92 protein-coding genes (1 of these 92 cut by a window edge) are annotated in these 114,346 nt (G+C 73.0%); 49 read left to right on the top strand and 43 right to left on the bottom strand.

Translation table 11 applies throughout. From position 1 onward, the window contains the following. From ACH4FH_RS26325 to ACH4FH_RS26300, 6 genes are all read right to left on the bottom strand, one after another. Positions 1 to 45: the 5' end (the start) of a hypothetical protein gene (locus tag ACH4FH_RS26325; protein ID WP_398558370.1), read on the bottom strand. The gene continues 132 nt to the left of window position 1, outside the view; the window shows 45 of its 177 coding nt (coding positions 1-45); its start codon is at positions 43 to 45; the stop codon falls past the left edge of the window. 127 nt (positions 46 to 172) lie between these two features. After that, on the bottom strand, positions 173 to 2,557 hold the full coding sequence (locus ACH4FH_RS26320; RefSeq protein WP_398558369.1) for a phosphoketolase: 2,385 nt from the start codon (positions 2,555 to 2,557) through the stop codon (positions 173 to 175). Positions 2,558 to 2,651: 94 nt separating this feature from the next. Beyond that, the gene (locus ACH4FH_RS26315) at positions 2,652 to 3,617 is read right to left on the bottom strand and encodes an LLM class F420-dependent oxidoreductase (protein ID WP_398558368.1); all 966 of its coding nucleotides are present in this window, start codon (positions 3,615 to 3,617) and stop codon (positions 2,652 to 2,654) included. A gap of 67 nt (positions 3,618 to 3,684) precedes the next feature. After that, positions 3,685 to 3,921, bottom strand: coding sequence for a DUF5133 domain-containing protein (locus ACH4FH_RS26310; RefSeq protein WP_398558367.1), 237 nt, complete (start codon positions 3,919 to 3,921; stop codon positions 3,685 to 3,687). Positions 3,922 to 4,228: 307 nt separating this feature from the next. Next, entirely contained in the window at positions 4,229 to 4,399 is a 171-nt protein-coding gene (locus ACH4FH_RS26305; protein ID WP_398558366.1) for a hypothetical protein, read from the bottom strand. Between the two features lie 369 nt (positions 4,400 to 4,768). Continuing rightward, the gene (locus ACH4FH_RS26300; protein WP_398558365.1) at positions 4,769 to 6,019 is read right to left on the bottom strand and encodes an NAD(P)/FAD-dependent oxidoreductase; all 1,251 of its coding nucleotides are present in this window, start codon (positions 6,017 to 6,019) and stop codon (positions 4,769 to 4,771) included. 387 nt (positions 6,020 to 6,406) lie between these two features. Between ACH4FH_RS26300 and ACH4FH_RS26295 the strand changes: the two genes are divergently transcribed. Continuing rightward, entirely contained in the window at positions 6,407 to 6,988 is a 582-nt protein-coding gene (locus ACH4FH_RS26295) for an HPP family protein (protein ID WP_398558364.1), read from the top strand. 8 nt (positions 6,989 to 6,996) lie between these two features. Here the strand turns inward: ACH4FH_RS26295 and ACH4FH_RS26290 are convergent, their stop codons facing one another. The 10 genes from ACH4FH_RS26290 to ACH4FH_RS26245 all read right to left on the bottom strand — a co-directional run bounded on the left by ACH4FH_RS26290 (position 6,997) and on the right by ACH4FH_RS26245 (position 19,089). After that, on the bottom strand, positions 6,997 to 7,767 hold the full coding sequence (locus tag ACH4FH_RS26290) for an HpcH/HpaI aldolase/citrate lyase family protein (RefSeq protein WP_398558363.1): 771 nt from the start codon (positions 7,765 to 7,767) through the stop codon (positions 6,997 to 6,999). A 1-nt stretch (position 7,768) separates the two neighbouring features. Next, a complete protein-coding gene (locus tag ACH4FH_RS26285; protein WP_398558362.1) occupies positions 7,769 to 8,989 on the bottom strand; it encodes a type III PLP-dependent enzyme in 1,221 nt (406 codons plus the stop codon). Beyond that, positions 8,986 to 10,767 (bottom strand): IucA/IucC family protein, encoded by a 1,782-nt coding sequence (locus tag ACH4FH_RS26280; protein ID WP_398558361.1) that lies wholly within the window; start codon positions 10,765 to 10,767, stop codon positions 8,986 to 8,988. The genes ACH4FH_RS26285 and ACH4FH_RS26280 overlap by 4 nt, the downstream gene beginning before the upstream one ends. Then, on the bottom strand, positions 10,755 to 12,071 hold the full coding sequence (locus tag ACH4FH_RS26275) for an MFS transporter (protein WP_398558360.1): 1,317 nt from the start codon (positions 12,069 to 12,071) through the stop codon (positions 10,755 to 10,757). Before ACH4FH_RS26275 ends, ACH4FH_RS26280 begins: the two co-directional genes overlap by 13 nt. Next, a complete protein-coding gene (locus tag ACH4FH_RS26270) occupies positions 12,068 to 13,876 on the bottom strand; it encodes an IucA/IucC family protein (RefSeq protein ID WP_398558359.1) in 1,809 nt (602 codons plus the stop codon). The genes ACH4FH_RS26275 and ACH4FH_RS26270 overlap by 4 nt, the downstream gene beginning before the upstream one ends. Further along, positions 13,873 to 15,063 (bottom strand): acetyl-CoA carboxylase biotin carboxylase subunit family protein, encoded by a 1,191-nt coding sequence (locus ACH4FH_RS26265; RefSeq protein ID WP_398558358.1) that lies wholly within the window; start codon positions 15,061 to 15,063, stop codon positions 13,873 to 13,875. Before ACH4FH_RS26265 ends, ACH4FH_RS26270 begins: the two co-directional genes overlap by 4 nt. A 94-nt stretch (positions 15,064 to 15,157) precedes the next feature. Beyond that, complete coding sequence (locus ACH4FH_RS26260; protein ID WP_398558357.1) at positions 15,158 to 16,171, bottom strand: ABC transporter substrate-binding protein; 1,014 nt, start codon at positions 16,169 to 16,171, stop codon at positions 15,158 to 15,160. Between the two features lie 82 nt (positions 16,172 to 16,253). Further along, positions 16,254 to 17,066 (bottom strand): ABC transporter ATP-binding protein, encoded by an 813-nt coding sequence (locus tag ACH4FH_RS26255; RefSeq protein WP_398558356.1) that lies wholly within the window; start codon positions 17,064 to 17,066, stop codon positions 16,254 to 16,256. Continuing rightward, complete coding sequence (locus tag ACH4FH_RS26250; protein WP_398558355.1) at positions 17,063 to 18,121, bottom strand: FecCD family ABC transporter permease; 1,059 nt, start codon at positions 18,119 to 18,121, stop codon at positions 17,063 to 17,065. Before ACH4FH_RS26250 ends, ACH4FH_RS26255 begins: the two co-directional genes overlap by 4 nt. Next, positions 18,118 to 19,089: a FecCD family ABC transporter permease gene (locus ACH4FH_RS26245; protein ID WP_398558469.1), complete on the bottom strand. Its 972-nt coding sequence runs from the start codon at positions 19,087 to 19,089 to the stop codon at positions 18,118 to 18,120. The genes ACH4FH_RS26250 and ACH4FH_RS26245 overlap by 4 nt, the downstream gene beginning before the upstream one ends. A 538-nt stretch (positions 19,090 to 19,627) precedes the next feature. Between ACH4FH_RS26245 and ACH4FH_RS26240 the strand changes: the two genes are divergently transcribed. From ACH4FH_RS26240 to ACH4FH_RS26215, 6 genes are all read left to right on the top strand, one after another. Continuing rightward, the gene (locus ACH4FH_RS26240; RefSeq protein ID WP_398558354.1) at positions 19,628 to 20,770 is read left to right on the top strand and encodes an FAD-dependent oxidoreductase; all 1,143 of its coding nucleotides are present in this window, start codon (positions 19,628 to 19,630) and stop codon (positions 20,768 to 20,770) included. 329 nt (positions 20,771 to 21,099) lie between these two features. After that, positions 21,100 to 21,864: a VOC family protein gene (locus tag ACH4FH_RS26235; protein WP_398558353.1), complete on the top strand. Its 765-nt coding sequence runs from the start codon at positions 21,100 to 21,102 to the stop codon at positions 21,862 to 21,864. 273 nt (positions 21,865 to 22,137) lie between these two features. Beyond that, positions 22,138 to 22,557, top strand: a complete 420-nt coding sequence (locus ACH4FH_RS26230) for an SH3 domain-containing protein (RefSeq protein ID WP_398558352.1) — start codon at positions 22,138 to 22,140, stop codon at positions 22,555 to 22,557. A gap of 264 nt (positions 22,558 to 22,821) precedes the next feature. After that, positions 22,822 to 23,616 (top strand): SDR family NAD(P)-dependent oxidoreductase, encoded by a 795-nt coding sequence (locus tag ACH4FH_RS26225; protein ID WP_398558351.1) that lies wholly within the window; start codon positions 22,822 to 22,824, stop codon positions 23,614 to 23,616. A gap of 189 nt (positions 23,617 to 23,805) precedes the next feature. Continuing rightward, a complete protein-coding gene (locus ACH4FH_RS26220) occupies positions 23,806 to 25,065 on the top strand; it encodes an acyl-CoA dehydrogenase family protein (RefSeq protein ID WP_398558350.1) in 1,260 nt (419 codons plus the stop codon). Positions 25,066 to 25,236: 171 nt separating this feature from the next. Continuing rightward, positions 25,237 to 27,090, top strand: coding sequence for a protein kinase (locus ACH4FH_RS26215; protein ID WP_398558349.1), 1,854 nt, complete (start codon positions 25,237 to 25,239; stop codon positions 27,088 to 27,090). 28 nt (positions 27,091 to 27,118) lie between these two features. Here ACH4FH_RS26215 and ACH4FH_RS26210 read toward each other — a convergent pair whose 3' ends face one another. After that, the gene (locus tag ACH4FH_RS26210) at positions 27,119 to 28,426 is read right to left on the bottom strand and encodes a glycoside hydrolase family 27 protein (protein WP_398558348.1); all 1,308 of its coding nucleotides are present in this window, start codon (positions 28,424 to 28,426) and stop codon (positions 27,119 to 27,121) included. 156 nt (positions 28,427 to 28,582) lie between these two features. On the opposite strand from ACH4FH_RS26210, the gene ACH4FH_RS26205 reads away from it, so the two are divergent. The 3 genes from ACH4FH_RS26205 (at position 28,583) to ACH4FH_RS26195 (ending at position 33,003) form a co-directional block, all read left to right on the top strand. After that, complete coding sequence (locus ACH4FH_RS26205) at positions 28,583 to 30,160, top strand: phytoene desaturase family protein (protein ID WP_398558347.1); 1,578 nt, start codon at positions 28,583 to 28,585, stop codon at positions 30,158 to 30,160. Between the two features lie 159 nt (positions 30,161 to 30,319). Continuing rightward, the gene (locus tag ACH4FH_RS26200; protein WP_398558346.1) at positions 30,320 to 31,423 is read left to right on the top strand and encodes an NAD(P)H-dependent flavin oxidoreductase; all 1,104 of its coding nucleotides are present in this window, start codon (positions 30,320 to 30,322) and stop codon (positions 31,421 to 31,423) included. A gap of 20 nt (positions 31,424 to 31,443) precedes the next feature. Next, complete coding sequence (locus ACH4FH_RS26195; RefSeq protein WP_398558345.1) at positions 31,444 to 33,003, top strand: acyl-CoA synthetase; 1,560 nt, start codon at positions 31,444 to 31,446, stop codon at positions 33,001 to 33,003. 58 nt (positions 33,004 to 33,061) lie between these two features. Here the strand turns inward: ACH4FH_RS26195 and ACH4FH_RS26190 are convergent, their stop codons facing one another. Beyond that, positions 33,062 to 35,485, bottom strand: a complete 2,424-nt coding sequence (locus ACH4FH_RS26190; RefSeq protein ID WP_398558344.1) for a penicillin acylase family protein — start codon at positions 35,483 to 35,485, stop codon at positions 33,062 to 33,064. A gap of 176 nt (positions 35,486 to 35,661) precedes the next feature. Here ACH4FH_RS26190 and ACH4FH_RS26185 point away from each other — a divergent pair, with 176 nt between their 5' ends. Both ACH4FH_RS26185 and ACH4FH_RS26180 read left to right on the top strand, forming a co-directional pair. Continuing rightward, on the top strand, positions 35,662 to 37,197 hold the full coding sequence (locus tag ACH4FH_RS26185; protein ID WP_398558343.1) for an acyl-CoA synthetase: 1,536 nt from the start codon (positions 35,662 to 35,664) through the stop codon (positions 37,195 to 37,197). A gap of 243 nt (positions 37,198 to 37,440) precedes the next feature. Further along, positions 37,441 to 38,241, top strand: a complete 801-nt coding sequence (locus ACH4FH_RS26180; protein ID WP_398558342.1) for a VOC family protein — start codon at positions 37,441 to 37,443, stop codon at positions 38,239 to 38,241. Positions 38,242 to 38,329: 88 nt separating this feature from the next. Here the strand turns inward: ACH4FH_RS26180 and paaK are convergent, their stop codons facing one another. Then, positions 38,330 to 39,658 (bottom strand): phenylacetate--CoA ligase PaaK, encoded by a 1,329-nt coding sequence (paaK, locus tag ACH4FH_RS26175; RefSeq protein ID WP_398558341.1) that lies wholly within the window; start codon positions 39,656 to 39,658, stop codon positions 38,330 to 38,332. A gap of 122 nt (positions 39,659 to 39,780) precedes the next feature. Between paaK and ACH4FH_RS26170 the strand changes: the two genes are divergently transcribed. After that, positions 39,781 to 40,479, top strand: coding sequence for an alpha/beta fold hydrolase (locus ACH4FH_RS26170; protein ID WP_398558340.1), 699 nt, complete (start codon positions 39,781 to 39,783; stop codon positions 40,477 to 40,479). 86 nt (positions 40,480 to 40,565) lie between these two features. Here ACH4FH_RS26170 and ACH4FH_RS26165 read toward each other — a convergent pair whose 3' ends face one another. Beyond that, positions 40,566 to 41,402, bottom strand: a complete 837-nt coding sequence (locus ACH4FH_RS26165; RefSeq protein ID WP_398558339.1) for a class I SAM-dependent methyltransferase — start codon at positions 41,400 to 41,402, stop codon at positions 40,566 to 40,568. 141 nt (positions 41,403 to 41,543) lie between these two features. Here ACH4FH_RS26165 and ACH4FH_RS26160 point away from each other — a divergent pair, with 141 nt between their 5' ends. Both ACH4FH_RS26160 and aroQ read left to right on the top strand, forming a co-directional pair. Continuing rightward, positions 41,544 to 42,068: a DinB family protein gene (locus tag ACH4FH_RS26160; protein ID WP_398558338.1), complete on the top strand. Its 525-nt coding sequence runs from the start codon at positions 41,544 to 41,546 to the stop codon at positions 42,066 to 42,068. Between the two features lie 191 nt (positions 42,069 to 42,259). Continuing rightward, the gene (gene aroQ, locus ACH4FH_RS26155; RefSeq protein WP_398558337.1) at positions 42,260 to 42,889 is read left to right on the top strand and encodes a gamma subclass chorismate mutase AroQ; all 630 of its coding nucleotides are present in this window, start codon (positions 42,260 to 42,262) and stop codon (positions 42,887 to 42,889) included. A 50-nt stretch (positions 42,890 to 42,939) separates the two neighbouring features. Here aroQ and ACH4FH_RS26150 read toward each other — a convergent pair whose 3' ends face one another. Further along, complete coding sequence (locus ACH4FH_RS26150; protein WP_398558336.1) at positions 42,940 to 44,577, bottom strand: acyl-CoA synthetase; 1,638 nt, start codon at positions 44,575 to 44,577, stop codon at positions 42,940 to 42,942. A gap of 106 nt (positions 44,578 to 44,683) precedes the next feature. Here ACH4FH_RS26150 and ACH4FH_RS26145 point away from each other — a divergent pair, with 106 nt between their 5' ends. The 5 genes from ACH4FH_RS26145 (at position 44,684) to ACH4FH_RS26125 (ending at position 49,239) form a co-directional block, all read left to right on the top strand. Further along, positions 44,684 to 45,658 carry a crotonase/enoyl-CoA hydratase family protein gene (locus ACH4FH_RS26145; RefSeq protein ID WP_398558335.1) on the top strand — a complete coding sequence of 325 codons (975 nt, stop codon included), beginning with the start codon at positions 44,684 to 44,686 and terminating at the stop codon, positions 45,656 to 45,658. A 15-nt stretch (positions 45,659 to 45,673) separates the two neighbouring features. After that, entirely contained in the window at positions 45,674 to 46,654 is a 981-nt protein-coding gene (locus tag ACH4FH_RS26140) for a Zn-ribbon domain-containing OB-fold protein (RefSeq protein WP_398558334.1), read from the top strand. Then, the gene (locus ACH4FH_RS26135) at positions 46,654 to 47,697 is read left to right on the top strand and encodes a thiolase domain-containing protein (protein WP_398558333.1); all 1,044 of its coding nucleotides are present in this window, start codon (positions 46,654 to 46,656) and stop codon (positions 47,695 to 47,697) included. The genes ACH4FH_RS26140 and ACH4FH_RS26135 overlap by 1 nt, the downstream gene beginning before the upstream one ends. Then, positions 47,694 to 48,860, top strand: a complete 1,167-nt coding sequence (locus tag ACH4FH_RS26130) for a thiolase domain-containing protein (RefSeq protein ID WP_398558332.1) — start codon at positions 47,694 to 47,696, stop codon at positions 48,858 to 48,860. The genes ACH4FH_RS26135 and ACH4FH_RS26130 overlap by 4 nt, the downstream gene beginning before the upstream one ends. Positions 48,861 to 49,011: 151 nt before the next feature. Continuing rightward, complete coding sequence (locus ACH4FH_RS26125; RefSeq protein ID WP_393896244.1) at positions 49,012 to 49,239, top strand: DUF397 domain-containing protein; 228 nt, start codon at positions 49,012 to 49,014, stop codon at positions 49,237 to 49,239. 38 nt (positions 49,240 to 49,277) lie between these two features. On the opposite strand, the gene ACH4FH_RS26120 is transcribed toward ACH4FH_RS26125, so the two are convergent. From ACH4FH_RS26120 to ACH4FH_RS26110, 3 genes are all read right to left on the bottom strand, one after another. After that, positions 49,278 to 50,018, bottom strand: a complete 741-nt coding sequence (locus ACH4FH_RS26120) for a leucine-rich repeat domain-containing protein (protein ID WP_398558331.1) — start codon at positions 50,016 to 50,018, stop codon at positions 49,278 to 49,280. Positions 50,019 to 50,086: 68 nt separating this feature from the next. After that, positions 50,087 to 50,797 (bottom strand): maleylpyruvate isomerase family mycothiol-dependent enzyme, encoded by a 711-nt coding sequence (locus ACH4FH_RS26115; RefSeq protein WP_398558468.1) that lies wholly within the window; start codon positions 50,795 to 50,797, stop codon positions 50,087 to 50,089. After that, a complete protein-coding gene (locus ACH4FH_RS26110) occupies positions 50,797 to 51,450 on the bottom strand; it encodes a pyridoxal 5'-phosphate synthase (RefSeq protein ID WP_398558330.1) in 654 nt (217 codons plus the stop codon). The genes ACH4FH_RS26115 and ACH4FH_RS26110 overlap by 1 nt, the downstream gene beginning before the upstream one ends. Positions 51,451 to 51,498: 48 nt before the next feature. On the opposite strand from ACH4FH_RS26110, the gene ACH4FH_RS26105 reads away from it, so the two are divergent. The 3 genes from ACH4FH_RS26105 to ACH4FH_RS26095 all read left to right on the top strand — a co-directional run bounded on the left by ACH4FH_RS26105 (position 51,499) and on the right by ACH4FH_RS26095 (position 53,125). Continuing rightward, entirely contained in the window at positions 51,499 to 52,107 is a 609-nt protein-coding gene (locus ACH4FH_RS26105) for a CGNR zinc finger domain-containing protein (protein WP_398558329.1), read from the top strand. A 10-nt stretch (positions 52,108 to 52,117) separates the two neighbouring features. Continuing rightward, on the top strand, positions 52,118 to 52,513 hold the full coding sequence (locus ACH4FH_RS26100; RefSeq protein WP_398558328.1) for an ACT domain-containing protein: 396 nt from the start codon (positions 52,118 to 52,120) through the stop codon (positions 52,511 to 52,513). A 111-nt stretch (positions 52,514 to 52,624) separates the two neighbouring features. Beyond that, on the top strand, positions 52,625 to 53,125 hold the full coding sequence (locus ACH4FH_RS26095; RefSeq protein WP_398558327.1) for a hypothetical protein: 501 nt from the start codon (positions 52,625 to 52,627) through the stop codon (positions 53,123 to 53,125). Positions 53,126 to 53,222: 97 nt separating this feature from the next. Here the strand turns inward: ACH4FH_RS26095 and ACH4FH_RS26090 are convergent, their stop codons facing one another. Beyond that, positions 53,223 to 55,241 (bottom strand): N-acetylmuramoyl-L-alanine amidase, encoded by a 2,019-nt coding sequence (locus ACH4FH_RS26090; protein WP_398558326.1) that lies wholly within the window; start codon positions 55,239 to 55,241, stop codon positions 53,223 to 53,225. Between the two features lie 318 nt (positions 55,242 to 55,559). Further along, positions 55,560 to 56,693 (bottom strand): aminoglycoside phosphotransferase family protein, encoded by a 1,134-nt coding sequence (locus ACH4FH_RS26085; protein WP_398558325.1) that lies wholly within the window; start codon positions 56,691 to 56,693, stop codon positions 55,560 to 55,562. Between the two features lie 285 nt (positions 56,694 to 56,978). On the opposite strand from ACH4FH_RS26085, the gene ACH4FH_RS26080 reads away from it, so the two are divergent. Beyond that, complete coding sequence (locus tag ACH4FH_RS26080) at positions 56,979 to 58,511, top strand: hypothetical protein (RefSeq protein ID WP_398558324.1); 1,533 nt, start codon at positions 56,979 to 56,981, stop codon at positions 58,509 to 58,511. 167 nt (positions 58,512 to 58,678) lie between these two features. On the opposite strand, the gene ACH4FH_RS26075 is transcribed toward ACH4FH_RS26080, so the two are convergent. After that, positions 58,679 to 60,163 (bottom strand): PP2C family protein-serine/threonine phosphatase, encoded by a 1,485-nt coding sequence (locus ACH4FH_RS26075; protein WP_398558323.1) that lies wholly within the window; start codon positions 60,161 to 60,163, stop codon positions 58,679 to 58,681. A 323-nt stretch (positions 60,164 to 60,486) separates the two neighbouring features. On the opposite strand from ACH4FH_RS26075, the gene ACH4FH_RS26070 reads away from it, so the two are divergent. The 4 genes from ACH4FH_RS26070 (at position 60,487) to ACH4FH_RS26055 (ending at position 68,356) form a co-directional block, all read left to right on the top strand. Continuing rightward, complete coding sequence (locus ACH4FH_RS26070) at positions 60,487 to 61,911, top strand: HEAT repeat domain-containing protein (protein WP_398558322.1); 1,425 nt, start codon at positions 60,487 to 60,489, stop codon at positions 61,909 to 61,911. Positions 61,912 to 62,205: 294 nt separating this feature from the next. Then, complete coding sequence (locus ACH4FH_RS26065; RefSeq protein WP_398558321.1) at positions 62,206 to 63,333, top strand: glycosyltransferase family 4 protein; 1,128 nt, start codon at positions 62,206 to 62,208, stop codon at positions 63,331 to 63,333. Beyond that, the gene (locus tag ACH4FH_RS26060) at positions 63,330 to 64,619 is read left to right on the top strand and encodes a glycosyltransferase (protein ID WP_398558320.1); all 1,290 of its coding nucleotides are present in this window, start codon (positions 63,330 to 63,332) and stop codon (positions 64,617 to 64,619) included. The genes ACH4FH_RS26065 and ACH4FH_RS26060 overlap by 4 nt, the downstream gene beginning before the upstream one ends. A gap of 110 nt (positions 64,620 to 64,729) precedes the next feature. Next, positions 64,730 to 68,356: a hydantoinase B/oxoprolinase family protein gene (locus tag ACH4FH_RS26055; protein WP_398558319.1), complete on the top strand. Its 3,627-nt coding sequence runs from the start codon at positions 64,730 to 64,732 to the stop codon at positions 68,354 to 68,356. On the opposite strand, the gene ACH4FH_RS26050 is transcribed toward ACH4FH_RS26055, so the two are convergent. From ACH4FH_RS26050 to ACH4FH_RS26040, 3 genes are read right to left on the bottom strand one after another with little or no spacing between them, the layout of a single operon-like run. Continuing rightward, positions 68,341 to 69,261 (bottom strand): biotin-dependent carboxyltransferase family protein, encoded by a 921-nt coding sequence (locus ACH4FH_RS26050; protein ID WP_398558318.1) that lies wholly within the window; start codon positions 69,259 to 69,261, stop codon positions 68,341 to 68,343. The genes ACH4FH_RS26055 and ACH4FH_RS26050 overlap by 16 nt on opposite strands. Then, complete coding sequence (gene pxpB, locus ACH4FH_RS26045; RefSeq protein WP_398558317.1) at positions 69,258 to 69,950, bottom strand: 5-oxoprolinase subunit PxpB; 693 nt, start codon at positions 69,948 to 69,950, stop codon at positions 69,258 to 69,260. The genes ACH4FH_RS26050 and pxpB overlap by 4 nt, the downstream gene beginning before the upstream one ends. Then, a complete protein-coding gene (locus ACH4FH_RS26040; protein ID WP_398558316.1) occupies positions 69,947 to 70,723 on the bottom strand; it encodes a LamB/YcsF family protein in 777 nt (258 codons plus the stop codon). Before ACH4FH_RS26040 ends, pxpB begins: the two co-directional genes overlap by 4 nt. A gap of 292 nt (positions 70,724 to 71,015) precedes the next feature. Between ACH4FH_RS26040 and ACH4FH_RS26035 the strand changes: the two genes are divergently transcribed. The 8 genes from ACH4FH_RS26035 to ACH4FH_RS26000 all read left to right on the top strand — a co-directional run bounded on the left by ACH4FH_RS26035 (position 71,016) and on the right by ACH4FH_RS26000 (position 82,789). Continuing rightward, a complete protein-coding gene (locus ACH4FH_RS26035; RefSeq protein ID WP_398558315.1) occupies positions 71,016 to 71,759 on the top strand; it encodes a GntR family transcriptional regulator in 744 nt (247 codons plus the stop codon). A gap of 103 nt (positions 71,760 to 71,862) precedes the next feature. Further along, positions 71,863 to 72,570 carry a DUF969 domain-containing protein gene (locus tag ACH4FH_RS26030; RefSeq protein ID WP_398558314.1) on the top strand — a complete coding sequence of 236 codons (708 nt, stop codon included), beginning with the start codon at positions 71,863 to 71,865 and terminating at the stop codon, positions 72,568 to 72,570. Then, entirely contained in the window at positions 72,567 to 73,535 is a 969-nt protein-coding gene (locus ACH4FH_RS26025) for a DUF979 domain-containing protein (RefSeq protein ID WP_398558313.1), read from the top strand. Before ACH4FH_RS26030 ends, ACH4FH_RS26025 begins: the two co-directional genes overlap by 4 nt. A 52-nt stretch (positions 73,536 to 73,587) precedes the next feature. Continuing rightward, entirely contained in the window at positions 73,588 to 74,232 is a 645-nt protein-coding gene (pcp, locus tag ACH4FH_RS26020) for a pyroglutamyl-peptidase I (protein WP_398558312.1), read from the top strand. Then, positions 74,229 to 75,335 (top strand): DUF2891 domain-containing protein, encoded by a 1,107-nt coding sequence (locus ACH4FH_RS26015; protein ID WP_398558311.1) that lies wholly within the window; start codon positions 74,229 to 74,231, stop codon positions 75,333 to 75,335. The genes pcp and ACH4FH_RS26015 overlap by 4 nt, the downstream gene beginning before the upstream one ends. Positions 75,336 to 75,419: 84 nt before the next feature. Beyond that, entirely contained in the window at positions 75,420 to 76,943 is a 1,524-nt protein-coding gene (locus ACH4FH_RS26010; RefSeq protein WP_398558310.1) for a hypothetical protein, read from the top strand. Positions 76,944 to 77,022: 79 nt separating this feature from the next. Then, a complete protein-coding gene (locus ACH4FH_RS26005; RefSeq protein ID WP_398558309.1) occupies positions 77,023 to 77,961 on the top strand; it encodes a hypothetical protein in 939 nt (312 codons plus the stop codon). 73 nt (positions 77,962 to 78,034) lie between these two features. Beyond that, entirely contained in the window at positions 78,035 to 82,789 is a 4,755-nt protein-coding gene (locus ACH4FH_RS26000; RefSeq protein WP_398558308.1) for a hypothetical protein, read from the top strand. A gap of 61 nt (positions 82,790 to 82,850) precedes the next feature. Here the strand turns inward: ACH4FH_RS26000 and ACH4FH_RS25995 are convergent, their stop codons facing one another. Both ACH4FH_RS25995 and ACH4FH_RS25990 read right to left on the bottom strand, forming a co-directional pair. Beyond that, positions 82,851 to 83,936, bottom strand: coding sequence for an S-(hydroxymethyl)mycothiol dehydrogenase (locus ACH4FH_RS25995; protein WP_398558307.1), 1,086 nt, complete (start codon positions 83,934 to 83,936; stop codon positions 82,851 to 82,853). Positions 83,937 to 84,169: 233 nt separating this feature from the next. Then, positions 84,170 to 84,976: an IclR family transcriptional regulator gene (locus ACH4FH_RS25990; RefSeq protein WP_398558306.1), complete on the bottom strand. Its 807-nt coding sequence runs from the start codon at positions 84,974 to 84,976 to the stop codon at positions 84,170 to 84,172. Positions 84,977 to 85,138: 162 nt separating this feature from the next. Between ACH4FH_RS25990 and ACH4FH_RS25985 the strand changes: the two genes are divergently transcribed. Further along, a complete protein-coding gene (locus ACH4FH_RS25985) occupies positions 85,139 to 85,468 on the top strand; it encodes a bifunctional 3-phenylpropionate/cinnamic acid dioxygenase ferredoxin subunit (RefSeq protein WP_398558305.1) in 330 nt (109 codons plus the stop codon). Between the two features lie 117 nt (positions 85,469 to 85,585). Here the strand turns inward: ACH4FH_RS25985 and ACH4FH_RS25980 are convergent, their stop codons facing one another. Beyond that, positions 85,586 to 85,969: a hypothetical protein gene (locus ACH4FH_RS25980; RefSeq protein WP_398558304.1), complete on the bottom strand. Its 384-nt coding sequence runs from the start codon at positions 85,967 to 85,969 to the stop codon at positions 85,586 to 85,588. Positions 85,970 to 86,339: 370 nt separating this feature from the next. Between ACH4FH_RS25980 and ACH4FH_RS25975 the strand changes: the two genes are divergently transcribed. The 3 genes from ACH4FH_RS25975 to ACH4FH_RS25965 are packed head-to-tail and all read left to right on the top strand — an operon-like array spanning position 86,340 to position 90,116. Next, positions 86,340 to 89,246, top strand: a complete 2,907-nt coding sequence (locus ACH4FH_RS25975; RefSeq protein ID WP_398558303.1) for a nitrate- and nitrite sensing domain-containing protein — start codon at positions 86,340 to 86,342, stop codon at positions 89,244 to 89,246. After that, positions 89,243 to 89,689, top strand: a complete 447-nt coding sequence (locus tag ACH4FH_RS25970; protein ID WP_398558302.1) for a roadblock/LC7 domain-containing protein — start codon at positions 89,243 to 89,245, stop codon at positions 89,687 to 89,689. Before ACH4FH_RS25975 ends, ACH4FH_RS25970 begins: the two co-directional genes overlap by 4 nt. Before the next feature lie 13 nt (positions 89,690 to 89,702). Further along, positions 89,703 to 90,116, top strand: a complete 414-nt coding sequence (locus tag ACH4FH_RS25965; protein ID WP_398558301.1) for a DUF742 domain-containing protein — start codon at positions 89,703 to 89,705, stop codon at positions 90,114 to 90,116. Positions 90,117 to 90,203: 87 nt separating this feature from the next. On the opposite strand, the gene ACH4FH_RS25960 is transcribed toward ACH4FH_RS25965, so the two are convergent. Continuing rightward, positions 90,204 to 91,247: a zinc-binding dehydrogenase gene (locus ACH4FH_RS25960; protein ID WP_398558300.1), complete on the bottom strand. Its 1,044-nt coding sequence runs from the start codon at positions 91,245 to 91,247 to the stop codon at positions 90,204 to 90,206. A gap of 167 nt (positions 91,248 to 91,414) precedes the next feature. Between ACH4FH_RS25960 and ACH4FH_RS25955 the strand changes: the two genes are divergently transcribed. The 3 genes from ACH4FH_RS25955 (at position 91,415) to ACH4FH_RS25945 (ending at position 93,827) form a co-directional block, all read left to right on the top strand. After that, positions 91,415 to 92,287 carry an alpha/beta fold hydrolase gene (locus ACH4FH_RS25955; protein WP_398558299.1) on the top strand — a complete coding sequence of 291 codons (873 nt, stop codon included), beginning with the start codon at positions 91,415 to 91,417 and terminating at the stop codon, positions 92,285 to 92,287. A gap of 112 nt (positions 92,288 to 92,399) precedes the next feature. After that, positions 92,400 to 93,011: a TetR/AcrR family transcriptional regulator gene (locus ACH4FH_RS25950; RefSeq protein ID WP_398558298.1), complete on the top strand. Its 612-nt coding sequence runs from the start codon at positions 92,400 to 92,402 to the stop codon at positions 93,009 to 93,011. Positions 93,012 to 93,218: 207 nt separating this feature from the next. Further along, a complete protein-coding gene (locus tag ACH4FH_RS25945; RefSeq protein ID WP_398558297.1) occupies positions 93,219 to 93,827 on the top strand; it encodes a GTP-binding protein in 609 nt (202 codons plus the stop codon). Between the two features lie 77 nt (positions 93,828 to 93,904). Here the strand turns inward: ACH4FH_RS25945 and glpK are convergent, their stop codons facing one another. From glpK to ACH4FH_RS25920, 5 genes are all read right to left on the bottom strand, one after another. After that, on the bottom strand, positions 93,905 to 95,434 hold the full coding sequence (gene glpK / locus ACH4FH_RS25940) for a glycerol kinase GlpK (RefSeq protein WP_398558296.1): 1,530 nt from the start codon (positions 95,432 to 95,434) through the stop codon (positions 93,905 to 93,907). 54 nt (positions 95,435 to 95,488) lie between these two features. After that, a complete protein-coding gene (locus ACH4FH_RS25935; RefSeq protein WP_398558295.1) occupies positions 95,489 to 96,256 on the bottom strand; it encodes an MIP/aquaporin family protein in 768 nt (255 codons plus the stop codon). Between the two features lie 332 nt (positions 96,257 to 96,588). Next, positions 96,589 to 98,316 (bottom strand): EAL domain-containing protein, encoded by a 1,728-nt coding sequence (locus ACH4FH_RS25930; RefSeq protein WP_398558294.1) that lies wholly within the window; start codon positions 98,314 to 98,316, stop codon positions 96,589 to 96,591. A 232-nt stretch (positions 98,317 to 98,548) separates the two neighbouring features. Continuing rightward, a complete protein-coding gene (locus tag ACH4FH_RS25925; protein ID WP_398558293.1) occupies positions 98,549 to 99,739 on the bottom strand; it encodes a lipid-transfer protein in 1,191 nt (396 codons plus the stop codon). Beyond that, a complete protein-coding gene (locus tag ACH4FH_RS25920) occupies positions 99,736 to 100,194 on the bottom strand; it encodes a Zn-ribbon domain-containing OB-fold protein (protein ID WP_398558292.1) in 459 nt (152 codons plus the stop codon). Before ACH4FH_RS25920 ends, ACH4FH_RS25925 begins: the two co-directional genes overlap by 4 nt. Before the next feature lie 329 nt (positions 100,195 to 100,523). On the opposite strand from ACH4FH_RS25920, the gene ACH4FH_RS25915 reads away from it, so the two are divergent. From ACH4FH_RS25915 to ACH4FH_RS25900, 4 genes are all read left to right on the top strand, one after another. After that, entirely contained in the window at positions 100,524 to 101,408 is an 885-nt protein-coding gene (locus ACH4FH_RS25915; RefSeq protein ID WP_398558467.1) for an NUDIX domain-containing protein, read from the top strand. Continuing rightward, the gene (locus ACH4FH_RS25910; RefSeq protein WP_398558291.1) at positions 101,405 to 102,463 is read left to right on the top strand and encodes a molecular chaperone DnaJ; all 1,059 of its coding nucleotides are present in this window, start codon (positions 101,405 to 101,407) and stop codon (positions 102,461 to 102,463) included. The genes ACH4FH_RS25915 and ACH4FH_RS25910 overlap by 4 nt, the downstream gene beginning before the upstream one ends. 80 nt (positions 102,464 to 102,543) lie before the next feature. After that, the gene (locus ACH4FH_RS25905; RefSeq protein ID WP_398558290.1) at positions 102,544 to 103,542 is read left to right on the top strand and encodes a hypothetical protein; all 999 of its coding nucleotides are present in this window, start codon (positions 102,544 to 102,546) and stop codon (positions 103,540 to 103,542) included. Positions 103,543 to 103,612: 70 nt separating this feature from the next. Next, a complete protein-coding gene (locus ACH4FH_RS25900) occupies positions 103,613 to 104,947 on the top strand; it encodes an adenylosuccinate synthetase (protein WP_398558289.1) in 1,335 nt (444 codons plus the stop codon). Here the strand turns inward: ACH4FH_RS25900 and ACH4FH_RS25895 are convergent. Together ACH4FH_RS25895 and ACH4FH_RS25890 are read right to left on the bottom strand one after the other, a co-directional pair. Then, positions 104,877 to 105,719, bottom strand: a complete 843-nt coding sequence (locus ACH4FH_RS25895) for a M15 family metallopeptidase (RefSeq protein ID WP_398558288.1) — start codon at positions 105,717 to 105,719, stop codon at positions 104,877 to 104,879. The two genes, ACH4FH_RS25900 and ACH4FH_RS25895, sit on opposite strands and share 71 nt — an antisense overlap. A gap of 105 nt (positions 105,720 to 105,824) precedes the next feature. Beyond that, entirely contained in the window at positions 105,825 to 108,224 is a 2,400-nt protein-coding gene (locus ACH4FH_RS25890) for a glycoside hydrolase family 31 protein (protein ID WP_398558287.1), read from the bottom strand. Positions 108,225 to 108,537: 313 nt separating this feature from the next. Here ACH4FH_RS25890 and ACH4FH_RS25885 point away from each other — a divergent pair, with 313 nt between their 5' ends. Then, complete coding sequence (locus tag ACH4FH_RS25885; RefSeq protein ID WP_398558286.1) at positions 108,538 to 110,556, top strand: acetoacetate--CoA ligase; 2,019 nt, start codon at positions 108,538 to 108,540, stop codon at positions 110,554 to 110,556. A gap of 123 nt (positions 110,557 to 110,679) precedes the next feature. Continuing rightward, positions 110,680 to 111,594, top strand: a complete 915-nt coding sequence (locus ACH4FH_RS25880; protein ID WP_398558285.1) for a hypothetical protein — start codon at positions 110,680 to 110,682, stop codon at positions 111,592 to 111,594. A 123-nt stretch (positions 111,595 to 111,717) separates the two neighbouring features. Here ACH4FH_RS25880 and ptsP read toward each other — a convergent pair whose 3' ends face one another. Continuing rightward, the gene (gene ptsP, locus ACH4FH_RS25875) at positions 111,718 to 113,388 is read right to left on the bottom strand and encodes a phosphoenolpyruvate--protein phosphotransferase (RefSeq protein WP_398558284.1); all 1,671 of its coding nucleotides are present in this window, start codon (positions 113,386 to 113,388) and stop codon (positions 111,718 to 111,720) included. A 76-nt stretch (positions 113,389 to 113,464) separates the two neighbouring features. Next, positions 113,465 to 113,914: a PTS glucose transporter subunit IIA gene (locus tag ACH4FH_RS25870; protein WP_398558283.1), complete on the bottom strand. Its 450-nt coding sequence runs from the start codon at positions 113,912 to 113,914 to the stop codon at positions 113,465 to 113,467. Between the last annotated feature and the right edge of the window lie 432 nt (positions 113,915 to 114,346).

Genomic DNA, 114,346 nt, shown 5'->3' with positions numbered 1-114,346 from the left:
CCACCAGCAGAGGAGTTCGGCACCCGTCGCGATCCGCTGGTTCATCCGCCCACCTCCTGCCGCCCGGGTACCCCGGCCTCAGGCTCACATGCGCGGCTCCCGGCGCCCGGTCACCGCGCCGCGCATCACTCCGACGGGGGCGCGGGCGGAGCCGGCCCCCGCCGGCGCGGCGTCAGCCGGTCCAGGACCAGTCCGCGACCTCCGGCAGGTCGGTGCCGTGCTCCCGGATCCACGCGTGGTGGCGGGTCCGCGCGTCCGCCATCTCCTGCCGCAGTGCGACGGCCCGGACGGCGAGGCCGGGCACCCGGTCGATGACGTCCATCACCAGGCGGTAGCGGTCGAGGTCGTTGCGGACGACCATGTCGAAGGGCGTGGTGGTGGTGCCCTCTTCCTTGTAGCCCCGGACGTGCAGTTGGTGGTGTCCGGTGCGGCGGTAGGTGAGCCGGTGGATCAGCCAGGGATAGCCGTGGTAGGCGAAGATGACCGGCCGGTCGTGGGTGAACAGCGCGTCGTACTCGGAGTCCGGCATGCCGTGCGGGTGGTCCCCGGAGGGCAGCAGCCGCGCCATGTCGACGACGTTGACCACCCGCACCGCCAGCTCCGGCAGCTGCCGGCGCAGCAGGTCCGCGGCGGCCAGCGTCTCCTGGGTGGGCACATCGCCCGCACAGGCCAGCACCACGTCCGGGTCACCGCTGCCGTCCTCGGTGCCCGCCCAGTCCCAGACGCCGACGCCGCGGGCGCAGTGGGCGCGGGCCTGCTCAAGGGTGAGCCAGTCGAAGCTCGGCTGCTTGCCGGCCACGATGACGTTGACGTAATCCCGGCTGCGCAGCGCGTGATCGGCCACCGAGAGCAGGGTGTTGGCGTCCGGTGGCAGGTAGACCCGGACGACTTCCGGGCTCTTGTTCAGGATGTGGTCGACGAACCCTGGGTCCTGGTGCGAGAAACCGTTGTGGTCCTGCCGCCACACATGCGAGGTCAGCAGGTAGTTCAGGGAGGCGATGGGCTGCCGCCAGGGCAGCTGCCGGGAGGTCTTGAGCCATTTGATGTGCTGGTTGACCATCGAGTCGACGATATGGGCGAACGCCTCGTAGCTGGAGAAGAGCCCGTGGCGCCCGGTGAGGAGATAGCCCTCCAGCCACCCCTGGCACAGGTGCTCCGAGAGCACCTCCATGACCCGCCCGTCGCGTGAAAGATGCTCATCGGTGCCGAGGATTTCGGCCTGCCACGCCTTCCCGGTGGCTTCGTAGACGTCCTGAAGACGGTTGGAGGCGGTTTCGTCGGGGCCCACGACGCGGAAGTCGCGGCGCTCCGCGGTGGCCTCCATGACCGCTTCGAGCAGACCGCCGAGCACCCGCGTCGGCTCGTGCACGGCGGAGCCCGGCTTGTCGACGAGAACCGCGTGCCGCTCCAGGGGCGGCACCGGCAGGTCGCGCAGCAGCAGACCGCCGTTGGCGTGCGGCGAGGCACCCAGCCGGCGCGTCCCCTCGGGCACACAGGCGAGCACGTCAGGCCGCGGCGCGCCCGTCGCGTCGAACAGCTCGGCCGGCCGGTAGGAGCGCAACCAGGTCTCCAGCTGCCGCAGATGGTCGGCGTTGTCGCGGACGCCGGACAGCGGCACCTGGTGCGCCCGCCAGGTGCCTTCGACCGGGAGCCCGTCCACGTCGCTCGGGCCCGTCCAGCCCTTGGGCGTACGCAGCACGATCATGGGCCAGCGCGGCCGCTCCGTCACGCCCTCGTCCCGGGCGCGGCGTTGAATGGCGGCGATACGGTCCAGCGAGGTGTCCAGGGCGGCGGCCAGATCCTGGTGCACCGCCATGGGGTCGTCGCCGCTGACGTACAGCGGTTCGTGGCCGTAGCCGCGCAGCAGCGCGTCCAGCTCGTCCTGCGGAATCCGGGCGAGCACCGTCGGGTTGGCGATCTTGTAGCCGTTGAGGTGCAGGATCGGCAGGACCGCGCCGTCGTGCACCGGGTCGAGGAACTTCGTGGTGTGCCAGGAGGCGGCCAGCGGCCCCGTCTCCGCCTCGCCGTCGCCGATCACACAGGGGACGAACAGATCCGGGTTGTCGAACGCCGCGCCGTAGGCATGGGCCAGGGAGTAGCCCAGCTCGCCGCCTTCATGGATGGACCCCGGGGTCTCCGGCGCGACATGGCTGGGGACGCCGCCGGGGAAGGAGAACTGCCGGAAGAACCGCTCCATCCCCGCCCGGTCGCGGCTCACGTCCGGATATGTCTGCGAGTACGTGCCGTCCAGCCAGGAGTTGGCGAGGACGGCGGGGCCGCCGTGGCCCGGGCCCCAGACGCACAGCGCGGCCAGATCGCGGGCCGCGATGACGCGGTTGAGGTGCGTGTGCACCAGGTTGAGCCCGGGAGACGTCCCCCAGTGGCCCAGCAGGCGCGGCTTGATGTGTTCGGGGCGCAGGGGCTCTTCCAGCAGCGGGTTGGCCATCAGGTAGATCTGCCCGACGGACAGGTAGTTGGCGGCGCGCCAGTGGGCGTCCAGCCTCGTGACCTCCGCGGGGTCGAGGGGGCTCGCCGCTGCTGTCTCTGCGTCGCGCATCTCATCTCCTCATCAACTGGCATGGACGGACACGGCGGGAGCGGGCACCGCGTGGCGCCCGCTGCGCTGTCCGGAACACTGCGAGCCGCGGCCCTCAGAGGTCGCGCAGTGCGGGCAGCAGCTTGGTCTCCGCCCACTTCAGGTACGGCTCCTGGTGGTCGCCGCCGACCTGGACCAGGGCGACCTCCGTGAAACCCGCGTCCACGTAGGGGCGTACGGCGTCCACGAACCGGCCGACGTCGTCGCCGCAGGGGATCGCGTCCGCGATGTCTTCCTGCCGCACGTATCGGGTCGCCCCGGAGAAACCGGCAGGGCCCGGCAGCTCGGCGTTGACCGGCCAGCTGCCGACCGCCCAGCGGAACTGGTCGTGGGCCCGCGCGAGCGCCGCCTCGCGGTCGGGGTCGTAGCAGACCGGAAGCTGGCCGATGCGGGGCTTCCCGGCGCCGCCGTGCCGGTCGAAGGAGGCCAGCAGCTCGCTCCTGGGCTCGGTGGCGATGACGAGATCACCGAGACGGCCGGCGATCTCGCAGGACCGCTCGCCCGACACGGCCACGCCGATCTGCACCGGCTCGTCGGGCAGGTCCCAGAGCTTGGCCTGTTCGACGTCGAAGTGGCTGCCGTGGAAGGTGACGTTGCCGCCCTCGAAGAGCGCGCGGATGATCTCGATCGCCTCCTCCAGCTTCTCCAGCCGGACGGGCGCCGCGGGCCAGCCCTGGCCCACCACATGCTCGTTGAGGTTCTCGCCCGACCCCACGCCCAGCCGGAAACGCCCGCCGGACAGCAGCTGCATGGTCGCGGCCTTCTGCGCGACCTCGGCAGGGTGATAGCGGGTCGTGGGACAGGTCACGAACGTCATCAGCGGGATGCGCGACGTCGCCTGCGCCGCGGCACCGAGCACGCTCCAGGCGTACGGGGAGTGGCCCTGGGAGGCCAGCCACGGGAAGTAGTGGTCGGAGGTGACCGAGAAGTCGAAGCCGGCCCGCTCGGCGCCGACCACATGGCTGACGAGGTCCCGCGGGCCCGCCTGTTCGGTCATCATCGTGTATCCGAATTGCACCATTGAATACCCCTAGCCGTTCCGCGGCTTCCGAAACGCACCGACCGCCGCACCGCACCCGGGCGCACCGTCAGCGGCGTTCGCCGGCCAAGCCGGCGGCCCGCGGTGTGCCCCGCGCGAGGTAGTTCTCCGCCGCGATGATCGCCTCGCGGGCCGTGCGGTGCCCCATCAGCACGCACAGGGTGTAGGCGACGTCCTCCAAGCGGCGGCGCCGGGTCGGATCGAGCGGCTCCGCGAGCGCCAGGCGCTCCCACACCCGGTATCGCCGCAGAAGCGACGTGAGGACGGTCCTGTCCGGCAGCAGCATCCTGTCTTCTCCCGACGTCGGCCCGGATGACCGGGAACAGCCCTGTCGGCGCGCGTGGGTGAGCGCGGCCGAACCGAGGGGGTGTACGACGGGCGTGCCGCGAGTGATGCCGGCCGGGCAACTGCCCGGCCGGCATCATTCGCAGCGGCCGTCATGACCTGTATCGCCGACCGGAGGTGGCGCCTGAGCGCGGCGGCGGCGGGCCCTACCCGCGCCCTGAGGCCGGGAGGCATACTCACCTTGCGCCGCGCACCGGGCTCCTGCAACCGGACGAGGACCGCCGCCGGATCCGTGTCATTCGGCTGGGTCAGTCGGGGGGTTCGGGCGCCGGATGGTGGTCCGGCGTGGCGCCGGGCGGCTCCACCGGATCAGGGCCCGGCTCGTCCGGTTCCGACTCGGGCGGACGCGGGTCGCGCGGCAGGGGGCTCGGTTCGCTCGGCACGGGCCCCGGCCCGTCGGGGTTCGGTTCGGTGGTCATCGCGACCGCCTTTCCTCGTTGGCCTTGTTGGTTCCGTTGGTTCCGTTGTTCCCGTCGGCCTCGTGGGCCTTCTTGCTCTCGTCGGCCTGGTCCATCGGTTTCTCCTGCGCTCCTGGAGCGGCGGTCTTCCGGACGCTTCCCGGGGTGCTTCCGGGCATTTCCGGCCTGGTGCCGGGGGAGGGGCGCTGCCCCTCCATGGTGCGTCGGATCCCGGATCGGCCGCCCCGGAGACCTGGTGGGCGCACCCGCCGGGGATTCCCCCGTACCGGCCTCCTGCCCGTGAGCCGTCCGGGTAAAAGACTCAAGATCGATTGATTCGTCGACCGAGGCGCGGCGCGCGGTTCGGGCGCGCCGGTCCCGGCCGTGGGCTCACGCGGCCGTGCCGGGGGCGTCCAGCAGATCGGCCAGCGGCACGCTCGCGTCGGCCAGACGGCCCGGGTCGATCCTGCGGCCGCTGGTCACCAGCGCGCGGATCGGGTCGGTGACGTCCCAGATGTTGACGTTCATGCCGGCCAGTACCCGGCCGTCCGAGAGCCAGAAGGCGATGAACTCGCGGGCCTCGGGGTTGCCGCGGAAGACGACCTGGTCGTAACCGTCGGGCTCGACGTGGCCGGTGTACTCCATGCCCAGGTCGTACTGGTCGGTGAAGAAGTAGGGCAGCCGGTCGTAGTTCACGTCCTGGCCGAGCATGGCTCTGGCGGCGGTCTGCGGCTGGTGCAGGGCGTTGGCCCAGTGCTCGACCCGGAGGTGCCGGCCCAGCAGCGGATGGAAGGCGTTGGCGACATCGCCTGCGGCGTGGATGTCCGGATGGGAGGAGCGCAGCTGCGCGTCGACCAGCACGCCGTTGTCCACGTCGAGACCGGCCGCTTCGGCAAGGCCGCTGCAGGGCGCGATGCCGACGCCGACGACGACCGCGTCCGCGGGGATGTGGGTGCCGTCGGCCAGTCGCACGCCGTCCGCCCGGCCGCCGGCGCCGGTGATCTCCGCGACCCGGACGCCGCAGCGCAGGGTGACGCCGTGGTCGGTGTGGAGTGCGGCGAAGACCTGAGCGACCTCGCGGCCCAGCACCCGCAGCAGGGGCAGCTCGGCCATCTCCAGCAGTGTCACCTCGACGCCGGCGGCGCGGGCGGCGGCCGTGGTCTCCAGTCCGATCCAGCCACCGCCGATCACCACGATCCGGCCGGCGGTGCGGAGGGTCTCCTTGAGGGCGTCACTGTCCGCCAGGCGGCGCAGGTAGTGGACCCCGCCGAAGTCCGCGCCGGGCACCGGCAGGGGGAGCGGGGCGGAGCCGGTGGTCAGCAGCAGCTTCGCGTAGCCGTGCCGGCTGCCGTCGTCGAGGGTCAGGGTGTGCCCGGCCGGGTCGATGCCGGTGACCGTGGTGCCCAGGCGCAGCTCGACGTCGTGTTCGGCGTACCAGTGGGGCGGGTGGGCGTAGACGCTTTCCCGCTCCGCGGTGCCCATGAGGTAGCCCTTGGACAGCGGAGGGCGTTCGTAGGGCCGCTCCTGCTCTTCGCCGAGCAGTACGACGGGCCCGTCGAAGCCCTCCGCGCGCAGTGTCTGCGCGGCCTTCGCGCCGGCCAGACCGGCTCCGGCGATCATGAATGCGGTGTTCCCGGCCATGTCCGGCTCAGCTCCTTCGTCGCCCTGCCCCGGGCGGGACGACGCTGTCGCGTGCGCCCGGGTTGTGCCACTCATCAAGCCCCGGCGACGGGCCCGTGAGGTACCGCTGATGGTGTGGCCGTGCCTGTGCCGGGCCCGTGCCCGTGGCCCGGGCTCACGGCTGTCCGGCACCGCCCCCTCCGGCACTCTCACCCCTCCCGCGGGGCTGTGAGCTGCGAAGGTTACAATTCGAACGGACTGCGCGGCCCGAAACCCGGGCGTATGCGTACGGTCGGATTCCCGTGGACCACGGGGGTGTGCGTGTGGATGTCGTCTGCAGCACCGGACCTCTCCACCTCCCGCCCGCCCCGTCGGCCCGCCCGCGCCGGCACAGCCCAGAAGTGTCGTATGAGCCTCGACCACGCCCCTGCACCGACCACCCCTGCCCCGATACCGGCTGCCCCCGTACCGACGGACGCTTCCGGTCGGCCCGCGGTCCGTCCGCTGGCCGGCCGGGCACCGGCGCCGCCCCCGCCCGCGACCGCGCTGTACATCGTCAGCGCCGCGGCCGTGGTGCTTCTGGGGCTGGTGGGCATCGGCGCACTGGTACACGAGGTGGTCCTCATCGCCCCGCTGGCCGCGAGCGCCGCTCTGGTGCACAGCGCGCCCGCCCTGCCCCTCTCGCAGCCGCGCAGCGTGATCGGCGGGCATCTCCTCTGCGCGGGGATCGGCTTCGGGGTCCTCGCCGCGTGCGGCAGCTCCCCGTGGGCGGCCGCCGTCGCGGGCAGCCTCGCCCTCGCGGCCACGATGATCGCCCGCACACCGCACAGCCCCGCGTGCGCCACCGCCGTCATCGTGGTGCTGCAGAGCCCCGAACCGCTGCGGTTCCTCGCTCTGTTGGTCGGCGCCTGTGTCCTGCTGGTGATGGCGGGGTACGCCGCCTCCCGCGCCCGGCGCGAGGCCCCTGCGTACCCCGCCTACTGGTGGTGACGCGGCGGTCAGCTGCCGCCGCGTGCCCGGTCGAGGTGGTCGCGCAGCGCTCGCGCGGCGAGATCCCGGTCCTCGCCCAGGACGAAGGCCCGCACCCCGTCGGCGTGCCACTCGGCGCGGCGCTCCGGGGTGGTGGACATCGCGCAGAACGGGACACCGTGGCGCGCGCAGCCGGCGCGGAGGGTCCGCACCGCCTCCTGCACGCGAGGGTGGCGGACCTGCCAGGGGACCCCGTAGGACTGTGAGAGGTCGCCGGGGCCCGGCAGCAGCAGATCGACGCCGCCGGGGGAGAGGATCTCGTCGATCGCCGTCACGCCCTCGGCGTCCTCGACCAGGGCGATGACCATGATCTCGGCGTTGGCCCGCTCGATGTACGTGGGCAGGTCGATCCGGCCGAAGCCGGGGCCGCGGCCGCCGTTGAGGGAGCGCATGCCCTCGGGTGCGTAGCGGGCGGCCCTGATGGCGGTGTCCACGTCGGCGCGCTCGCGTACGTGCGGCACGACGATGCCCATCGCCCCGGCGTCCAGGGCGCGCAGCACCGCGCCGGGGTCGGCCTCCGGGACGCGGACGAACGGGGTCAGCCCGGTCGTCTCGGCGGCCCTGATCAGGTGCTCAAGCTGCTGCGGGTCGACGAGGGTGTGCTCGCAGTCGAGGATGACGAAGTCGTAGCCCGCGCAGCCGATCATCTCGACCATGGCGGTCTCGGGGAGGGTGCTGAACAGGCCGTGCACCTCCTCGCCCGCGGCGAGCTTGCGCCGGACCTCGTTGGTACGCAGCATCTCAGGCGTCCTCCGCACTGCCGAGGAAGTGGAAGCCCGGACGGGGATGCATCAGGAAGTCGTGGTGCGAGATGTTCCAGGCGTACGCACCGGCCACCCCGAACACCACCCGGTCGCCGGCCCGGAGCCCCGGCGCCGGCACGTCACGCGCGAGGACGTCCTTGGGCGTACACAGCTGGCCGGTGACGGTGACGCGGTCGCCCTCGGCCGCAGACCGGGGCCAGGGGTGCGGCCAGGGCTCGTCGGAGGGCAGTACCGTGCAGGGCTGGTCGTGGCCCTTGGTGGCCGGAGTGCGCAGGTGGTGGGTGCCGCCCCGGACCACGGCGAAGTCCTCGCCGTGGCTGCGCTTCACATCCAGCACCTCGGTGGCGTACCAGCCGCAGTAGGCGGTGAGCGCGCGGCCCGGCTCGATGCGCAGCGTGAGATCGGGGTGGGCGGCGGCGAGCCGGTCCAGCCCCGCGCCGAACGCCGCCCAGTCGAAGCGGGCCTCGGGCTCGGCGTAATCGACGGCCATCCCGCCGCCGATGGTCACCTCCGACAGGGTGATGCGGTGGCGCTCGGCGAGCCGTACGGACCAGGTCACGATGGCCCCGGCGACGGCGAGCTGCTCGGGAGCCTCCAGGCCGCTCGCCAAGTGGGCGTGGATTCCGCGCAGTTCGAGGTGCGGGTAGGTGCCGTCGGTGAGGAGTGCGACCACGTCGTCCGCCTGCGCCGGGTCCAGGCCGAAGGGGGTGGGGCGGCCGCCCATGGCCAGGGAGCTGCCGTCCAGCGAGCCGTCGTCGACGGACAGGTTGAAGCGGGCCAGCACCGCGATGCGGCGCTCCGGGGCGAGGCGGGCGGCGAGGTCCGCGAGCATGTGCAGCTCGTAGACGCTCTCCACATGGAAGCGCTCCACGCCGAGCTCCAGCGCCTGGGCGACCTCCGCGGGCGTCTTGCCGGGGCCGCCGAAGGCCAGCGGCGCACCGGGTACGGCCTTGCCGACGTGCGCCAGTTCGCCGCCCGAGGAGACCTCGTAGCCGTCGACGTAAGGGCGCAGGGCGGACAGGATCTCCGGTTCCGGATTGGCCTTGGCCGCGTAGTACAGCTCCACCCGCTCGGGCAGCGCGGCCCGCACCCCGGCCACGTGCTCGCGCAGCGCCGTCAGGTCGTAGAGGTAGGCGGGCAGTTCCTCGGGCCGCAGCGCCGTCACGCGGGCGCGGACCGCGGGGGTGGGGAGGGTCATCGAGCGCTCCAGGGGGTGGTGTCGTCGGTCCGCACGGCGCCGGTCAGGACGGCTTCGGCGAGCGGCGAGGGCAGCGGGACGTAGCCGGCTTCCCGGTCGGCCTTGCGCTCCCAGCGGGTCATCAGATTGGCCTTGGCGGGCAGCGGCACCCCGGCCAGCAGGGCGGCCAGCCGCGGCGGGCAGCCGTGGCGGTCGGCGTGCGCCTGGAGGGTGCGGCGCACCTGGGCCCACAGCTCGGCCTCGATGCCCGGGTGCAGATCGGCGAGCGCGGCCAGCATCTCGGCCACGTGGTTGACCAGCAGGCAGTACACGACGCGGTCCCAGCCGCGCTGCGCGTCGTAACTCATGGGTGCCGCGATCGCCTCGGGCAGCGACGCGAGCAGGTCGGTGTGGTGTTCCGGGACGAGCTTGGTGCCCTCCAGGTCGCGGAAGAGCACCTGCGCGGGCATGCCGTCGCCGTCGACGCACACCAGCACGTTCTGCAGGTGCGGTTCCAGGACCACGCCGTGGTCGAAGTACGCGGCGAGCACCGGCGGGAGGAGCAGGTTGAGGTACGCCGCCCACCACTCCAGCGCGGCCTGCGGGCCGGCGCCGTCCAGGAGGCGGGAGACATGGGCCGCGCTGGTCGGGTACTCGTCGGCGACGGCGGCCGCCAGCAGCGGGGTGGTGCCGGGCAGCAGCCGCCGGGACAGCCCCTCGCGGACGATGACACCGAACCCTTCGAGCAGCTCGGTCTCCGGCAGGCCGTCCGGTCCCGGCAGCGCCAGGCTGCGGTACGCGGGCTCGCGGAGAACGGCGCTACCGGGGAAGCGGGTGGCCAGGTCGGTGAGGACCGGCTCCAGCAGACGGGTCAGCGCGACGGCGCCGGACAGCTCGTAACTGGCGTTCTTGCGCAGGCAGTTGGTGATGCGCACGTTCAGGCTGAACTTCAGGAAGGACGCGCCGTCGAAGAGCGTGCGGACGGACGCGGTCGCGGCGAACGGCGTCGTGCCGGTCCCCAGCACCCGGATGTCGCCCTGGTCCAGCGCCTCGCGCAGGCCCGGATGGTCGCGCAGCAGCTCGTACTGCCAGGGGTGGACGGGCAGCAGCCGGAAGCCGTCCGGCACGTCGGTGTGCAGCGCGTCCAGGGCCGCGGTGGCGTCGGCCTCGGCCGCCTCCTCGGCGATCAACTCGTCGCGGACGGCGAGCAGCAGCAGCGGGAAGGACGCCCCGGCCTCCGGCGCGTACGACTGCCAGGATGCGGGGTCACCCGTACGCGCCTTGGGAGTGGGGTGGAACCGGTGGCCGAAGAGCAGCGCCTGCTCGGAGGCCAGGTAGGCGGCGAGCCAGTCCCCGTCCGCCGCGCCCGACTCGGCCCGCCGCGGCACGTCGCGCGAGGCGAGCGCGGCCGCGACGGCCTGATGGCTGGAGGCGATCTGCGCGAGGAACTCCTCGTTGGCCACGCCGGTGCGCAGCGACAGCTCCGCGTGCACGTACTCGGCCAGCCGGCCCCAGCCGAGCTCGGCCCAGCCGTCCTCGGCCTGCTCGGTCACCGGGCCGGTGAAGCGGTGCGCGCCGATCAGGGACGTACGGCGCAGCGCCACCCGCAGCAGCACCCCGCGCCGGGGGAGCCTGATCAGCAGATGGCCGGTGTCGACGGCGGTCTGGTGCTCAGGCCCGCTGACCTCGCGGAGCAAGCAGTTCAGCAGGGTGTGCGCCACGACGTGGTCGGCGGTGGGCAGACCGGCGGGGGAGGCGGGGGCCGGGGCGGTGCCGGGCGAATTGGTCAGCGAGGGCATCGGGGGCTCCAGCGGGTGCGGGGGAGACGGGGCGAAAGAGCGGGGAGGGTGGTCGCGAGCACGGTGACCACGGCTATCGCGGTGCCGGTCAGGACGGGTGCGGACGGGCCGAACCAGTCGTTGCCTGCCGCGGCGGCCAGGCCGGCGGCGACCGCGCCGGCCTTGGAGAAGAACTCGATCGAGCCGAACAGCCCGCCGGGCGCACGGCCCTTGGCGCAGTCGGCGGCCAGCACCGACAGACAGACCAGCCCGAGGGTGAGGCCGGCGCCGAGCACCAGCCGTACGGCGATGAAGGCGGGGAGCGAGTCGGCGGCGCCGTGGCCGGCCAGACCCAGCGCGATACAGCCGAAGCCGAGCGCGATGCCGAGGCGGGGGCGGGTCCGGAAGACGGAGTGCACCGCCATCGCCGCGAGGAGGTAGCACATGTGCGGCAGGGCGAACAGCACGCCGGACACCATCGGGCCGGTCCCCGGGAGCCGTTCCTTGATCAGGGAGATCAGGTAGGGAAAGGAGATGACGGTGGAGAACACGAACGCGAACTCCAGCGCGTACAGGGTGCGCAGGGAGCCGAACCGGGCACGCGGTGCCGGCTCGGCCGCGGCGGCCTCCGCGGCCATCGCCACCTCTGCCGACTCGGTGGCCGTGGCCTCCGCGGCGGACCGGTCGGGTCCTTGCGCGCCGGCCGGGGACCGGGGCGGCTCCGGGAGCGCCGCCAGCATCAGGGCGGCGGCCAGCGGGAGCACGGCCAGCAGCGCGTACTGGCGGTGCGGGGACAGCCACGGCGTCAGCGAGCCGACGACGATCGGCGCGAAGACCAGTGCCGCGCGGGCGCTGCCCTGCATCAGCGTGAGCGCCCGGGACAGTGCGTTGCCCTCCAGCGCCGCACCCAGATAGCCGTTGGACGCGGCGAAGGTGCCGCCCAGGACGCCTTGCAGACACAGCGCCGCGGCGAAGGTGCCGATCGAGTCGGCCCAGCCGGCCAGCAGGAACGCCGCGGCGAGCCCCAACTGCGCCCGCAGCAGCAGCCGTTTGCGGCCGAAGCGGTCGGCGAGCCGCCCCCACAGGGGCGCGCCGAGGGCACCGAAGATGGTGGGGACGATGTAGAGCAGCCCGGCCCAGCGGGCCGCGCCGTCGCCCAGCTCGGGCAGGATCTCGGTGAGGTACGGCGGCAGGCCGAGGGCGGCGAAGGACGCCACGAAGTAGCAGCCCGCCACGGCGTGTACCTGGCGGCGGGCGAGCGCGGGACGGGTCTTGGTCTCGACGGCGTCCGGAGCGGCCTGGCGGCGTCGCGTAGCGGTGATCATCGGCACATCTCTGTGGGAAGCAGGTAGTTGGGGCCGGTCGTGTAGTGCTTGTTGATGTCGGCGGCGCCCGAGCGCTCCTTGGACAGCAGGGTCCCGGCGCTGACCATCGCCTTGACCGGGAGTTCCGGCGCGTCCAGGAGGTGGGCGCGCAGCGCGGCGCCGGGCTCACCCGGTGCGGTGCCCTGCCGCTCGACGGCCTCGGCGAGTCGCTCGCGGACCAGGCCGAGCAGCTGTCCGAGGGGCGCGCGGCCCTGCCGGGCGAGCCCGAAGGCATAGGAGCCCGCGCACAGATGGACGGTGATCGTGGCGAACATGTCCAGGATCGGCCGGTCGCTGTCGGTGAAGATCCGCGGGTCGGCGAAGGCGGCGGGGTCCGGGGCGTCGTCCCCGAGCGTGTCCCGCAGCCGGGCGGTGTGCAGACGTGGTGCGTCGTTGTCCTTGAACAGCAGCCGCAGCCGGGTGCGGCCCGCCGCCCGGTCCAGCACCAAAGAGATGTTCTGCTGGTGCGACTCCAGGGCGATGCCGTAGCCGAAGAGGGTGGTCTGCCAGTCGAAGAGCAGGGTCAGGCAGGCGTCCAGCAGGGCGAGCGGGTCACCGTCGTAGAAGCGCTCGGCGAGATGGTCGATGACCGGCCTGCCGCCCGGCGCCCGGCTCAGCAGGGCGGCCATCGGCACCACGACACTGTCGTCGAGACCGGCCGGGTAGCGGCGGCACAGCACGGCGAGCAGCTCGTGCTCGGCGTGCGCGTAGACGGTCTCGTCGGCTTGCAGGATCGATTCCATGAACCGCGGCTCGCGGGCGATCACGGTCTCCAGGAGCCGTTGGCCCGCCGCGCCGTCGATGAGCGTACGGGGCTTGATGGTCCGCCGGTTGCGCAGCCCGAGCGTGGCCGTGGCCAGCGGCAGCTTCAGGTGCAGCCGCGGGTCGGCGTCCGGCGCCACCGTGCGCATCGACAGGGTCGGCACCGCGGAGAGCAGCGCGCGCTCGGACAGGACCGCGTCCTGCTCCAGACCGGTCTCGCGCAGGGCGTCGCGCAGCGGGTCGCCGAGGCTCAACGGGTGTACGGGCAGCGCCAGATGGCTGCCGTCGAGGTGCGGCAGGCCCAGCGCCGCCGGCGTCGGCCAGAAGTCGGGCAGCGCCGCTTCGCCGCCCGTCACGGCCACCGCGGTGCGCGGCAGCGCGAGCCAGCGCAGCGCAAACCGCGGATGGAACTCGGGTGCGTAGGAACGCAGTTGCCGCTCGTCCAGACCGGAGCGGCCGCGTGCGGTGGGGTAGACGGGGTGATCGAGCCGCGCCGCCAGCGTGTCGTACGCCAGGCCGCCGGAGAGGCCGGACCAGGCGCCGGGGTCCGACCCGTGGCGCTCCGTCAGTTCCGCGTCGGTCTCCGCCCGCGTCCGGCTGTGCAGCCGCATGGTCGCCAGGGTCTGCCGGCACTCCTCGGCGAAGGCGTCGAAGCCCTCGTGGTCGGCCGGGTCGGCGAGTGCGCGCAGCGCGGCGAGCACGTCATCGGTGGTGGTCAGCCGGGTGCCGTCGGTCTCGCGGACCACCAGGGGCAGCCGGGCCGCGTAGGTGCTCTGGTAGCCGTCCGCGCCGAGCGGAAGCAGCAGGGCCGCCGCGTCCGGGTCCGCGGGCAGCCGCAGCCAGGGGCCGTCCGGCCGCTCCAGCAGCGTGCTGCGGCTGCGCAGGCCGACGACGTCCTCGCGCAGCAGCGCGCTCAGCACGCGCCGCAGCAGCTCCGCCTCCTCGTCCGCGCCGGCGGCCGGGTCCGCGCCGAGGTCCTCGGTGGTGTCGGTCGCGGCGGTCATGACGATATCTCCCAGCGCTCGGCGGCGAAGAAGCCGTCGGACGCGCGGTCCACGGCGCCGCCGTCGGTGCCGGTGGCCCGCAGGACCCCGAGGTAGTCGCGGTTGGTGCGGTACAGCGGGTGCTCCGCGCCGACCGGGCGCAGCGGCCGGTAGGTCAGCCGTACGCCGTCCACCGTGCGGTCCGTGGCGGCGGGCGCCGCGGTGAGCGTCCCGGCCCGGTCCGCGCGGGCGTACTCCAGCCGGCCCGCACCGTCGCGCCGCGCACCGAGGTCGGCGGGCAGCGGCTCGCCCAGATGCGTCCGCAGGATGTGCTCGAACAGCGGGATGTCCAGGACCTGCGCCAGGAGCAGATCGCACTGGTCGCCGATGGCGCGGTAGTTCACCTCGATCAGCCGCGCGCGGCCCTCGTGGACCACGAACTCGGTGTGGCACGCGCCGAAACCGACACCCAGGGCGTCGAGTTGGGCCAGCACCTGCGCCTGGACCGGCTCCGGGTGCGCCGCGACGAAGTCGTGCCGCTCCTCGATGAACGCCGGCGGCGCCGAGACGGTCGTGTGGAAGCCGCCCAGGACGTGGCGTACCCGGCCGTCGCCGAGCGTCTCCAGGGTGTGCAGCTCACCGGCGAGGAACTCCTCGGCGACCAGCGCGGCCTGCGGGCGCCGCGCCTGGATCTCCTTGGCGCGCGCCACCAGCTCCTCGGGACCCGCGGCCAGCATCACGTCCTCGCTCGCCACTCCCTCGCGGGGCTTGACGACACAGGGGTAGGGCAGGCCGGCGGCGGTGAGCGTGGACGGGTCCTGGCCGGCGGCGAGTTCCGCGGACCGGACGGTGTCGACGCCGGCCGCGGCGAGGTGGCGCCGCATCTCGGCCTTGTTCTTGGCGCGCAGCGCGGCCCGCCAGTCCTTGCCGGGGAGCTCGAAGTAGTCGGCGGCCAGGGCCGCTTGGGTCTGGAGGTGGTCGCTGTTGGTGAACACCGCGTCGGGGCGGTGGTGGGTGGCGATGCGGTTGATGACGGCGCGGAAGTCGTGGACGTCGCACTCCAGGACTTCGGTCTGCGGACAGGCCCGGCGGTGCGCCTCGGGCTGGTCCGTGAGGATCGTGACCGTCAGCCCCAGGCGGGTGGCGGCGGGCAGGAAGCCCTCGGTGACCGAGTCGGTGGGGTTGAGAGCGAGCAGATACATCCGCATGAGCGGGGCCCCTTCGGGATCGGGGGTGGTGCGGGGGGACGAGGGGGTGAGGGTCGGGGGTGGGCCGTGGGGACGGCGGCCCACCCCCTGGGGTTCAGCTCTTGGGCAGCTGCACGCCGGTGGCCTTGGCCACGTCGGCGAGCATGTGCTCGGCCGCCTGGATGCCGATGCCCGACATCCACGTCTCGTCCGGCACGTCGAAGACCTTGTGGTCCTTGACGGCGTTCAGGTCCTTCCAGACCGGGTTGGACGTGACGTCCTTCTTCTGGGTCTTGTCGGGGTCGTCCGCGACGGTCACGAAGACCAGGTCCGCCTCGGCCTTGTCGATCTCCTCCGGGCTGACGTCCAGCATGGTCTTGACCGGGTCGGTGGAGCTCTGCGACTTGGGGCGGGCCAGACCGATGTCGTTCAGGACCACGCCGCTGTAGGAGGACTTCTGGTACAGGCGCGTCGGGCCGGCCACGAAGCGCACGACCGAGGCGGACGGCATCTTGCCGTCGTACTTCTTCTTGATGGCCTCACCCAGGGCCTTGGCGCGGGCCTCGTACTCCTTGAGCTTCTTGTCGGCTTCCTTCTCCAGGCCCAGCGCCTTGGCGTGCACCTTCAGGTTGGCCTTCCACGGCCCGCCGGTGGTCTCGGTGAAGACGGTCGGGGCGATGGCCTTGAGCTTGTCGTAGATCTTCTCGTGCCGGACCTTGGAGGACAGGATGACGTCGGGCTTGAGCGCGGCGATCTTCTCCAGGTTCGGCTCCAGCAGCGGGCCGACGTCCGTGACGCCCTTGATCTCGTCCTTGAGGTAGGTGGGGAAGCCGCCCTCGGTCTTCATGTGCGGAGAGACGGCGCCGACCGGCGTGATGCCCAGCGTGGTGACGTCGTCGAGCTCGCCGGTGTCCAGGACGACGACGCGCTTCGGCTTCGCGGGGATCTCCGCGCCGCCCATGGCGTCCTTGACGGTGCGCGGGAAGGCACCGGAGCCGGCGCCGTCCTTCGCGTCGTCGTCCGAGGACTTGGCGCCGCCGCAGGCGGCCAGGCCGGCGGTGCCCAGGACGACGGCGAGCAGCGCGGCGAGCAGCCGGCTGATGCCGCGGAAAGTGAGTCTGCTGAACATGAGGGTGTCGGTTTCCTTACGGGGAGCGGAGACTGACGCTCTTTCGAGCGCGGGACAGTGCTCGTGGGGGAGAGCGGGGCGGTCAGGCGGAGACGGCGGTGTGCCGCAACGCCCGGCCCTTGGGGACGACCAGCGGGGTGCCGGTCTCGGGATCGGGGATCACCCGGCAGTCCACGTCGAACACGGATTTGACCAGCTCCGCGTCGAGCACATCCGCCGGGGCGCCGGCCGCGGCCAGCTGCCCGTCCTTGAGGACCACGAGGTGATCCGCGTAGCGGGCGGCCTGCCCGAGGTCGTGCAGCACCATCACCACGGTGCGGCCCGCCTCGGCGTGCAGCGCGGCGACCAGGTCGAGGACATCGAGCTGATGCCGCAGGTCGAGGAAGGTGGTGGGCTCGTCGAGCAGGAGGAGGTCGGTGTCCTGGGCCAGCGCGAGGGCGATCCAGGCACGCTGCCGCTGGCCGCCGGAGAGCTGGTCGACCGGCTGGTCGCGCAGCACGTCGGTGCCGGTGCGCGCCAGCGCCTCCTCCACCGCCTGCTGGTCGGACGCCGACCAGGGGCTCAGCAGCCGCTGGTGCGGATAGCGTCCGAGCCGTACGAGGGCCTCGACGGTGATCGCGTCGGGGGTCACCGGCTGCTGCGGGAGCAGGCCCATGCGCAGCGCGAGGGTGCGGGCCGGCATCCGGTGGATGTCCGCGCCGTCCAGTGCGACGGTGCCCGAGGACGGCGCCAGCAGCCGCGTCAGACCGCGCAACAGGGTGGATTTGCCACAGGCGTTGGGGCCGACGACGGCGGTGACGGCGCCGCCGGGCAGCACCAGGTCGAGGTTCTCGACGATCAGCCGGTCGCCGTAGCGCAGGTCGAGTCCGTGCGTGGAGAGCTGGTTGGCGGTCATCGGGCACTCCTGTTGACGGAACTGCTCTGACGGATCATCAGGGCCAGGAGCCACGGCGCGCCCAGGGTGGCGGTGACCACCCCGACCGGCAGTCCGCTCACCGGCAGCAGATGCTGCGCCACCAGATCGGAGGCGAGCAGCAGGATGGAGCCGGCCAGGCCGGAGAGCGCCAGCGTCCCGGCGGTCGGCGGTCCGGCGGCGAACCGCACCATGTGCGGTACGGCCAGCGCGACGAAGGCGACCGGGCCGGTGAGGGCCGCGGCCAGGGAGGCCAGCACCACGGCCGTCACCAGCACCTGGAGGCGGGCGGCGCTGGTGTGCAGGCCGAGCGCCCCCGCCGAGTCGTCGCCCAGGTCGAGGACCGCCAGCCGGCGGTGCAGCAGGAAGGCGACGACGAGGGCCAGGGCCACCGCCGCGCCCGCCACCCAGACCTCGGTCCAGGTCCGCCCGTATACCGAGCCGGTCGTCCACTGCAGGGCGGAGCCGGCCAGTTCGGTCGGGAAGCTGACGACCATGAAGTTCACCGCGGCGGCCAGCCCCGCCTGCACGGCGAGTCCGACGAGCACCAGCCGGGTGACGTTGACCCCGGCGCGCCAGGCGAACACCGCGAGCAGCGCCGCGGCGAGCAGCCCGCCGCCGAGCGCGGCCAGCGGGATCAGCGCCTGCGAGGCGCCCGTGGCGAGCATCGCCACGGCACCGAACGAGGCGCCGCCGGTCACGCCCATCACGTCGGGAGAGGCGAGCGGGTTGCGGAACAGCCGCTGGAGGAGCGCACCGGCCACGGCCAGGCCGATACCCGCGACGACCGCCGCGGCCATGCGCGGGGCACGGAACTCCTGGACGATGAGCACGGTGCCGGGATCGCCCAGCCCGAGCAGGCCCTTGACGGCGTCGACCGGTGCGAGCGGCATGTCGCCGTTGGCGACGGAAACCGTGATCAGGACGAGGAGCACCAGCACGCCGCCGAGGGCGAGCAGGGGAGTGCGGAGCGCGGCGGGGCGCCGCCCGGCGGGCCGGACGGCGGACACCTTGTCGGTACCCACGGTGTCGGTCATCGGGCCACCTTCCGGGCCAGCAGCGCCAGCAGCGGCGCGCCGAGGAAGGCGCTGATGATGCCGACCTGCAGCTCGGAGGGGCGGATGACGATCCGTCCGAGGATGTCGGCGGTGAGCAGCAGCAGCGGTCCCGCGATCAGGCAGCCGGGCACCACGATGCGGTGGTCGGAGGAGCGGAACAGCTGGCGTACGAGGTGCGGGGCCGCCAGGCCGATGAACGCCAGCGGGCCGGCCACGGCGACCGCGGAACCGGCGAGCAGCACGACGGCGAGGCCGCCGGCCGTTCTGATCCGCGCCACCGGCACACCGAGCGCCTGCGCGGAGTCGTCGCCGAGCGCCAGCGCGTTCAGCGCCGGGGTGATGGCCAGCGCGATGACCAGTCCGATCACCAGGGTCGGCAGCACGGGATAGAGCACGGAGAGCGGGCGCTCGGACAGCGAACCGGCCAGCCAGAACCGGGCCTCGTCCAGCGACCGCTTGCTGGCCAGCATCACCGTCGAGGTCCACGAGAGCAGGACGAGTTGGAGGACCGTGCCGCCCAGCGCGAGGCGTACCGGGTCGAGGTCGCCGGCGCGCCGGGCAAGGGCCTGGGCGAACAGCGCGGCGGCCGCCGCGCCGGCGAAGGCGAACCAGAGGTATTCGGCGGGGCGCGTCAGATGCAGCGCGAAGATGGCGGTGACCACCGCGAAGCCGGCACCGGCGTTGATGCCGAGGGTGGTCGGTGAGGCGAGCGGGTTGCGGGTGACGCCCTGGACGACCGCTCCGGCCACACCGAGGGCCGCGCCGACCGCGAGCGCGACGACGGTGCGCGGCAGCCGGAGGCCCGTGACCACGATGGCGTCCCGCCCGTGGGCGGTGCCTGACAGGGCATCGAGCACGGTGGACAGCGGCACGGACCGCGCGCCGAGGGCGAGGCTCAGGGCCGCGCAGACCACGAGCGCGCAGACCCCGACCGCGAACAGCGGGATGCGCCGCAAGGTCTTGGCGGTGGGTTGCGTGCCGGGCACGGGGGGTGCCGTGGCGGCTGGTTTGATCGTGGACACGCGTCGTTACATTAGGTTAGGCATACCTAAAACTGCAAGTACGGGTGTACAGAAACGGTCAACTATCCGTTTTGCCCACCGGTGGCTGCTACCGCCCGCGGGCCATGGGTTCTTGACCTCGCGTGAGCGGCGGAGCCTGCGACGCGCGGGCGGCGGACCACCCGCACCCTCCCGCCTTCCCCGGCTTCGCCCTTCGAAGCCTGCGAGCTGCTCCATCCCTCTGCGGTCGCCCCGGGGCGCGTCCTCCGGTCTGATGGAGGAGCGGGCGGCCGGGGTGTCGTCGCGGAGTTTGCGCCCTTTCGTCGATACGAAAGGGGAGTCGTTGCACCCTTTGGCCTTCGTTGTGCTCTTGTGACGTACCGGCCGCGGTCGCGTACCGCCCGCCCGACGGTGGCCGGGGCCGCTCGGCCGGGCGGCTCGGGCACGCCGACGTCCGGCCGTGTTCCCACAGTTGAGGAGCGTCATGAACCCCAGCACTCCCCGGATCGCGGTCATCGGCGGCGGCCTCGGCGGCCTGCTCTGCGCCGGCGTCCTCCAGCGGGAGGGCCGGCCGGTCACCGTCTTCGAACGCGAGGCGTCGGCCGACACCCGTCCCCAGGGCGGCGCGCTGGTCCTGGAGGCGACCTCCGGGCGGGCGGCCCTGCGCGCGGCAGGGCTCGACGACGCATTCCACGCCCTCGCCCGCCCCGGTGGGCGGGAGACGCGACTGCTGGACCACACCGGCGCCCTGGTGCGCCGCGACCTGCCCGCGGACGGCGGGGACCACCGGCCCGAGATCGACCGCGTGGACCTGCGCCGTCTGCTGCTGGACTCCCTCACCCCCGGGACCGTCCGCTGGGGCCGCTACCTGAGCACACTCCACCCGCTGGGCGACGGCACCCACAAGGCCGTCTTCGACGGCGGGCACACCGAGACCTTCGACCTGGTCATCGGCGCCGACGGAGCCTGGTCCCGGGTGCGGCCCCTGCTGTCGGACGACACTCCCCACTACTCGGGCGTCACCTTCGTCGAAATCGGTTTCGACGACGTCGACGCCCGCCACCCGGCCATCGCCCGGCTGGTCGGCGACGGCAGCATGATGGCGCTGTCCGGCGGCAAGGGGCTGATCGCCCACCGCGACGGACGCGGCCACATCCGCGCGTACATCGCCTTCCGCGGCTCCCAGGACTGGATGCTGGAGCGCGGCGTGAACATCCACGACACCGAGGACATGCGCGCCGCGCTGCTCGACGCCTTCGCCGGCTGGGACAGCACCCTGCTCGCGCTGCTACGGGAGAACGACGGCGGATTCCTCAACCAGCCGCTGTTCGCCCTGCCGGTGCCGCACACCTGGCCGCACACCCCGGGCCTGACACTGCTCGGGGACGCCGCGCATCTGATGACGCCGTTCTCCGGCAAGGGCGTCGATCTCGCCCTGCTCGACGGCCGCGACCTCGCCCGCTCCCTCATCCGCCACGCCGATCCGGAGACCGCGCTACGGGACTACGAGTCGGTCATGCTGCCCCGCTCCGCCGAGGCGGCCGAGGCCGCCGCGCTCGACCTGAACAACGCCATCGCCGCCGACGTACCGCACGGCGCCACGCGGCACCTCTTCCGCCGCCACTGACCGGCCCGTGGCCGCCACGCCGGGCGAGGCACGGCCGTGCGGAGCGGTCAAGTGCCCTGCCTTCCATGTCTGTTCGCGGCGCATGCTCGGGGGAACGTCCGTGCGACCGCCGGATCCGCGCCCCGGACGGCCCCCGCGCCCAGCAGCTCCCGTACGACAGGTACGTCTCGCGGCCCGCGCGCCCCGGCCGCCCTCCGGTTGCGGCGGCGCCCCGCCCCCCGCACGATCGGCAGCGTACGGAATACGGACTGCGGTGTACGGATGCGCGAACGCCCCGGCGGGTGCGGTGCGGGGGAGCCGTCCGGCCGCGCGGACGAACGGAACAGACGGTGCAGATCACTGAGCCCACTGCCGGAGCACCGTGCTGGGTCGAGCTGGCCACCGCGGATCCGGACGCCGCCAAGGTGTACTACCGCGAGGTGTTCGGCTGGCGAGTGGAGACCGACCCGCGCCCTGAAGCCGGCGGCTACACGATGCTCTCCCTGGGCGGCGCGCCGGTGGCCGCGCTGACTCCGCTGTACGCACCGGGCCGCCCGACCGCGTGGACCGTCTCGTTCGGGACCCGGGACGCCGACGCGTCGGCCGCCGCGGCCACAAAGGCCGGCGGCACCCTGCTGATGGAGCCGATGGACGTCTTCGACCTGGGGCGCTTCGCCGTCCTCGCCGACCCGGCGGGTGCCGTCTTCGCCCTGTGGCAGGCCCGTTCCTTCGCCGGCGCCGCCGTGTTCGGCGCACCCGGCTCGCTCGGCTGGGTCGAACTCGCCACCCCGGACCCCGAGGGCGCCCGCACCTTCTACCCGCGGGTCTTCGGCTGGACCGTCAACACCGGCGACGCGTACACGCAGTGGGGCGTCGAGGGTGCCGACTTCGGCGGGATGAGCCTCCTGGACGACCGTTACCCGGGCGATATGCCCGCGAACTGGATGCCCTACTTCGCCGTGGCCGACGTCGACGCGACCGCCGCCCGCGCCGCCGAGGCCGGCGGCACGCTCCTGGTGCCCGCGATGGACGTGCCGGACGGCCCAAGGGTCGCCATGATCCGGGACCCCCAGGGCGGTGTCTTCGGGATCCACCGCGCCAGTGCCGAAGGGTGAGCCGCGGCCCGCGGTGAGGTGACGCCCGTCGCGTGCCCGACACGCCGGAGCCGCGGCAAACTTGACGCCGCCGCCGGTGTGGGCCGGCGCCCGGCCGGAGCGCGGCGCCCGGCACCGGCCGCAAGGCCCCGACTTCCCGCTGTCCGGGCGCACTTGATCCGTCACACGATCGGCTCCTTGGCCGTCGTTTCAGCACATTTTTCTATGATTTTGCGCGTAATGTCGATCTCGCGCCCAATGGGTCGCATTGCGCGTCAAGAACAGGAGACACCTATGTCCACGACCGACACCCTCGTGGCCCGCGGCAGAACGCTCGCAGCCGGTGCGGGCGCACTGGCCACGGCTGCCGCTCTCGGTGCCACGCTGCTCGCTGCGGCGCCGGCCCAGGCCCAGGCCGTGCCGGCGAAGCCGTACGGCACCGTCACCGCGAAGACCGGCCTCAACGAGCGTCAGTACCCCAGCACGGACTCCTCCGTGAAGGGCTTCCTCCACTACCGCGCGCAGGTCGGCCTGGTCTGCAAGGTCCGCGCCCAGAACATCGCGGGGAATGACGTCTGGTACCTGATCCGTGGACCCCACGCGAACTGGATCGCGGCGAAGTACGTGACCAACACCGGCTACGTCAAGTACTGCAAGGACGCCATGCCCAGCCGGATGCTGCCCGACGCGGCCGCGAAGAACGCCATGGGCTGATCTCCGCCGACCGCGGCCGCACGGGCCGCGGGTCGCTCCGCAGGATGTGCGCAAGGCCCGGCTGGGCACCTCGGGAAGGTTCCGGGCGCCGAGCCGGGCTTCGGTGCGGACGCGCCGGCGGTCGCCGGCGCAAGGGAGTAGGGGGGCCCGGGGCGCGGCGCCGGGCAGGGCGCGCCGAGGGAGGTCCCGATCTCGTGCACCCCGCGGTGGCCCGTGTAAGGCTGAGCCAGGATCAGCGGACCGTGCGAGGAAGGACGGAGTGCCGTGCAGATCGATCTCGCCGACAAGACCGCTCTGGTGACCGGTTCGACGCAGGGCATCGGGGCGGCCATCGCCGCCGGCCTGGCCCGTTCCGGGGCCCGGGTCGCGGTGAACGGGCGCAGCGAGCAGTCCGTGGACGCCGCGCTGGACCGGCTGCGCGGGGAGGTGCCGGACGCGGAGTTCGTCGCCGCGCCGGGCGACATCGGGAACGACAGCGGCTTCCAGCAGGTCCTCGACGCCGTGCCGCAGGTCGACATTCTCGTCAACAACCTGGGCATCTTCGGTGCCAAGCCCGCCCTGGAGATCGACGACGCCGAGTGGCGGCAGTACTTCGAGATCAATGTGCTGACCGCGGTCCGGATGATCCGCGCCTACCTCCCGGGCATGATGGTCCGTGGCTGGGGGCGCATCCAGAACATCGCCAGCGACTCCGCCGTGGTGATCCCCGCGGAGATGATCCAGTACGGCATGTCCAAGACCGCGCTGCTGGCGGTCTCCCGGGGCTTCGCCAAGGAGGCCGCGGGGACCGGGGTGTGCGTGAACTCCGTCATCGCCGGCCCGACCCACACCGGAGGGGTCGAGGACTTCGTCCACGACCTCGTCGGCCGGGACCTGTCCTGGCACGAGGCGCAGCGCACCTTCATGCGTGAGCACCGCCCGCAGTCGCTGCTCCAGCGGCTGATCGAGCCGGAGGAGATCGCGCACATGGTGGTCTATCTCAGCTCCCCGTTCGCCTCGGCGACCACCGGGGCGGCGGTCCGCGTCGACGGTGGTTACGTCGACTCGATCGTCCCCTGACCCGGGCAGGCCCCGACCGCCCGGGGGTGGCCGCTGCCACGGGCGCGACGGCCCTCGCGGACCGCTGCCCGCGCCCTTCCGTATTTCTGGAACGCGTTCTACTGTGCCCCTCGATCCGGTATCCGACGGGCCGTCAGAAGCCCGGTGAACGCCGGGCCGGACGACGGGACCGGACGAACTGGAGGGGCCGTGCACCTCGAATACACCCCCGAGCAGCAGCAACTGCGCGCCGAGCTGCGGACGTACTTCGCCGAACTGGTGCCGGACAACGCCTACGCCCGCTCCCGAGGCTCCCAGGACTCCCGAGAACCTCAAGGCGCCCAAGCCCAGCCCGCCGCGGGCCGCCCTGCCGCGGCCGCGCAGAAGCGCTTCTACCGGGAGACCGTGCGCAGGCTGGGCGCGGACGGCCGGCTCGGCATCGGCTGGCCCAAGGAGTTCGGCGGGCGCGGCATGAGCCCGATGGAACAGTTCATCTTCTTCGACGAGGCCGCGCAGGCGGGCGTTCCGCTGCCGCTGATGGCCCTGAACACCGTCGGACCGACGATCATGCAGTACGGCACCGATGAGCAGAAGGCGTACTTCCTGCCCAGGATTCTCTCCGGTGAGATCGACTTCGCCATCGGCTACAGCGAACCGGACGCCGGTACCGACCTCGCCGCCCTCAAAACCCGCGCCGTACGCAAGGGGGACGAGGAGACCGGCCATTACGTCGTCAACGGGCAGAAGATCTGGACCACCAACGGCGACACCGCCGACTGGGTGTGGCTCGCGGTACGCACCACCCCGGTGGAGCCGGGGACCCCGCCCCACAAGGGCATCACCATGCTCCTCGTGCCGACCTCGGACCCCGGCTACTCCTGCACGGTGATCAACACGCTCGCCTCGCACGACACCACCGCCAGTTACTACGAGAACGTCGTCGTCCCCGCCGCCCGCCGGGTCGGCCCGGAGAACAAGGGCTGGCGGATCATCACCAATCAGCTCAACCACGAGCGGGTCACCCTCGCCGCACACGGCACCATGGCCATCCGGGCGCTGCACGACGTCCAGCGCTGGGCCGCCGACACCGAACTCACCGACGGACGGCGGGTCATCGACCTCGGATGGGTACGCGGCCGCTTGGCCCGTACGCACACCCGGCTGGACGCCATGAAGCTGCTGAACTGGCAGATGGTCGACGCCCTCCAGCAGGGCACCCTCACCCCGCAGGACGCCTCCGCGGTCAAGGTCTACGGCTCCGAGGCCCGCCGCGACGCGTACGCCTGGCTGATGGAGGTCGTCGCGGCAGCCGGCCCGCTCAAGGAGGGCTCGGCGGGCGCCGTCCTCCACGGAGAACTCGAACGCGGCTACCGCTCCGCCGTCATCTTCACCTTCGGCGGTGGCAACAACGAGATCCAGCGCGAGATCATCTCGTGGATCGGCCTCGGGATGCCCCGGGTACGGCGCTGACACAGCGACGCGGCGCCGCCCGCCCCGCACATTCCGGGCACCGTGCGGCGACGCGGGCGCCGTGGCCGCCCAGCGCCCCTACAAGCTGCGCCCTTCCGCCGCCATACTGGACCGGCAGACACGCAGGGGGAGCTGCGCGACGGAACGCGGGGACGGGGGCGGGGCTGCGCGATGGCGGAAAGCAGGCTGATCCAGGGGCGCTACCGGCTGCTCGAGACGATCGGGCGCGGCGGCATGGGCGAGGTGTGGCGCGCCCGCGACGAGTCGCTGGGCCGCCAGGTCGCCGTGAAATGCCTCAAGCCGATGGGACCGCGCCACGAACCGAACTTCCTTCAGGTGCTGCGCGAGCGCTTCCGGCGCGAGGCCAGGGTCGCTGCCGCCCTGCAGCACCGCGGGATCACCGTCGTCCACGACTTCGGGGAGGAGGACGGCACCCTCTTCCTCGTCATGGAGCTGCTCAACGGCCGCAATCTCAGCCAGCTGCTGGACGACAACCGGCGCCAGCCGCTGCCCGTCGCGGATGTCATCGAGATCGCGGAGCAGCTCACCGCCGCACTCGCCTACACCCATGAACAAGAGGTCGTGCACCGCGACTTGAAGCCGGCGAACATCGTGCGGATCACCGACGGTACGGTCAAGATCTGCGACTTCGGCATCGCCCGCCTGGGCCACGACATCGGCTTCACCGCCCGGCTGACCGGCACCGGCATCGCCATGGGGACCCCGCACTACATGTCGCCCGAGCAGATCGGCGCCGGCACCGTCGACCACCGCAGCGACCTGTACTCCCTGGGCTGCGTGCTGTACGAGATCGCCACGGGAGCGCCGCCGTTCGACGTCGGCGACGCCTGGGCGGTGCTCGTCGGCCATCGCGACACCGTTCCGGCGCCGCTGCGGGCGCGGCGCGCGGACCTGCCGGAAGCCTACGACCACATCGTCCTCGACCTGCTCGCCAAGGACCCGGACGACCGGCCGCGGGACGCCGACGAACTGGGCAAACGCCTCGCCGACGCCCGTCGTTCGGACAGCGGCCGCAGCGCGGGGCGGGCGGACGCGGACGCGACCGCGCCGACCCTGCTCCTGCCCTCCTGGACCCTGGGGATGACCACGGGTTCCCCGGCGAGCAGTGCCCGGCCGCCCCTGATGAATCCGCCGGGGCGTGCCACGGCGGCCCTCGACCGTTCCTGGACCACCGGTGCCGGCCCGCTGCGCGGCGCTGCGCCCCAGGCTGCCACGGACGCCCGTCCGGGGCGGCCCCTCGACCGGCTCACCGCTCTCGCCGAGCGGCACGGCACCGGGCTGGAGCTGGGCCGGGGCGGCCGCTGGGCGGAAGCGGGCGAGGTGCACCACGCGGTCGCCGCCGAACGCGAGCAGCTCCTCGGCCCCGATCACCCCGACACCCTCACCAGCCGCTTCGAGGCGGGCCGCGCCCTCGGCCGTACGGGACGACCCGACGCGGCACTCAGCGCCTGCGAGCAGGTCGCCGCCGTCCGTGCGCGCACCTTGGGCGCCGACCACCCCGACACCCTCGCGGCCCGGCAGGAGGTCGGTGTCAGCCTCGACAGGCTGGGCCGGGGAGCGGAGGCGCTCACCGTCTTCCGCGACCTGGTCGCCGCCAGGACCCGCGTCCAGGGCGCGCTCGACATCGAGACACTGCGTGCCCGGCACGGCCTGGGCGTCAATCTCGGCCGGCTGGGCCGCTGGGAGGAGGCGCTCGTGGAGGCCCGTGAAGTGGCGGCGGCACGCGAGCGGGTCCTCGGCGCCGACCACCCCGACAGCCTGGTCAGCCGCCGGGAGGTCGCCGTGGCACTCGGCTGGCTGGGCCGCTGGGGGGAGGCGCTGGACAGATACGGTCAGGTCGCCGACGCCCGGGAACGGGTCCTGGGCGCCGCGCATCCCGACGCGCTCGCCAGCCGCAGGGACGAGGCCCAGTGCCTGGACCGGCTCGGCCGGGCAGCGGAGGCGGCAGCCCTCTACCGCCGCGTCGCGCAACTGCGCCAGGAGCGTTCCGGGGTCCGGCGGTAGCGGGCGGCCGCCTCGTCCGCCCGGCGGGTCAGCGCGCGGTGACCCGGTAGAGGACGGTGGCGTGCGGCGGTACGTCCTTCGCGACGATCTCCCCGCCGCTGTTCGTGGTGCGGCCGCTGTGCAGCTCCCGCAGCCGGTAGGAACCGGCGTCCGGCAGGCCGGCCTCCTCGGCCGTGGTGGACAGCGTGCGCGGCGCGTTGCCCGAGTTGAACAGGGCGACGGCCCGGTCGCCGCTGTGCAGCGGCTTGGCGAGCACCGTCATTCCCGCCTCCTGCCGCACGACCTTGCCCTGGACGCCCAGCGGGTCCTGGTCGACGGCGATGACCTCCTTGTTCCCGAGCACCGCCAGGGCGGCCGGGGAGAGCTTGGCCAGATCCGTGCTGGAGATCAGCGGCGCGGCCATCATCGCCCACAGGGCCATCTGGCTGCGCATCTCGTCCGTGGTCAGCCCCGAGTCCCCAGCGAGCAGGAAGTCGGGGTCGTTCCAGCGGCCGGGGCGCTGGAGGTCGGCGAGACCCGCGTTGTAGGTGAAGTTGTAGACGATGGAGGACCACTTCTGGGTCGGCGACTGCTTCTCCAGCGCGACGTCCCGACCGCCCCGCCACAGGTTGCCGACCTCGGCGGACCAGCCGATGACCCGGTGCCACAGGCTCCGGCCGTCGAACTGGAAGTAGGCGGGCGCGGACACCGAGAAGGTCATCGGGCGGCCGGTGGCCGCCAGCGCCCGGCTCATCTGGCCGTACAGGTCGCGGTAGGTCTGCTCCTTGGTGCTCCCCGGGGCGGTGGGTACGTTGCAGCCGTCGGCCTTGACGTAGTCGACCTTCCAGCGCGCGAACAGCTCGGCGTCCTGCTGGAAGTGGCCCATGCTGCCCGGGTACTTCTCGCAGGTGAGCGTGCCGACGTCCTCGTAGATCCCGAACTTCAGCCCCATGGCGTGCAGTTGGCTGCCGAGGTGGGCCATGCCGTGCGGGAACCTCGCCGGGTCCGCGCGCAGCTCGCCCGAGGGGCCGCGCTGCTTCGCCATCCAGCAGTCGTCGACGGTGACGGTGTTGTAGCCCTTGCCCGCCAGGCCGGTACGCACCAGGGCCCGCGCGTTGTCGAGGATGACCTTCTCATTGATGTCGCACATGTAGTACGACCAGTTGTTCCAGCCCATCGGGGGCGTCGGAGCCAGATGCGGATACGGCTCCGCGGCACGCGGGACGAGGGACGCGCGGACCGGGTCGGGGGCCGCGGAGGCCGGGCCGGTGGCCGCGAGCAGCCCCACGGAGCAGGCGGCGACGGCGGCCAGCCCGGCGACGGTACGGCGGGGACGGGAAGCCGAGGGGTGGAACACAGGTCACCTCAGGAGTGGGCGGAGCGGCGCGGGGAGCGGGGCAACGGCCGGACGCTAGGAGTCGCCCGATGCCTGGTCAAGAAGCCCCACCGGCCGGGCCGGAGGATTCAGCCGCCTGCACCTGGCGACCGAGATCACCACGTGCTACCAAGGGGCATGCCGGAACGGACTTCGTATGACGCGGTCATCGTCGGCGGCGGCCACAACGGGCTGGTCGCCGCCGCCTACCTCGCACGCGCCGGGCGCAGCGTGCTCGTACTGGAGAGGCTGGACCACACCGGGGGCGCCGCCGTCTCGACGAGGGCGTTCGCCGGTCTCGACGCCCGGCTGTCCCGCTACTCCTACCTCGTCAGCCTGCTGCCGCCGAAGATCGTGCGGGACCTCGGGCTGAACTTCTCGGTCCGAAAGCGCACCGTATCCTCCTACACCCCCGTCGAACGCGACGGCCGCCCCACCGGCCTGCTGGTGGGTGGCGGCCCGGACCGCACCCGTGAGGCATTCGCCCGACTCACCGGATCCGACCGGGAGTTCAGCGCCTGGCAGAGCTTCTACGGCAGCAACCGGCGCCTCGCGGAGCGGGTCTTCCCCACGCTCACCGAGCCGCTGCCGACCCGCGACGCGCTGCGTGCCAGGATCGACGACGAGCCCCTCTGGGAAGCACTGTTCGAACGGCCCCTGGGCGAGGCGGTCGAGGCGGCCTTCGCCGACGACCTGGTGCGGGGCGTGGTGCTCACCGATGCCCTGATCGGTACCTTCGCCGCCGCCCACGACCCGTCACTGCGGCAGAACCGCTGCTTCCTCTACCACGTCATCGGCGGCGGCACCGGCGACTGGGACGTCCCGATCGGCGGCATGGGGGCGCTCACCGACGCGCTTGCCGGGGCCGCCCGCCGGGCCGGGGCGGAGATCGTCACCGACTGCGCGGTGACCGGTATCGCGACGGACGGCCGTACGGCGGAGGTGACCTGCGAGCAGGGCACGGTCGGCGCGCGCCGGGTGCTGGTCAACGCCGCCCCACGGGAACTGGCCAGGCTGCTGGGCGAGGAGCCGCCACCGGCCGCGGAGGGTGCCCAGCTCAAGGTGAACATGCTGCTCACCCGCCTGCCGCGGCTGCGTGATACCGGGGTGGACCCGCGGGAGGCGTTCTCCGGGACGTTCCATGTGGCCGAGGGATACGGTCAGTTGGAAGCCGCGTATCAGCAGGCCGCGTCCGGTGAGCTGCCGGCCGCGCCGCCGTCCGAGATCTACTGTCACTCCCTGACCGACCCTTCGATCCTCGGTGAGGAGCTGGTCCGCCAGGGCTGGCAGACGCTCACGCTCTTCGGACTGCACACCCCGGCGAGCCTGTTCACCGCCGACAACGACGCCACCCGCGAGCGGCTGCTCGCCGCCACGCTCGGTCAGCTGGACGCCCACCTCGCCGAGCCGCTCACCGACTGCCTGGCGTACGACACCGATGGCCGGCCGTGCATCGAGGCGCGCACCCCGGTGGACCTGGACCGGGAGCTGGGGCTGCCGGGCGGCAACATCTTCCACCGCGAGCTGGCCTTCCCGTACGCCGATCCCGACGGCGCCGACGGCGCCACGGGCGCGGCGGCGACCGCGCCGGGCCGCTGGGGCGTGGCCACCGCGCACGCCAATGTGCTGCTGTGCGGTGCGGGCGCGGTGCGCGGCGGGGGAGTGAGCGGGATCCCCGGGCACAACGCGGCGATGGCGGTGCTCGAAGAGGGCTGACGAAGGGGACTGACGGCGGACCCGGCGCGTCGGCCGACGTGTTGCCGGAGAGCGTGCCGGTCCGCAGTCGGTCGTCGCCGGAGAGGGCCCTGACGCATTAACTGACGCTGCATCAGAAAACCTCTTCCCTCGTTCGGCGTGCTGCGGCATCCTTCGCCCATGCAGACGGAGTTGAGCAACACACTGGGAGTCGAGCACGCCGTCTTCGGGTTCACCCCCTTCCCCGCGGTCGCCGCGGCCATCACCCGGGCCGGCGGATTCGGGGTGCTCGGCGCGGTCCGCTACACCGCGCCCGACGAACTGGCCCGCGACCTGGACTGGATGCAGGAACACACCGAAGGGCTGCCCTACGGCCTGGACGTGGTGATGCCCGCCAAGAAGGTGGAAGGAGTCAGCGAGGCCGACGTCGAGGAGATGATCCCCGAGGGGCACCGCCGATTCGTCACGGACATCCTCGCCAAGCACGAGGTGCCGCAGCTCGCCGAGGGCGAGGTCTCCGGCTGGCGGATCACCGGCTGGATGGAGCAGGTCGCCCGCAACCAGCTCGACGTGGCCTTCGACTATCCGATCAAACTGCTCGCCAACGCCCTCGGCTCGCCCCCCGCCGACGTCATCCGGCGTGCCCACGACCACGACGTACTCGTCGCCGCACTGGCCGGCAGCCCCCGCCACGCCCTGCACCACAAGGCCGCCGGCATCGACATCGTCGTCGCGCAAGGCTATGAGGCCGGCGGGCACACCGGCGAGATCGCCACCATGGTCCTCACCCCCGAAGTGGTGGCCGCCATCGACCCGCTGCCGGTGCTCGCCGCGGGCGGCATCGGCACCGGGGAGCAGATCGCCGCGGGGCTCGCCCTCGGCGCGCAGGGCGTCTGGCTCGGCTCTCTGTGGCTGACCACAGAGGAAGCCGAACTGCACTCCCGGCGGCTGACCGCGAAACTGCTCGCCGCGGGACCCGGCGACACCGTCCGCTCCCGCGCCCTGACCGGCAAGCCCGCACGTCAGCTGCGCACCGAATGGACCGACGCCTGGGACGACCCGGCCGGCCCGGGGCCGCTGCCGATGCCGTTGCAGGGACTGCTGGTCGCCGAGGCCAACAGCCGTATCCAAAAGCACGAGGTCGAGCCGCTGCTCGGCACGCCGGTCGGCCAGATCGTCGGCCGGATGAACAGTGAGCGCAGCGTGCAGGCCGTCTTCGACGACCTCACCCGCGGCTTCGAGCGGGCCATCGACCGCATCAACCGCATCGCCGGACGCGTCTGATCCCGAGGAGGACAGCGGATATGACCAACGACTCCCCACCGCCCAACGGCTTCTGGGCGCAGGCCGCCGCCGACCCGGACCGCTCCGTCCTGGTCACCCCGGGCGGCGAGGAGTGGACCGCGGGCCGGCTGCACGCCGCGAGCAACCAACTGGTCCACGGGCTGCGCGCGGCGGGTCTTGAGCGTGGCGACGCCTTCGCCGTGGTGCTGCCCAACGGAGTGGAGTTCCTCCTCGCCTACCTCGCCGCCTCCCAGGCCGGTTTCTACCTCGTCCCGGTCAACCACCACCTGGTCGGCCCGGAGATCGCCTGGATCGTCGCCGACTCCGGCGCGAAGGTGCTGATCGCCCACGAGCGGTTCGCCGACGAGGCCAGGAGCGCCGCCGACGAGGCCAAGCTGCCCGCCACCCACCGCTACGCCGTCGGCCCCGTGGACGGATTCCGGCCGTACGCCCAACTCCTGGACGGCAACAGCGAATCCGCGCCCTCCGAGCGCACCCTGGGCTGGGTCATGAACTACACCTCGGGCACCACCGGACGGCCCCGCGGAATCCGCCGGCCGCTGCCCGGCAAGCCCCCCGAGGAGACCTACCTCGGCGGCTTCCTCGGCATCTTCGGGATCAAGCCGTTCGACGACAACGTCCACCTGGTCTGCTCGCCGCTTTACCACACCGCCGTGCTGCAATTCGCCGGCGCGTCCCTGCACATCGGGCACCGCCTGGTGCTGATGGACAAGTGGGCGCCCCAGGACATGCTCGCCCTGATCGAAGAACACCGCTGCACCCACACCCATATGGTGCCCACCCAGTTCCACCGGCTGCTCGCGCTGCCGGACCGCACCCGTGCGGCCCACGACGTGCGCTCGATGCGGCACGCCATCCACGGCGCCGCGCCCTGCCCCGACCACGTCAAGCGCGCGATGATCGACTGGTGGGGCGGCTGCGTCGAGGAGTACTACGCCGCGAGCGAGGGCGGCGGTGCGTTCGCCACCGCCGCGGACTGGCTCAAGAAGCCCGGCACGGTCGGCAAGGCGTGGCCGATCAGCGAACTGGCCGTCTTCGACGACGACGGCAACCGGCTGCCCGCGGGTGAACTCGGCACCGTCTACATGAAGATGTCCACCGGTGGCTTCCAGTACCACAAGGACGAGTCGAAGACCGCGAAGAACCGGATCGGCGACTTCTTCACCGTCGGCGACCTCGGCCTTCTCGACGAGGACGGCTATCTCTTCCTGCGCGACCGCAAGATCGACATGATCATCTCGGGCGGGGTCAACATCTACCCCGCGGAGATCGAGTCCGCGCTGCTCGGCCACCCCGCCGTCGCCGACGCGGCCGCCTTCGGCATCCCGCACGACGACTGGGGCGAGGAGGTCAAGGCGGTGGTGGAACCCGCCGAGGGCCACGAGGCGGGGCCCGAGCTGGCCGCGGAGATTCTCGCGCACTGCGCGCGGCATCTCGCCGCCTACAAACGGCCCAAGTCCGTCGACTTCCTCGACGCCATGCCGCGTGACCCCAACGGCAAGCTCTACAAGCGGCGGCTGCGCGAGCCGTACTGGGCCGGGCGGGACCGCGCCGTATAGCTGGGGGTGCGGGAGGGCGGCCGGCCCCACCGGGCCGGCCGCCCTCCCCGCGCCATGGTCACTGGCGTGCGCGCACCACCCGCAGCTCCGGTGACGCGAGGATGTCCCGCTCGCAGAAGCGGGCCCGCACCATCCGGCCGGCCGAGTACAGCTCGGTCTGGTCGCGGTAGTGGGGCGATCCCGGGTCGGAGGACTGCGAGTAGGTCAGCAGGACCCTTGCGTCGGGGCAGCGACCGCCGTTGAAGCCGACGGCCTGCAGGTAGCTGGAGCCCGTGGTCACCTCGTGGTAGCCGCCGGCCGCGGCATCCCACCGGCCCTCGGTCTTGTTCCAGATGCCGAGCCCCTCGGTGCCGCCGGCGATCGGGATCCGCTTGCCGCCCCGCACCACGAACTGGTGTGCTCCGAGCGGCGCGTTCAGCGGGATCTTCGCCGTACGCAGCTCGGTCACGGCATCGGCGAGTGCGGTGGCGAACCCGGGGGCCGCGGTGTTGAGGGTGTGCGGGGTGCGTACCGGATCGGCCGGGTCGAAGGGGGTACGCCACAGGTTCGCTGCCGGGACCTTCGCGGTGAGCCCCCGCCAGAAGCGGTCGAAGAGCAGCGCCCCCGTGCTGCCGGTACGTACGGTCCGGTCCCAGGACCCGATCACCCGGCAGGCCGCCGAGACGTCAACCGCCGTGCCGTCGCTGCCTGTTGCGATGCCGCCTGGCAGGTCCCGGCAGGCGCGCGCGGTGTCGGCGGCGGCCAGGTCGCCGACCGGCGCGCGATTGGCGAACTGCTGGCGCTGCAGATCGTCGAGGGTCAGTGCGCCGCGCGCTGCCATCGCCGAGACGTCCTGGAGGGCACCGCGGGTCCGTTGCGAGCGCGGGGTCGCCGTCGAGCCGAAGACCCTCGGATATCCGGTGATCGGGTGGTCCGCGTTGGTCAGCCAGGCGCTGTCGTTGGAGTTCTCGACGTAGGGCGCGTCCTTGAGCGTGGGCATCGCGGACGGGCCGAAGATGCCCGGTTGCAGCGCGTCCGCGTCCCGCCCGAGGGCGCAGTCGGACCGCGCGCCGTCCAGCACCGCGAGGCCGGTGGACGGATAGGTGGTGCGGCCTAGCGCCGTGGAGCAGCGCCGGTCGAGATCGTCGGTGATGCGGGGGAGCACCTGCGACTGGCTGTAGTAGGAGTGGCCGGCGGCGTCCGCGGCGACGGTGTTCGTCCAGGGCAGCCCCTGGGTGTCGCGCAGCGAGCGCGCGATGCCGTCCACACCGGTCGCCTTGCTGAAGCGCAGGGCGGTGTCGGCGGCCCGCAGATTCACCGCGTTGGGGTCGTTCACGGCGTACGCCGTCCCGCCGGTCCAGGGCAGTTGCAGCTGTCCGAGGGAGCTGACCACCGGGCCGTAGCGGGTCCACCACTGCGTGCGGGAGACGTCCGGGCCGTCCTTGACGGGAACGGTGACGAGGCGGCGGGTCATCCTGTGGCGGACGCCGTCGACCAGGTAGGTGGTCGGATCAGCCGGGTCCAGGGTCAGCTGATGCAGATTCAGCGTCATGCCGGTGGCGACCGTGTGGCTCCAGGCGACCTTGGCGTTGTGCCCGATGGAGACCGCCACGGAGCCGAGCAGGGAGCCGCCGGAGGCGTTCAGTTCACCGGGGATGGTGACCTGCGACTGCCAGAAGCGGCGGCCGCCGGACCACGGGTAGTGCGGATTGCCGAGCAGCAGGCCGCGGCCGTTCGCCGTCGTGGAGCCCTTGAACGCGACCGCGTTGGACCCCATGTCGGAGCCGTCCTGCGAGAACAGCTCGCGCACGGCGTCCACGGCGCCCTTGCCCGCGGTGGCGCCGGCTCCGCCGCGCGCGGACCGGGTCCCGGCGGCGGGCCCGGCACCGGGCGGCGCGGCCGCCGTGATGCCGTCCACCACCCGTCCCTGCCCGCCGAGTACGGCCAGCGCGAAGGCCCGTCGGGCCACATCGAGGCTGGTGACGGGCCGGACCCACGACTTCCCCGCGCACGCGGGATCCTCGACCCGATGCCGGCTCAGCCAGGCGTTGTAGCCCGCCGCCCAGCCCCGCATCAGGTCCTTGACGGTGCGGCTCGGGCCGGCCGGCGCGGGCTGCCGCAGCAGCTTCTCGACCGTACCCGCCCGCCGGACGCCGGTGAAGAACAGGTCGCTGGAGAGGTTGGTGGCCGCCGAGGACAGCGACTGGTCGGGGACGGCGTCGGCACCGAAGTGCCGCGATCGCTCACCCCGTAGGGTCACGAACCCGTCGGCGAGGGTGCACACCTGGTCGGCGGCCTGGGCCCAGCCCTCCCCGAAACCGAGATTCGGGTAGTCCTCGGCGACGATGTGCGGGATGCCGTACTCGGTGTAGCGGATGACGGCGGACAGCCCGCCGGCCGACGGATGGTGCCTGGCGTCGGCGGCCGGTGTGTCCGGTGGCGCGGCCGCGGATATCAGCAGGGCCACCCCGGCGAGCGCGAACGTTCTCCAGCGGTTGCGCATGGTTCCTCCCAACAGGCTTGAGAGCAAAGGCGGTTGAGCGTACCAAGCGGTCGGTCATCGGCAGTGTGGTTCGCCCGGACGCGGAAACCGGACCGGACGCCGCGGCCCCGCGGACGGCCCGCGGCGGTACGGCCGGGCGCCTTGACCCGCGCCGGGCCGCGGCCGAGGATCGCGCCATGACGCAAGCGCGGAGCAACACGGTCGACGGAGTCCTGCGGCGCAGCGCCCGCCGGGTGCCCGAGCGGACGGCGGTCCGGTACGCCGACCGGTCCTGGACCTACCGCGAGCTGGACGACGCGGTGACCGCCGCCGCCCGGGTGCTGCTCGCGGACGGGCTGCGGCCCGGCGACCGGGTCGCCTCCTACGGGCACAACTCCGACGCGTACCTGATCGGCTTCCTGGCCTGCGCCCGCGCCGGACTGGTCCATGTGCCCGTCAACCACAGCCTCACCGGCGAGGATCTGCGGTACATCGTCGAGCAGTCGCGCAGCTCGCTGGTGCTCACCGACCCCGCGCTCGCGCACCGGCTGCCCACGTCCGTACGCACCATGCCGCTGAGCGACGCCTCCGACTCGCTGCTGGTGCGGCTCGCCGAGCCCCCGGGGGCGTCGGACGACCGGGACACCGACGAGCCGGCGGCCGCCGAACTGCCCGACGACACTCTCGTCCAGCTCCTGTACACCTCGGGAACCACCGCGCTGCCCAAGGGCGCGATGATGACGCACCGCGCGCTGGTGCACGAGTACACCAGCGCCGTCATCGCATTGGACCTGAAGGAGACGGACCGGCCCCTGCACTCGCTGCCGCTCTACCACTCCGCGCAGATGCACGTGTTCCTGCTGCCCTATCTGGCCGTGGGCGCGGAGAACACCATCCTCGACGGGCCCGACCCGGACGGGATCTTCGACCTGGTGGAGGCCGGACGGGCGGACAGCCTGTTCGCACCTCCGACCGTGTGGATCGCGCTGTCGCAGCACCCCGGGTTCGCCGTGCGGGAGCTGAGCGGACTGCGCAAGGCGTACTACGGCGCCTCGATCATGCCGGTGCCGGTCCTGGAGCGGCTCCGCGCGCGGCTGCCCGCACTCGCCTTCTACAACTGCTTCGGGCAGAGCGAGATCGGGCCACTGGCCACGGTGCTCGGCCCGGAGGAACACCAGGGCCGGATGGACTCCTGCGGCCGTCCGGTGCTGTTCGTGGAGGCGCGGGTCGTGGACGAGGCGGGCCGGGAGGTGCCCGACGGCACCACGGGCGAGGTCGTCTACCGCTCCCCGCAGCTGTGCACCGGCTACTGGGACAAGCCGGAGGAGACCGCCGAGGCGTTCCGCGACGGCTGGTTCCACTCCGGCGACCTGGCCGTGCGGGACACCGAGGGCTACTTCACCGTGGTCGACCGGGTGAAGGACGTCATCAACTCCGGTGGGGTGCTGGTGGCCTCGCGGCAGGTGGAGGACGTGCTCTACGCGCATCCCGAGGTGGCCGAGGTCGCGGTCATCGGCCTGCCGGACGAGCGCTGGATCGAGGCGGTGACCGCCGTCGTCGTCCGGCGCGCGGACGGCGCCGGGGTGGGCGAGCAGGAACTGATCGACGCCGCCCGTGCCCGCCTCGCGTCGTTCAAGGCTCCCAAGCAGGTGGTGTTCGTGGACGCGCTGCCGCGCAATGCCAGCGGGAAGATCCTCAAGCGGGAGCTGCGGGCCAGGTTCGGCGCGTCCTGACCGGTCACCGTGGGTGACGGCCGGGACGACGCCAGGCGGTTCCCCGGCCGGGGCGGGCCCGGCCCGGGTGCGTACGGAGGGCGGCTGTCAGCGCCCCCTGCCATGCTGAGAAGTGGCGGAGAATCGGCCGTGGCCGGGCCGCGAGGAGACCTGCGGACGGCGGCGAGGACACCGCCGTACCGGACCATGCGCCCGCCCGGTCCCACCGGCCGGCGTCACGACCAGTACATCGGAGGATCACCCATGCTGACGACCGATTACGTTCCGGGCACACCCAACTGGCTCGACCTCGGCGCTCCGGACATCGACGCCGCCGTCACCTTCTACTCCGCCGTCTTCGGCTGGACCTTCCTGTCGGCCGGCCCGGAAGCCGGCGGCTACGGCTTCTTCCAGCTCGACGGCAAGACCGTGGGCGCCGTCGGCCCGCTGACGGAGGACGGGGCGACCTCCGCCTGGACGGCGTACTTCCACACCGGCGACGCGGACGCCACGCACAAGGCCGTCGAGCAGGCCGGCGGCTCGGTCCGCGTCCCGCCTTCGGACGTCTTCACGGCCGGGCGGATGGCGGCTTTCACCGACCCGCAGGGTGCCGACTTCGGCGTATGGCAGCCGGGCGACGTCCAGGGCCTGGAGAAGTTGATGGACGCCAACGCGCTGTGCTGGACGGAGCTGTTCACCACCGACACGGCCGGCGCGAAGAGCTTCTACACCTCGGTGTTCTCCTGGACCTACCAGGACATGCCCATGGGCGAGGACATGGTCTACACCCTCGTCTCCGCGCCCGGTGGTGGCAAGGGCGACGACACGAGCCAGGGCGGGGTCATGCAGCTGCCGCAGGAGAACCTCGACGCCGGTACGACACCGGAGTGGCACCCGTACTTCGGCGTGACCGACTGCGACACCACGTTCGCCACCGCCACCGCGCGCGGCGCCACCGTCCTGATGCCGCCGAGCGACGCACCGGGCGTCGGCCGGCTGGCCATGCTCAAGGACCCGGCGGGGGCGCCGTTCGCCATGATCAAGGGCGATCCCACGACGAGCTGACCCGGCTCGCCGGGGAGCGCGCCGGAAGGCGGCCGCCGGCGCCCCGCGCCCACGGCCGCCCCGGGCGCCACCCCGGGGCCGCCCCGCGTCAGGGGGCGCGCCGCTCCGTGTCCCGCGGCCGGGTGTCGACGATCCGCTTGATCTTGCCGACAGAGCGTTCCAGCGTCTCCGGATCGACGATCTGCACCGCCACCGACACTCCGATGCCGTCCTTGACCCCGCGGGCGATCCGGCCGACGGCCGCCGTGCGCTCCTCGGTGGTCGCGTCGGGCCGGGCCTCGGCGCGTACGGTCAGCTCGTCCATCCGGCCCTCGCGGGTCAGCCGCAGCTGGAAGTGCGGGGCCACCCCCGGCGTCCGCAGCACGATCTCCTCGATCTGTGCGGGGAAGAGATTCACCCCGCGCAGAATGATCATGTCGTCGCTGCGTCCGGTGATCTTCTCCATGCGGCGGAAGGCGGGACGGGCGGTGCCGGGCAACAGCCGTGTCAGGTCCCGGGTGCGGTAGCGGACGATCGGCATCGCCTCCTTGGTGAGCGAGGTGAACACCAGCTCGCCGTGTTCCCCGTCCGGCAGCACCTCACCGGTGATCGGATCGACCACCTCCGGATAGAAGTGGTCCTCCCAGATGTGCAGCCCGTCCTTCGTCTCCACGCACTCCTGGGCGACGCCCGGCCCCATGACCTCCGACAGGCCGTAGATGTCCACCGCGTCGATCGCGAAGCGCTCCTCGATCTCGCGGCGCATCTCCTCCGTCCAGGGCTCGGCGCCGAAGATGCCGACCTTGAGGGAGGTGCTCCGGGGGTCGATGCCCTGCCGCTCGAACTCGTCCAGCAGCGTGAGCATGTACGACGGGGTCACCATGATGATCTCGGGACGGAAGTCCTGGATGATCCGCACCTGCCGGCTGGTCATCCCACCGGAGGCCGGCACGACCGTGCAGCCGAGCCGCTCCGCGCCGTAGTGCGCCCCGAGGCCGCCGGTGAACAGCCCGTATCCGTAGGCGATATGGACGGTGTGGCCGGGGCGCCCGCCGGCCGCGTGGATCGAGCGGGCGACGACATCCGCCCAGGTCGACAGGTCGCGCTCGGTGTAGCCGACGACCGTCGGGAGGCCGGTGGTGCCGCTGGAAGCGTGCAGTCGACGCACCTCGCTCCGGGGGACCGCGAACATCCCGAAGGGGTACTGCGCGCGCAGATCATCCTTGACGGTGAACGGGAACCTGGCGAGGTCGCCGAGCGAGCGGCAGTCCTCGGGCCGTATCCCGGCCTTGTCGAAGGACTCGCGATAGCAGGGGACGTGGTCGTACGCGTGCCGCAACGACTCCCGCAACCGCGTCAGTTGCAGTTCGCGCAACGCGTCACCCGAGAGCCGCTCCGCCTCGTCGAACCGATCGCCGCCCGTGGCCGCTGGCGCCATGCAGTGTCACCGCCTCGTCTCCCTACCGATCATTCGGTAGCTGAATGCGCATCCAAGTAATCAGCGCGCGGCGAACACGTCAAGGGGCGTGACGCGGACGGCTCCCGGGTACCGTCCAGCGCATGAGTGACGTCCAGAAGGTGCAGGTCGGTGAGGTCCAGCTGGCATACCGGGTGTGGGGTGAGGAGGAGGCGCCCCCGGCCGTTCTGTTGCACAGTCTCGGGGAGGACGGCGAGGACTGGCGCGGTGTGGTCGCGCGGCTCACGGCCACCCACCGGGTCTACGCCCTCGACCAGCGGGGCCACGGGCACAGTGACTGGCCGGGCGAGTACGGCTTCGAGCGGTGGCGGGACGACGTGATCGGCTTCCTCGGGGCGCTGGGCCTGGAGCGGGTGACGCTCATCGGCCACTCGCTGGGCGCGGTCGCCGCCCTGCTGGCGGCAGAGGCGAGCCCGGAGCGCGTGGAACGGCTGATCATCGAGGAACCGGCGCCGCCGGTGCCCGCGGAGCCCCCGCTGGAGGTCCCCGAGGCCCCGGAGGGCCCGCCGGCCTTCGACTGGCGCGCCAAGGCCGCGGTGGTCGCGGAGCGCAACGCCCCCGACCCGGCCTGGTGGGCCGACCTCGCAAAGATCACCGCCCCGACCCTGGTCATCGGCGGCGGCCCGACCAGCCACATCCCGCAGTCGCACCTCGCCGACCTGGTGGACCGGATCCCCGATGCCCGTCTGGTGACGATCGACGGCGCCGGCCACCTCGTCCACGAGGAGCGCCCACTGGAGTTCCTCGCGGCGGTGAACACGTTCCTGACGCCGTACGTCTAGGGCGTGTCCGCGTCGCGGGCGGGACGTCGCGGACGCGGTGCGGAGCCCCGATGCGGGCCCGATTCGTCGGCCGCGGCCCGTTCGCCTCAGGCGGGGCGGGTCGCGCTGCCGAGGAGGGCGACGGCAGGCAGTGCCACGAACCCGTCGCCGACGGCGTGCGCGGCGACCTTGCGGTCGTAGATCCGGCGGACGGCCCGCTGCCCTTCCGGGGCGAGCCGGGAGATGACCGCGCCCGTCAGCGGGGTACCGGTGACCACATCGGTCCACCACTGGCCCGGGTCGACGCGATGCAGCCACCGAACGGTTTCGACGTCGGCCGCCGTGAACCCCGCGCCGCTCAGCAGCCGGAAGAACGCTGCCGGGCGGTCCGGGCCCTCGGCGCCGGCGAGGAACGGTCCGGCCGCCGGGAGGTCGGCGGGTCGGGGCACCCCCGACTCGGCCACCGCCTCGCCGAACAGCGCGGTCGCCCGCATCGCCTCCTTCTCCCAAGCGGTCAGCGCGAGGCGCCCGCCGGGGGCGAGCACCCGGCGGATCTCCGTGAGACCCGCCGCCGGATCGCCGAGGTGGTTGATCACGAAATTGCCGACGACGGCAGTGAACTCGCCATCCTCAAAGGGAAGGTCGTCGAGCAGGGCGATGCGGGCATCGAGGTCGGGATGGCTCCGGCCGGCCAGCGCGGCCATTTCGGGAGAGGCGTCCACGGCCGTCACCTTCGCGCCCCGCCGCAGTGCCGCGGCGGCCACCGTCCCGGGCCCGCAGCCCGCATCCAGCACGCGGCTCCCGGGGCCCACGCCCGCGGCGTCCAGCAGCGGTTCGACGAGGCGCGTGGTCAGCCGCCCGAAGCCCGCGCGGTAGGCGTCGGCGCGGCCGGACCAGCCCGTCCGCTCGAACCGGTCGAACGACTCCGCGTCCCAGACGGTCATGGTGCGCCCTCGCCTTCCTCGGTGGCTCCACATCGTGCCAGAGCCCTGCGTCGTCCCGTGAGCGGGCGCCGAGCGGTCCGCTGCGCCCCTTCGGCGGCCTTCCCGCGCTCCGCGCTGTCGGGTTGTGGAAGGGTAGCGCGCATGGGTACTACACCGGACGGGCGCCCGATTCCGCCCCCGCATGCCGACGAACGCGCGATGCTGGAGGGCTGGTTGGAGTTTCACCGCGCCACGCTCGCGCTGAAATGCGCGGGGCTCGACGACCGTCAGTTGCGGCTGGCCCCCGTGTCACCGTCCGCGATGACGCTGCTTGGCCTGGTCCAGCACATGGCGGAGGTGGAACGCAACTGGTTCCAAAGGGTGTTCGCCGGACAGCACGTACCACCCGTCTTCGAAGAGGGCGACGACGGATTCGCGCTCGACCCGGACCGCGGCATCGACGAGGCGCTGGCCGTCTGGCGCGCCGAAGTCGCACGCGGCCGCGAGCTGACCGCCGACTCCTCGCTGACCGACTCCGGCGAGCTGTCGCAGAGGGATGCCGGGGTCCTCGGTGACCAGGGCGTTTCGCTGCGCTGGATTCTCGTCCACATGATCGAGGAGTACGCGCGTCACAACGGCCATGCGGATCTGCTCAGGGAATGCGTCGACGGCGTCACCGGCGCGTGAGGGCGCAGGCGGGTCGTCGGCGAGCCGCCGGCCCTGACCGCGCCACGGAAGGTGTAGTCGCCACGCAGAGCCCCAGAAGGGCTTAGGCTCACGCCCGTACGATCTCGCACCCACCGCTCGGGCGGGCCTCGCCCCGACCCTCAACCGGCGGGTGAACGCGGGCGGTTCCGAAGGTTCGAGAAAGGCCGAATGTGCAGCTGACCACCTCGATGCGCCGTGCGCTGATCACCGGCGCAGCCGCCACCGTCCTGTTCGCCGGAGCCGGCGGCGCCGTCGCGGCGCCGTCACACACCTCGCCCGCGGCGGCCCGCCCGGTCGCCGCCGCGCCCTCTCCCTACGGCCAACTGCAGCCGCTCGCCGCGCTGTCCGCGGAGCGGGTGGCGACCGGGGATCTGGTGGCCGCGGCCAAGTGGGGGACCGGCGGCCCGATCGACGACCCGGCCCGTGAGCAGGTGGTGCTCGACGCGGTGGCCGCGCAGGCACGGCAGCTGGGGGCGGATCCGGAGGTCACGGTGCGGATCTTCCGGGACCAGATCGAGGCGAGCAAGGTCGTCCAGCGGGGACTGCACCGTGCGTGGCAGGCGGACCCCTCGCAGGCGCCGGCCGAGCGCCCGGACCTCGACGAGGTGCGCCAGGAGATCAACCGCATCAACGGCGCCCTGGTGCGCGCGATCGCCGATTCGCCGGCCGCCCGCTCCGCGCCGTACTGCGGCCCGCTGCTGACCGCGGCCGCGGTGCGGGTGGGGCACGAGCGGCATATCGACGGTCTGCACGCGGCCGCGCTGGCCCGCTCGCTGCGGTCGGTCTGCGGCGGGGCCTGACCGCGTCCGGTCCGGGCGGGGGCCGTGGCGGCTGCCGCAACCCCGGTCGCTCACGCCTCCCGGTCGCCGGCTGCCACCGCTTTGGCCCAGCGGTAGTCAGCCTTGCCGCTGGGTGAGCGCTGGATGTGGTCGGTGAAGACGACGGCGCGCGGAATCTTGTACCCGGCCAGCCGCGAGCGGCAGTGCGCCTGGACGTCCGCGAGGTCCAACGGAGCTGAGTTCGGGCGTAGTTGGACGACGGCTGCGACGCGGGTGCCCCAGCGCTCGTCGGGGACTCCGGCCACCAGCGCGTCGTAGACGTCCGGGTGGGACTTCAGGGCCTGCTCGACCTCCTCCGGGTAGACCTTCTCGCCACCGGAGTTGATGCACTGCGAGCCCCGCCCGAGGACGGTGACGATGCCCTCTTCGTCGACGGTCGCCATGTCGCCCAGCAGGACCCACCGGTCACCGCGCGCCTCGAAGAACGTCTCGGCGGTTTTCTTCGGGTCGTTGTAGTAGCCCAGCGGTACATGGCCGCGCAGCGCGATCCGGCCGACCTCGCCGACCGCGACCGGTTCGCGGTCGGCCGGGTCCACCACCGCGACGGAGGAGTTGACGCGTAGCCGGAAGCCCTTGTCCGGGCCGGAGTCGTCGGTGGCGGTGCCGTTGAAACCGGATTCGGAGGAGCCGAAGTTGTTCAGCAGCATCGCGCCGGGCACCAGGGCACCGAACTGGGCCCGTACCGTCTCGGACAGGATCGCGCCGGAGCTGCTGACACTGAACAGGGACGAGCAGTCGGTGTCCCGGAGCGGGCCGCTCAACGCGTCGACGAGCGGGCGCAGCATCGCGTCGCCGACCAGCGACACGCAGGTCACCTTCTCCCGCTCGACGGTGCGCAGCACCTCTTCGGGGACGAACTTGCGGTGCACGACGACCTTCTGGCCGAAGTGGAAGGCGATGAACGCGGTGAGGGTGGAGGTGCCGTGCATCAACGGGGGCGTGGGGAAGAAGACGAGGCCGGCGCCGCCCTCGCCGCCGGCCGCGACCCGTTCGGCCAGCTCCTGCGGGCGCTTCACCGGCTCGCCGGTCGGCGCCCCGCCGCCCATGCCGGAGAAGAAGATGTCCTCGTGGCGCCACATCACGCCCTTGGGCATCCCGGTGGTGCCGCCGGTGTAGATGACGATCTGGTCGTCGGCCGAGCGCGGACCGAACCCCCGGGCGGGTGAACCGGCGGCTTCGGCCTCGGTCAGCGGGACCGGGCGGATGTCCGGCTCGGGAGCGTCCGGGGGCGGAGTGCCGACCCGGACGAGGTGCCGCAGTCCGCCCGCGTGGGGGAGCGCGGCGGCGACCCGTGCGGTGAACTCCGCGTCGAAGACCAGCGCCACCAGGTCCGCGTCCCGGTAGAGGTATGCCAACTCCTCTTCCACATAGCGGTAGTTGACGTTGACCGGGACGGCGCGGATCTTCAGGCAGGCGTAGACGGCCTGGAGGTACTCGATGCCGTTGTAGAGGTGCAGCCCGACATGGTGTCCGGGGCCGATGCCGCGGTCACTCAAATGGTGGGCGAGACGGTTGGCGGCACGGTCCAGCTCCGCGTACGTCAGACGCCGCTCGGCCCCGGTTCCCGGGTGGTCGACGTACACCAGTGCCTCGCGGTCGGGGACCGTGTCGACGATCGACTCGAAGAGGTCGGCAAGGTTGTACTCCACGTCTCCTCCAGACCGGGCGGGCGTCGGCTTGGCGGTCATTAGAGCGCCGCGGAGAACAGCAGGGAAGGGCCACGGCGAAGAAAACTGACTACCTGTCAGAAAACTCTTGAAGTCGGTGTGCGGCTACTGCAACCTGTTCTACGTCGTGAGACGGGAGGACGGAATGGGTGGGACCGAAGGGACCGAAAAGCGCGCCGCTGCCGACAGCGACGACGCGGCAACGGCGCGGGACGAGCGGGGCCGGGGAGGGGCACCGGCGGACACCGGCACCACGGGCCGGACGCGCGGCACCGAACACCTCACCGTGGAGCGGGTCGGCGCGACACTGGTGCTCACCCTCGACCGGCCGGAGGCGAAGAACGCCCTCTCGCTGCCGATGCTGGTGGGGCTGCACGACGGCTGGACCGCCGCCGACGAGGACGACGACATCCGCTCCATCGTCCTCACCGGCGCCGGCGGAACCTTCTGCGCCGGCATGGACCTCAAGGCCCTCGCGGGGGACGGGATGGCCGGTGAGCAGTACCGCGACCGGCTGCGCGACGACCCCGATCTGCACTGGAAGGCGATGCTGCGCCACCACCGCCCGCGCAAGCCGGTGATCGCCGCCGTCGAGGGGTACTGCGTCGCCGGTGGCACCGAGATCCTCCAGGGCACCGACATCCGCGTCGCCGGGGAGAGCGCCGTCTTCGGTCTGTTCGAAGTGCGGCGCGGCCTGTTCCCCATCGGCGGCTCCACCGTCCGCCTCGCCCGCCAGATCCCGCACACCCACGCCCTGGAGATGCTGCTCACCGGCCGCCCCTACCCTGCGGCGGAGGCGGAGCGGATCGGCCTGATCGGCCATGTCGTCCCCGACGGCACCGCGCTGGAGAAGGCGCTGGAGATCGCCGCGCTGATCAACGCCTGCGGCCCGCTCGCCGTCGAGGCCGTCAAGGCATCCGTCCACGAGACCGCCGGCATGACCGAGGAAGAGGGCCTCAAGGCCGAACTCGCGCGCGGCTGGCCGATCTTCGACACCGCCGACGCCAAGGAGGGCTCCCGGGCCTTCGCGGAGAAGCGCCCGCCCGTCTACCGGCGCACCTGAGCCAAGGAGACCCGCATGTCAGAGGTCCTCACCGCACCCCTCGTCGTGGAATTCCCCTTCACCCGCTCGCTCGGCCCCGTCCAGAGCGCCTTTCTCACCGGGCTGCGCGAGCGCACCGTCCTCGGCGTCCGGGCGAGCGACGGCCGGGTGATCGTGCCGCCCGCCGAATACGACCCGGTCACCGCCGAGGAGATCCGCGACCTGATCGAGGTCGGCGCGACCGGCACCGTCACCACCTGGGCCTGGAACCCCGCCCCGCGCCGCGGTCAGCCGCTCGGCACCCCCTTCGCCTGGGTGCTGGTCCGGCTCGACGGCGCCGACACCGCGCTGCTGCACGCCCTGGACGCGCCGGGGCCGGACACCGTCCGCACCGGCATGCGGGTCCGGGTCCGCTGGGCCGCCCGGCGCACCGGCGCCATCACCGACATCGCCTGCTTCGAGCCCGACGACGGCACACCGGAGCAGGACCCTGCGGGGGAGACCGCCCCGGCGGAGGAGAGCGCGAACGCCGGGGAATCAGAGGAAGCAGCCGTCACGGGCATCACCGCCCACGCCCGCCTCGACTACACCTACGCACCGGGCCGCACCCAGTCCCGCTACCTCCGGGCGCTCGCGGAACGCAGGACCATCGGTGAGCGCTGCCCCTCCTGCCGCAAGGTCTATGTGCCGCCCCGTGGAGCCTGCCCCACCTGCGGCGTCGCCACCGACACCCAGGTCGAGGTCGGCCCACGCGGCACCGTCACCACCTACTGCATCGTCAACATCAAGGCGCGCCACAGCTCGAACGACATCGAAGTGCCCTACGTCTACGCCCATATCGCCCTGGACGGCGCCGACCTGGCCCTGCACGCGCGCATCGGCGGCATCCCCTACGACCAGGTCCGCATGGGCCTGCGCGTGGAACCCGTCTGGACCGAGGGCGGCCGCTTCCCCGACCACTACCGCCCCACCGGCGAACCCGATGCCGACTACGACAGCTACAAGGAGCTGATCTGATGCGCGAGGTCGCCATCGTCGCCTTCGGACAGAGCGACCACGTCCGCGACAGCGCGGAGACCTCCGAGGTCGAGATGCTGATGCCGGTGCTGCACTCCGTCCTGGAGCGGACCGGCCTGAAGGCCCGGGACATCGACTTCACCTGCTCCGGCTCCAGCGACTACCTCGCCGGCCGCGCCTTCTCCTTCACCATGGCCCTCGACGGCGTCGGCGCCTGGCCGCCGATCTCCGAATCCCATGTCGAGATGGACGGAGCCTGGGCGCTGTACGAGGCATGGGTGAAGATCCTCACCGGCGAGGCCGAGACCGCGCTGGTCTACGCGTACGGCAAGTCCTCGCCCGGCGACGTCCGCGAGGTCCTCACCCGCCAGCTCGACCCGTACTACGTCGCGCCGCTGTGGCCCGACTCCGTGGCGCTCGCCGCCCTCCAGGCCCAGGCCCTGATCGACGCGGGACGGACCGACGAGCGGGCGCTGGCCGGGATCGCGGCCCGCAGCCGGGCCGCAGCCGAGGCCAACCCGCACGCCCAACTGCGCGGCGAGGTACCCGCGGGCGAGCATCTCGTCGCCCCGCTGCGCACCGGCGACTGCCCGCCCATCGGCGACGGCGCGGCCGCCGTCATCCTCGCGGCCGGCGACACCGCACGCCGGCTGACCGACCGCCCGGCGTGGATCCGTGGCCTCGACCACCGCATCGAGGCACACAGCCTCGGCGTCCGTGACCTCACCGACTCACCGTCCACCCGGCTCGCCGCCGAACGCGCCGGAGCCTTCGAGCGCCCCGTCGACACCGCCGAACTGCACGCACCGTTCACCTCCCAGGAGGTCGTGCTGCGCCACGCCCTCGCCCTCGACGACTCCGTCCGCGTCAACCCGTCCGGTGGCGCGCTCGCCGCCAACCCCGTCATGGCCGCCGGGCTGATCCGCCTCGGCGAGGCCGCCGCCCGGATCCAGCGCGGCGAGTCCGACCGCGCTCTCGCGCACGCCACCTCGGGGCCGTGCCTGCAGCAGAACCTGGTCGCCGTTCTGGAGGGGGAGTCATGAGCAAGGAGCCCGTGGCCGTGGTCGGCATCGGCCAGACCAAGCACGTCGCCGCCCGCCGCGATGTCTCGATCGCCGGTCTCGTCCGGGAGGCCGCCCGTCAGGCCCTGGAGGACGCCCAGTTGACCTGGGCGGACATCGACGCGGTGGTGATCGGCAAGGCCCCGGACTTCTTCGAGGGCGTGATGATGCCGGAGCTGTACCTCGCCGACGCGCTGGGCGCGGTGGGCAAACCGATGCTGCGGGTGCACACCGCCGGCTCGGTCGGCGGCTCCACCGCACTCGTCGCCACGAACCTCGTCGCCGCCCGGGTCCACACCACCGTCCTCACCCTCGCCTTCGAGAAGCAGTCCGAGTCCAACGCGATGTGGGGTCTCTCCCTGCCGGTCCCCTTCCAGCAGCCGCTGCTGGCCGGGGCCGGTGGTTTCTTCGCCCCGCACGTCCGTGCCTACATGCGGCGCACCGGGGCCCCGGACACCGTCGGCTCCCTCGTCGCCTACAAGGACCGCCGTAACGCCCTCAAGAACCCCTGGGCCCACCTCCACGAGCAGGACATCACGCTGGAGAAGGTCCAGGCCTCGCCGATGCTCTGGGACCCGATCCGGTACTCAGAGACCTGCCCGTCCTCCGACGGTGCCTGCGCGATGATCCTCACCGACCGGGCCGGAGCCGCCCGCGCACCGCACCCGCCCGCCTGGGTGCACGGCGGGGCGATGCGCAGCGAGCCCACGCTCTTCGCCGGCAAGGACTTCGTCTCCCCGCAGGCCGGCAAGGACTGCGCCGCCGACGTCTACCGGCAGGCCGGGATCACGGACCCGCGCCGCGAGATCGACGCGGCAGAGATATATGTGCCGTTCTCCTGGTACGAGCCGATGTGGCTGGAGAACCTCGGGTTCGCCGCGGAGGGGGAGGGCTGGAAGCTCACCGAGTCCGGCGTCACCGAACTGGACGGCGACCTGCCGGTCAATCCCTCCGGCGGTGTGCTGTCCACCAACCCGATCGGCGCCTCCGGAATGATCCGCTTCGCGGAGGCGGCGCTCCAGGTACGCGGTCAGGCCGGCGAGCACCAGGTCGACGGCGCCCGGCGGGCGTTGGGACACGCCTACGGCGGCGGCGCACAGTTCTTCTCGATGTGGCTGGTGGGCGCCGAGCCGCCGGCCGGGTGACGCTCCCCGGGGGCGGGCGCGAGGCGCCGGCGCGCGCCCCTCCCCGAGCGGCCGCATCACCTCCTCGCGCCGCACCCTGTCCGTCACCGGAGGCAGTGGTTAGGCTGACCGCGGACGACGAACCGGGAGGAGCGCGGCAGTGGCCGACAGCATGACCGAGGAGCGGCTCGTGGGCGGGCCGAGGCCCGAACTCGACCTGACGCACGCCCAGTGGCAGTCGAGCAGCCGAGGCGTGGGCGACGTCGAGGTCGCCTTCGTCGAGGGGTTCATCGCGATGCGCAACCGCCGCAACCCCGAGATCCCTGCGGTGATCTTCGCTCCCGCCGAGTGGCGCGCGTTCGTCGTCGGCGCCCGCGACGGCGAGTTCGACCTCACGTAGACGCGCCGGGCGGCAGAGGGGGCGCGGCGGGGACGCTCTCAGGTGAGTACCACGCAGCCCCGCTCGCGCAGTGCCGTGACCGGTTCCGCCGCATCGTCCACGCCGTTCCAGCGCAGGTCCAGCTTCTCCAGGGACGGCAGCTCGCCGACCCAGGACGGCAGCTCCTCGATCCGGTTGCCCCGCAGGTCGATCCGGCGCAGCAGCGGCAGTGCGCGCAGCGCCTCGGGGACCTGCGGCAGGGAGTTGTCCCGAAGCTCCAGGAGCCGTAGTTCGCGCAGGGCGCCGACGCCTTCCGGCAGATCCGTCAGGGCATTGCCGCCGAGCCACAGCTCCCGCAGCAGCAGGAGCTGCCCCACCGAGTCCGGCAGGTCGGTCAACTCCGCGTCCTGTGCCCGGAGTTCCACGAGTCCGGCCATCGCGCCGAGTGCCTCGGGCAGCAGGCCGAGGGGGTTGTGGCCGACGTTGAGGTAGCCGAGCCGGTCCAGGGTGCAGAGCGCGCCGGGCAGCCGGGTGAGCTGGTTGTCGTGCAGGTAGAGGTACCGCGTCAGCCCGTGCAGCTCGCCGATCTCGTCAGGTACCGCGCGCAGGGCGTTGTGCCCGAGGTCGAGGGTGTGCAGTGCGCGGAGCCGGCCGAGCGCGGCCGGGATCTCGGTCAGGTCGTTGTCGGCGAGGATCAGCACTTCCCAGTCGTCGCGCCGCCAGATCTCCGGCGGCACCGACGTCAGCCCCGCCTTCCAGAGATTGACCGTCAAGGGTGGCGTGGGCCGGCTCTTCGGCATCGGGAAGCTCTCTGTTGTGGGTCGGGGTCCGACCGGCCGGGTGTGGCGGCCCGGCCGGCCGGCTGGTGCTACGGCCAGTCGAGCAGCTCGGGCAGCGGGACGTCTGCCTCCGCACGGCGGCAGTCGAGTGGTCGGTGTGGGTCACGGCCCGCCAGCCAGGCCGTGAGAGCGGTGAGCGGGCCGCGGACCGTCACGGTCGGCGCGGTGCCGGGCCCGTACGCCCGAGAGAACGCCTCATCCGTGGCCTCCAGCACGAGACGCAGCTCCCGCGGCGCGCGGGGAGCCAGGAAATCCATGAGGTGGAGGCACAGCTCCCGTGGCCAGTCCTGCGGGCCGGGACCGAGCCGGGCGTCCGCCGTGTGGATCTCCAACTCCCGCCACCAGCACAGCAACGCCGCGCGCAGATCGCCATCGCGGTAGCGCACCGGGCGTGACCAGTCGGCCGGGCCGACCGCCGACCAGGCCGCCCCGGCCTCGGCCAGCGCGTTCCCGACGGCCAACCGTAGCGCCGCGGCATCGCGTACCGCCCCTGCCTCGATGGCGGCGGTACGCGCCGGCCGGCCACCGTCGTAGGGCTCGACCAGCTCGCCGCGCAGCGCGTAGCGGGCCTGCCGCGCCATGGCCTGCGCGATGCCTTCGATGTGGGAGAGGACATGGGCGCGCGACCAGCCGGGCAGTGCGCCGGGCTCGCGGACGTCCTGGTCCGTCAGGCCGGGCAGCAGGGCGAGCAGCCGGGCGTGACCGGCCTCGACGCGGTCCCGTACGCCGTCCGGGGTCATCACGGCCACAGCAGTTCCTTGGTCCAGTGCGATGCCGTACGGCGGTAGCTGAGCCGGGTGTGCTTGCGGTCGTTGGCGCCCTGCCAGAACTCCACCGCTTCGGCCCGCACGGTGTAGAGCGTCCACCCGGGCGCGACCAGAGCGGGTTCCCGGGCGAGTCGGGCCGCCGACTCGGCCACCGCGGCGTCCCGTTCGGCGAGATCCGCGAGTGGCTCGCTCTGCCGGCCGAGCAGGGCCTCGGCACGGGCGCCGGTGCCTCGGGCGAGGAAGTCCGCGGCCGCGCGCTCCGCGCTCTCCCGCACCACCGGGCCGCGGACGCGCACCTGCCGCGCCTGTGGCTGCCAGTAGAACGTCAGGGCCGCGTACGGACGGTCCGCCAGCTCCCGCCCCTTGGCGCTGCCGCCGTCCGCGGCGAAGCGCCAGCCGTCCGTGTCGATGTCCTTAAGGATCAGCGTGCGGGCCGAAGGAAGGCCGTCGGCATCGGCCGTCGAGAGCGTCATCGCATGCGGCTCCGGCACCTGCGCCTGTATGGCGCCGAGCAGCCATGTGGTGAACAGCTCCACCGGGTCGTCGGGTGTCTCGCGCGGATCGAACTGCGGCAGCTCACCCCCGAAAACCGGAAGACCGCGCAGCAGTTGTCGCACCTCGGCCATGACGCCCCCTCAGATGTAATGGTTATCGGTGACGCTACCATTAGCTCCATGACCGCCACACGGCTCGCACTGGATCTCGCCGTCACCCTCCGCCACGACGGTCACGGCGGCGTTGCCGACGACCTGGCCGACACGGCCGGGCTCGCCACGTGGGTGCGCGACCGCGCCACCCTGCTGGACTGTTGCGCGCACCCGGGCGCCGTGGACCAGGAGCTGCTCGACACCGTGCGGGAACTGCGCGCCGCCGTCCGCTCCCTCTTCGCACGTGCCGTCCTCCCGGGGCCGCCGAGCCGCGCCGACGACCGGCGACTGCTCCCCGAGGGCGAGGCGATCGGCCGCCTGAACGCCGCCGCGGCCGGGGTGGCGACGGTGCCGGAGTTCAGCTGGGCGCCCGGCGGGTCGCCCGCGGTGCGGATTCGGCCGACCGGGGACCCCTCGGCCGCCGACCGGCTCACCGCCGCGCTCGCCCGCGCCGCCATCGCCTTCCTCCAGGGACCCGAACGCGATCTGCTGCGCGCCTGCCCCGCCCCGCGCTGCGTCCGCTACTTCGTCAAGGAGCACGCCCGGCAGGAATGGTGCGCCCCCTCCTGCGGCAACCGCGCCCGGGTCGCCCGCCACCATGAACGCCGCAGGGCCGGACAGGGCGGCGCCCCGTAGTGTGGAGCGCGTGAAGGGTGAAAGCGATCTCCGGCTGCTGCTGAGCGGGATGCGGCCCGAGCTGAACGAAGGCCGCTACGTCTTCACGACCGTTCCCGGCACGGTCCCCGAGGGCCTGACCCCGGTCGTCACCGTCGCCGAGCACGAGGGCGTCACCCTCGTCGTCCGACAGGAGGAGGCCGACCGCGCCGGCCTGGCGTACGACTACGTCGCGGCGTGGATCACGCTGCGGGTGCACTCCGCGCTGAACGCCGTCGGCCTGACCGCCGCCGTCGCCACCGAACTCGCCGCCGCGGGACTCAGCTGCAACGTCGTCGCGGGCTTCCACCACGACCACCTCTTCGTACCGCACGACGCGGCCCACGAAGCGCTCCGCCACCTCACCTCGCTCGCCGCACGGTCGTGAGCGGCAGGGCGCCCGCCCGCCCGAAGGCGCCTGCCGGGCCCGCGGCGCACCGGCCGTCGCCGGTGCCGACGTCGGCGCGGCGAGCCGGGCCCGGCCACGTACGATGGCGGCATGTCCTTCCTCCGCCGCCGCAGCGCAGCCACGCCCGCCGGGCCTGACTTCGACGTCCTCGCCATGGACCCCGGGGACTGGCCGGGCAACCTCGGAGCCGGGCTGCTGCCCGCCCCCGACGGAAGCTGCCAGGGTGTCTTCCTCCGCTACGACCTGTTCGGCGGCCGCGGCCCCGCGATGATCATCGGGAACCTGCCGGAGGGCTCCCCGGCCCGCGAGCTGGACGACGACCAGGTGCCCTTCGAGGTGGCGCAGCTGCTGGCGGCGCTCGGCAACGACGAGCCCGTGGTGGTCGTCGAGACCGAGGACACCCCCGTGATGCACGAGGACAACCTGCTGATCGTCAAGCGGATCAAGTGCTCCGAGAGCCGGATCTCCTGCGCCCAGTTCGACCGCAGCGACGGCGTGCTGGTCACCATCGCCAGCTGGGACCGGCCGATCACCGACGACCTCTACGCCCTTCTCAAGCCGCTGCCGGCGGAGCTCTTCCAGCAGAGCTGACCCCGGCGCGTACGGGAGCGGACACACCTCGCGCCCGGTGGACGGTCCTCCGTCCACCGGGCGCGAGGTCTTTCACCCCACCGGGGCGCGCCCCTGCCTACTCCCGACCGGCCCGTCGGACATCGACATCCGCCGCCCGGACGTAGCCGACCCGGTGACCGAGCTGGATCTCGTAGTACACGTCCTTACCGCGCACGATCGCGTGCTTGGTGACGTCGAACGTCGGGGCGTAGAAATACTCGCCCCGCATCCGCTCACCGATGACGTACTCCTGCCCCGCGGCCAGCCTGTAGGGCAGCGGGGAGACGGCCTGGACCGGCACTCCGGCCGGATAGGCGTCCTTCTCCGGGTACGCGCGGCCGTAGACCGGGATCTCCGCCGAGCCGGTCTTCGGCGTGGCGACCCGCCCCTCGGCGGGCACCGCCGTCGGCCGCTCGGCCGGGTTGTGGAACCACGCCTTCTGCCCGAGATACCAGATCGCCGTCCAGTCGCCGGAGCGTCCCGCCACCGCGAACTGCTGCCCCGTCGTGGCACGGGCACCGGTGTCGTTGACGCCGGTCGTCGAGTCGGCGCCGTCCGGGTGCAGCCCGATGTCCTTGACCAGCGGGGCGTTCCCGCTCGGCCCGGTGTGCAGCCGGACCGCCGCGGAACCGTGGGGGGCGCAGGGCTCGCCGGCCTTCTCGCAGCCGGTGTAGACGGGCCGGTTGCGGTCGTAGTCGGGGCGGATGGTCACCAGCCCGTCCTTGGCGCTGCCGGTGGACCGGAACGGCTTGCCCAGGAGGGAGAAGTAGTGCTGCCAGTCCCAGTACGGGCCCGGGTCGGTGTGCATCCCCTTGATCGTCGAGGTCGTCGTGCCGGGCACGGTGTCATGGCCCAGGATGTGCCGGCGGTCCAGCGGTACGTCGTACTTGCGGGACAGGTACTTCACCAGGCGCGCCGACGTGCGGTACATCGCCTCGGTGTACCAGGCGTCGGGCGCGGCGAGGAAACCCTCGTGCTCGATGCCGACGGAGTGCGAGTTGATGTACCAGTTGCCCGCGTGCCAGGCGACGTCCTTGGTCGGGACGTGCTGGGCGATCAGGCCGTCCGAGGACCGGATCGTGTAGTGCCAGGACACATACGCCGGATCCTTGATCAACTTCAGCGTGGTCTCCCAGGACCCCTCGGTGTCGTGGATGACGATCGCGTCGACACGCTGGTCCTTCGGCCGGTCCGCCTTGTCGTGGTTGCCGTAGTCGCCGTCGCCGAACTCCTCGTACGGCGCCGGAACGGACTCGCAGGCGACACTCGCCGGGCACTCCAGCCGGGCCTTGGACTCGCCTTCCGACGCCTGCTGCGAGGAGGCGGTGCGCATGCCGATACGTTTCGCCTGGGTGCCGACCGTCAGCGAGGGCATGGCGGCCAGCGTGATGCGCGCTCCCGAGTCGGTGGTCCGCACCAGGCCCCGGCGCATCACGTCGTACACGTCGTCGGCAAAGGCAGTGCCGGCCGCGGCGTTGTCCTCACCGGCGTAGCGGGCGACCGCCGCGTACCACGCGGCCGGGTCGGAACTCCGGTCCATCCCCAGCTTGTGCTGCTCCGCGGCGAGCAGCGCGGCGCCACCGAGCACATTCGCCACGGGGTCCGTGCGCAGCTTCTCGGCGGGCAGCCCGGTCAGCTTCGCGGCCGCGAGCAAGGTCCGCAGCCGCGCCGGCAGGTCCCGGGGTACCACTGCGGCCTGCGTGCCGGCGGCCCGCACCGTTCGCCGTGTGCGTGAGCCGTCGCCGCGCGCGTCCTCGGAGTGGTCACCGAACTCCGGCGTTCGCGCGAGGGCGGTGCGGGCGTCGGTCAGGTGCATCGGGCCGTAGCCGCCGGAGACGCTGGGCGCGCCGCCGTGGCTGTCCCACCGGGACTCCAGGTAGGAGACGCCGAGCAGCACACTGCGCGGCACATGGAAGCGCGCGGCGGCGTCGGTGAAGGCGCGCTCCAAGGCATCGGGACGAGGCTGCCCGGCACTCTCGGACGGCGCGGCCGAGACCAGCGGCAACAGGAGCGCCGCGGCGGCGACGGCGGTGGCGGACCTCCGCAGCGCGGGGCGGGGAGTTCTCTTGACGTCCTTCGGGGCGGATCCTCGCAAAACAGCCTCCTCAAGCCGGCCCGAGCCGGGGCGGTGTGACGGTGGGTGCGCAAACGGCCGTGCGGGGCGGGACCCGCACAGAGCCCCTCTGGGGCTTAGGGGTATCGGTTTGCCGACGATCCGTCAATCATTGAGCCGGGTCGGAATTTTGCATGTCAGGGCATATCCCGAGGAGCATTCCCGGTCCGGGCACCGGGCCTGCGGGGCGTCAGTGGAATGGACCAATGACCGAACGCGATCCGGAGGCGCGAGAACCCGCGCACATGGGTGAGCGGCGCGCCCATCACGGGTGCGCCGCTCACATTCCCCCCTCAGCGGTCAGCGCGTGCCGACCGCCGCCCTCACCGCACGCCGCGCCATCTGGCAGTCGTCGTGCAGCCGGCGGAGGAGCAGCCGCTGCTCCTCGCCCGCCGCGAGCACCCCGGGTTGTCCCGGACCCGGTGTTCCCGTCGGCGTGGGCTCGCGCATGGTGCGCTGGATCGCGGTCTCGTAGCGCCGGATCTCGCGGGTCAGCACCAGCATCAGATTCACCAGGAACGCGTCCCGCGAGGCCGGTCCGGCGGCCTGGGCGAGCTGACTGATCTGGCGGCGCGCCACGGGGGCGTCACCCAGCACCGACCACAGGGTCGCCAGGTCGTAGCCCGGCAGATACCAGCCCGCGTTGTCCCAGTCCAGGAGTACCGGCCCAGCGGGGGAGAGCAGGACGTTGTTCAGCAGGGCGTCGCCGTGGCAGAACTGGCCCTGGGTGTGTGACAGGCCGTGCAGCAGCTTCTGCAGGTCGCCCAGATCCCGGTCGGTCAGCAGCCCCAGGTCGTGATACCGGCCGATGCGGCCCGCGTAGTCCAGCGGGGCGTCGAAGAGCCCGGCCGGCGGACGCCACAGGTTGATCCGGCAGATCGCGCCGAGCGCGGCCCGTACGTCCGCGCGGGGAGGCGCTTCGGACGGGTGCCGCGCCACGGCCGCGACCCGGCCCGGCATACGTTCCACGACCAGTGTGCAGTTGTCGGGATCGGCCGCCACGAGCCGCGGCACCCGTACCGGCGGACGGTGCCGGACGAACGCGCGGTAAGCAGCTATTTCCTGCCGGAAGCTCTCCGACCACGCGGGGGACTGGTCCAGTAAACACTTCGCGACCGCGGTCGTCCGGCCCGTCGTCCCCACCAGGAGGACCGATTTGCCGCTGCGGCGCAGCACCTGGACCGGGTTGAACTCCGGACAGATGCGGTGCACCGAGGCGACGGCGGCGCGCAGCTGGGCGCCCTGGGGACCGGACAAGTCAAGTCTCCCGCTGAGCGGTTGGCCCCCCGTCCCCTGTGTCCGCCGGGCACGGCCGCCGGCGAGACCGGTGACCGCCCCCACGGCAGGGGAGGGGTCGAGGTACGGCCCGCTGCCGGAGGGGCGGGGGCGGTACTGCCGGACGGGGGCGGTCACGGCGGACGATGCTGCATACATGGGTGAGACAGATCCCTTCGTGCGCCGACGAGTTGCGTGCGCTCCCGGCCCGGTGGCGAGAACCCGATGAACGGGCCCCGTGCAGGAGGCCGATCCAGGGTCCCTGTGAAGGGCGCGCACCCTGGGGAATGCGGTCTCGCCACCGGGCCGGGGGCTGCACATCTACAGAACACGCGGGCGCGGGTGGCAGACCATCTGGCGCACCCTGGCGAACCCTGGCGAATGGTCGCAGCCCACGTCACGGGCCGTTACTGTCAACTCAGTCGAGGAACCTGGGGGCTTGACGTGGACAGGGAGCCGAACACCCGTCTCGCGGACCTTTTCGGCCTGGCCGGATGGTCCAAGGGAGAACTGGCAAGACTGGTCAACCGGCATGCGGCGGCCATGGGCCATCCGCAGTTGGCGACCGACACCTCGCGAGTGCGGCGCTGGATCGACATGGGGGAGACCCCCCGCGATCCGGTGCCCAAGGTCCTGGCTTCCCTCTTCACCGAGCGACTCGGCCGTGTCGTAACCATCGAGGACCTCGGGTTCGCAAGAACCGGTCGCTCGGGGAAACGGCAGGCCATGGACGGTCTGCCGTGGGCACCCGAACGGACCGCCGCGGTCCTCACGGAATTCACGGGAATGGACCTCATGCTCAACCGACGCGGCTTGGTGGGCGCGGGCGCGGCGCTCGCCGCGGGCTCCGCACTCACCGGCGCCATGCACGACTGGCTGCACACCGACCCGGCCCTGACCTCGGACGCACCCCACGACGCGTTCGTAGCCGACTCCCTGGAGGACCTCGACCAGATCGGCCTCGACCGCTACGAGGCGGCGCCCGTGGGGTCGCAGGAGATCGACGCCCTGGAACGCTCCGTGGAGGTGTTCCGCGCCTGGGACGCCGCCCGCGGTGGCGGACTGCAGCGCAAGGCGGTGGTCGGCCAGCTCAACGAGGTCGGCGGCATGCTCGCGTATCGCCACCCCGATCATCTGCAGCGCAGGCTGTGGGGGGTGGCGGCCAACCTGGCGGTGCTGGCCGGCTGGATGTCCCACGACGTGGGCCTGGAGCCCACCGCCCAGAAGTACTTCATCATCGCGGCCCACGCGGCGCGCGAGGGCGGAGACCGGCCGCGGGCCGGCGAGGCGCTCTCCCGTGCCGCCCGTCAGATGGTCCACCTGGGTCGCCCCGATGACGCACTGGATCTGATGAAGCTGGCCAAGTCCGGTTCCGGCGAGGAGACCCTGCCGCGCACCCGCGCCATGCTGCACACCATCGAGGCATGGGCGCAGGCGTCCAAAGGCCACGGCCAGGCGATGCGCCGCACCCTGGGCGAGGCGGAGGAACTGTTCGTCTCCGACAAGGGCGATGTGCCCCCGCCCAGCTGGATGCAGATGTTCGACGAGGCGGATCTGCACGGCATGCAGGCCCTGGCGTTCCGTACGCTCGCCGACCACGATCCGTCGGCCGCCCGCATCGCCCAGCACCACGCCAAGCAGGCGCTCCGGCTGCGGGAGAACGGCCGCCAGCGGTCGCAGATCTTCGACTACATCTCGCTGGCCTCGGCGTGCTTCATCGGCAACGACCCCGAACAGGCCGACCGCTACGCCAGGTTGGCACTGGTGTCCATCGGCGAGAACAGCTCCCACCGCACCTGGGACCGGCTGCGCGAGATGTTCCGGCTCACGGGGCAGTACGCGAACTTCGCCAAGATCCAGGACCTGCGCGAGGAGATCCAGCATGTCCTGCCGAAGGAGAAGAGCAAGCCCAAGGGCAAGGGCTCCGGTCTCGCGCCGCGCCTGGGCGCGGACCTCGGCCGGAAGTTCTCGGTCTGAGCGGTACGAGCCCCCTCGGCGGGGCACCACGGCTGGAGACAGCGCTGACGTCAGCTCGTATGCGGGCCCAGCCGGCTCAGAGCCGGCCGGTCCTCGCTACGCGGCGCTGCCGATATCGACCGCGCCGCCGTCATCCACTGTGCTGCCGGAGCCTGTGGTGTGGTGTGTCAGTCGCCGATCCTGGCGATCAGGACACACGCGTCGTCCTCACGCTCGGTGGTGCCGAACTCCTCGACGACGATGCGGACGCTGTCCTGCGCACTGCGGGCCACGGCGAACCGCGGAGCGAGTGCGAGGAGTCGCTCGGTGCCCTCGTGGGCGGTGCCCGTGGCGGGCGTACGGCGCGGGACGAGTCCATCGGTGTGCAGGACGAGCAGATCGCCCGGCTCCAGCTGCTCGATCCGCTGGTCGTAGGTGGCGCCCGTGGTCGCGCCGAGAAGGACGCCCGCGGGCGGGTCCAACGCGCGCCCCGTGCCGCCGCGGAAAAGCAGCGGTGCGGGGTGCCCGGCCTGGGCCCACTCCAGCCGACGGGTGGCGGGGTCGAAGTGGGCGCACAGCGCGCTGCCCAGGGCGGGCTGCGCCGTGGTGTCCAGCAGTTGATTGAGGAAGCCGAGCAACGGTCCCGGCTGCTGGCCCGTGACGGCCATCCCGCGCAGCGCGCCGAGCACCATCGCCATCCCGGACGTGGCCGCGACGCCGTGGCCGGTGAGGTCGCCGACGCTCAACAGCGTTTTGCCGTCGGGGAGTTGCAGTGCGTCATACCAGTCGCCGCCGATCAGGGCGCTGGTGCCGGACGGGAGGTATCGACCGGCGAGGTCGAGGGCGACCGGGCCGCCCTGCGGGAAGTGCAGGGAGTCACGCCACGGCGGGAGTACGGCCTCCTGGAGCTCCACCGCGATGCGGTGCTCGGTTTGCGCGATCTGCCGCTGACGCTGGAGCGAGTCACCGCTCTCGCGCACCGCCTGCTGGCTGCGGCGCAGCTCGCTGACGTCCCGCAGCACGGCCCACATGCAGGCGGTACTGCCGTCGGCGTCGAGCACCGGCTCGCCGACCATGTGCACCGTCCGGGTGTCGGAATCCGGACGCACGATGCGGAATTCACCGTCGATCGGCCGGCCGTCCACCAGGCAGTCCGTGACCATCGTGGCCAGCCGCTCCTGGTCCTCGGCGAGGACCAGGGACGGCAGCTCGTCGAGGGTCAGCGGACCGTCGGACGGCTGCCTGCCGAACATCGCGAACAGCTCGTCGGACCAGCTCACCTCGTCGGTGAGGAGGTTCCACTCGGCGCTGCCGACCCGGCGCAGCAGCGAGCCGCGCTCGTGCGGCTCGGGCTCGGGCTCAGACGGTGCGGCGGGCAGCTCGGGGTGCGGCGCGACGTCGCCCTCGTACTCGCCGTACTCGGCGGGCAGGCCCTCTCTCAGCTGGTCGAGATGCCCGCCGAGGTCGTCGAGGTGGTGGACGGCGAGGTCGCACAGGGCCCGCTGCCAGCGAAGCTGCGGGTCGGCCGTGGCGACATCGGCATCCGGCGACGACTCCCGGCGCACGGCGTCGAGGCCACCGCGCAGGCGGCGGGCCTGCGTGATGAGTGCCTCGACCGTGTCCCGCTCGGGAGGCCGGTCGGCTGGATGGTCCGCGAAGAGAGGGGACGGCATGACGTACTCCGTGATCAGGCGGCGCCGGGGCCAGGTCTGACAGAAGGGCCGGTAACGACTGTTGCACAGGCTGCGACTGTCCGTAAGGGATTTGGCATTACCCGATACGGTGGTGCAGCTGGCATATGCCCCAGGCCTTCCTGGCGCAACCCTGGGGCGAATCGGCGGAATGACAGCTTCCAGGCTAGGCTGCGGCCGCCGTACAGCAGTCATGCCCGCCGATCCACGGTGGGAACGACGCATACGGCCCGCGGTCACCGGCAAGAATGCCGGTCAGCGGAAATCCCGTTGCCAGCCTGCCCCCCGCACCGGATGCTGACCTCATGTTCGATCCAGACATAGCGCCCAGTGGCACCCTCCTCGGCCTCCTTCAGCGAGGCCGCGGCGACGGGACCCTGCATGCCCTCGCGGCGCCGCGGGCCGAGGCGCTCGCGGAACTCAACACCTGCGTGCTGCGTGACCCCCGGCGCGACTGGCAGGTGGAGAACCGCTCGCTCTACTACGCACGCCTCTACATGCAGCTCGACGGCGGGCTCGAAGAGATCGAACGGCACCTCTTCCACCCCGACGACCGCATCGACACCGCCGAGGAGCGCACCGGCCTCGCCCTGGCCGTACTGGGCCACCTCGCCTCCTACGGCCGGGACGCCGCCCGCCTGCTGCTGCGCAGCTACGCCGCGGTCGGCAGCAACTGGCGCTGGGCTCTGGACGAGCTCGCGCTGCGTGACGACGACGCCGGGCTGATGACGCTGGCCCCCGCCGTCCTCGCGCGCTTCCCGGAGACCGCGGAGGGGGAGGCGGAGCTGGCCGCGGCCGTCCGCGACGCCTTCGAGCCCCGGCCCTGGCGGCTCTGGGCCGAGGACGCGCGCTACGCCGCTCGCCTGGCCGCCGCGGGGGAGCAGGGCTCCTTCGACCGTTGGCAGCGGCAGATGCGGCCCCGTGGGCCGCGTCCCGGCTGGAGCGTGACCGAGGTATTGCAATGGGCCCAGCAGGGACTCGATCTGCATCCGGCGGAGCACCGGCACGCTGCTGCGGCGCGCTGCCTGGCGGCCGTGGCGGGTCCTGAGGACCGTCCCGAACTGCTGCGGGCCGCGGGCAGCGGACCGGACGCGGCCCGCGCCGCCGCACTCCACCACCTCGCCGAGCGCGGCGACCCCGACGTTCTCGATCTGATCGAGGCCGCGGTCGTCGACCCGCTCTCCGGCGACGCGCTGATCTCGGCCGCACTCGCCGCCTTCGAGCGGATGTGCAGTGTGGCCGCCGTCGAGCGGGCCCGGTTCTGGGCGCGGCGGGCGGATCGCCTGGGCGCGTCCGCCGCCGCGATGCTCGCCCGCCGCGGCGCCAAGCGCGACAGCGAGCTGGTGCTGGCCGCGCTGCGCAGGACCGTGCGTGAGGAAGGACCGGACGCGGACCAGCTCTGGGAGCTGGTCGACGGGGCCGGCCGCCTCGGAGTCGACTGTGCCGCCCCCGTTCTGCGCCACGTCTACCGCGAGACCTCCTCCTCCCACCTCCGCGGCCGGGCCGCGGGCGCGCTCGCCGCGGCCGACCCGGGATTCGCGGCCGGGTTCGCCGTCGAATGCCTGTGGGACTGCGAGGAGACCACCCGCGAACTGGCCGCCAGGCATGCCGCGACCGGCGACGACCGGGTCGTCGAGCAGCTTCGCCGCCTCGCCGCGGATCCCGCCGAGGAGGCCGAGGTCCAGACGGCCGTCCGCGCCAGATTCGGACCGGACGCCTCGGCGGTATGAGACGGCTCGGCCGAGGCCGGGCCGGAGGGGCCGGCTGAACGGACCGTCCGGAGCGTCCGTACGGACTGAACGGCCGACCGATGGGCCGGACCCCGGGAGGCCGCCGGAGCGGGGAGCCCGTGGGAGGCACGGGATTGGGCGTGGGGCCGTTCCGCCGGGCTCCGCCGAGCCGCTGCCCGGCGCGGGGGCGGAAGGACGGCTCGGGACGCCGTGGTCCGGAACGCTCATGGGGTGTTCCCCGGTTGGAAAGATCCCTTTGGTGCTGCCCACGCACGGTGCGTCGACAACAGCGGTATGCGAGTCGTCATCGTCACCGAATCCTTCCCGCCCGATGTCAACGGCGTCGCCCACTGCGCCCTGGAGACCGCCCGCCACCTCGTCCGGCGCGGCCACGATCCGCTCGTCATCGCGCCGCTCGGCGGCTCCGGACCGGTCGGTGGCGATCTCGACGGCCCGTGCCCCGTCGTACGGGTGCCGTCGATGCCGCTGCCCGGGTATCCACAGGTGCGGATCGCGCTCCCGGGGCGCCGGCTGGCTGCCGCGCTCGACGGGCACCGCCCCGACCTGGTGCACCTCGCCGGCCCCTTCGTCCTCGGTGCGCGGGGGATGGCGGCGGCAGCCCGTCGCCGGCTGCCCACGATCGCCGTCTACCAGACCGACCTGGGAAGTTACGCCCGTACCTACCTCGGGGGCGGTGGGGCCACGGCCTGGCGGCGTATCCGGTCGGTGCACTCCGCAGCGGACCGCACCCTCGCGCCCTCCGGCCCCGCACTGCGGGAGCTGACCGAGCGTGGCGTGCCGCGGGTCCGGCTGTGGCCGCGTGGCGTCGATTCCGCGCGGTTCCACCCGGGGCGGCGGGATGCGGTGCTGCGCAGCTCGCTGGCCGCGGGTCGGAAGCTGCTGGTGGGTTACGTGGGGCGGCTGGCGCCCGAGAAGGAGGTGCGACTGCTGGCCGAGACTTCGCGGCTGCCCGATGTGCGGACCGTCGTCATCGGAGACGGGCCCAGCGCGGCCGGTCTGCGCGCCGCCCTGCCCGAGGCGCGCTTCCTCGGCCGGCGTACCGGCGATGAACTCGCCCGTCTTTACGCCTCGTTGGATGTTTTCGTCCATACCGGCCCGTACGAGACCTTTTGTCAGACCGTGCAGGAGGCGATGGCCTCCGGTGTGCCCGTGGTCGCGCCGCGTGCGGGTGGCCCGCTCGATCTGGTGGACCACGGCCGTACCGGTCTGCTGGTGACGCCGGGTGACGGAGGCGCCTTCCGGGACGCGGTCCGGGTGCTGGCGGAGGGCACCGAAATGCGCGTGCGGTACGGCACCGCGGCCCGCAGGGCCGTCGAGGACCGCACCTGGGAGGTGGTGGGCGATCAACTCCTCGGCCACTACGACGAGGTGCTCGCCGGCCGGACGGCGGTGGCGGCGTGAGCACGCGGCGGGACATCGCGGCGGCACCGTGGACGCCGTCGCTCGGCGCGACCGGCCTGCGCATCGTACGGATCGCCAACTTCATCGCGCCGGCCTCCGGCGGGCTGCGCACCGCACTGCGCGAACTCGGCGCCGGTTACCGGGCCGCCGGGCACGAGCCGGTGCTCATCGTGCCGGGACCGCCGCCGACGGGCCGCGGGGGCGCGGGGGCGGCGGGCGAGCCCCGCGGGCTCTCGGGCCTCGGGATCCGATCCGAGCACACCGCGCAGGGGCGGGTGATCACCGTGCCGGCGCCGGTACTGCCCGGGACCGGCGGCTACCGCGTACTGACCGACCGCCGAAGCCTCCAGCGCCTGCTCCGGGCGCTGCAACCCGACCGGCTCGAGGTGTCCGACCGTACGACGCTGCGCTGGACGGGCGAATGGGCCCGGCGGGCCAGGGTGCCCTCGGTGATGGTCTCGCACGAGAGCGTCGACGGGGTGCTGGGGACCTGGGGCGTGCCGCGCTTCCTGGCCCGCTCCACCGCGGACCGGCTCAACTCCCGTACGGCCCATGCCTACAGCCGGGTGGTGTGCACGACCGAGTGGGCGGCGGCCGAGTTCACCCGGGTCGGGGCGCGAAATGTGGTGCTCGCGCCACTCGGCGTCGACCTCGCGGCCTGGCACCCCGGCTGCCGCAGCACGGCGCTGCGGCAGCACTGCGCGGGCCGGGCCGCCGTACTGCTCGTGCTGAGTTCGCGGCTGTCGCCGGAGAAGCGGCCCGGACGCGCTCTGGACACGCTGGCGGAACTGCGTCGGCGCGGAGTCGAGGCGGCGCTGGTCGTGGCCGGCGACGGGCCGCTGCGCGACCGGCTGGAGGCCCGGGTACGGGCCGAGCGGCTGCCCGCGGCGTTCCTCGGGCACCTCACCGACCGCGCCCGGCTCGCGGCGCTCCAGGCCAGCGCCGATGTCGCGCTCGCCCCGGGACCGGCCGAGACCTTCGGGCTCGCGGCCCTGGAGGCGCTCGCGTGCGGCACCCCGGTCATCGCCAGTGCGTCCTCGGCGCTCGCCGGTCTGGTCGGCGGTGGCGGTGACACCGCGCTGGACGACAGCTCCTCCTTCGCCGACGCGGTCCAGCGGGTGATGGCGCGGCCCGAACCCGCGCGCCGTGCGGCCGCGCGCCAACGGGCCGAGGGGTACGGCTGGCAGCCCGCCGTCGATGCCTTCCTGGCGGCCCACGACGCTCCGGTGGATCGGCGGGGCGTGGAGACCGGGCCGGCTGCGCTCCCGTATCCGAGCGGGTGGTGACGAGGCCGGCGGGGCGTGGTGGGCGCGGACGGCCGGGCCCACCGCCCCGGTCGGCCGCCGTCACCCGGACAGGGCCTGGCCCGAGCCGCGGTCGCTGGGACAATGGCCGGGTGACCGGACGCTGGGAGTTCTGGATCGACCGCGGTGGCACCTTCACGGACGTCGTCGGCAGGCGGCCGGATGGGCGGCTGGTCACCGGCAAGCTGCTCTCGCACCACCCCGAGCGCTATCGCGACGCCGCGGTGGCCGGCATCCGGATGATGCTGGGGCTTGGCCCGGACGAGCCGGTGCCCGCCGAGCGGGTCTCCGTCGTCAAGATGGGCACCACCGTCGCCACCAACGCGCTGCTGGAGCGCAAGGGTGAGCCGACGGTGCTGCTCACCACCGCGGGGTTCCGCGACGCCCTGCGCATCGCCTATCAGAACCGGCCGCGGATCTTCGACCGGCGGATCGTGCTGCCGCAGGCGCTGTACGACCGGGTGATCGAGGTGCCGGAACGGGTCGACGCGCACGGCACGGTCGTACGGCCCCTGGACGCCGACGAGGTGCGCAGGGAGCTGGCCGGCGCCCGCGCGGACGGGCTGCGCAGCGCGGCCGTCGTGCTGCTCCACGGCTACCGCCACGCCGACCACGAGAAGGCCGTCGCCGAGCTGGCCAGGAGCGCCGGGTTCACGCAGGTGAGCTGTTCGCACGAGGTCAGTCCGCTGATGAAGCTGGTGCCGCGCGGGGACACCACCGTCGTCGACGCCTATCTCTCCCCGATCCTGGGCCGCTACGTCGACGAGATCGCCGACCAACTCCCCGGTATCCGGCTGATGTTCATGCAGTCCAACGGCGGGCTGCGGGAGGCCGCCCACTTCCGAGGCAAGGACGCGGTGCTGTCCGGGCCCGCGGGCGGGGTCGTCGGCATGGTCCGGGCCGCCGCCGAGGCGGGCCCCGGCCACGACCGGGTGATCGGCTTCGACATGGGCGGCACCTCCACCGATGTGTCGCACTACGCGGGCGAGTTCGAGCGGGTCTTCGGCAGTGAGGTCGCCGGGGTGCGGATGCGGGCCCCGATGATGAACATCCACACCGTCGCGGCCGGCGGCGGCTCGGTGCTGCACTTCGACGGCCGCCGCTACCGGGTCGGCCCCGACTCGGCCGGGGCCGACCCCGGTCCCGCCTGCTACCGGCGGGGCGGCCCGCTCACCGTCACGGACGCCAATGTGATGCTGGGCCGCATCCAACCGGAGCATTTCCCCGCGGTGTTCGGCCCGGCCGGCGACCGGCCGCTGGACGCCGAGGTGGTGCGCACCCGCTTCGCGGAGCTGGCCGGGAAGGCCGAGCGGGCGGTGGGCGACGACCGTGGCCCCGAGGAGGTCGCCGCGGGTTTCCTGGACATCGCCGTGCTCAACATGGCCAACGCCGTCAAGAAGATCTCCGTCCAGCGCGGCCACGACATCACTCGCTACGCCCTCACCAGCTTCGGCGGGGCGGGCGGCCAGCACGCCTGCGCGGTCGCCGACGCGCTGGGTATCGACACCGTTCTCGTTCCCCCGCTCGCCGGGGTGCTCTCCGCGTACGGCATCGGGGTCGCCGACGCCACCGCGATGCGGGAACAGGCGGTCGAGGCGGAGTTCGACGACGCCGAGGCTCTCGCCCGGGTGCGTCAGGTGTGTGACACGCTCGCCGAGCAGACCCGTCAGGAACTCCTCGACGACGGCGTGCCGTCCCGCAGCATCACCACCCGGGCGCGGGTGCTCGTCCGCTACGCCGGAACGGACTCCACCATCGCTGTGCCCCTGGCCGACGCCGAGGCGATGACGGACGCGTTCCTCCGCGCGCACCGCCTCCGGTACGCCTTCACCATGGACAAGCCGCTGATCGCCGAGGCGGTGTCTGTCGAGGCGCTCGGGGAGGCGGGCGGCGCGGCCGGGCACGAGGCGCGGCCGGCCGACAGGGAGGGCGAGCTGCGGCCCGTGGCGACGGTCCGGATGTACGCGCAGGGCCGACGGCAGGACACCGGCCTCTTCCGGCGCGCCGACCTACTTCCGGGGGACACCCTCACCGGCCCGGCGATCATCGCCGAGGAGGACGCGACGACGGTCCTCGACCCGGGCTGGCAGGCGGCCATGGGCGACCGGGGGCATCTGCTGCTCACCCGTGCGGAGCCGCGCCCCGGCCGGGTCGCGGTCGGCACCGAGGCGGACCCGGTGATGCTGGAGGTCTTCAACAGCCTCTTCATGGCCATCGCCGAGCAGATGGGGGTGCGTCTGGAGCACACCGCGCACTCCGTCAACATCAAGGAACGCCTCGACTTCTCGTGCGCGCTCTTCGACGCCGACGGCAATCTCATCGCCAACGCCCCGCACATCCCCGTCCACCTGGGCTCGATGGGCGAATCCATCAAGGAGGTGCTCACACGGCGCGCCGGTGCGATGCGGCCCGGCGATGTGTATGCGATCAACGACCCGTACCACGGCGGCACGCACCTGCCCGACGTCACGGTCGTCACCCCCGTCTTCGACACGCCGTCCGACGACGGCGCCGCGGACGGCCCGCAGCTGCTGTTCCTGGTGGCCTCCCGCGGCCATCACGCCGAGATCGGCGGCATCACCCCGGGGTCGATGCCCGCCTTCAGCCGCACCGTGCAGGAAGAGGGCATCCTCTTCGACAACTGGCTGCTGGTGCGTGACGGGAAGCTGCGTGAGCGCGAGACCCGCGAACTGCTCGCGTCCGGCCCCTATCCCTCCCGCGCGCCGGACGCCAACATCGCCGATCTGCGCGCACAGATCGCCGCCAACGAGAAGGGCATCGAGGAACTGCGGCGGATGACCGAGCAGTTCGGGCTCGACGTCGTCCGTGCCTATATGGGACACGTCCAGGACAACGCCGAGGAGTCGGTGCGGCGGATCATCGCGGAGCTGTCGGACGGCTCCTACCGCTACGAGACCGACAGCGGCGCGGAGATCGATGTCGCGCTGACCGTCGACCGCGCGGCCCGCGGCGCCGTTCTGGACTTCGCCGGCACCTCACCCCAGCAGCCCGGCAACGCCAACGCCCCCAGCTCCGTGGTGATGGCCGCGGTCCTCTACGTCTTCCGCACCCTGGTCGCCGAGGACATCCCCCTCAACAGCGGCTGCCTCAAGCCCCTGACGGTCCGTATCCCGGAGGGCTCGATGCTGGCCCCGGTCTTTCCCGCAGCGACCGTCGCGGGAAACGTGGAGACCTCCCAGGCGGTCACCGGCGCGCTGTACGCCGCGCTGGGCGTCCAGGCGGAGGGCTCCGGCACGATGAACAACGTCACCTTCGGCAACGACCGGGTGCAGTACTACGAGACGGTGGCCTCCGGCTCGGGAGCCGGCGACGGCTTCGACGGCGCGGACGCCGTGCAGACCCATATGACCAACTCCCGGCTGACCGACCCCGAAGTGCTCGAATGGCGCTACCCGGTCCGAGTCGACAGCTTCGCCATCCGCGCGGGCAGCGGCGGCACCGGCCGCCGGCGCGGCGGCTGCGGCGTCGAACGCCGGCTGCGCTTCCTCGAACCGATGACCATCGCGCTGCTCACCAACCACCGCCGGGTGCCGCCGTACGGCATGGCGGGCGGCGACCCGGGCGCCCTCGGCGACAACTCCATCGAGCGTGCGGACGGTTCCCGGGAGCGGCTGCACGGCTGTGACACGGCGGAGGTCGGCGTGGACGACGTACTGGTGCTGCGGACGCCGGGGGGCGGTGGCTACGGGGCGGGCTGAGCCGGGCGCGCACGCCGGGCGGAGCCGTGTGTCGCGCAGACCGGCCGGCGCGGCACGAACCGTACCGGCGTCCCCGGTACGGCCTGGGCGGCCGGTGCCAGATAGCGCTCCGGAACGACACCGATGACCGGGTAGCCGCCGGTGGTGGGGTGGTCGTGGAGGAAGAGCACGGGCAGGCCGTCGGGCGGGATCTGGAGGGCGCCCAACGGCATCCCCTCGCTGGGGAGTTCACCGGTCCGGGCGCGCTCCAGCGGCGGGCCTTCGGTGCGCAGGCCGATGCGGTTGCTGGCGGGGGAGACCCGGAAGCGGCCGGTGGTGAGGGTGTGCGTCCCCCGGTCGGTGAACCAGGCGTCGCGCGGGCCCGGGACGAACGGCAACAGCAGCTCCCGCACGGGACCGGGGTGCGGGACGGCGTCGGCTGCGGCCGGCGGGCCGCAGGAGGGACCGAGGGGCAGCACCGCGCCGTCGGTGAGCGGCTCGGTGCCCAGACCGGAGAGGAGATCGGCGGCGCGGCTGCCGAGCACGGGTTCGGTGGTGATGCCGCCGGCGAAGGCGAGATAGGAGCGAAGGCCGTGAGTGGCCGGGCCCGCGTCCAGCACCGCGCCCGCCGGTACCCGCACCGGCGCACCCCAGGGGGCGGGCCGGCCGTCGATCGTCACCGGGCAGGGGGCGCCGGTGACGGCGACGGTGGTGGCGGTACGGAGGCGGACGGCGCATCCGGTGAGCGTCGTCTCCAGGGTGGCGGCCGACTCAGGGTTGCCCACCAGCCGGTTGGCGAGCCGGTGCGCGGGCTCGTCGAGGGCGCCGGCGCGCGGCACCCCGAGGTGCGCGTTGCCGGGCCTGCCGAGGTCCTGGACGGTGGTGAGGGCGCCGGCCCTGGCCACCGAGAAGGCGCGGTCGGTCATCGGGCGCTCTCCTCGGCGCGTGGGCTGCCGTCCTGGGACGACGCGTCGCGCGCGGCGGGGACGGAGCGGGTGGGGACATCCTGCGGTACGAACCGGACCTGGGTGCCGGGCGCGAACAGCGCCGCGGGTTCCCGGCGGGGGTCCCACAGAACGGCGTCGGTGGTGCCGATCAGCTGCCAGCCGCCGGGGGAGGAGCGGGGGTAGACGCCGGTGTACGGGCCGGCCAGCGCGACCGAGCCGACCGGGACCTTCGTCCGGGGGGTGGCCCGGCGCGGTACGTGGAGCGGTTCCGGCAGGCCGGTCAGATAGCCGAAGCCGGGCGCGAAGCCGCAGAAGGCGACGCGGAAGGCGGTCGTGGAGTGCAGTCGCACCACCTCGTCCTCGGTGACGCCCCACAGCGCGGCGACCTCGGCGAGGTCGGGACCGTCGTAGCGGATCGGGATCTCCACCGTGGGGCGGTCGCCCGCGGTGAGTGCGGGGATGTTCCAGGCCGCGAGTTCGGCGGTGAGGCCACGGGGGTCGTCGAGTCCGTCCAGCAGGACCGTGCGGGCGGCCGGCACGATTTCGCGCACCGGCGGGAGGGTTCCGGCGGCGGCCCGGCGCAGCAGTTCGGCGTGCAGCGCCTCGACCTCCTCGGCGGTGTCCAGTTCGATGAGGAGCCCGTGCTCCCCGACGGGCAGCGGCCTCACAGGAAGCTCCGCACGAGCGCGCCGGCCGCGGCCAGTTCTGACCGCACACGGCGGGCGAGCGCCGCGGCGCCCGGGGTGTCGCCGTGCAGGCAGAGGGAGCGGGCGTCGATCTCGACCTGCCGGCCGTCCAGCGAGGTGACGGCGCGGTCGCGGGCCATGCCCAGGGCGCGCTTGACGACCTCGTCCGGGTCGTGGATCACCGCGCCCGTCTCGCGGCGCGGTACGAGGGTGCCCTCGGCGGTATAGGCGCGGTCGGCGAAGGCCTCGCCGACGACGGGCAGTCCGGCCCGCCGGGCGGCCTCGTGCAGTCGCGAGCCGGTCAGCCCGAGGACCGGCAGGGCGCCTCCCGCGGTGGACACGCCCTGGATGACGGCGGCGGCCTGCTCCTCGTCGTGGACACAGCGGTTGTAGAGCGCGCCGTGCGGCTTGACGTAACCGACGCGGGCTCCGGCGGCGCGCGCGAAGACCTCCAACGCGCCTATCTGGTAAGCGATTTCGTCGGCCAGCTCGTCGGGCGGTACGTCCATCGCGCGGCGGCCGAAGCCGGCCAGGTCGCGGTAGGACACCTGGGCGCCGATGACGACACCGCGCTCGGCGGCCAGTTCGCACACGCGCCGCATGGTGCTCGGGTCGCCGGCGTGGAAGCCACAGGCGACGTTGGCGCTGGTGACCACGGACAACAGGGCGTCGTCGTCGGTGAGCTGCCAGCGGCCGAAGCCTTCCCCGAGGTCGGCGTTCAGATCGATGACGAAGGGGGCCACCGCGTCGCTCATGTGTGTCCGTTCCAAGGGTGCTCGGTGCCGAGGGTGGGCGCTGCGCGCAGGGCGGCGGTCCGATTGCGGGCGGGGGCGGGCGGGAGCTTCGGAGCCGGCCGGCCCGTATCCGTAGTGGCTCTACCCCGAGGCACTCGAGCCGACCGGCGTTGCGCTCCAACGTAAAGGATCGTTGAACGATCCGACAAGGGTGTGTTGTCTCCTTCCTGTATCTGGGGTTGACTTCCGACGAAAATGGCGGTCGGAGGTGCCTCGTACGGATGGTCCGGGGCGGGCGAGAGCGGGGAGCGGCATGGCCGGCGGAGTGACGAGGAACGATCGGCGAAGGCTTGCCGAGGTCTCGGGTCTGGAGGCGGACCGCGCCCTGCTCGGGCGGGCCGGCACCGCCGAGCGGGTCGCCGACATCCTGCGGGACCGGATCGCCGAGGGCTATTTCCCGCCCGGCGCGCGGCTGTCGGAGGAGAGCATCGGAGGGGCGCTCGGTGTCTCCCGCAACACCCTGCGGGAGGCATTCAGGCTGCTGACCCACGAGCGGCTCCTGGTGCACGAACTCAACCGCGGGGTGTTCGTCCGGATGGTGACGGTCGAGGACCTCGACGACATCTACCGTGTGCGCACGCTGGTGGAGTGCGCGGCGGTGCGCCGCCTGGGAAGCGGGCTCCAGGGCGGCGACGTGGCAGGCGCGGTCGACGGGGTGGCGGCCGCCGTGGAGGCGGGGGAGGCCGCCTCGGCGGACCGGTCCTGGCAGGATCTCGCGACCGCCAATATCCGCTTCCACCAGGCGATCGTGGCCCTGGCCGGCAGCCCTCGCACGGACGAGCTGATGCGCGGTGTGCTGGCGGAGCTGCGGCTGGTCTTCCATGTCATGGACGATCCGCGCCGCTTCCACGCGCCCTATCTGACCCGCAACCGCCAGATCCTGGAGTCGCTGCAGGCGGGCAAGGTCACCGAGGCCGAGGAGCTGCTGGCCTCCTATCTGGAGGACTCGCGAAGCCAGCTGTCGGGGGCCTACGCGCAGCGCATCGCGGAGGGGTGAGTTTCACTCCTGCACACCCCTTGTCGGATCGTTCAACAATCACCTAGCCTCTGGGCACTCTCCTCACGGCCCGCGTGAGGTCCCGTACGCGGAAGGCGGGTCCATGATCGTGCTTCTCGGCGTGCTCGTGGTCGTGATCGGCTTCGCCACGAAACGCAATCCCCTTCTGGTGGTGGGGGTGGCCGGTATCGCCACCGGTCTTCTCGGCGGCCTGACACCCGGCAAGGTGCTCGCCGCCTTCGGCGAGGGCTTCGCGAGCAGCCGGGCGGTGACGATCTTCGCGATCACGCTCCCGGTCATCGGCCTCCTGGAGCGCTACGGCCTCCAGGAGCAGGCGCGCAACCTGATCGCACGGTTCGGCAAGCTCACCACGGGGCGCTTCCTCGCGCTCTACCTGGGGCTGCGGCAGATCGGCGCCGCTGTCGGCCTGACCAACGTCTTCGGGCACGCCCAGACGGTCCGCCCGCTCGCCGTCCCGATGGCCGAGGGGGCCGCCGAGCGCAAGTACGGCCCCCTCCCGGACAAGACCCGGGAGAAGGTCAGGTCGTTCTCCGCCAGCGCGGACAACATCGGCCTGTTCTTCGGCGAGGACGTCTTCCTCGCGGTCGGCTCGATCCTGCTGATCACCGGCTTCGTCAACACCACCTACGGCACACATCTCGAACCGCTGCACCTCGCGCTCTGGGCGATCCCCACGGCGCTGTGCGCCCTCGCCGTCCACGGCTGGCGACTGCTGCGCCTGGACCGCGCCCTGGAGCGCGAACTGCTGACCGCCGATGTCGGAACCGCTGCCGTGGAGGCCACCAAGTGATCAAGGCAGAGTGGTTCTACTGGCTGGTCGGCCTCAGCTTCCTGGTGATGGCCTCCCAGATGATCACCGACCGCAGCAACCCCAAGCGCATCGGCACCGGAGCCTTCTGGGGCCTGATCGGCGCCGGCTTCATCTACAGCAGCTGGGTCGCCACCAAGCAGGCGCCCGCAGAACCGCTGGGCGTCGCCGTCCTGCTCATGGCCTGCCTGGCCGGCTTCGGCTTCACCGGCCGCGGCACGCCCCGCACCACCACCGGCGAGCAGCGGGTCGCCAGTGCCGCCCGGCTCGGCAACAAGCTGTTCGTCCCGGCGCTCACCATCCCCGCCGTCGCGATGGTCTGCGCGATCGGCGTCAAGCATGTCTCCTTCGGGGGAGAACCGCTCCTCCAGGAGGGCAGCGAGACCATCCTCGGCCTGGGCATCGGCGCCATCGCCGCGCTGGTCGTCGGCATGATCATGCTGCGCGAGAAGCGGATATCCGTGCCCGTGCAGTCCGGCCGCTCGATGCTGGAGGCCATGGGCTGGGCGATGCTGCTGCCGCAGATGCTGGCCACGCTGGGCGCCATCTTCCAGGTCTCCGGAGTCGGCGACCAGGTGGGCAAGATCGCCACCGCCGCACTGCCCAAGGACTCGCTCTACATCGCCGTCGTCGTCTACTGCGTGGGCATGTTCCTGTTCACCATCGTCATGGGCAACGCCTTCGCCGCGTTCCCGGTGATGACCGCCGCCGTCGGCTGGCCCGTGCTGATCGGGCACTTCGACGGCAACGCCGCCGCCGTCCTGGCCATCGGCATGCTCGCCGGATTCTGCGGCACGCTCGTGACCCCGATGGCCGCCAACTTCAACATCGTGCCGGCGGCCCTGCTCGAACTGAAGGATCAGTACGGTCCGATCAAGGCCCAGCTGCCGACCGCGGGCATCCTGCTCGGCTGCAACATCGTGATCATGTCGCTGTTCGCCTTCTGACGCGCGGTCCCCTCCGCCTACCGATCCGCCTTCCGACCCTTGGGACGAGCACATGACGCGGGTACTGCTGACCGGATTCGAACCGTTCGACGGCGAGTCCACCAACCCCTCCTGGCAGGCGGTGCGCGCCGCCGCGGCCGAGCCGCCCGCCGGACTGGAGATCGTCGCCGCCGAGCTTCCCTGCGTCTACGGAGCCGCGCGGGTGGCGCTGCGCGACGCGATCGAGGAAGCCCGGCCCGAGATCGTGGTGTGCGTCGGCCAGGCCGGTGGCCGCCCCGACATCACCGTCGAACGGCTCGCGGTCAACGTCGACGACGCGCGCATCCCGGACGTCTCCGGTGCCCGGCCCGTTGACGAGGTGATCGTGCCCGGCGGCCCCGCCGCGTACTTCTCCACCCTGCCCATCAAGGCCTGCGTGGCGGCCGTCCGCGCCGCCGGCCTGCCCGCCTCCGTCTCCAACACCGCGGGCACCTTCGTCTGCAACCACGTCTTCTACGGCCTCGCCCACCTCATCGCCACCGAACTGCCCGACATCCGCGGCGGCTTCGTGCATGTCCCGTTCGCACCGGAGCAGGTCCTCGACCGCGGCCGGCCGTCACTGCCGGTCGCCTCGGTCGCGCAGGCCCTGCGGGAGATCGCCGCCACCGCCGCGACCGTCCGTACCGACATCCGCGTCGCCGAAGGCGCCACCCATTGACCGGCGCGAAGACCCGGGGCGAGGATGAACTCGCCCCGTACGCAGCCCGGTTCGCGGACGTCGCGCTGAGCAACGTCACCCGTCCCTATCCCTACGCCCCGATGCACCTGCTGGCCGGGCCCGAGGACCTGGTGCCGCCGCGGATCCACCATCCCGCCTTCTACGGCTCCTACGACTGGCACTCCTCGGTCCATATGCACTGGCTGCTGGTCCGGTTGCTGCGTCGCTGCCCGGACCGGGTGGATCACGAGCGGATCACCGAGGTGCTCGACGGCCACCTCACGCCGGCGCATCTCGCCGCGGAGGCGGCTTATCTGCGGGCCCACCCGTCGTTCGAGCGGCCCTACGGCTGGGCCTGGCTGCTGGCGCTCACCGCCGAATGCCGGGCACTGGGCGGCCCGTCGGGCGAGCGCTGGGCCGCCGCGCTGGCACCGGCGGCCGAGACCGTCGACGCGCTGCTGCGCGGCTGGCTGGCGCGCGCCACCTACCCGGTACGCCACGGCACCCACACCAACAGCGCCTTCGCACTCGCCGTCGTCCTGGACAGCGCGGCGGCGGCCGGGCGGCCGGCACTCGCCGCGCCGGTGACCGAGGCGCTGCTGCGCTGGTTCGCCGACGACCATGACGCCCCCGCCCACTGGGAACCCTCCGGCCAGGACTTCCTGTCCCCGGCGCTGACCGAGGCCGAGGCGATGAGCCGGGTGCTGCCGCGCGCCGAATTCGCCCACTGGCTCGCGCGATTCCTGCCCGGCACCGACCACGGCGCCCCGCGGACGCTGCTCGCCCCGCCCACCGTCTCCGACCCCATCGACCCGCAGATCGGCCACCTCATCGGCCTCTCGCTCAGCCGGGCGGCCGCGCTGCGCCGTCTCGCCGCCGCGCTGCCCGCGGGCGACCCGCGTGGTGCCGTGCTGCGGTCCGCGGCCGGAGAGCACCTGGCGGCTGGACTGCCCCGGGCGATCTCGGGTGATTTCACCGCGGATCACTGGCTCGCGTCCTTCGCCGCCCTCGCGTTGGACGGGCCGCCCGCCACCGCCTCCGGTGCACAAACCGCCCGCGACCGGACCGCGGACGAACCCTCCGAAGGGGACGCCGTAGACTGATGTGTCGGCCGACGCGCGGGTCCCTCCATGAGCGGATCCGCGCCGTTTCGTCCGTTGTCAGTGCAAGCGCCTACTCTGTGCGACGTGACTTTTCCTGCCCCGAGGGCCGCTGCGCCCCAGCTCAACGGGCCGAACCGGCCCGCGCCGGGCCCGGCCGCCGACGAAGGCCTGGCCCGCCGTCTGCGCGCCCTGGCGTGCACCGCGCCGCTGCACGACCTCGACGTGCGCAAGGCCAACCTCGCGGGTGAGTACGGCATCTACGCCATGGCCGAGGTGGCGCTCGCCGTCATCGATCTGGTCACGCTCAACATGGACTTCGACACCGGCGCCGACCACGAGGAAATAGTGGCCAGGGTGCTCCCTCGGATCGCCGCGCAGGCCCCGCGCCGCCCCTCGGGCGAGCACGAGCGGGTGGCCCGCTGGGTGCTGGAGAACCTCATCAACGTCGGCAGCGTGGACCGCGGCTTCCGCGCCGTCTACGGCACCTTCAACCCCGAGGGTGAGTACGTCCGGCGCGACTACGACTTCAAGCTCATCGAGGAGGTCCCCGGCGCGGGCGGCAGCGTCTACCTCCGGGCCACCGACGAAGCGGTCAACGTCCTGGTCGGCGCGCTCGACACGGACGTCACCAGCGCCCAGATCGCCGCCGAGGTCAAGCTGGAGGTGCTGATCAACCGTGGCCGGCTTGCCGACGCCCAGCTCGCCGCGGAACAGGCCCGCTACCGCACCGTGCAGTACGCCGAGACCCTCCGCAGGACCCTGGACGCCACCCGGCGCAATGTCCGGGCGGTCGACTGGCTGCAGACCGTCCCCGACATGATCACCGAGGCGCTGGACCACGTCGCGGACCGCTACCGCCACGAGAACGCCATCCTCACCAACATCCGCAAGGCCCGCGACGAAACCGAGGAGCCCGAGCACAAGCGGCGCGCCGCCGAACTCGTCGACATCGTCAAGGACTGCATCCGCCGGCACACCCAGTTGCAGTCCCGCCTCCTGGAGGCCGGCCCGCTCTTCCGCGCGGAACAGGACCGGCAGGCCTTCGCCACCCCGGCCGCGCACGCCGGACTCGACCTCTACGGCCAGCTCCTCGCCCCGCTGCTGCCGCTGCCCGCCGAGCGGGCCGTGCGTGTCACGGACGCCTTCTTCGCCCGCGGCACGGGCCTGCGCACCCCCTCGGCCGTCCGCGTCGGCGACCTCGTCGAGGTGCTGCTGACCCCGCCCGTGGAGCGCGAGCACCTGGGCGCCGAGATGCCCGAACCGGACCTGGTGGCGACGCCCGACGACAGCCGCTTCAGCGAGGAGCAGCTCGACGCCGCCATGCAGCTGCTCGACCTGCCCGCCGACGCGCCCCGCAGGCTCTCCGGCCTGCTCGCCGACGCGCGCCGCTCGGACCCGGATCTCCCCTATCTCGTCGCGCTGTTGGCGGTGCACGCCGCCAGCCCCCCGGTCGGCACCGCCTACCGCCAGGGCGAGCAGCAGCTGCTCTTCGCCGTCGACGACGGCACCGAGCTGTCCGACCCCGAGTTCGGCGGCGCCGACCTCATCGTCGGCACGGCCCTGCTGGACGCGGCCGGGATGGCCGCGGACCGCTCGGAGGTGGCCTGATGCCCCGCCCGCACGACACAGTGCAGACCACCGCCTTCCGACCCGGCGCCGCCCGGAACCCGCACAAGGAGCCGCAACCGTGACCGAGTACGACGCCGCCGAGCCGGCAGCGCCGGAGCCGACGTCCGCCCCGGGCGAGACGGCCGGCCGGTTCCTGCCCGCCGACGCGGCACCGGCCGCCGCGGGCCCCGCACCGGTCACCCCGGCGGACGCCGCCGACGCCGCACGGCTGGTGTCCTTCGGACTCCAGCCCAAGCTGCTGCCCGCCCGCGATGCCGAATACGCCGAACTGCTGCGCCGCTACCGGGACGACCCGCCCTTCGCCCGGCTCGCCGACGCGGTCGCCACCGGCCTCGGCCTGATCGTCCTGGAGGTCTCCACCCGCGCGGGCATGGCCGTCACCGCCGCCGACGACTCCGTCTTCGCGGTCCGGATGGGCGACTACGCCCGCCGTGCCTCCGCCGACTCCGCCGACCGCTTCCTGCACGGCCTGGCGCATCTCGCCGTCGCCGCCCTGGCCTTCCCGCGCCCCGAGGACCTCGCCGACGACGGCTACATCGGCCGGATCACCGTCAACGGCGTCGACGCCTTCGTCCGGCAGGCATGCCGCCGCCTGGAGGAGCGCGCCGAGCAGGAGGGCGAGAACACCGACCCGGCCACCGACGCGCCCGGCCTGGAATCCGCCTGGCGGGTCTACGCGCGCCGCAGCGCGACCGGCGCCACCAAGGACGCCCGGCGGCTGGCCGGCTCGACCACCGGCATCATCGCCAAGGCCGTCACCTTCCTCGTCGACTCCGGCTTCCTGCAGCGCACCGGCGACGACGCCGGCGGCGCCTACCGCACCACCGCCCGTTACCAGCTCCAGGTCCGCGACATGGCGGGCAGCGCCGCCATGGCCGAACTCCTCGACCTGGGCGTGGTGCCCGTCGCCGACGGCAGCGCCTCCCTGATGCCGGGCGAGGACACCGACGACCTCGACCTGGTCTCCGACGCCGGACTCCCCTTCCACTCCGGCTGACCGCCCCGCCCCGCACCACCGCCCGCCCGCCACGTCGCCCGACCACCGCCCGACACGACAACGAAAGTCCGCCATGTACGAGCTGTCCCGGGTCCGCCTCTATTCCATCGGACCCGCCGGTGCGCGCTACGCCGACACCGTGCTTGACCTGCGCGGAGTCGGTGTGCCCGTACCCCGCCCGGCCCCGGCCCAGGCGGACTTCTTCGAGGACGAACCGGTCGGCCCCCCGCGCCGCCCGGCCCCCGCGGGCGTGCTGTTCCTGGAGAACGGCGGCGGCAAGTCGGTCCTGCTGAAGCTGATCTTCTCGGTCATGCTCCCCGGCCACCGCAACACCCTCGGCGGCGCGAGCTCCGGCGTGCTGCGCAAGTTCCTGCTCGCCGACGACTGCGGGCACGTCGCCCTGGAGTGGCAGCACGTCCTCACCGGCGAGAGCATCGTCGTCGGCAAGGTCAGCGAGTGGCGCGGCCGGCAGGTGTCCAACGACCCCCGCAAGTTCGCCGAGGCCTGGTACAGCTTCCGGCCGGGGCCCGGCATGAGCCTGGACTCCCTGCCCGTCGCCGAGGCCACCATCGTCCGGCCCCGCCAGGAGAGCGGCGAGGGCGCGTCCGGTGCGCAGGGCCGCCGGCGCACGATGAAAGGCTTCCGCGACGTCCTCACCGAGGCCGGCAGGAACTACCCGAACCTCGACGTCGTCTGGGAAGAGATCCACGAACGCTGGAACGAACACCTCGGCGTCCTCGGCCTTGACCCCGAACTCTTCCGCTACCAGCGGGAGATGAACGCCGATGAGGGCGAGGCCGCCGGCCTCTTCGCCGTCAAGAACGACTCCGACTTCACCGACCTGCTGTTGCGCGCCGTCACCGACACCCGCGACACCGACGGCCTGGCCGACCTCGTGCACGGTTTCGCCCACAAGCTGGGCCGCCGCGCCGAACTCACCGCCGAGCGGGACTTCACCGCCGGCTCCCTCGACCTGCTGTCGCGGATCGCCGAAGCCGCCGAGCACCGCGAACGCGCCCGCGAGGTGCACGCCGGAGCCGAGCGCCGCACCCGCGGCCTGGCCCAGCGGCTGCACGCCCGCGGCACCGAGGAGCGCGGCCGCGCCGCCGAGCTGGCCGAGCAGGTCGCCGCCGCCGCCCACCGCGTCACCGACGCCGAACGCACCCGTGAGCGCCGCTCCCTGGTCTCGGCCGAAATCGCCTACCGGCACGCCTCGCTGGCCCTGGCCGCCGCCGAGAAGGGCGCCGCGGCCCAGCGCCGCGAACTGAACGACGCCCGCACCCTGCACAGCGCCTGGCAGGCCGCGGAGATCGCCCTGCGGCACCGCGCCGCCGCCGACCGCTCCGCGCGCGTCGCCGTCGCCATCCGCGAGGCCGAGCGGGACGCCGCACCGGCGCTCGCCGCCCGAGCCACCGCGGCCGCCGACCTCGTCCGCGCCCTGCACACCGCCGCCGAGGCGGGCGAGCGGATCGCCAACGAGGAGGAGGAGCGTTCCGCGGCCCTCCAGGAGGCCGGCGAATCCGCGCACCGTGACGCCACCGCCGCCGCCACCCACGCCCAGCGCGCCCGCAGCGAGGCCGACCACCTCAAGCAGCGGCTTGCCGAGGTGGAGCAGGAAACGGCCGAGGCCGTCGAGGCCGGCTGGCTGGACGACACCGCACCGGACGCCGACCCCGCGCGCGCCGCACTCGCCGCCTCCGACGCCGAGAAGACCGCCGTCGAGGCATGGGACTCCGCCCGCGAGGCCGCCCGCCTGGCCGCGAACCGGGCCCGCGAGACCACCGCACGGCACGCCGCGGCGGAACTCGCGGCCGCCCGTGCCGAGGACGCCGCACAGGCCGCGGAGCGCGCCCACGACGCCGAGCGGCGCGCCGCCGAGGCGATCGGCGGCGAGCAGCGCCTCGCCGACCTCCTCGGCCTCCCGCAGTCCGAGGCGAAGTCCATCGGACTGCCCGGCCCGCGGACGTCCACCCCGGGCGGGGAGACCCCGCCGGCCCGCCGCCCCGCCGCCGGGCCCCTCACGGCGGAGGAGCTGGACCGCAACGCCGACGAGCTGGCCGAACTCCTGGAGCAGGGCGTCGCCACCGCCGAGCGGCAGCTGTTCGACCTGCGCACGGCCGCCGCCGATGACTCCCGCATCCTCGGCGCGCTGGGTGATGGCGGGCTGCTGCCCCCGGGGCCCGATGTGCTGGCCGCCGTCGAGTACCTCGGTGAACACGGCGTCCCTGCACTGCCCGGCTGGCGGTATCTCGCGCAGTCCGTCGACCCCGCCGACCACGCCCGGGTGCTCGCCGCCCGTCCGGAACTCGTCGACGGCGTGATCATCACGGACCCCGCGACCCACGCGCGGGCCCGCGAGATCCTCGCCATGGCCGCGTTGCTGCCCCGCTCCGCCGTCGCGGTCGGCACCTCTGCCGCGCTGCTCGCCCCCACACCCGCCCCCGACGGCCGCGACACCGGTATCTTCCTCGTCCCGCCGAACCCGGCGATGCACGACGAATCCGCCGCCGACGAGGAGCGGCAGGCGCTGCGGGCGCGGGCCATGGAGCGCGACGACGAGATCCGCGCTCTGGCCGCGCGGCTCTCCGGTGACCGGGCGCTGGCCGCCCGCCTCGGGTCGTGGCGCGGCGGCTGCCCGGCCGGCCGGCTCGCCGAGCTGTCCGCCGCCGCGGAGCAGACCCGCGCAGACGCGGACGAGGCGTCGGCCGAGTTGGCCGAGGCCCGCTCGGCGCGCGACGAGGCCGAGGAGGTCTCGGCGGAAGCCACCCGGGTCCGCGACGAACGGCAGGAGACCGCGCAGCGCGCCCGCCGGGTCGCCGACGTCCTGGCAGGGCTCGCGCACCGGCTGCGCGAGCGCGCCGCCTGGCAGTCCCGGCTGCGGGAACTCGCCGACGAGGCAGCGGAGTTCGAGGCTCGCGCCGAGGAGTGCGTGGACCGTGCGCGGGGCGCCGACGAGGATCGCAGAGCCGCCCAGCGCGCCGCGGACGACGCCCGCCGCACCGCCCGTGCGCTGCGCTCCGAGCGTGCCGAGATCGCCGGCGTACCGGACGACCTGGGCGAGGCACCGGAGGGCGCGAGCGCGTCGCTGCCCGCGCTGCGCGAGGCGTACCGCGCCGCCTCCCAGCTCTACGAAAAGGTCGGTGTCGGCGCCGACCTGCGGGCCGAACAGGCCCGCGCCGAGGGCGACGAGAGCGCCGCCCTGGCCGAGCTGAACCGCCTCACCAACAAGGTCCGCACCCGCGCCGAGCAGCTGCTGCAGAGCCCGGACGCCGCCGACGGCCCGTCCCGGCAGGCCGCCGCGTCCCGCGCCGAATCGCTGGTGCAGATGCTGGAGACCCGCGCGTCCGCCGCCAGCGAGCAGCTGGGCCGGCTGCGTGGCGAGGCCGAGCGGCTGGCGCCGACCGAAGGCGACGCGCACACCGAACTTCCCGCGGAGACGGTGCCCGCCGACGCCGACCGGGCCAAGGAGCTGCTGCGCCTGGCGGCCGGCGAACTGGCCACCGCCACCGAGGCGTTGGACGCCGCCCGCGCGCAGCATGACGCGCTGCTGCGCGACCACCGCGCGGCCGAGGACGCGGCAGGCGGTTTCGACGAGACCGCGGCCCTGCTGCGCGATCTGCTGCGTGACCACCACGACACCGCCGCCGGTCCCGGCGCCCAGGGCGCCGAGGAGCCCGAGCCGTACGCCGGCCGGCTGGAGGAGGCCCGGCAGGCCGCCGCGGAGTCCCGCCGCTCGCTGCGCGGCTGCGCCGCCGACCTCTCCGCCGCCGAGGCCGCGGTGCGCGAGGCGAGCGACATTCTCGTACGGCACGCCAATTCCACCCGCTACGAACAGGTCCGTACCCCCGCCCGGCAGCAGATCCGTGAGCTGCCCGCCGCCGCGCTGCCGGACCACGCAGCCAAGTGGGCCGTTGCCTTCGCTCCCCGGCTGCGGGTGCTCACCGACGAGCTGGAGCAGCTGGAGCGCAACCGCGACAGCATCGTCGACCGCCTCCGTGGCCTGGTGGATTCGTCGCTGACGACGCTGCGCTCGGCGCAGCGGCTGTCCCGTCTCCCCGAAGGGCTGGGGGAGTGGTCCGGGCAGGAGTTCCTGCGGATCCGCTTCGAGGACCCCGACCAGGCCACGCTCACCGAGCGGCTGGGGGAGGTCATCGACGAGGCGACCCGCTCCGCGGTCAGGAAGAACAGCGACCTGCGGCGGGACGGCATGACGCTGCTGCTGCGCGGGGTCGGCGCGGCGCTCCAGCCGCGCGGGGTGGCCGTGGAGATCCTCAAGCCGGACGCGGTGCTGCGCGCCGAGCGGGTGCCCGTCGGGCAGATGGGCGACGTCTTCTCCGGCGGCCAGCTGCTGACCGCCGCCATCGCGCTGTACTGCACGATGGCGGCGCTGCGCAGCAACGACCGGGGCCGCGACAAGCAGCGGCACGCCGGCACGCTGTTCCTCGACAACCCCATCGGCCGCGCCAATGCCACGTATCTGCTGGAGCTTCAGCGCGCCGTCGCCGATGCGCTGGGCGTCCAGCTCCTCTACACCACCGGCCTCTTCGACACCACAGCCCTGGCGGAGTTCCCGCTGGTCATCCGGCTGCGCAACGACGCCGACCTGCGGGCCGGGCTGAAGTACATCAGCGTCGAGGAGCATCTGCGCCCCGGCCTGCCGCAGCAGCAGGACCCGGGCGAGGAGGCGGTGCACGGCCAGATCACCGCGACGCGGATGTACCGCAGGCCCGAGCAGCAGCCGAAGGTGCCGGCCCAGCAGGAGACCGCTCGCGACGAGGCCACCACCGGTCCGGCGCCCGGCACGGAGGCGGACGACACCGGCCGGTGACGCCGGGGAGCCGGCTGTGGTGCTCGCGCGGTGTGGGCACCACAGCCGGCCGCCGGGTCGGTCAGAGCACCACGACCGAACGCAGCACCTCGCCCCGCCGCATCTTGCCGAAGGCCGGTTCGACTTCGTCCAGGGTGACGGTCTCCGTGACGAACCGGTCCAGGTCGAGCTTGCCGCTCAGATACAGGTTGACCAGGACGGGGAAGTCGCGGCTGGGCAGGCAGTCGCCGTACCAGGAGGATTTCAGGGCGCCGCCGCGGGAGAACAGCTCGATCAGGGGCAGTTCGATGCGCATGTCGGGGTCGGGGACGCCGACCTGGACGAGGGTGCCGGCCAGGTCACGCATGAAGAATCCCTGCCGGTAGGTCTCCGGGCGGCCCACCGCGTCGATCACCACGTCCGCGCCGTGCCCGCCGGTGAGGCCGCGAACCGCCTCGATCGGGTCCGTACCACGCGAGTTGACGGTGTCGGTGGCGCCGAAGCGCTCGGCGGCGTCCAGCTTGGCATCGTCGATGTCGACGGCGATGACGCGGCGCGCCCCGGCCCGGGAGGCGCCGGCGATGGCGGCGTTGCCGACGCCGCCGCAGCCGATCACGGCGACGGTGTCGCCGCTGCCGACGGCGCCGGTGTGCACAGCCGCGCCGTAGCCGGCCATCACCCCGCAGCCGATGAGACCGGCGGCCTCCGGGCGGGCGGCGGGGTCCACCTTCACCGCCTGCCCTGCGGCGACCAGCGTCTTCTCGGCGAACGCGCCGATGCCCAGGGCCGTGGTCAGCGGAGTGCCGTCCAGCAGGGTCATCGGCTGGGAGGCGTTGCGGGAGTCGAAGCAGTACCAGGGACGGCCCCGGCGACAGGACCGGCAACTCCCGCACGGCGCACGCCAGGCGAGCACCACGTAGTCACCCGGCGCCAGATCCGCGACCCCCGGACCGATCTCCTCGACGACACCGGCCGCCTCATGCCCCAGCAGATAGGGGAAGTCCTCGCCGATGGCCCCGTCGCGGTAGTGCAGATCGGTGTGGCAGACCCCGCATGCCTGGACGGCCACGAGCACTTCGCCCGGCCCGGGGTCGGGTACCCGGATCGGCAGCACTTCGACGGGCGCGCCCTTCTTGACGGCGACGACGGCGCGGGCTTCGTGCGGCATGTCTCACTCCTAAACAGCGCCTGCGCGAGTGGCAGGGGCGGGTGCGCGTGGAGTTGGCACGGGTGCCTGTGAGGGGTTGAGTGGTGCGCTCGCGGTGACAGGGAAGGGCGGTGAACTGCCGGCCGCCCGCAGCCCCGTAGTGTGTTGCCCATGGCGCGCTTCGTTGCGCCATAGGAGACATGCTGGAAGTTCGCCAGGAATCCGTCAAGAGGCGATTTTTCGCTGCCCCGACCTCAACCCCCGTACCCCATGCGGCGGGAGAGATCCGCGGCGGCCTTCGCGGAGCGCTCCGCCAGCTCCGCCAGTAGCGGTTCCTCCATGCGGTACGCCGGTCCGGAGACGCCGATCGCCCCGATCACCGCCCCGTCGTGCGCCCGCACCGGCGCCGCCACCGCGTTCAGTCCGATCTCCAACTCCTCGGTGGAGCAGGCGAATCCGTCGTCGAGCGCGGCGCTCAGCTGTTCGCGCAGCGTGGCGGGTGTGGTCAGGGTGTTCTCGGTGAACCGCGGCAATTTGCGGGCCAGGAGCGTCTCCCGGCGTTCCCGGGGCAGATGCGCCAGCAGCACCTTGCCGCTCGCGGTGGCGTGCAGCGGGGTGCGGCGGCCGAGCCAGTTGTAGGCGGTGACCGCGGCGGCGCCTCTGGCCTGCATGATGTTGACCGCGGCGTCGCCGTCCAGTACCGCGATGTTCGCGGTCTCCCCGGTGTCGTCGGCGAGCGCCCGGCACACCGGCTGGCCCTCCTGTGAGATGTCGAGCCGGATCGCCGCCGCGCCGGCCAGCCGCAGCACCCCGGCGCCCAGGAAGTACTTCCCGCGCTCCCGTTCCTGCTCCACCAGCCCCCGGTTCTCCAGCACGCCCAGGATCCGGAACGCGGTCGACTTGTGGACTTCCAGCTCCTCCGAAATCTCGGTCACTCCGGCCTCGCCCAGCCGGGCGAGGATCTCCAGAACGCTGACCGCGCGGTCCACGGACTGGACGGAGCCCGCCCCTCCGCGCCGCTCCTCGGGACGGTCGTCCGGCGTATCGGTCGTGTTCGGCATGGGTCTTTGCGTCACCACCCGGTGGCCCCCGGAGGGGCACGTCTGAGGCTCTTGCCGGAAAGCTCTTGACGGCCCGCTTCCCGACTTGGATTCTGTTGCGTATCGCGCTCTGCGGTGCGTTATTCAAAACGCCATGATACCCATCAGTGCCAGGGGGGCCAGATGTTTCCCGTCTGCCGTATCGAGGACCTGCCCGAGGGCGAATCCGTACGGATCGAGCTCGGTGGCGCCATGCCGGCCATCGCCGTCTTCCACGCCGAGGGCGGTTTCTACGCCGTCGACGACACCTGCAGCCACCAGGACGCCTCGCTCTCCGAGGGCTGGGTCGAGGGCTGCTTCGTCGAATGCCCGCTGCACGCGGCGCTGTTCGACCTGCGTACCGGAGCCCCGACCTGCCTGCCCGCCCGCCGGCCCGTCCGGACACACGAGGTCAGTGTCCTGGACGGAATGATCCACGTACGGCCCGCGGTCAGGGAAGAGGCCGTGGCGTAACGCGCGGGCCGGGCTCCAGGGCGCCCCGACCGGCCCGTGTGCCGCCGTCCCCCGGCGCTCGTCGTGCGGCATCCGCCGCCAGTGGCGCGTACGGCCGCACCGGTGATGCCGGCCGGTTCACGCGGCGGCGCTGTCCACCCGCGACCGGCCGTCCCGCGACGCCCGCCGCTCCTGGCGACGGGCCTGCCGCCGCTCCCGGCGCAGCTCCCGCGCGGTGCTGCTCGGCTGCGACTGCACGCCGTTGCGCTGTACCCACACCTGTCGGGTCACCCAGACGTCCAGTACCGCCCAGGTCGCCACGATGGTCCCGGCGACCGTGCAGAGCACCGCGGGAAACGCGAGCCACGCTCCTGCCAGCGTGCTCAGGAACGCCACCATGGCCAGGATCAGAGTCAGCGCCACGATGATGACCGCGCGCACCGCGGCGGTGCGCACCGGATCGGCCATCCGACGCCGGGTCGCCGGCTCCTCCTGCCACAAGGCGCGCCTGCCGGTGTCCATGAACGCGTCACACTCCCCGTACTCTCCCCGCCCGTCCGACACTTCGGTGGCTGCCCGGATACACCGGATACATGCCCGCGACGCCGGACCCGACGCCCTCATCGTCGGCTATCGACCGGGCGGGGCGTTACCCGGGGTAGGGGAAAACCGGCCAACCGGCCGCCCATGACACCCCGTAACGGCGTGATTCCGAGCCTGTCACCGTGGGCGGGTTGTCCGGTAATCGACGGACAACTCATGACGATCCCGCCCCGCCCCCTTTCCGCAAGGCTCGGACAGGTCTTCGGCTAGGTCACCCGACAGTAGTAGGCTCGCGCCGTTTGTTGACGGAACACCACCCCCGTGCGCCGGGGTTGACGTAGGGGAGGCCATGCGCTTTCGCGGGAAGTCGATCCGCCGGAAGATCGTGGCGCTGCTGCTCGTGCCGCTGGTGTCCCTGACGGCCATGTGGGCGTTCGCGACGTACCTCACCGGGCGTGAGGCCAACCAGCTGCTCGATGTCGGCAACGTCATCCGCAGTGTGGGGTATCCGGCCGAGGACGTCGTCCAGGCGCTCCAGCGCGAGCGCCGCCAGAGCCTGCTGTATCTCGCGGACCGGCGCGGCGCCGACGCGCTGACCGCCCTGCGTCGGCAGGCCAGGACCACCGACGAGCAGGTCGACCGGCTGCGGGCCAACGCCCAGGACCCCTCCGTACGCCAGGATCTGGCCGGCGACGCCGGCTACCGGATGGACGGCGTCGTGAAGGGGCTGTCCGGCCTCCCCGCGCTGCGCGCCCAGGTCGAGGACAACACCGTCACCCGCGAGGAGGCCATGGAGGCGTACAACGCCCTGGTCGACCCGCACTACGACTTCCTCGCCGCGCTCCACGCCCTGGAGAACGTGGAGATGGACAAGCAGGGCCGTGCGCTCGTCAACATCACCCGCGCCCGCGAGGCGGTCTCCCGCGAGGACGCCCTGATGTCCGCCGCACTGGTCTCCGGCAGCATGAGCAAGCGCGATCTGCGGTCCTTCTCCGACCGGATCGCCGAGCGCCGGGTGCTGTACGCCACCAGCCTGCCCATCCTGCCCCTCAAGGACCGCGGCCTCTACGAGGACTACTGGCGCAACGCCACGGCGCACGAGCTGACCGACTACGAGGACCGGGTGATCGCGGCCGGCGCCCAGGCGGGGCCGCGCAGCGTCAACGCCGAGCGGTGGCACACCGCCGCCCGCAAGGTACTCGGCGACCTCCAGCGGATGGGCAAGGACGCCGGCGACCGCTACCAGGAACGCGTCGAACCGGTCGCCACGGCCGTCGTGCTCAAGGCGGGAATCGCCGGTGTCCTCGGCTTCGCCGCCCTGCTGGTCTCGGTCATCGTCTCCTTCCGCATCGGCCGCCGGCACGTCAAGGACCTCACCCGGCTGCGCAAGGCCGCCCACGAGGTCTCCGGCGTCCGGCTGCCGAGCGTCATGCGCCGGCTCGCGGCAGGCGAACAGGTCGACGTCGAGACCGAGGCGCCGCGGCTCGAATTCGGCCAGGACGAGACGGGCCAGGTCGGCCAGGCCCTCAACACCCTCCAGCGGGCCGCCGTCGAAGCCGCCGTCAAGCAGGCGGACATGCGCCGCGGCGTCTCCGAGGTGTTCGTCAACCTCGCCCGCCGCAGCCAGGTCCTGCTGCACCGCCAGCTCACCCTGCTGGACGCGATGGAGCGGCGTACCGAGGACACCGACGAACTGGCCGATCTGTTCCGGATCGACCATCTGACCACCCGCATGCGGCGGCACGCCGAGGGCCTGGTCATCCTGTCCGGTGCGGCGCCCTCACGGCAGTGGCGCAAACCCATCCAGCTGATGGACGTGGTGCGCGCGGCCGTCGCCGAGGTGGAGGACTACGAGCGGATCGAGGTGCGCCGGCTGCCGCGCCTCGCGGTCGACGGTCCCGCCGTCTCCGACCTCACCCACCTGATCGCCGAACTCCTGGAGAACGCCACCGTCTTCTCACCGCCGCACACCGCCGTGCAGGTGCTCGGCGAGCGGGTCTCCAACGGCTTCACCCTGGAGATCCACGACCGTGGCCTGGGCATGGCCGCCGACCAGCTGCTGGACGCCAACCTCCGGCTCGCCGAGACCCCGGAGTTCGAGCTGTCGGACACCGACCGGCTCGGGCTGTTCGTGGTCAGCAGGCTCGCCCAGCGCCAGGGCGTCCGGGTCTCGCTCCAGCCGTCGCCCTACGGCGGCACCACCGCCGTCGTGCTCATCCCCGGTGCCATCCTCACCGAGTCCTCCGAGGGCGGCCGCGAGGACCGGGAACTGGACTCCGCGGACCCGGTGGGCGTCCGGTTCGGCAACGAACTGGAGCACGCGGCAGGCAAGCTGGCCGCGCTGTCCCAGGTGCCGGTGCCGTTCCCGGAGCGGCCGACGCGCACCCCCGCCGCCATCGACGGGCCGGTCGAACTGGAGGCGCCGCTCGGCCTGGACGAGCTGGACTCCCTCGACGACGAGGACAACATCTTCCGCCGGGAGCGCGGCCGGGGCCGCCGCGGGCCGTCAGCCGGGCAGAGCACCGGGCCGGCCAAGACACCCGGTATCGCGTCGGTGTCGCCGGTCCCGTCCGGTGAACAGCACCAGCAGACCCGCGACCAGGCCCCCGGCGGGCCCGCCCCGCTGCCACGCCGCCCCCGGCCCCCGGTCCTGGTCTCCGACCACGGCAGGACGGTGGAGGACGGCGAGACACGCGGAAAGGCGGCCGCCGAACGCCCCGATGCCGAGCGCCCCGGCGACGACCGCACCGGCACCGAGCGCCCCGGCGACGACCGCAGCGACCGCCGCCAAGCGCCCGAGCCAGGCGCGTCAGGAGTCGCTGACGGCGAGGCCCCGCCGCCCGGTGAGGCCCCGCCGTCCACGACGCCGGTCGGGCTGCCCCGTCGGGTACGGCAGGCGAGCCTCGCCCCGCAGCTGAAGGCCGACACGGAGCGTGGGGCGGAGACGGACCGGCGGGTCGCGGAGCCCCTGGAGGACCGCGATGCCGACGCGGTGCGCGCGCGGATGGCCTCGCTCCAGCGCGGCTGGCAGCGCGGCCGGCGGGACAACGGCGAATCCCCGGAGGAGGTCCACGGGACCGACCGGCGGACATCGCGCGAGGACGCCGCGGACGAGGCGGCCCCAGGGCGCGCCGACACCCGGCACCACGACGAAGCACACCGCACGGGCTCCGCCCGTGACGCGACCGTGCGGGGCGGCGACGACGCCGGCTCGGGCACAGCACCAGGAACCACATCGGGAGGGGACGGTCCATGACCGCACCGAAGGCAGAAGCTTCCACCGCATCGGCCGCGTCGAGGGGGACCGGCGAACTGAGCTGGCTCCTGGACGAGCTCGTCGACCGGGTCGGCAGCATCCGCAAGGCACTCGTCCTCTCCAGCGACGGGCTGGCCACCGGCGCGTCGAAGGATCTGACCCGCGAGGACGGTGAGCACCTGGCCGCGGTCGCCTCCGGCTTCCACAGCCTCGCCAAGGGCGTCGGCCGGCACTTCGACGCGGGACGGGTCCGGCAGACGCTGGTCGAGCTGGACGACGCGTTCCTGTTCGTCAGCGCGGCCGGCGACGGCAGCTGCCTGGCGGTCCTGGCCGACGCCGACGCCGATGTCGGTCTGATCGCCTACGAGATGACGCTGCTCGTCAAGCGCGTGGGTACGCACCTGGGCACCGCGTCCCGGTCCGGGCTGCCCACCGGAGGGTGACGACGGTGACGCCATGAGCGACCAGGATGGTCGATCCGTGCCCGAGCGGGGAGCGGCCCGTTGGTTCGACGACGACGCGGGCCCGGTCGTCCGCCCGTACGCGATGACGCGCGGGCGCACCCGCTCGGCCGCGGAGGGGCGGCTGGATCTGATCGCGCTGGTGATCGCCGAGTCCCGCGCGGACGGTGCGGTCGCCGACCAGACGCTGTCGCCCGAGCATGTCGAGATCGTCGAACTGTGCCGCCGGGCACCGCTGTCGGTCGCCGAACTGGCGGCGGAACTGGACCTGCCGGTCGGGGTGGTCCGGGTGCTCATCGGCGATCTGCTGGACGTGGAGCTGGTGCATGTCAGCAGGCCCGTCCCGCCGGCCGAACTGCCGGACGAGAAGGTACTGCGCGAGGTGATCGACGGCCTTCGCGCCCTGTGACACCGGCAGCGCGCGACGCCCGTGCCACCCACCCGCAACAACGGGCGGGCGGCACGGGCGTCGCGCGTGCGGGCGGCCGGGGCGGTTTCAGGGGCGGATGATGATGCGGAGGGGGTTGCCCTCGTGAGTCTCCAGGCGGCGCACCCCTTCGGCGATGTCCTCCAGGGGCAGCTGCGCGCTGACCGACCCGCTGATGTCCAGCCGTCCGGTGGCCACCAGCCTGACGAGCTGCTCGATATGGGCCTTGCGATAGCCGAGGTGGCCGGTGACGGTGTGTCGGTCGCGGACGAACGGGGTCTGCGGGCCGAGGTCGAAGCGGTCCATGGACATCCCGATCATCACCAGCCGGCCGCGGTAGCCGAGCGCCCGGTTGGCCTGGGCGTAGGTCCGGCCCCGGCCGACCGCGTCGATCGCGACATCCAGCCCACGGCCCCCGGTCAGCGCGGCGACCTGGTCGAGGGCGTCCTCGGCGGTCGGGTCGACGGCGTGGTCCGCGCCGCGCTCCAGGGCACGCTGCCGGGCCGCGGGCAGCGGGTCCAGGGCGATCAGCGGGGCGGCCCCGGCCAGCCGGGCGCTCTGGACGGCGTGGATGCCGATACCACCGAGGCCCCAGACGCCGACGCTCTCCGCGGGGCGTACCGCCGCCGTGTCGACCACCGCGGCGTACGGCGTCGAGACGGCGTCGGCCAGCACCGCGGCCTGCTCCAGCGGGATGTCGTCGGGCACCCGGACCAGCGAGGTGACCGGCACCACCACGTACTCGGCCCAGGCCCCGTCGAAGTCGAAGGCCATGATCTCGATGCGCTCGCAGTCGTCGGCCGCGGCGCCCGCGATGCAGGCCGGGCAGGATCCGCAGGCCCGCCCGGCGTGCAGGACGACGCGGTCGCCCGGCTGCCAGCCGGCGGTCGGGGCGCCGAGCCGGTCGATGACCCCGGCGGCCTCGTGGCCCGGGGTGATCGCGGTCAGCGAGGTGGTGAAGACGCCGCCGAGCAGGCTCAGATCGGAATGGCAGATGCCGCAGGCGGCGACCTTGACCAGCGCCTCACCGGGCCGCGGCGCCGGCAGGGGCACGTCCTCGACGGTGAGCTTGCCGGTGGCGGGGGTGAAGCGGGCGGCGCGCATGGTGGTCATCGAAAGGATCTCCTCAGTGCCCGGCACGGGCTCGGTGAGAGAGGCGGCCGGGCTCCGTCCGGAGCGGGGCGGGCGCCGGACGCGCGCGGCCGGGGGCTTGTTGAGCAGCGCTCAGCACCGTTGTACGGTCGCTGTTAAGCAGTTGTCAACAAGAGGAGAGCGCCGCCATGGCCACGGACGACATCCCGGACCCCGCCTTCGAGCGCCTGAAGATCGAGGTCGGCCCGCACGTCTACGACGCGCTCGCGGCCGGCCCAGCCGACGGCGAGTTCGCCCTGCTGCTCCACGGCTGGCCCGAATTCGCCGACTCCTGGAGCGCCGTGCTCACCGCCCTGGGCGCGGCCGGCTACCGCGCCGTCGCCGTCGACCAGCGCGGCTACTCCCCGGGCGCCCGCCCGCCCCGGGTCGCCGACTACGCCGTACCCCAACTGGTCGCCGACGCCCTCGCCTTCGCCGACTCCCAGGGGGCGGACCGCTTCCACCTCATCTCCCACGACTGGGGCGGCCTCGTCGCCTGGGCGCTGGCCGGCGCCCACCCCGAGCGGCTGAGGTCCCTCAGCGTGCTGGCCACCCCGCACCCCGAGGCGCTCAACCGGGCCATCGCCGAGGACCCCGACCAGTACCGGCGGCTGGACTACGTCCGCTTCTTCCGCGGTGCGGACGGCGTCGCGGAGGAAGCGCTGCTGGCCGACGGCGCGAAGCGGCTGCGCTCCGCCTACCGGGACAAGGTCCCCGAGGCGCTGGTGGACGAGAACGTCCGCAGGCTCGCCGAGCCGGGCGCGCTGACCGCCACCCTGAACTGGTACCGCGCCCCCGAGGAGGTCATCTCGGTGCCCGCGGGCCGCATCACCGTGCCCACCCTCTTCCTGTGGGGCAGCGAGGACAGCGCCCTGGGCCGCCTGGCTGCCGAGTCGACCGGCGGGTGGGTGGACGGCCCGTACCACTTCGAGGCCCTCGAAGGCGCCAGCCACTGGCTGCCCGAAGAGGTCCCCGACGTGGTCACCCCCAAGATCCTCGACCACCTCGGCCGGAACGCCTGAAGCCGTGGCGGGCCGGGGCGCCCCGCGCGCGTCCCGGCCCGCGGCCGCTACCGCGGGTCACGGCCCTTGCGCGGTACCCGAAAGGCCCCGCAGGCCGCCGTACACTGCGGGCATGTCCGGCAAGCGCGTCACCCGCCTCACCCCCGACCAGCGCCGGGAGCAGCTGGTCGGCATCGGTCTGGAGATGCTCGCCGAATGCTCCCTGGACGAGCTGTCCACCGACGAGGTCGCCCGACGGGCCGGCATCTCCCGCGGACTGCTCTTCCACTACTTCGACTCCAAGCGCGACTTCTACCGCGCCGTGGTCCGCGCGGAGTGCGCACGCTTCACCGCGGCGACGGAACCGGACGCCACGCTGGAGCCGGTCCCGTGGATGCGCGCCTTCATCGCCGGTTTCGTCGATTACGTACTGGAGCACCGGCAGGTGTACCTCGCGCTGGTGCGCGGCGCGGCCGGCAGCCACCCCGCGGTGACCGACATCGTCGGCGAGACCCGCGAGACGCTCGCCCGCCGGATGCGCGACGGCCGGCGCCGGCTGGGCATGCCGCAGGCGCCGCGGGTGGAGCTGGCCTCGCGCGCCTGGATGGCGTTCGCCGAGGAAGCGGTGACGAACTGGCCGGTCGAGGAGGCCGACGCCCGCGAGGAGCTGTGCGCCTTCCTGGAATCCAGCTTCGTGAGCCTGCTGGGGCTGCTCGACCGGCCCACGGTCCTCGCCCCGCACTGAGCCACCACCCCGAGAACGCGTCCGACCTGGCCCTTTCGACCCGGTTGGCGGCGTCCGGGCATTGCCCGCCGATAACGATGCCGCACCACAAGTGAGCACTCCCGCACGCACGTTGTACCGTTCCTGTGCAGCTGCCGATCGTCCGCCGACGGTCGCCGAACAGGCGTGAGTTCCCCTGCACACACGGCAATTCAGGAGAAGAAACCCATGGCCTTCGGGCGTTCCGAGCGCCGTCGCCGGTCCACCGTCGATCCCATGTCGCTCAAGATCCTCGTCGCGGGCGGCTTCGGAGTGGGCAAGACCACCCTGGTGGGCGCCGTCAGCGAGATCAAACCGCTGCGCACCGAGGAGCAGCTGACCGAAGCGGGCCGCCCGGTCGACGACCTCGACGGTGTGGAGGCAAAGGCCACCACCACCGTGGCGATGGACTTCGGCCGGATCACCGTCAACGACGAACTGGTCCTCTACCTCTTCGGCACGCCCGGCCAGGACCGCTTCTGGTTCCTGTGGGACGAGCTGTCGCTCGGCGCGCTCGGCGCGGTGGTGCTCGCCGACACCCGCCGCCTGGCGGACTCATTCGCCTCCGTCGACTACTTCGAGCGGCGCGGGCTGCCCTTCGTCGTCGCCGTCAACTGCTTCGACGGAGCGGAGCGTTACCCGGCCGAGGCCGTCCAGGACGCGCTGGACCTGTCCCCCGAGGTGCCGGTGCTGATGTGCGACGCGCGGCGCACGGACTCCGCCCGGGAGGTGCTGGTCTCCGTCGTCCGGCACGCCATGCACGTCAGCGCCCGACAGCGGGAGCCCGCGCTGCCCTGACGTCAGGCGCGGGCACGGCCGGTACCCCGCCGTCCGGGATACCGGCCGTACGCTGCGCGCCCGGTGGGGACGCGCGTCTACGAGGCCCGGCCGCCGTCCTCCGCCAGCCAGCCGAAGCTGCGCTCCACGGCCTTGCGCCAGTTGCCGTACTCGCGGTCCCTGGTCTCCCCGTCCATCCGCGGGGTCCACTCCGTGTCGCGCTTCCAGTGGGCCCTCAGCTCGTCCAGGTCCTGCCAGACGCCGGTCGCCAGGCCCGCCGCGTACGCCGCCCCCAGACACGTCGTCTCCGGGATCACCGGGCGGATCACCGGCACCCCCAGCACGTCGGCCTGGTGCTGCATCAGCAGATTGTTGGCCGTCATGCCGCCGTCGACCTTGAGCTGCGTGATCCGCACCCCGGAGTCCTGGTACATCGCGTCGACCACCTCGCGGGTCTGCCAGCTGGTCGCCTCCAGCACCGCGCGCGCCAGATGCGCCTTGGTGACGAACCCGGTCAAGCCGGTGATCACACCGCGCGCGTCGGAGCGCCAGTACGGCGCGAACAGGCCGGAGAACGCCGGGACGATGTAGGCACCGCCGTTGTCCGGGACGCTCGCCGCGAGCGCCTCGATCTCGTCGGCCGAGGAGATGATGCCGAGTTGGTCGCGCAGCCACTGCACCAGGGCACCGGTGATGGCGATCGAGCCCTCCAGGCAGTACACCGGAGCCTCGCCGCCGAGCTGGTAGCCCATGGTCGTCAGCAGCCCGCTCTTGGAGGGGACCGGGCGGTTGCCGGTGTTCAGCAGCAGGAACGATCCGGTGCCGTAGGTGTTCTTGGCCTCGCCGACGCCGTAGCAGGTCTGTCCGAAGACGGCCGCCTGCTGGTCGCCGAGGGCCGAGGCCACCGGCACGCCGTGCAGCTGGCCGACGGCCGTGCCGTACACCTCGGCCGACGACCGGATCTCCGGCAGTATCGCGGCGGGCACGTTCATGGCCGACAGGATCGACGGGTCCCACTGGAGGGTGGAGAGGTTCATCAGCATGGTGCGCCCGGCGTTGGTCACGTCGGTGACATGCACTCCGCCGTCGGTGCCGCCCGTCAGGTTCCAGATCAGCCACGTGTCGATGGTGCCGAAGGCGATCTCGCCGCGCTCGGCGCGGTCCCGCAGACCCGGCACCTCGTCCAGCAGCCAGGCAGCCTTGGGGCCGGAGAAATAGCTGGCCAGCGGCAGCCCGGTGGCCTCGCGGAAGCGGTCCTGGCCGTCCGCGCCGCCCAGTTCGGCACAGAGCTGCGAGGTCCGGGTGTCCTGCCAGACGATGGCATTGTGCACCGGCCGGCCGGTCGCCCGGTCCCACAGGACCGTGGTCTCCCGCTGGTTGGTGATGCCCAGGGCGCTCAGCTGGTCCGCGCGCAGCCCCGCCTTGGCGAGCGCGCCGGCCACCACGGCCTGCACCTTCGACCAGATCTCGGTGGCGTCGTGCTCGACCCAGCCCGGCCGGGGAAAGATCTGGCGGTGCTCACGCTGGTCGACGGCGACGATCGCCCCGGCGTGGTTGAAGATGATGCAGCGGCTCGACGTCGTGCCCTGGTCGATCGCGGCGACGTACTTCTCGGTGTGCTCCGTCATGACGTCACGTCTCCTGAGGTCTCGGTGCGGGAGTACGGGGCCGGCTCACCGCGGTCAGAACGCCGCCAGATACACCAGCCCGGACAGCACCGCGCCGATGAGCGGACCCGCTACCGGCACCCATGCGTAACCCCAGTCGGAGGAACCCTTGTTGGGGATCGGCAGCAGCGCGTGCACGAGGCGCGGGCCGAGGTCGCGCGCGGGGTTGATGGCGTAGCCGGTGGGCCCGCCGAGCGACAGCCCGATGCCGACCACGAGCAGCGCGACGAGCAGCACATTGATGCCGGATCCGTAGATGCCCGCGTCCTCGCCCGGGACCTGGCCGATACCGATGCCCTTGTTCTCGCCGAAGAACAGCAGCGGCAGCACCAGCCCGATGGTGGCGATGACCTCGGTCACCAGGTTGGCGACCGGATTGCGGATCTCCGGTGCCGTGGAGAAGATCCCCAGCGTCGGCTGGGCGTTGGCCTGCTCGGCGTTGGCCGCGAACTGCGCGTAGTACAGCGCCCAGGCCAGCACCGCGCCGATCGCCGCGCCGACCATCTGCGCCAGGATGTAGAGCGGCACCTTCGACCACTCGGTGCCACCGGCGACGGCCGAGCCGACCGTCACGGCCGGGTTGAGGTGCCCACCGGACAGCGGTGCGGCGGTGTAGGCCCCGGCGAGTACGCCGAGGCCCCAGCCGAAGGCGATCGCGACCCAGCCCGCGGCCTTCGCCTTGGAGTGGTGCAGGGTGACGGCGGCGCACACGCCGGCGCCGAAGAGGATGAGTATCGCGGTGCCGATCACTTCACCGACGAAGATGTCCCCATTGGAATACATGGCGGCTCCTAGGCCCTCGCCCGGGGACGTCCCCCGGTCCTCCGTGCAGGGTGCGTACCACCCGTGCCGCGGAGCCGGTGGCGGAGGTGGGACCCCGCTGCCCCGTGCCCCGCCCGCATGGGCGTCGAGCGTGCCAGAGCGTCAGCAACCGCCGGTGGGAGAGGCGGGCAGCGCGCAGCCGCTGCCACGCGGCCGGGGTGCCTGAGTGCGGCGATGCCGACTGACACCCGGAAGTGTTCACCGCACGTGTGGGAGCGTCAAGGTCACGCACAGCACCGTCTGCCGATCGCAACCGGCGGGTGCCGGACGGGTGCCGCGTCCGGCCGTACGCGTCAGCCGCCGGCGCGTACTCCTCCGTGACCGGCCGGGCTGCCGCAGGGCGGGCCGGCCGGGCCCGGCACCCGTGCGAGGGTGCCGCGGCGCAGTTCCGTCCGCTCCGTGTCCGGCCGGCCCAGCACCCAACTCGCCCCCGCCAGCGCCTTGGCCGCCTTCTTCAGCGGCGCGAGCGCGGCCGCGGCCTGCCGGTGGCCGGTGACGCTGCCGGGCGGGCAGACGACCGTCGCCAGCGAGAGGGTCACCGGCAGTCCGCCCGCGGACCAGGGGGCGTCCAGCACCGCCTCGGCGAACGGGTCCAGCGCCTGCGGCTCGGCGAGCACCAGGAAGTCGTCGCCCCCGATGTGCCCCACCCTGGCGGCCGGTTCGCGGGCGGCGACCGCTGCCAGCGCCCGCCCCACCGCGCGGATCAGCTCATCGCCGGCCGCGAAACCCGCCCCATCGTTGACCTGCTTGAAACCGTCCACATCCAGCCAGCTCAGGGCGAAGGCCCGGCCCTCGGCGATCCATCGGTCGACCTCGCCGTTGACCGCGTCGGAACCGGGCAGCCGGGTCAGCGGGTTGAGCCGCGCTGCCTCCTCCACCCGGCTCTCGGCCAGCGCCCGCAGGATGTCGGCGAGGTGCACCACCCCCATGCATCGGCCGCGTTCGTCCACCACCGCCACATCGTCCCCGGCCCGGACCCGGTCGCCCTCGGCGATCACATCGAGCACCTGCCAGGCGGTGGCGTCCGCGCCGACCGTCCGCGGCCGGTCCGCGAGCCGCAGCGCCGGCCGGTCGGCGTACAGCGCGTGCCCGTACCGCCCGGAGAGGGACAGCAGGAACCGGTCACGGTCGATGGCACGGACCGGGACACCGTCGGTGTCCACCAGCAGCACCCCCGACACCGCCGGGAAACCGGTCAGATGGCTGCGCACCGCCCCCGCGGACGCGGACATCGGCAACAGCGCGGCGGGCTGGAGGAACTGCGCTACGGGTGGCCCGTCGGGCGGGCCGTGCGGCGCCGGAGGTCCGCCGACCGCTGCCGGGCCGGCGGGTGGAAGGTAGATGTCGGCGGCCGGCCGCCGTGCGGGCGGGGCGAACAGATGGCCCTGCGCCAGCTGGACCCCGGCCTCGCGGACCGCCGCGTACTGCCGTTCGGTCTCGACCCCTTCGATGGCCAGTAACCCGCCCACCTGCTCGCACAGTTGGCGCATCGCGCTCACCACGGCCCACCGTCCCCGGTCGTCGGCCGGCCCCGCGCACAGGGACCCGTCGAGCTTGACGAGGTCCGGTGCGAGGTCGCCGAGCAGCCGCAGCGGCAGATCCCCGTCCCCGATCCCGTCCGCGCAGATCCGGTATCCCTCGTCGCGCAGCCCCGCCACCGATTCCAGCAGCGAGCGGTGCGGGACGTGGGTGAAGGGCCCGACCAGATCGAGGGTGATCTCCCACGGCCGGCGGCCCACGTCCCGTACCGCCTTTCCGAGCGAGGTGAGGGCCGGCAGCTCGGCGACCGTCGCGGCGAAGACGTTGACGTGCAACGGCAGCAGCGTCTCCTGGCGCGCCGCGGAGCGTACGGCGAGCGCCGCCAGCTCGACGTCCAGCTCGGGGTGGCGGCGCGCGGACGCCAGGACATCGACCGCCCCGTCCTCCGGGCGGGCGAGTATCTCCAGCGCGGCGACCGAGCCGGTCGCGAGGTTCACGACGGGTTGGTAGGCGAATCGGAGCTGGTCGGTCCAGGCAGGCACGGCAGTAGCATGCCGCCTCCTGGTCTCCAACGGCGCCCGGTTCACGCACTGTTCACGCATCCTTCCGGAGCGTATGGGCCGCTGCACCGCCGCGCACACAAGGTCTTCGAAGAGCTGTGGCCGGAGCGCACAGGTGAGCCCACCGACGCGCGCTGCCCGGCACTGCGAAGCGTCCTGCCGTCAGGCTCAACTCGCCCCGTTCAGCCACCTGTTGAATGCCCTCGGGTACGCCTCACCGTACGGCTACCACTGACGAGCCGTGCCCGAACAGCCCCTGATTGGCCGTCACACCCGCCCGCGCCCCCGGCACCTGCCGCTCGCCCGCCCGGCCCCGGAGCTGCCACGTCAACTCGCAGACCTGCGCGATGGCCTGGGCCGGCACCGCCTCACCGAACGATGCCAGCCCGCCGCTGGCGTTCACCGGCAACCGTCCGCCGAGCGCCGTGGCGCCGTCGCGCAGCAGCTTCGCCGCGTCCCCGACGCCACACAGCCCCAGATCCTCGTACCACTCCAGCTCCAGGGCGGTGGACAGGTCGTAGACCTCGGCCAGCGAGAGATCCTCGGGCCCGATACCGGCCTCCTCGTAGGCGCCGTGCGCGATCGACGCCCGGAACCCGGTTGTCGGCTCCGGCACCGCGACCGCGGAGTCCGTGGCGATGTCGGGCAGGTCCAGCACCGTCCGGGGATAGTGCGGGGTGGCCGTGGAGACGGCGCGGATGCGGACGGGGTCCGCGGCGCCCTGCCGCCGGGCGAAGGCCATGCTGCTCAGGACCAGCGCCGCGGCGCCGTCGGAGGTGGCGCAGATGTCCAGCAGCCGCAGCGGATCGGCGACCACCGCCGACGCCGCGACCTCCTCCGCGGTGACGGGCTTGCGGTAGCGCGCGTAGGGGTTCGCCGCGCCCGCCGCCGCGTTCTTCACCTTCACCTGGGCGAAGTCCTCGACGGTGTCGCCGTGCAGGGCCATCCTGCGGCGCGCGTACAGCCCGAAGTACGCCGGGTTGGTGGCGCCCAGCACCCGAAAGCGCAGCCAGTCCGGGTCGTCGGGACGGTCGCCGCCGGCCGGGGCGAAGAACCCCTTGGGTGCGGCCTCCGCCCCCACCACCAGCGCCACGTCCGCCAGGCCCGCCAGGATCTGCGCCCGTGCGGTGCTGATGGCCTGCGCCCCGGACGCACAGGCCGCGTAGACGCTGGTCACCCTGGCGCCCTGCCAGCCCAGCGCCTTCGCGAAGGTGGCGCCCGCGACATGGCCGGGGTAGCCGCCGCGCACCGTGGCGGCGCCGACCACGCTCTGCACGTCGCGCCACTCCAGACCGGCGTCGGCGAGCGCGTCCCGGGCCGCCTTCGTGCCGTACTCGACGAAGCCGCGCCCCCACTTTCCCCAACGGTGCATTCCGGCGCCCAGCACCGCCACGTCGCCGGTCATGACGCGTCCCGCCGTCCGGCCGCGACCGGCCGCCAGTGCCAGGTCGTCCAGATGTGCTCGGTGTCCTCGTTGAGGACGCCCGGCACCAGCTCGACCTCCGTCCCGACCGTGAGATCCGCGGCGGTCACCCCGGGGGCGGCCTGCCCGAGCACGACCATCTTCTCCGCGGCGAGTTCCACGGCGACCAGGGTGTACGGCTGCCACGCCGCGTCCGGATCGGACACGTACGGGGCGGGCGGGCGGTAGCGGCCGTCGGTGTACGACCAGACGGTGCCGTGGCGGGACAGCGGCACCTCGTCCAGCTCTTCGCCCGCGCAGCGGGGATTGCGGCAGAAGGAGTCCTCGCGGGGGAAGAACACCGCGCCGCAGGCCCGGCAGCGTGTCCCCAGCAGCCGGAATTCCGCCGCGTCCTGGTCGAACCACCCCGGCATCACGGGCTTGCGCGTACGTGCCACGGACCCTCCCGGGCCAACAGATCTGACGGAACGTCAGGAGTGTGCCACGCCGCCGGCCGGCGCGGAACCCCGGTAGGGAACTCCGGCGCGAACCTGCCGCGGCCTGTCAGGTCGGTCGGGTGTGGCCGTCGGTGCGCGGCAGTGCCGCCCCTGGACCACGCTCACCCCCGGTGCTATGTTGTTCTCGTTCCGAGAAAGACTCAAAGTGAGAATGACGAATCGGGGGAGCGGCCGTGGACGCGGAGCAAGCGCACAACGGGAAGGGCGGCGCACCTGACGGCGGCGACGGCGCGTTCCTCGCGGACTACGACCCGCGCGAGTTCCCCGCCATCGCCGTGACCGTCGACATCGTCGCGCTGACCCTGCGCGAAGGCGCCCTGCACGTCCTGCTCGTGCAGCGCGGCGGCCCGCCCTTCCACGGCGCCTGGGCCCTGCCGGGCGGCTTCGTCCGGGCCGGCCGCGAGACGCTCGACGAGGCCGCGGCGCGTGAACTGGCCGAGGAGACCGGCCTGGACGCCGCGGGCCTGGAGCGCGTCCACCTCGAACAGCTCGGCTCGTACGGCGATCCCGGCCGTGACCCCCGGATGCCGGTCGTCACGGTCGCCTACCTTGGCTTCGCCCCCGACCTCCCCGAGGCACGGGGCGGCGGCGACGCCTCCGCCGCGGCCTGGATTCCGCTCGCCGACGTGAACCTCGCAGCGGCCGCCCCGGCCGCCCGGAACGCCGCGGCTGAAGCGGCCGCGCCGGCCCGGACCGCCGCTGAACCGGACGCGTCTGCGCTGCGTCCCCCAGAGCAGGGCCGCGGGCACGGGACCGACGGGGGTGGTTCCGTGCCCCGGCCCGCAGCCGGCTCCCCGCCCACCCCCACCGGCGGCCTTCCGCCGGCCTTCGACCACGCGCGGATCATCACCGACGGCCTCGACCGCGCCCGCGCGAAGATCGAGTACACCCCGCTGGCCGCGGCCTTCCTCGGCGAGGAATTCACCATCGTCGAACTCCGCGGTGTCTACGAATCCATCTGGGGCAGCCCACTGCACGCGGGCAACTTCCACCGCAAGGTGCTCTCCGTCCCCGGGTTCGTCGAATCCACCGGCGCCACAGCGGCCCGCGGGGGAGCGCGGGGCGGCCCCCGGGCCCGCCTCTACCGCGCGGGCGACGCCCGCCTGCTGCACCCGGCACTGCTGCGCCCCGACCGAGAGGAGAGCGTGCGATGACCACCCCCGCGGACGCGGACGCCCTCCGTGACCGCGCCGCCGCCCGCGCCGCACTCGCCGCCGCCCACGGCCCCACCGACCTCTTCCCGCCGGACGAGGCCCGAGCCGCCCGCGCCTACCGCAGACTCGCCCGCCTGCTGCACCCCGACACCGCCCCGGCCGCCGAACGCCCGCTCGCCGAGGCCGAGTTCGCCCGGCTGGTCGCACTGTGGCAGCGCCGCGGCGACCCCGCCCGGCCGACCCTGACCACCCGCCGCCACACCTACACCCTCGGCGGCACCCGAGCCACCGGCGATCTCGCGGTGCTCCGCGAGGCGACCTACGAGCAGGACGGCGTCCGGCAGACCGCCCTGCTGAAGATCCCGCGCGCCGCCGCCGACAACGACCTGCTCGCACGCGAAGCCCGCTCGCTGGAGCGCCTGGCGCGGCACGGCGAACCCCGCCACCGCGCCTACGCACCCCGTCTGATCGCGTCCTTCCGGCACCGCGAGGCCGGCACGGGCGTCGAACCTCGCGTCAACGCCCTCGTCCCGCTGGCCGGCTTCCACACCCTGGCCGAGGTCCGGGCCGCGCACCCCGAAGGGCTCGACCCGCGCGACGCGGCCTGGATGTGGCGCAGACTCCTGGTCGCCCTGGGCTGGGCGCACCGCGCCGGCCGCGTGCACGGCGCCGTCCTGCCCGAGCACGTCCTCATCCACCCCGAGCTGCACGGCCTGGTCCTCGTCGACTGGTGCTACAGCGCCACCCTCGGCAGCCGCGTCCCCGCCCTGGTCGAACGCCACCGAGAGCACTACCCGCCCGAGGTCACCGCCCGCCGGCCGGCGACCGAGGCCACCGACATCCACCTGGCGTCCCGCACGATGGGCGCCCTGATGGGGGAGCGCACGCCGCAGCCCCTCCGCGCCTTCCTGCGCGGCTGCACCCTCCCCGCCGAGGCCCGCAGGCCGCACGACGCCTGGCGGCTGCTGGCCGAGCTGGACGAACTCCTGGACAAGCTGTACGGCCCGCGCACCTTCCGGCCGTTCACGATGCCGGAGCCCGCCGGGCGCGCATGAGCGCACTCTCACCACCCACCCACGCCTGACACACGCACCGACCGGCCGAACGCGCCGGTCCACCAACAGGGGGAATCACCATGGGCAGTGGAACCTGGTCCACCGACGTCTACGGCGCCGCGGCGAGCTACCGCGCCGCCTCCGGCACCGGCGCCTTCGACTACAGCGATCGCGTCACCACCTCGGCACCCCGCCACACCTGGAAGGCGCACCCCTCACTCGCCCCCGAGGGACTCTCCGTCCGGGAGAGCCGCGATTCCGACGAGCACCCCACCTCCCTCGCCGTCTCCGTACTCTTCGACGTGACCGGATCGATGCGGTCCGTACCGCGCGTCCTGCAGACCAAGCTGCCCGAACTGTTCGGCCTCCTGCTGCGCAAGGGTTACGTCGCCCACCCGCAGATCCTCTTCGGCGCGGTCGGCGACGCCACCTGCGACCGCGTCCCGCTCCAGCTCGGCCAGTTCGAATCCGACAACCGCATGGACGACGACCTCGGCAACATCCTCCTGGAGGGCGGCGGAGGAGGTCAGATGACCGAGTCCTACGAACTCGCCCTGTACGCCATGGCCCGCCACACCAGCATCGACTGCCACGAGAAGCGCGGCCGCCGCGGCTACCTCTTCCTCATCGGCGACGAGATGCCCTACGGCAAGGTCAAGGCGCGCGAGATCCGCGCCGTCCTCGGCGACCGCGTCACCGAGGACATCCCGCTCACCACGATCCTCGACGAGGTACGCCGGAAGTTCGACGTCTACTTCATCATCCCGGCCGGTGCCACCCACGTCGGCAACTCCGCAGTACAGGGCACCTGGCGCAAGCTGCTCGGCCAGAACGTCATCGAACTCGACGACCTCTCCGCCGTCTGCGAGACCATCGCGCTGACCATCGGCCTCGGCGAGGAGGCCATCGACCTCGCAGCCGGTCTCGACGACCTTGCCGACCTCGGCTCCGAGGCGGGCGCCAGCGTCGGCAAGGCGCTCGCCCCCCTCAGCGGCCGCCGCGGCACCGTCGCCCGCTCCTCGGCGCCACTGCTCGACGCTTCCTCCGACGCCGGCAGCGGCGGCACCACCCGACTCTGAAGCTCCTTTCCCACCACGGCAATCAGCTCCCGGGGCCCGCCCTCGGGGAGCGTCACAGAGAGATCCGCCCGTGCACACCATCGTGGTCGACCTCGGCTACGGCGACGCCGGCAAGGGCACCGTCGTCGACCGGCTCTGCGCCTTCCCACGGGGCGCGGGGCCGGTCACGGCGGTCGTCCGGTTCAACGGCGGCGCCCAGGCCGCGCACAACGTCATCACCACCGACGGCCGCCACCACACCTTCGCCCAATTCGGCTCGGGCACCTTCAGCGGCGTCCCCACCCACCTGTCCCACCTGATGCTGGTGGACCCCCTGGCCCTCGCCGCCGAGGCTCGCCACCTCGCCTCCCAGGGCGTCGCCGACCCGCTCGCCCTGCTGACCGTCGACCGGCGCGCCCGCCTCACCACGCCCTACCACGCGGCCGCCAACCGGGCCCGCGAGAGGGCCCGCGGCAGCGCCCGGCACGGCTCCTGCGGCATGGGCATCGGCGAGACCGCCGCGTACGCGCTGGCCCACCCGGCCGACGCCCCCACCGCGGGCGACTGCACCTCACGCACCGCGCTGCGCCGCACCCTCACCCTGCTCCGCGACCGCCTCACCGACGCGCTGGGCCCGCTCGGGGCTCCGCCGATCGACGCCTGCGTGGACGCCTTCCGCGCCTTCGCCGACCACGTCACGCTCGTCGGCGACACCCATCTGCCCCGACTGCTGCACCGCGGACCGGTCGTCTTCGAAGGCGCCCAGGGAGTCCTCCTGGACGAATGGCACGGCTTCCACCCGTACACCACCTGGTCGACCACCACCTTCGACGGCGCGGAAACCCTCCTCGCCGAGGCCGGTCTGTCACGGGCCGCGCTCCGCCTCGGCGTCGTCCGCACCTACACCACCCGGCACGGCCCCGGCCCGCTCGTCACCGAGGACCCGACCCTGGCGACGGCCCTCACCGAGCCGCACAACGGACACGGCCGCTGGCAGGGCGCTTTCCGCAGCGGCCACTTCGACGCCCCCGCGCACGCCTACGCCATCGCCGCCTGCGGGGGAGTGGACGGCCTCGCCGTGACCCACCTCGACGCGCCGGCCCGGCACGGCGCGCTGCGGATCGTCCGCAGCTACCGCACCCCCGACGGCCAGATGGACCGCATCCCGGCTGCGCGGCCCGGCGACCTCGACCGCCAACAGCGCCTCACCGAGCGGTTGTTGACCGCCCGCCCCGACCGCCGGCAGTCCCCGGGCGGCGACCCGCGCGCCTGGACCGAAGCCCTCACCGACGCGTTGTCGGCCCCCGTCCTGCTGACGTCCCACGGCCCGACCGCCGCCGACAAGGCAGGGCAGCTCAGCGCCCGCCCAACGACCCCCGGGAGACCGGGAAGTCGAAAGCGGTGTCCGGAAACGTCTCCGGCGTGAAGGTGTAGTGCCACCACTCACTCTCGTAGTTCACGAATCCGACCCGCTCCAGACCGTCCTTGAGGAGCAGACGGTTCGCCAGCTGCCGGCCCGTGATCCGCGGGTCGAGGGTGTGCGCCAGGGTGTCGAAACAGTCGAAGCCGGTGCCCATGTCCAGCGAGTTGTCCGGGAAGCGGGTCTCCTTCGGGCCGTAGCACGCGGAGAGCGGCTCACCCGGAACGTACGGCCGGGTCGGCAGCGCGGGCAGCCGCACCAGCGTCAGATCGACGGTGCTGCCCCTGCTGTGCCCCGACTTCTCCGCGATGTAGCCGTCCCGGAAGAGCGCCGACTTCTCCACCCGGGGATAGAACTCCGCCTTCATCCGCTCGTCATCGAGGTCCTTCGCCCAGGCCACGAAGTGGTCCACGGCCCGCTGCGGGCGATAGCAGTCGTAGACCTTGAGGGAGTAGCCACGCCGCAGGAACGACACCTGCGCCCGGTGCAGCGCCCGCGCCGTGTCCCGCGTCACGAGGCAGGTCGGCGCGCGATAGCCGGTCACCCGCACTCCCATGAAGTTGTGCGGCGTGAAGTAGCGCATCTCCTGGATGATGGTGCGATCCACGTCGCGCAACGCGACGAACTCCTCGGGCGCCTTGGGGTCACCGGCCGCCGGGGAGACCGACCCGGGGCGGGCATCGGCGCCCACCGCCGCGCTCGACGGCAGGGCGGTGACGGTCATCAGGGCGGCGGCAGCGACGGCGAGGCCGCGCAGCGCGGCAGCAAGTCTCGGCATGGCCCCCGTCTACCAGTCCCACCGCGCCGGCGGAAGACCGCCGACCACCCCACCACGCCGTTTCCTCGCGCCCCGGTGCGCCTCCGGAGGATCCGACGACCCGCCCTAGCCGCCCGACACCCCCCGCACCCGCACCGGATACTCCACCGCGCTCCCGTCCTGCCGCGCCACGACCACACGGTCGCCCTCCCACTGCGTGGTGTAACGCCGCACGTCGGGCCGCCGCCACCCGTCGCCGGCGTCCGGCACCTCCAGGCCGCCGCCCCGGCGCCTCGCGGCGGGCGCCCACACCTCCAGCTCCGTTCCGCCGTCCGCGCCCACCACCGGCAGCACCGCACCGGCCCGCGCCAGCACCGGTATTCGCGACAGCGGCGCGTCGACCACCACCTGCCCCGGCCCCTCGTGGACCTGCCCGGTCGCGGTGTCGTACCACCGCCCGCGCGGCAACTGCACCGCCCGCCTGGTCGCCCCCGGCTCCAGCACCGGCGCCACCAGCAGCGCGTCCCCCAGGAGAAAGGCGTCCTCGCAGTTCCGCAGCGCCCGGTCCCGCGGCGAGTTCCACCACACCGGCCGGACGTACGGCGCGCCCGTCAGCCGCGCCAACTGCCCCAGCGTGTCGAAATACGGCAGCAGCCGCGCCCGCTCACGCAACGCCGCACGGGCGTGCTCCAACACCTCGGACCCGTACTCCCACGGCTCCCGCCGCCCCGCCCGCGACGCCGTATGCGTACGGAACAGCGGAAGATGGGCGCTCAGTTGGAACCACCGCAGATACAACTCCGGGGACGGCGCCGCGCACCCCCCGCCGACATCGGGGCCGCTGTAGGGCACCCCGCACAACCCCAGGCCCAGCACCAGCGACAGCGATGCCCGCAAGCCGGGCCAGCCCGTCGCCACCTTCCCCGACCAGGCGCCCCCGTACCGCTGCAGACCCGCCCACCCCGACCGCGAGAGGAGAAACGGTCGCTCCGTCGGCCGCACTTCGCCCCAGCCGTCGTAAGCGGCCCGCGCCATCGCCAGGCCGTACACGTTGTGCGCCTCCCGGTGGTCGCCGCCCCGGCCCTCCAGCGCGTGCCGGGCCGACCGCGGCAGGGTCGACTCACCGAACGCCGCACAGGACACCGGCTCGTTCCGGTCGTGCCAGACACCGGCGAACCCCTGCGCCAGCCGCTCCGTGTAGAGCCCGCCCCACCACTTGCGCACCCGTGCGTCGGTGAAATCGGGGAACACCGACTCACCCGGCCCGACCACCCCGCGCACCTCCCGCCCGCGCGCGTCCCGCACGAAGACCTCGGCCGCGGCCCCGCCGTCGTACACCGCGTCACCGGACCGCGCACGCACCGCCGGCTCCACGGCCGACACCAGCCGCACCCCGCCCGCCCGCAACTCCCGCGCCAGACCCGGCAGATCGGGATAGCGGTTCCGGTCGACGGTGAAGGCACGGTGCCCGTCGTGATGACCCGCGCCCAGGTGGACGGCGGACAACGGCAGCCCGTGCTCCTGGTAGCCCGCGACCGCCCGGCGCACCTCCTCCTCACCACCCGAGCCCCCGAGGGCGTGCTGCGGGCCCAGCGCCCACCGGGGCGGCAGCGCGGGCGCCCCGGTCAGCGCCGTCCAGCCCAGCAGCACCCGCGCCGGGGTCCCGGCCAGCACCCAGTAGCGCAGCGGCCCGCCGTCCATCCGCACCTCGCAGGTGCCGGGCCGGTCGTGCCCGGAGCCGGCGCCCTCCGTCCCCTCACGCAGCACCACCCGGCCGTCCCAGGAGTTGTCGTGGAAGACCAGATGCGTCCCCGCGTCGGCCACCACCAACTGCACCGGCATGGTCAGCGACACCGGATCCTCGTCCGGCGCCACCACACCGTCCGGAGCGGAGTTCCACAGACGGTACGAGCCGTCGCGGAGCCGCGGCCCGCGGGCCCGGCCCCCCAGACCGAAGAACCGCGCGTCGGCCGCCACCTCCGAGCGCTGCACCCACCGCGACCCGGCACCCTCTTCGGGCCCTGCCCCGGCACCGTCGTCGCTGCCCGCCACCCCGTCCGTACGGTCCCACCAGCGCGGCGGCAGCTCCCGTCGCAACACCACCCCACCGGGCGTGCGCACCTCCACCGCGCCGAACCGCGAGACCGCCACCGTCACCCGCTCGGAGACGACCCGCCAGCCGCCCTCCCGGTCCGGCTCCAGCACCGCCCTGCTGTCCACCTCAGGACACGCCGCCAGCGCGTACGACGGCTCCGGCCCGGCACCGTCCCAGCCGCAGAACACCGCGCCGCCCGACGCCACCCGCACCCGCAGCGACGACCGCGCGAAGTGGACCACCCCGCCCCCGGGCTGCGACTCGGCGCCGCTCGCGGTCCCCGGCACCCGCGCCCGCTCCGCACGCTGCCGCGGCAGGGCCAGCGCGTCCGCTCTGCGCCGCTGCCACGCCGCCCGCACGGACCGCAGCCCCTGCGCCGTGCCCACCGCCCTGACCATCCGTACCGACCGCACCAGATCCCGCCCGTCCATGCCGGTCAGCCTCCCATTGACGTCGCCGCGATCGGGCACCGTTCAACTGCCGTTCACCTGCTGTGCGGCAGGTCCGGCCACCCGTCGGCCGCCCCCGCGCCCGACATTGGCCGAAACCGGCTCCCGCGGCCCGCACCCCGTGGCCACGCCACATCCGCCACGCCCCGAATGTGGGGGGCCCACCCTGGTGCACAAGACGATCACATGGCATCGTCCTGCCAAGCCGTGTCACGCGCACACCCTCGCCACGCCGAGGACCCAAACCGCTGTGCGCGCCCGACGCACACGACGCGTACCGCCCGGGAGCCGCATCATGACCACCGCACCGCAGTCCGACGACCGGCCGCAGCCCCTCTGGCAGCCCGGCCAGGACCGCATCGCCGGCGCACAGGTCACCCGCTTCCACGCCTGGGCCGCGGAGCACCACGGCGCACCGGCCCCCGTCCCCGGCGACCCCGCCGCGAGCTACGCCGCGCTGCACCGCTGGTCCGTCGACGAGCTCTCCCGCTTCTGGGAAGCCACCGCCGCATGGTTCGACGTCCGCTTCACCACCCCCTACGACACCGTGCTCGCCGACCGCGCGATGCCCGGCGCCCGCTGGTTCCCCGGCGCCACCCTCAACTACGCCGAGCACGCCCTGCGCGCCGCGGAGGACCCCGAGCGCGCCGACACCCCGGCACTGCTGTACGTCGACGAGACCCACGAGCCCACCCCCGTCACCTGGGCCACCCTCCGCTCCCAGGTCGGCGCGCTGGCCGCCGAACTCCGCCGCCTCGGTGTCCGCCCGGGCGACCGCGTCAGCGGCTACGTCCCGAACATCCCGCAGGCCGTCGTCGCCCTCCTCGCCTCCGCCGCGGTGGGCGCCGTCTGGACCTCCTGCGCCCCCGACTTCGGCGCCCGCAGCGTGCTGGACCGCTTCCAGCAGATCGAACCGGTCGTCCTGTTCACCGTCGACGGCTACCGCTACGGCGGCAAGGAACACGACCGGCGCGACACCGTCACCGAACTCCGCGCGGAACTGCCCACGCTCCGCGCCGTCGTCCACATCCCGCTGCTCGGCACCCCGGCCCCCGAAGGCGCCCTGAACTGGTCGGACCTGACCTCCCAGGACACCGAACCGGTCTTCGAACAGGTCCCCTTCGACCACCCGCTGTGGGTCCTGTACTCCTCCGGGACCACCGGCCTGCCCAAGGCCATCGTCCAGTCCCAGGGCGGCATCCTGCTCGAACACCTCAAGCAGACCGGCCTGCACTGCGACCTCGGCCCCGACGACCGCTTCTTCTGGTACACCTCCACCGGCTGGATGATGTGGAACTTCCTCGTCGCCGGCCTCCTGGTGGGCTCCACGATCGTGCTCTACGACGGCAGCCCCGGCCACCCCGACATCGACGCCCAGTGGCGGGTCGCCGAACGCACCCGCGCCACGGTCTTCGGCACCTCCGCCGCCTATGTGATGGCCTGCCGCAAGGCCGGCATCCACCCCGCCCGTGACCTCGACCTCTCGGCCGTCACCTGCGTCGCCACCACCGGCTCCCCGCTCCCGCCCGACGGATTCCGCTGGCTGCACGACAGCTTCGCCGAGAGCGGCGCCGACCTGTGGACGGCCTCCGTCAGCGGCGGCACGGACGTCTGCAGCTGCTTCGCGGGCGCCGTCCCCACCCTCCCCGTCCACATCGGCGAACTCCAGGCCCCCTGTCTCGGCACCGACCTGCAGGCGTGGGACGCCCAGGGCAAACCGGTCATCGACGAGGTCGGCGAACTCGTCGTCACCAACCCGATGCCCTCGATGCCGATCCACTTCTGGAACGACCCCGAGGGCAGCCGCTACCACGACAGCTACTTCGACATGTACCCCGGCGTCTGGCGGCACGGCGACTGGATCACCGTCACCTCCCGCGGCAGCGTCGTCATCCACGGCCGCTCCGACTCCACCCTCAACCGCCAGGGCGTCCGGATGGGGTCCGCCGACATCTACGAGGCGGTCGAACGGCTCCCCGAGATCCGCGAATCCCTCGTCATCGGTCTCGAACTCCCCGACGGCGGCTACTGGATGCCCCTCTTCGTGCACCTCGCCCCCGGTGCCGCCCTCGACGACACCCTCCGCGACCGCATCAAGCGGACCATCCGCGAGCAGCTCTCCCCCCGCCACGTCCCCGACGACATCATCGAGGCCCCCGGAGTGCCGCACACCCTCACCGGCAAGCGCATCGAGGTCCCCGTCAAACGCCTCCTCCAGGGCACCCCCCTCGAAAAGGCCGTCAACCCCGGCTCCGTCGACAACCTCGAACTGCTCCGCTTCTACGAGCGCATCGCCAACGACCGCGCCAAGTAGGGCTCGTCCGGGTGGCCGTGGCGGCCGCCTGTACTTCCGGCCGCGGACCGCCGTTGTCAGACCCCGTGATTACTCTCAGTGACAAGTGACGTTCGATGCAGAGCATCTCACTGAGGGGGAGTCATGACATCCGCATCCCGGCCCACCGACCACGCCCGCGCCCGCCGCATCCTGCGCCGCGAAGTCCCCAGCACCGCCGCCGTCCTGGCCGACGAGCGGGACTTCGCGGCGATGCGCCGCTACCGCACCTTCCCGTTCGACGACCACCGCAGTTACCTCCAGCAGATGGAGGCACTGCTGCGCACCCTCGCCTCCGAGGGCGTCCTCACCACCCTCAGCCTCTTCGACCCGGCCGCCTACGAGGAATACTGCGCCGACCTCGCCCTCGACCCCGACCGCCCCGACAGCCGCACCCGCTACACGGCAGAACTCGCCTGCACCGGCGCCACCCTCCCGTACGCCGGCGAGCCGCTGAAGCAGCTCCTGCCGTTACTCGTCGAAGAAGCCGACCGCCAGGCCACCTGGGAGCGCGCCTCCGCCCTCCTGGCCCGCGCCGGCACCTGCGAGGACTGCGGTGAGGACCTCGCACACGCCGCCTTCGCCCGCGCCACCCACGCCCTCAGGAAACTCCTCGAAGCCCTCGGCGAGGGGACCCACCACCTCGTGTGCAGCATCCCGGCGGGCGAGCCGTCCCTCCTGGCCATCCTGCACGCCACCAGCAGCGACGGCGGCCGCCTCCAACTCTCCGAAGCCACCACCCTGGTCTTCTGTACCGTCCTCGCCACCGGCCTTGCCCTGCGCACCCCGGGCGGCATCGTCTCCCGCACCACCACCGACGGCCCCACGGCCGGCACCCACGACACCGTCCGCGGCTGGTCCCTGCGGGACGCCTGGCCCTGCCCGCTCACCGCGGCCGAGGTCTTCACCGCCTACTGCACCGACGCCGACACCGGCGAACCGATCCCACCCGAGCACGGCGTCGACTACGCCCCCGGACTCACCCTCCCACCCCCGACGGAAGAGCACCGCCACCGCTGACCCGACCTCTTCTGTTGGGCACCTCATCCGCCCCACGACAGCGCACAACGGCAGATGGCCGCCCCGCCACAAAGGGCGGGACGGCCATCAAGGCTCCTTGCGACGCATGGGCGTCGCGCGGGATCACTCCCCGGAGAGCACCGCCTGCGCGGCAGCCCGCGCGTCCTCGGCGGTGTCCGCCGCACGCGCAGCGGCGGCGGCCCGCTCGCACTGCGCCAGCGTGTGCTTCGACAGCGTCGAGCGGACGTAGGGAATCGACGCCGCGCCCATCGACAGGCTGGTGACACCGAGCCCGGTCAGCACACACGCCAACAGCGGGTCGGAGGCCGCCTCGCCGCAGACACCACAGCTCTTGCCCTCGGCCTTCGCGGCCTCGGCCGATGCGGCCACGAGGTCCAGCAGCGCCGGCTGCCACGGGTCCTGCAGACGCGAGACGGCACCCACCTGACGGTCGGCGGCGAAGGTGTACTGCGCCAGGTCGTTGGTGCCCAGCGACAGGAACTCCACCTCCTGCAGGATCGAGCGGGCGCGCAGCGCGGCGGACGGGATCTCCACCATCGCGCCGAACTTCGCCTCCAGCCCGGCGTCCCGGCAGGCATCCGCGAACGCCTTGGCGTCGGTACGGTCGGCCACCATCGGGGCCATGACCTCGAGGTAGACCGGCAGTCCCTCGGCGGCCTTCGACAGCGCGGTCAGCTGCGTACGCAGCACATCCGGGTGGTCCAGCAGCGTCCGCAGACCCCGCACACCCAGCGCCGGGTTGGGCTCGTCGCCCGGGGTCAGGAAGTCCAGCGGCTTGTCGGCACCGGCGTCCAGCACCCGCACCACGACGCGGCCCTCGGGAAAGGCCTCCAGCACCTTGCGGTAGGCCTCGACCTGCTTGTCCTCCGTGGGCGCCTTCTTGCTGTCGTCCAGGAAGAGGAACTCGGTACGGAAGAGACCGACACCCTCCGCACCGGCCTCGACCGCGGCCGGCACATCCGCCGGACCGCCGACGTTCGCCAGCAGCGGCACCTTGTGCCCGTCGGAGGTCGCCCCGGGACCGGACGACGCGGCCAGCGCGGCCTTGCGCGCCGCCGCGGCCTGCTCCAGCGACGTGCGCTTGTCGGCACTGGGGTCGACGAAGATCTCACCGGTGCTGCCGTCCACCGCGATCACGGTGCCCTCGACGAGCTCACCCGCACCGGGCAGCGCGACGACGGCCGGCACACCCAGCGCCCGCGCCAGAATCGCACTGTGGCTGGTCGGCCCGCCCTCCTCGGTCACGAACCCGAGCACCAGCGCGGGGTCCAGCAGCGCGGTGTCGGCCGGCGCCAGATCGCGGGCGATCAGCACATACGGCTCGTCGCTGTCCGGCACACCCGGCATCGGCACACCCAGCAGCCGCGCGACGATCCGGTTGCGCACATCATCGAGGTCGGCGACGCGCCCGGCCAGGTACTCACCCGCACCCGCCAACAGCGCCCGGTAGGCGGCGAACGCGTCATAGACACCGCGCTCGGCAGTGCTGCCGACGGCGATCCGACGCTCGACATCGGCCATCAACTCGGGGTCCTGCGCCATCATGGCCTGTGCCTCGAGCACGGCCTGCGCCTCACCACCCGCCAGATTCCCCCGCGCGATCAAGTCGGCGGCCACAGCCTCCACGGCCTGGCGGGCGCGCCCCTGTTCGCGCTCCGCCTCCTCGGCCGGAATCTGCTTGGCCGGCGGTTCGAGTACCGCCGTGCCCATGTGGCGCACCTCGCCGATGGCCACCCCGTGGCTCACGCCGACGCCTCGCAGCGTTGTCTCCATTTCACCCGTCTCCGGTTGATGCGGCGGTCCGTGCCGCCGCGGTGGATGTCGTACCTGCCGTCAGAACGGCGCCCGGCTACTGCCAGGTGAAGAGCGAGTCGCCCGACTTGATGTCGCCGTCCTCACGCACATCGGCGAGCGAGTCGGCGGTGGCCTCCAGCGCGACGACGGGGCACACCGGCGACTTGCCGGCCTCCTCGACCGCAGCCGGGTTCCAGCGCACGACCGCCTGGCCCCGCTGCACCGTGTCGCCCTTGTTGACGAGGAGCTCGAAGCCCTGGCCATTGAGCTGAACGGTGTCGATGCCGAGGTGCGTCAGCACTCCGTGGCCGGCCGCGTCGACGACCACGAAGGCATGAGGGTGCAGTGAAACGACAACGCCGTCAACGGGCGCAACGGCCTCGGACGGCTCACGAACCGGATCGATGGCGGTACCGGGACCCACCATTGCTCCGGAGAACACCGGATCGGGCACAGCCGCGAGTCCGATGGCGCGTCCGGCGAGCGGGGACGTCACGGTGGTCATGGGAAGCCTCCCAGGGGTGGAGATCTATCAGGCCGCCGTCACTACCTGTCCTGGACAGCGCACCGTTCAGAAGCGTAAGTCATAAGAACTGACGGTTCCGCATGAGCGACACCGGCTGAAGTCCTCCGTGCCCCGCGGAATCGATTTGCCTCGCCCACAGCCGAGCTGTACTGTCTGACACCTGCCCCGGACAGCCAGGCCGCAAATTACTGCGGAAGGCGAGAGTGGGCGGCACCCCATCAGAGTCTTGATCGAGATTCTCGAACGCGTGCCTTTCTGTATGTCTACAGAAAAGCGGTGGTTCGGAAGAGCGAAAAGCCCTGATAGAGTGTGAAACACCGAAGGGAAGCGCCCGGAGAGCCTGGTGAAACAGGCACAAAGGAAGCGTCCGTTCCTTGAGAACTCAACAGCGTGCCAAAAGTCAACGCCAGA

The organism is Streptomyces sp. NPDC017993 (assembly GCF_044328065.1).
Taxonomy (GTDB): domain Bacteria; phylum Actinomycetota; class Actinomycetes; order Streptomycetales; family Streptomycetaceae; genus Streptomyces.
The sequence above is the reverse complement of the archived record's forward strand: the minus strand, read 5'-3'. Positions and strand labels throughout refer to the sequence as shown.

Excerpts from the sequence above, each read along its gene's own strand:
- ACH4FH_RS26320 (WP_398558369.1), bottom strand. The coding sequence starts at position 2,557 with ATGCGCGACGCAGAGACAGCAGCGGCGAGCCCCCTCGACCCCGCGGAG.
- ACH4FH_RS26315 (WP_398558368.1), bottom strand. The coding sequence starts at position 3,617 with ATGGTGCAATTCGGATACACGATGATGACCGAACAGGCGGGCCCGCGG.
- ACH4FH_RS26310 (WP_398558367.1), bottom strand. The coding sequence starts at position 3,921 with ATGCTGCTGCCGGACAGGACCGTCCTCACGTCGCTTCTGCGGCGATAC.
- ACH4FH_RS26305 (WP_398558366.1), bottom strand. The coding sequence starts at position 4,399 with ATGACCACCGAACCGAACCCCGACGGGCCGGGGCCCGTGCCGAGCGAA.
- ACH4FH_RS26300 (WP_398558365.1), bottom strand. The coding sequence starts at position 6,019 with ATGGCCGGGAACACCGCATTCATGATCGCCGGAGCCGGTCTGGCCGGC.
- ACH4FH_RS26295 (WP_398558364.1), top strand. The coding sequence starts at position 6,407 with ATGAGCCTCGACCACGCCCCTGCACCGACCACCCCTGCCCCGATACCG.
- ACH4FH_RS26290 (WP_398558363.1), bottom strand. The coding sequence starts at position 7,767 with ATGCTGCGTACCAACGAGGTCCGGCGCAAGCTCGCCGCGGGCGAGGAG.
- ACH4FH_RS26285 (WP_398558362.1), bottom strand. The coding sequence starts at position 8,989 with ATGACCCTCCCCACCCCCGCGGTCCGCGCCCGCGTGACGGCGCTGCGG.
- ACH4FH_RS26280 (WP_398558361.1), bottom strand. The coding sequence starts at position 10,767 with ATGCCCTCGCTGACCAATTCGCCCGGCACCGCCCCGGCCCCCGCCTCC.
- ACH4FH_RS26275 (WP_398558360.1), bottom strand. The coding sequence starts at position 12,071 with ATGATCACCGCTACGCGACGCCGCCAGGCCGCTCCGGACGCCGTCGAG.
- ACH4FH_RS26270 (WP_398558359.1), bottom strand. The coding sequence starts at position 13,876 with ATGACCGCCGCGACCGACACCACCGAGGACCTCGGCGCGGACCCGGCC.
- ACH4FH_RS26265 (WP_398558358.1), bottom strand. The coding sequence starts at position 15,063 with ATGCGGATGTATCTGCTCGCTCTCAACCCCACCGACTCGGTCACCGAG.
- ACH4FH_RS26260 (WP_398558357.1), bottom strand. The coding sequence starts at position 16,171 with ATGTTCAGCAGACTCACTTTCCGCGGCATCAGCCGGCTGCTCGCCGCG.
- ACH4FH_RS26255 (WP_398558356.1), bottom strand. The coding sequence starts at position 17,066 with ATGACCGCCAACCAGCTCTCCACGCACGGACTCGACCTGCGCTACGGC.
- ACH4FH_RS26250 (WP_398558355.1), bottom strand. The coding sequence starts at position 18,121 with ATGACCGACACCGTGGGTACCGACAAGGTGTCCGCCGTCCGGCCCGCC.
- ACH4FH_RS26240 (WP_398558354.1), top strand. The coding sequence starts at position 19,628 with ATGAACCCCAGCACTCCCCGGATCGCGGTCATCGGCGGCGGCCTCGGC.
- ACH4FH_RS26230 (WP_398558352.1), top strand. The coding sequence starts at position 22,138 with ATGTCCACGACCGACACCCTCGTGGCCCGCGGCAGAACGCTCGCAGCC.
- ACH4FH_RS26215 (WP_398558349.1), top strand. The coding sequence starts at position 25,237 with ATGGCGGAAAGCAGGCTGATCCAGGGGCGCTACCGGCTGCTCGAGACG.
- ACH4FH_RS26205 (WP_398558347.1), top strand. The coding sequence starts at position 28,583 with ATGCCGGAACGGACTTCGTATGACGCGGTCATCGTCGGCGGCGGCCAC.
- ACH4FH_RS26200 (WP_398558346.1), top strand. The coding sequence starts at position 30,320 with ATGCAGACGGAGTTGAGCAACACACTGGGAGTCGAGCACGCCGTCTTC.
- ACH4FH_RS26195 (WP_398558345.1), top strand. The coding sequence starts at position 31,444 with ATGACCAACGACTCCCCACCGCCCAACGGCTTCTGGGCGCAGGCCGCC.
- ACH4FH_RS26190 (WP_398558344.1), bottom strand. The coding sequence starts at position 35,485 with ATGCGCAACCGCTGGAGAACGTTCGCGCTCGCCGGGGTGGCCCTGCTG.
- ACH4FH_RS26185 (WP_398558343.1), top strand. The coding sequence starts at position 35,662 with ATGACGCAAGCGCGGAGCAACACGGTCGACGGAGTCCTGCGGCGCAGC.
- ACH4FH_RS26180 (WP_398558342.1), top strand. The coding sequence starts at position 37,441 with ATGCTGACGACCGATTACGTTCCGGGCACACCCAACTGGCTCGACCTC.
- paaK (WP_398558341.1), bottom strand. The coding sequence starts at position 39,658 with ATGGCGCCAGCGGCCACGGGCGGCGATCGGTTCGACGAGGCGGAGCGG.
- ACH4FH_RS26170 (WP_398558340.1), top strand. The coding sequence starts at position 39,781 with ATGAGTGACGTCCAGAAGGTGCAGGTCGGTGAGGTCCAGCTGGCATAC.
- ACH4FH_RS26165 (WP_398558339.1), bottom strand. The coding sequence starts at position 41,402 with ATGACCGTCTGGGACGCGGAGTCGTTCGACCGGTTCGAGCGGACGGGC.
- ACH4FH_RS26160 (WP_398558338.1), top strand. The coding sequence starts at position 41,544 with ATGGGTACTACACCGGACGGGCGCCCGATTCCGCCCCCGCATGCCGAC.
- ACH4FH_RS26140 (WP_398558334.1), top strand. The coding sequence starts at position 45,674 with ATGTCAGAGGTCCTCACCGCACCCCTCGTCGTGGAATTCCCCTTCACC.
- ACH4FH_RS26135 (WP_398558333.1), top strand. The coding sequence starts at position 46,654 with ATGCGCGAGGTCGCCATCGTCGCCTTCGGACAGAGCGACCACGTCCGC.
- ACH4FH_RS26130 (WP_398558332.1), top strand. The coding sequence starts at position 47,694 with ATGAGCAAGGAGCCCGTGGCCGTGGTCGGCATCGGCCAGACCAAGCAC.
- ACH4FH_RS26125 (WP_393896244.1), top strand. The coding sequence starts at position 49,012 with ATGACCGAGGAGCGGCTCGTGGGCGGGCCGAGGCCCGAACTCGACCTG.
- ACH4FH_RS26120 (WP_398558331.1), bottom strand. The coding sequence starts at position 50,018 with ATGCCGAAGAGCCGGCCCACGCCACCCTTGACGGTCAATCTCTGGAAG.
- ACH4FH_RS26115 (WP_398558468.1), bottom strand. The coding sequence starts at position 50,797 with ATGACCCCGGACGGCGTACGGGACCGCGTCGAGGCCGGTCACGCCCGG.
- ACH4FH_RS26110 (WP_398558330.1), bottom strand. The coding sequence starts at position 51,450 with ATGGCCGAGGTGCGACAACTGCTGCGCGGTCTTCCGGTTTTCGGGGGT.
- ACH4FH_RS26105 (WP_398558329.1), top strand. The coding sequence starts at position 51,499 with ATGACCGCCACACGGCTCGCACTGGATCTCGCCGTCACCCTCCGCCAC.
- ACH4FH_RS26095 (WP_398558327.1), top strand. The coding sequence starts at position 52,625 with ATGTCCTTCCTCCGCCGCCGCAGCGCAGCCACGCCCGCCGGGCCTGAC.
- ACH4FH_RS26085 (WP_398558325.1), bottom strand. The coding sequence starts at position 56,693 with ATGTATGCAGCATCGTCCGCCGTGACCGCCCCCGTCCGGCAGTACCGC.
- ACH4FH_RS26075 (WP_398558323.1), bottom strand. The coding sequence starts at position 60,163 with ATGCCGTCCCCTCTCTTCGCGGACCATCCAGCCGACCGGCCTCCCGAG.
- ACH4FH_RS26070 (WP_398558322.1), top strand. The coding sequence starts at position 60,487 with ATGTTCGATCCAGACATAGCGCCCAGTGGCACCCTCCTCGGCCTCCTT.
- ACH4FH_RS26065 (WP_398558321.1), top strand. The coding sequence starts at position 62,206 with ATGCGAGTCGTCATCGTCACCGAATCCTTCCCGCCCGATGTCAACGGC.
- ACH4FH_RS26050 (WP_398558318.1), bottom strand. The coding sequence starts at position 69,261 with ATGACCGACCGCGCCTTCTCGGTGGCCAGGGCCGGCGCCCTCACCACC.
- ACH4FH_RS26040 (WP_398558316.1), bottom strand. The coding sequence starts at position 70,723 with ATGAGCGACGCGGTGGCCCCCTTCGTCATCGATCTGAACGCCGACCTC.
- ACH4FH_RS26035 (WP_398558315.1), top strand. The coding sequence starts at position 71,016 with ATGGCCGGCGGAGTGACGAGGAACGATCGGCGAAGGCTTGCCGAGGTC.
- ACH4FH_RS26030 (WP_398558314.1), top strand. The coding sequence starts at position 71,863 with ATGATCGTGCTTCTCGGCGTGCTCGTGGTCGTGATCGGCTTCGCCACG.
- pcp (WP_398558312.1), top strand. The coding sequence starts at position 73,588 with ATGACGCGGGTACTGCTGACCGGATTCGAACCGTTCGACGGCGAGTCC.
- ACH4FH_RS26000 (WP_398558308.1), top strand. The coding sequence starts at position 78,035 with ATGTACGAGCTGTCCCGGGTCCGCCTCTATTCCATCGGACCCGCCGGT.
- ACH4FH_RS25995 (WP_398558307.1), bottom strand. The coding sequence starts at position 83,936 with ATGCCGCACGAAGCCCGCGCCGTCGTCGCCGTCAAGAAGGGCGCGCCC.
- ACH4FH_RS25990 (WP_398558306.1), bottom strand. The coding sequence starts at position 84,976 with ATGCCGAACACGACCGATACGCCGGACGACCGTCCCGAGGAGCGGCGC.
- ACH4FH_RS25985 (WP_398558305.1), top strand. The coding sequence starts at position 85,139 with ATGTTTCCCGTCTGCCGTATCGAGGACCTGCCCGAGGGCGAATCCGTA.
- ACH4FH_RS25980 (WP_398558304.1), bottom strand. The coding sequence starts at position 85,969 with ATGGACACCGGCAGGCGCGCCTTGTGGCAGGAGGAGCCGGCGACCCGG.
- ACH4FH_RS25975 (WP_398558303.1), top strand. The coding sequence starts at position 86,340 with ATGCGCTTTCGCGGGAAGTCGATCCGCCGGAAGATCGTGGCGCTGCTG.
- ACH4FH_RS25970 (WP_398558302.1), top strand. The coding sequence starts at position 89,243 with ATGACCGCACCGAAGGCAGAAGCTTCCACCGCATCGGCCGCGTCGAGG.
- ACH4FH_RS25965 (WP_398558301.1), top strand. The coding sequence starts at position 89,703 with ATGAGCGACCAGGATGGTCGATCCGTGCCCGAGCGGGGAGCGGCCCGT.
- ACH4FH_RS25960 (WP_398558300.1), bottom strand. The coding sequence starts at position 91,247 with ATGACCACCATGCGCGCCGCCCGCTTCACCCCCGCCACCGGCAAGCTC.
- ACH4FH_RS25955 (WP_398558299.1), top strand. The coding sequence starts at position 91,415 with ATGGCCACGGACGACATCCCGGACCCCGCCTTCGAGCGCCTGAAGATC.
- ACH4FH_RS25950 (WP_398558298.1), top strand. The coding sequence starts at position 92,400 with ATGTCCGGCAAGCGCGTCACCCGCCTCACCCCCGACCAGCGCCGGGAG.
- ACH4FH_RS25945 (WP_398558297.1), top strand. The coding sequence starts at position 93,219 with ATGGCCTTCGGGCGTTCCGAGCGCCGTCGCCGGTCCACCGTCGATCCC.
- glpK (WP_398558296.1), bottom strand. The coding sequence starts at position 95,434 with ATGACGGAGCACACCGAGAAGTACGTCGCCGCGATCGACCAGGGCACG.
- ACH4FH_RS25935 (WP_398558295.1), bottom strand. The coding sequence starts at position 96,256 with ATGTATTCCAATGGGGACATCTTCGTCGGTGAAGTGATCGGCACCGCG.
- ACH4FH_RS25925 (WP_398558293.1), bottom strand. The coding sequence starts at position 99,739 with ATGACCGGCGACGTGGCGGTGCTGGGCGCCGGAATGCACCGTTGGGGA.
- ACH4FH_RS25910 (WP_398558291.1), top strand. The coding sequence starts at position 101,405 with ATGACCACCCCCGCGGACGCGGACGCCCTCCGTGACCGCGCCGCCGCC.
- ACH4FH_RS25905 (WP_398558290.1), top strand. The coding sequence starts at position 102,544 with ATGGGCAGTGGAACCTGGTCCACCGACGTCTACGGCGCCGCGGCGAGC.
- ACH4FH_RS25895 (WP_398558288.1), bottom strand. The coding sequence starts at position 105,719 with ATGCCGAGACTTGCTGCCGCGCTGCGCGGCCTCGCCGTCGCTGCCGCC.
- ACH4FH_RS25890 (WP_398558287.1), bottom strand. The coding sequence starts at position 108,224 with ATGGACGGGCGGGATCTGGTGCGGTCGGTACGGATGGTCAGGGCGGTG.
- ACH4FH_RS25885 (WP_398558286.1), top strand. The coding sequence starts at position 108,538 with ATGACCACCGCACCGCAGTCCGACGACCGGCCGCAGCCCCTCTGGCAG.
- ACH4FH_RS25880 (WP_398558285.1), top strand. The coding sequence starts at position 110,680 with ATGACATCCGCATCCCGGCCCACCGACCACGCCCGCGCCCGCCGCATC.
- ptsP (WP_398558284.1), bottom strand. The coding sequence starts at position 113,388 with ATGGAGACAACGCTGCGAGGCGTCGGCGTGAGCCACGGGGTGGCCATC.
- ACH4FH_RS25870 (WP_398558283.1), bottom strand. The coding sequence starts at position 113,914 with ATGACCACCGTGACGTCCCCGCTCGCCGGACGCGCCATCGGACTCGCG.